This is a genomic window from Prochlorococcus sp. MIT 1011, from assembly GCF_047305235.1.
Classification (GTDB): Bacteria; Cyanobacteriota; Cyanobacteriia; order PCC-6307; family Cyanobiaceae; genus Prochlorococcus_B.
Genome location: NZ_CP138983.1, coordinates 286893 through 402235, shown reverse-complemented (window position 1 = coordinate 402235; position 115343 = coordinate 286893). Strand labels below are relative to the sequence as shown.

Below are 115343 nucleotides of genomic sequence, written 5' to 3'. Positions count from 1 at the left end.
TCTACTTACACAGTAACTTCAATACCTGTCAATTGCGTTTTGATCAAGATATAAAAAGTGATTTTTTCAATCCGTACTATCTACAATAGTCACAAGCTAAATTTTTTTACCAAAATCATTTTGGAATTTCAAAATGACAAATCATTGGTAGATTAAAAGCACAAGGCGGGCGTCGCCAAGTGGTTAAGGCAGCGGCTTGTGGCGCCGCTATTCGGGGGTTCGAATCCCCTCGCTCGCCCTTGAACATAATTTAGGACAATCTCAAAAATCTTTTCCCCCATGGAAAAATTAATCTGTGATGACAACAACCATAGCTCCTACTAAACAAAGCAAGTCTTTTAGAAGCCATAGAGGAAGCTACTGGATTACCACTTTCGGTTGTCAAATGAATAAAGCTGATTCAGAAAGAATGTCAGGCATTTTGCAAACGATGGGATATGAGCTTGCAGAAGAGGAACTTAAAGCGGATTTAATTCTCTACAACACTTGTACTATTCGTGACAATGCTGAGCAGAAAGTTTACAGCTATTTAGGAAGGCAAGCTAGAAGGAAAAAATCAGATCCTAATCTAAAAATTATCGTTGCAGGATGCTTAGCTCAGCAAGAAGGGGAAACGCTTTTAAGAAGAGTTCCTGAAGTAGATCTTGTTATGGGGCCTCAGCATGCAAATCGACTGGAGACTCTTCTTAATCAAGTTGATAACGGACACCAAGTATTAGCGACTGATGAACAGCACATTTACGAAGACATTGCTACAGCGAGAAGAGAGAGCACTATATGCGGTTGGGTTAACATTATTTATGGATGCAATGAGCGATGCACTTATTGCGTAGTCCCCTCCGTTAGAGGTAAAGAACAATCACGAACACCGCAAGCTATTAAACATGAAATAGAAGAATTAGCGAGAATTGGGTACAAAGAGATAACCCTTTTAGGGCAAAATATAGATGCTTATGGCAGAGACTTTAAAGCTTACGAATTCAATAAATCTGGGAAATTAACACTTTCATATTTATTAGAATATATTCATGGTATTGAAGGAATAGAGCGTATAAGGTTTGCCACAAGTCACCCTAGGTATTTCACGAAAGAATTAATAGATGTATGTGCAAAACTTCCTAAGGTTTGTGAACACTTTCATATCCCAGTCCAAAGTGGAAGTAATAAAATACTCAAAAATATGGGTCGAGGATATACTGTTCAAACCTATAAAGAAATTGTAAATTATATAAAACAAATAATGCCTGAGTCGTCAATTACTTCTGATGCAATTGTAGCTTTTCCTGGAGAGACGAGAGATGAATTCGAAGAGACGCTATCACTTATAGAGGATGTTCAATTTGACTTGGTCAATACGGCAGCCTATTCTCCTAGACCAAATACTCCTGCTGCCTTGTGGCCAAATCAATTACCTGAAACAATAAAAATCGATCGACTAAGAGAAATTAATAATTTAGTCGAAAATACTGCAAAGAAAAGAAACTTAAGGTACAAAGACTCTTTACAGGAAATACTCGTTGAGAGCATCAATTCTAAAGATAATTCCCAATTACTAGGAAGAACTAGAACAAATCGACTGACATTTTTTCCAAAGTCCTCAGTTGATAGCAAATCACCTCAACCTGGAGAAATAGTGAATATAAAAATCAATGAAATACGTCCATTCTCATTAACTGGAATCTTGTTATAAATGTTAATTAATTCAATAAACTACGTTTATAGAATATTGAGAACAAACTAGACATGACGAATAAAAAGCAAATTATAGGACTAGTTTTTGGTGGAGAATCAAGTGAACATGAAGTTTCTATTAAATCAGCTGAAACTATTTACGCAGCCTTATCTCATTCTTGCAATATTGAACGTTTTATTGTAAATCCAATTTATATAGACAAGAATGGTTTTTGGGAGGATTCAGAATACTCAAAGTCAATTTTATTAGGAGAAAAAAAATCAACTAAAACAATAAAAAGAGATAGAATTACTATCAATAATCTAACCAACTTCCCAAAAGAAAGTAACGAAGTTGATGTATGGTTCCCTGCATTGCATGGTCCAAATGGGGAAGATGGAGTTATTCAGGGATTATTTAAATTAACAGGAAAGCCTTTTGTTGGATCAGGAACTCTTGGATCATCATTAGGCATGGATAAAATAGCAATGAAATCAATTTTTAAATCATTCAATCTTCCTCAAGCTCCATATATTTATTTACATAAAGAGAATTTATTAAATACATTATTTATGAATTCTATTTTTGATGAAATAGAAAAAATAATAAATTATCCATGTTTTATTAAGCCCGCTAATTTAGGTTCTTCGATTGGCATAACCAAAGCCTACTCAAAGCAAGAACTAATTACTGGGATAGAAATTGCAGTAAAATATGATGAAAGAATTATAATAGAAAAAAATATTATAGGGAGAGAACTTGAATGCGGAGTATTAGGAAAGTCCATAATGAAATCATCAGTTGTTGGCGAAGTTAAATTTCAAACTGATTGGTATACATATGATTCAAAATATAATGAGCATTTAAGCACTACAATCATCCCAGCTGATTTGAAAATAAATATATCTAATAAGATACAAAAGCTTGCTATCGAGGCATGTAAAGCTATTAATGCTTATGGTTTAGCGAGAGTCGATTTCTTTTATCAAGAGAGTACAGAAAAGATTTACATAAATGAAGTAAATACCTTGCCAGGCTTCACCAACACAAGCATGTATCCAATGCTGTGGGAAGCTTCTGGATTAAAACCAGAAAAACTTGTTGCTAGTCTCATAGAAACAGCTAGAGAATGAATTAACCATGACATTTTTAGATCTCTTTTTCAAAAAATGATTCACGGTCTCCTTTGGTTGCCATTACTTATGGCTTTTATTCTCATAGCCTCCCTTGGATGGATAGAGAGAAGGCGACAGAATCTCTACTTAATTTGGGCTAAAGGTTCAGAGCTAGCCAAGCTTGATGGAACAGGAGCTGCGCGATTAAAAGCTGGTATTTTATGTTGGAGCAGCTTTGAGGCTGGTAGCTTCAAGGAAGAAGCAACTTTTGAAGTTAAGAAATTAGAAATGGTTGAGCTGATGGCTCTCAGCTCGGGAGAAGCTCCATTAACAAAAGAATCTGAAGGACGCTGCCGACTCAGACTTATTGGTTCAGGAAGAGAAATAGATGTACCATTTTCAGATGCTGAGCGTGCTCGTCAATGGATGGACAAACTTATGTCCAGAGCAAGATGCGACATTTGAAATCAAATAAAAGAAAAACCAGAAAATCAAATAAAAACAATCGAATATCAACTAAAAAAGTATCGAATATTTTTCACAATAAAAATTTTCTAATTGAACTTTGGCAATTAATTTTTTTCTCAAGCACATCAATTTTTCTGATTCTTACATTTTTAAACCAAGCATGGAAACCAATAAGTTTTGATCAAACTAAAATTACAGGTCTTTCTGGAATATCAAATAACGACATAAAAAAAACAACGAGTATTTTTTATCCAAGAAATTTGTTGGAATTAAATCCCAAAGAAATCGAATCCTATTTAATAAAAAAGCTTCCTATTAAAGGAGTTGCAGTCAATAGAAAGTTTTTCCCTCCCGAAATTCATCTAAATATTTTAGAAAGAGAGCCAATCGCTTTTGCGAGTCGAGTTCTCTCAAACAATATTGAAAAAGGGATGATTGATATGGAAGGATCGTGGATACCTCTTCAATACGTAAATAAATCAAAGCAAAATAAAATAAAATTATCTATAGAAAATTGGAATCCAAATAAAAAAAAAGAAATTATTTTAATAATAAAAAATAGATTTATTTTTCAAAGTCCTCTTCAAAAAATTAAAATAAATCCTCTTCAAGAAATAAGCCTAAAAACCGAGCACTTTGATTCAGTCCTTCTAGGAGCAGGAACTGATCGCTTGATCGAGCAAATTAATAAGCTCAACCAGCTACAAAAATCATTGCCAAATCTTTTAATCAACACAAAAGTAAAAATCGTGGATCTTAAAGATCCAAGCAAACCAGAATTAAAAATAGAAAAAATACCAGGCAATGAAAGTTAAAATCCTTGCTATGACTAACTTTTTTAGGAATGTTTAATATATCAAGATCAATTAAGGAGAAATCATGGAAATTAATTTGTTAATCAATTTAAACCTATAAGCCAACAGAATTCATGGATGATGTTCATAATGCCCAAAACGAGTTCTAATCCTGAATATGGTGATGGGAATGGGAAACAAATCTAGTTTCAACATGGATGAAGGAATCCTACCCAGTCAATCTGCACGTATTGAGGTTATTGGCGTTGGGGGTGGCGGAAGTAATGCCGTCAACCGAATGATTAACAGTGATCTTGATGGAGTAACATATCGAGTACTCAATACAGACGCTCAGGCTCTTATCCAATCATCAGCCACTCATAGGGTTCAGCTTGGTCAAAGCTTAACAAGAGGTCTTGGGGCAGGTGGAAATCCAAGCATTGGTCAAAAGGCAGCAGAAGAATCGAGAGCTGATCTACAACAAGCCCTAGAAGGCGTTGACCTAGTATTTATTGCCGCTGGTATGGGCGGAGGAACGGGAACGGGAGCAGCCCCTGTTGTTGCTCAAGTTGCCAAAGAAAGTGGTGCTTTGACAGTAGGGATAGTCACCAAACCATTCAGTTTTGAAGGCAAACGTCGCTTGAGGCAAGCTGATGAAGGTATCGCAAGGCTTGCTGAGAATGTTGATACTTTAATTGTCATCCCAAATGACAGACTAAAAGACGTAATCTCAGGTGCACCTTTGCAAGAAGCTTTTAGAAGTGCTGATGATGTTCTTATGAAAGGAGTTCAAGGAATAAGCGATATAATCACTTGTCCTGGATTGGTAAATGTAGATTTTGCTGATGTGCGTTCTGTGATGACAGAGGCTGGCACAGCGCTTTTAGGGATTGGTTTAGGCTCTGGGAGATCAAGAGCGCTAGAAGCAGCTCAAGCAGCCATCAATAGCCCTCTTCTAGAAGCAGCTCGAATAGATGGAGCCAAAGGATGTGTAATAAACATAACTGGAGGGAAAGATATGACGCTTGAAGACATGACATCTGCTTCTGAGGTTATATCTGACGTAGTAGATCCAGAAGCTAATATCATTGTTGGCACAGTCGTTGATGAAAAACTTGAGGGTGAAATCCAGGTCACCGTTATTGCTACTGGATTTGACAGTAATCAAATTTATTCAAATGAAAGAAATAGGGCACGACTTTCGCCTCAAACACTTTACGAACAATCAGAAGTAAGGGAATCTGGTGCTTCTATACCTGAGTTTTTACGTCTAAGGCAAAATCGTTGAGGATTATCAACTTCCTGTAATTGAAGGTGACCCGGAGTCCACGCCTGCTTTGAGCATCCCTTATGGCTGCTACCTTCCGGTCCTGACCAGGTATAGGTGTCACAGCCGCATGGGGCCGAGTCGATAATATTCTAGCAATAGCTAAACACGTTATTAAGAATTAAATGCAAACCACAGAATTGGTTCGTTTTAAAAAGTTAGGGAAACAGATAACTGTATTAACTGCTTGGGATGCCATCTCATCCTCAATAGTCGAAGAGGCAGGAGCTGATGTTGTATTAGTTGGAGATTCTCTTGGAATGGTTGTATTAGGACACGCAACGACACTTCCGGTAACACTTGACCAAATGCTTCACCATACACAAGCTGTTTTTAGAGGTTTTTCTAAACCTCGTTCAAAACAACCACTAGTAGTTTGTGATCTCCCTTTCTTAAGTTATCAATGTGGAGAAGACAAGGCTGTTGAAGCTGCTGGAACTCTCTTGAAAAACTCCTCTGCTTCAGCAGTGAAACTTGAGGGAGCAGAACCTGAGACTTTATTAGTAATTAAAAGACTTATTAGAATGGGAATACCAGTAATGGGTCATCTTGGCCTTACTCCGCAATCAGTGCATCAACTTGGATATAAATCACAAGCTAGGGATAAGGATAGTCAAGAAAAAATTTTCAAAGATTCAAAAATGCTTCAAGAATCTGGATGTTTTGCAATAGTTTTAGAACATATCCCAGGAGAAATTGCTAGCTCGTTAAAAAAACATTTAGATATTCCTGTAATTGGCATTGGAGCAGGAAGTGATTGCGATGGGCAAGTAAGAGTTACAGCTGATATTCTCGGCCTTTCAACTACACAACCTCCTTTTGCGAAACCTTTTCTTGCAGGCCGCGAACTTTGCATCGATGCCCTAAAAGAATGGATCAAATCTACTAATCTAGATCAAGAGAATCCCACCACAAAAACATCTGAATCAAAACCTGATTGCTAATCTGCATACCCTTGGGATTACTTAAAAAATACCTTCCATTGTTTCTTAATAGAGTTCCTTCGTTTAAAGAATTCAACCAAAATTTCTCTAGTAATTCTAAATTCTTATCACATTCTTTTTGCGTCCATCCAACATTTTTAGCAAGTTCCTCAAAATGGATACCCTCACGTCTTCTGAGACCAATCATCAGTAGTTCATCCAATGGCATTGGTTTTGACTTTTCATTAGACAAAGTTTTTTCTAATAGTTGACTCTTTTGCTCATCAATCCATTTTTTATAACCTGCAATTGTTCTAGGCCTAGAGAATCTCTCCCCCCAAGGAGCACTTGTTGCTCCCATACCAAAACCCCACCAACCAGAACCACTCCAATAAACACGATTATGTCTAGATGCATGGCCAGGCAATGAATAGCTTGAAATCTCATACCTAGAAAAGCCCTTACTTATGAGAAATCTATTTGTTTCCAAATCTATTTTTTGAGCTTCAGATTCAATTGGAATATTTAACTTACCTTTTTTATGTCTTCTTCCAAAAACAGTATCTGGTTCGATGGTTAAATCATAAATTGACAAGTGAGGGGCATCTGTTTGAACTGCTTGTTCTAATTCTTTCAGCCACTTAGATAAATTTAATCCTGGAAGATTTTGAATCAAATCAAGGCTCCAGCTTCTTAACATCCCTTTTTTAAATAAGTTATTTACCCAATTACAAGCCTCAATTAATTGTGAGCGATTATGTTTTCTACCAATTGAAGTCAATGTACTGTCATCAAATGACTGACCTCCCAAGCTGAATCTATTGATTCCAATTTCTATATATCCTTTCAGATCATTTTCAAAAAATGTTGCTGGATCAACTTCCATAGATATCTCCGCACCATCTTGAAATCCAAATTTTCTTTGAAGATTTTTCAACAAATCACCCACCTCATTTTTTTTCAATAAAGAAGGGGTTCCGCCGCCCAAATAGATTGTTGATAATGCAGGACCTTTTGGGGCAATTGAAATCTCTCTATGAAGTAAATCCAAATATGAGGCAATAGAAGTGATCCCTGGACTACCTGGAGCTTGAGCGCTATCACCTAAAGGGATAATGGAAAAATCACAGTAAAAACATCTTTTATGGCAAAAGGGAATATGCAAATATGCACTTCTTGGCGGGGCTATCATTTGAGCTCTAGATATACAAACCCAAATAAATGGTCACTTTTACAATACAAATCTTTGAAAATAAATAAAGCTTTAGTAAAAAACGAGAAGCAAGCATAACCTGAATATATGGCAGACATAGTTATTCTGGTTTTATTTCTTATATCAGGTGCAATCACCGGATGGATTGGGGTGAATTGGTTGCCGCAGGAGACTTTAGATAATATTACTAATCTAAGAAATTTAAAAATTGCTCTATCAGGATTAATTGCTCTAATAGGTCTTTTAACAGCCTTCCTTTTTCAGCAATTTAGAAATAAATTAACGAAAAGAATAAGAACTATGCCAACAGACCTACTAGTCAGTAGATCTGTTGGCATAGTTCTTGGACTTGTAATAGCAACCCTTTTATTAGTACCTGTATTACTTTTACCGTTACCTGCTGAATTATTTTTTGTAAAGCCTATTTTCGCTGTACTTAGCAACATCTTCTTTGGAGTACTTGGATATAACCTTGCTGATGTTCATGGACGAACAGTTTTACGTCTTTTCAATCCAAATAGCACGGAATCTTTGTTAATGGCAGATGGGATCCTAACTCCAGCAAGTGCAAAAGTTTTAGATACCAGCGTAATAATAGATGGCCGTATTCAGGCTCTCCTTAGATTTGGACTAATAGAAGGACAATTAATCGTAGCCCAAACAGTTATGGATGAGTTACAAAAACTAGCTGACTCAAGTAACAATGAAAAAAGAGGAAAAGGAAGGAGAGGTCTTAAGTTGCTGAACCAATTAAGAGAAAGTTATGGGAGAAGATTAGTTATAAACAGTACAAAATATGAAGGGGAAGGAACTGATGAAATTCTTTTAAAATTAACTTCAGACATCTCAGGAATATTAATAACTGTTGATTACAACTTATCTCAAGTGGCTCAAGTCCAAGAGATAAAAGTTCTAAATCTTAGTGATCTAGTGCTTGCAGTTAGACCTGAAGTTCAACCTGGTGAAAAATTAAATTTAAAAGTAGTCAGAGAAGGTAAGGAAAATTCACAAGGTATTGCCTATCTTGAAGATGGCACAATGGTAGTTATCGAAGAGGGCCTCCAATGGATCGGTAAAAGAATAGAAGTAGTTGTGACTGGAGCATTACAAACACCCACGGGCCGAATGGTTTTTAGTAAAGCTTCCAATGATCAGCCCCCGAACAAATTTGAAACAACAAAAGCATCTCAAGGCTAGATCTAGCTAGGCTCGAATCCAAGAAGACTTAACTTCATATGACTGCATCTTCACCGTATTATGGCGACTCTGCCGTAATGAGAACTCCACCCCCTGATTTACCATCCCTTCTGCTGAAAGAAAGGATCGTTTATTTAGGCTTACCCCTATTTTCCGATGATGACGCCAAAAGACAACTCGGAATGGATGTAACTGAGCTAATTATTGCTCAACTTCTTTTTCTAGAATTTGATAATTCAGAAAAACCTATTTATTTTTACATCAACTCAACTGGAACAAGTTGGTACACAGGAGATGCAATTGGATTTGAAACCGAAGCCTTTGCAATTTGCGACACGCTCAGATATGTGAAACCTCCCGTCCACACAATTTGCATAGGTCAAGCAATGGGAACCGCAGCAGTAATCCTCTCGGCCGGGACCAAAGGTCAACGAGCAGCCCTACCACATGCATCAATTGTTCTTCATCAGCCTAGAAGTGGTGCTCAAGGCCAAGCAACTGATATTCAAATCAGAGCGAAGGAAGTAATTCACAATAAGAAAGCCATGCTAGAAATCCTTAGTCATAACACTGGAAGATCAGTAGATCAACTATCCAAAGACTCAGATAGAATGAGTTATCTCAACCCTCATGAAGCTGTTGATTATGGGATTATAGATCGCGTTCTTACTAGTAGAAAAGATTTACCAGGAGAGAAAGTTTTGCCCACATAACCAAATAATTTTTCAAAAATATTTTTAACTTGTTAACCCCAACTACCAAACATTAATTAGCCATGCCAATAGGTACTCCAAGCGTTCCATACCGTCTTCCAGGAAGTCAATACGAAAGATGGGTTGATATATATACAAGACTTGGTGCCGAGAGAATTCTATTTCTTGGCCAAGAAGTTAATGACGGCATAGCAAATAGCCTCGTAGCACAAATGCTTTATCTTGATTCTGAAGACAGCAGTAAGCCAATCTATTTGTATATCAATAGTCCTGGGGGTTCAGTAACAGCGGGTTTAGCGATCTATGACACTATGAAATATGTAAAAAGTGACCTTGTAACCATTTGTGTTGGGTTAGCGGCCTCAATGGGTGCTTTTTTACTCTCTGCAGGCACAAAAGGGAAAAGACTCGCATTGCCCCACAGTAGAATCATGATTCACCAACCACTTGGAGGTACTGCTCAAAGACAAGCTAGTGATATAGAAATCGAAGCACGTGAGATTCTTAGAATAAAAGAAATGCTCAACAAATCGATGGCAGAAATGACGGGGCAAACATATGAAAAAATAGAAAAGGATACTGATAGGGATTACTTTTTGAGCGCAGAAGAAGCAAAAAATTATGGCCTAATTGATCGAGTGATAACCCATCCAAGTGAAAGTTAATTTGAAAATTTTATTTTTCTTATTAATTAAATTGTCTTTATAGTAAAAAAAAATATATCAACGAAAGTGGTCTTGATAGCACTCTATTACGTAAGCTCAGCCTTAATACAGTTCTGAAATACCAACTCACATGGCAAAACTTTTTTACGATTCTGATGCCGACCTAGGTCTTCTTCAAGATAAAACCGTTGCAATTATTGGCTATGGATCTCAAGGCCACGCGCATGCATTGAATTTAAAAGATAGTGGCATAAAAGTTGTCGTTGGGCTTTATGAAGGGAGTCGGTCAGCCAGTAAAGCAACTTCTGATGGATTAGAGGTCTTAAGCGTCTCAGAGGCCTCCGAGAGAGCCGATTGGATCATGATTCTTTTGCCTGATGAGTTTCAAAAAGATGTATATAGCAAAGAGATTGCGCCTCATTTGAAACCAGGAAAAATACTAAGTTTTGCTCATGGTTTCAATATTCGTTTTGAATTAATAAAGCCCCCTGAGTTTGTAGATGTTGTAATGATTGCCCCAAAAGGGCCAGGCCATACAGTCCGGTGGGAGTATCAAAATGGTCAAGGGGTTCCAGCTTTATTTGCCATTGAGCAAGATGCCTCCAGGAATGCAAGGTCACTTGCGATGGCATATGCAAAAGGTATTGGCGGAACTCGCGCTGGTATTTTAGAAACTAATTTCAAAGAAGAAACAGAAACTGATCTTTTTGGAGAGCAAGCAGTTTTATGTGGAGGCCTGTCCGAGCTAGTCAAAGCTGGTTTTGAAACTCTTGTAGAAGCAGGCTATCAACCTGAATTGGCCTACTTCGAATGTTTGCATGAAGTCAAATTAATTGTTGACCTCATGGTTAAAGGAGGTCTAACTGCAATGAGGGATTCGATCTCAAACACAGCTGAATATGGAGATTACGTAAGCGGTCCAAGATTAATAACTAAAGAGACAAAAGAAGAAATGAAAAATATTCTTGCCGATATTCAAGATGGTACTTTTGCTAAAAACTTTGTAAAAGAATGCGATGCAGGAAAACCTGAAATGAAGAGAATTCGACAAAAAGATTCAGAATTACCAATTGAGAAAGTTGGTAAGACACTTCGTTCTATGTTTAGTTGGCTTAAATCGGACTAAGTATCATTAACTTAATCTTAGTTGCTGTTTTTCTTGACCTTTTAATAGGAGATCCAAAAAGTTTGCCACACCCAGTCCAATTCATGGGTGTGGTTATTAGTTTTTTAAAAAGATTAGCTGAAAAAATTGCGAAAGGAAACAAATCTAAGTTATATATTGGAGGTGCAATAATTACATTTATAGTCTTATTATTAAGTGGGATATCTGGTTGGTTTATAGAAAGATTATTTTTATTTTTTGAAATAAAAAATCCTTTTCTTAGTACATTAATTTTTGCTTTAATTTTAAGTAGTTCCCTTGCTTCAAGAAGTCTAAATAAAAGTATTTTAGAAATTATTAATTTAATAAGCAAAGGAAATCATAGAGATAATCTTAGTAATTCAAGAAAAAAATTAAGTCTTATAGTTGGTAGAGATGTTGAAAGTTTAGATACTAATGAAATTCTTAGAGCTTCAGCTGAGACTGCAAGTGAAAATTCTGTGGATGGTATTTTTGCTCCATTATTTTGGATATTTTTAGGAACTATTTTCTGGGAATTCAATCAATCTATGCCAGGCCCATTGTCAATGGCATGGATCTTTAAAGCGTCTAGCACTATTGATTCAATGCTTGGATATAAAGAGGGAAACTTAAAGTGGCTTGGCTTTACTGGGGCCAAGACAGATGATCTAATGGTATGGATTCCTTCAAGAATTGTATTAATTACGCTTCCTTTTTGCTGCAAAACAAAGCAATCAATTTCCAAAACGATAAGGGATTCATGGAAGGATGGCATTGTAGATTCTTCCCCAAACTCAGGAATTTCCGAAGCAATATTTGCTTATTGTGCAGAAGTACGAATGGGGGGGGTAAACTATTACAAAGGGCAAAAAAAAATAAAGCCAATAATTGCAAAAACTTATCCTATGGCAAGTATAAATTCAGTAAAAAAGATACTTAGTCTTAGTCTTAGGCTTGAGCTTGCTTGGATTCTAGTTTTTTTCTTGATAATGAAACTTGTAAACTTATAATTTCAAAAAGCGCCTCTATCCATAGGAAAGAGTAAAACACCTAATGTAAGAATAATGATTTCTAAATCAAGTAGAAAATTTCTATTTCTTGCATAGATCAAATCTAATTCAACCCTTTTTTTATAACTAAGATTATTTCTACCACTAACCTGCCATAAGCCAGTTAGTCCTGGTCTAACAGATATAACTTCTTCCATAAAAAGACTGTATTTATTAATCTCATTACTAACTATTGGTCTTGGTCCAACAACACTCATTTCCCCTTTTAAAACATTAAAGAATTGGGGTAATTCATCTAAACTGGATCTTCGAAGAAACCTACCTAATTTTGTTATTCGAGGATCTTGTCGTAATTTAAAATCTTTTTCAAATTCCTTTCTCATAAGAGGATATTTCTCTAATAAATTTGGTAATAAGTTATCAGCATCTTTATGCATAGTGCGAAACTTTATACATCCAAATTCTCTATAGTTTCTTCCTACTCTTTTTTGAATGTAAAAAACAGCTCCTGGAGAACTTAACTTTACTAATATTCCAATTAAGATAAATATTGGTGAGCCAAGAGTTAAAACTAGCAAAGAAAATATAATATCTCCTATTCTTTTTAATGTTCGACCATATCTACTCTGATTTCTTATTATTTCTACAGCAGGCAAAGATGAAGGTTCTTGTGAGATAACTTCAAAAGGAATTTTTGGAGAACCTTTACGGAACTCAGACCATCGCAATAGAGATTTTCTAGGATTAGTTTGCACAAATTATTGAGTTAGAAAGCTCAAGACTCCGATAAATTCACACCATACTTAATTAGGATTTTCTTGATAAAGAACTAAGGTCACTAGTAGTAATGTCACAAGAATTTTTATGCTCTCTCCAAGCTCTATTTATGGTTTGCTCAAATCTTTTTTTAAATGAATCTTGAGAAAAAGAATTGCTCCAATTTCTAATTAACTCTGGGTTTAAATCTCTCCAAAGTTGTTTTTCCTTAAAAAATTCGATTGCTTCAACCAAAGACTTCACTGTCTGATCAGGGAACAAAAGTCCAGTTGCCATTTCACCTGAATTAGAATTAAAGCATTTAACTGTATCTAAAACCCCACCTTTAGCAAAAGCAATTACAGGAGCTCCAGAAGCCATTGCCTCCACAGGTGCGATTCCGAAATCCTCAATACCAGCATAAACAAAGGCTCTACATCTGCTCATAAGTTTTTCAATCTTCTCTTTACTCTGAAAACCAAGAATTTGAACCGTTGGACCTGCAAGATCTTTTAAATAAGCTTTTTCCACTCCATCGCCGACAACAACTAAAGGTAATTTGAGCTTATTAAAAGCCCTTACCACCAGATCGACCCTTTTATTAGGGACCAATCTACAAACACTTAAATAGAAATCTTCTCTGGGCTTTTCCCATTCAAAACGATTAATATTGACAGGCGGATAAAGAACCTCTGAATGCCTTCTCCAATACTTCCAAATTCTCCTTGCCGTAAAAGTAGAATTTGCTAGCAGATAATCTACTCTTGAGCTACTTAATTGATCCCATTGCCTCAAAGTATGCAATTGCCATCTAATCAATGGCCCTAAACCAATTCTTCTTAAAAAAGATCGTTTCAAATATATATTCATCTGATCCCAAGCGTATCTAACGGGTGTATGTACATAACTAATGTGAAGTTGATCAGGCGAAGTCAACACGCCCTTAGCCACAAGGTGACTACTACTTATGACTAATGGATATCCTTCTAAATCGATCTGCTCAACTGCAAAAGGTAAAAGAGGTAAATATTGTTGAACATGTGAGATTCCGAATGGTAATTTTTGAATAAAGCTAGTTTTTACTTTTCTTTTAAACAACCAACTATTTTCCTGTAAATTCTCCTCATTAACTAAAGAGAAAAGTTGTGGCCGTGATGAAACTTCAGTTAACAAATCATCAATTACCTCAACAACATTCTCAGCACCACCAGTTGACCTTGGAGTGAACCATTCATGTACTAATGCAATATTGCTTGGAAGATCTAAAGATGAATTTACACTCAAAGTAAAAATCTTAAATCCTAAAATTATTTTTAGTTTATTACAACTTAGATATTATGACAACAGAGAGTTAAATCATACAATATACAAACTTAAATTATTTTTGATCAAGCTCCTTAGCTTATTAAATAATCGAACTAAAAAGAAATACCTGTTTTGTCTAAGGATGATATTAATGGATCATAAAAGTTGTGAAATAAGCTACCACTAAAAGAGAATAAATAGACGAAACCACATAAAAATCCAAGAGAAATAAAATATCTAACATAGCCACTTCTTCTTTTTAATTTAGCAACTGAAAAAAGCATAATCAATAAGAAAACTAAACCTATTGATTGTGCAAATAGCAATGCTGGTCTATCAATAACTAACTCGAAGTTGCCTCCAAAAAGAGGATCATTGCCTGATATGTTTTTTCTAAATAAAATAAAGTTGGTTATTTCAGAAAAGATAAGACTGATAATAATAAAATATGATACTGGCTTTGTAAGCCTATTCATTGTTTTATTAAAACTAATCAAGAGCAAAGCTATAAAAATAGATGCAAGTATTGGTAGCCCAGGGATGAGCCAAGTAAAATTTAACAACATAGTTATCAAACAAGCTTAATTTCATACGCATGTATAAGTTCTATTATTTGTTCTCGAAGAGTCCAAATAAAAAAGCGAGATGAATTTAAAAAGCTACTAATCAGATTAGCACTATTCATTTCTTAAAAACATTTATTATTTTTTAGCAAGGAAATGAGCCGAAAACAAGCTATCAATTAATAGTCAAACAAAACTTAATAAGAAATAAAATCAAACCTTTCTAAATTTTAAGTAGATCTTTTCTTTTTTAATATATAAATCATATAGACTTCTAATACATATAGCTAATATATAATTTAAGTTTAATTTTTAGAATATTATTATTTTCACTGGTTCTTTTTTAATTAAGCTTTGTTCTAAATGATGCTAATAGTTAGTCACTTCAAATAGTATAAACGAAAGCTACATATCAAAAAAAACAAAACTTTATAAAAATGGATTATAATTTGTTATGTAAATTGGTATCAAATGCAAATGTCTGAGATTGATTCGGAAGTAAATAACCAAAGTGTCAATTCAGAGCAAGATGATACGAAAACAATTCAATCCCAAAATAGTCCAGAGCTAATTGATCAAAGCCAAAGTCTCAAATCATATCCAAAATGGATAAACAATAAAGGCGAAGAGGTAAAACAAGTTTTTGGATTCAATGAAAATGCTGAACTCGTTAATGCAAGAGTAGCCATGATAGGTTTTCTAATGCTCTTACTCACTGAATTAGCTTTTGGTGGAGAACCAGCAACACTAAAAATTTTTGGAATTAGCTAGTGATCAAAGATTTATATTATATTTATCCCATGAACTTGCTTGATTTTCTCAAAAGCCATGAATAAGAAAACATTAGTAGGTGTTTCATACGTATCTGCCTGGGTAATTATTTGGGGTACAGTTGGATCAATTATAGATTTTTATTTCCTTCAAAATACATATCTTCCAGGCTCATTAGGACAATTTCTAACATTTATAATTACAGCTGCCATTTCTTCAATTGCAGCTATATATATCTTTCCAACAATAAATAATAAATTTATAAGTTAATAACGATAACGTTCAATAACTTGAGAAGGTTTTTCATTAATTCCCTTTTGATAAAGAATCCATTGATTAGTTTCAAGATCGTGATCACAACCCAAGCCTTCTAGTTCAACAGATTTTAATCGCAATTCATAATGACATTGCTGATCAGCTTCAAAAGCGGATTTGTAGCCAGTAAAAAAATATAAATATCCGATAATTGTTGCTGTTAAGGTTATAAGCACAATACTTATTTTCATAATAACTAGAAAATTATTAATAATATATTAGCTATTATCGTAGATTAAAAATGTATTTATATCTTTTTTTCTCCTTCTGTATCTAAAGATATTTCACATTCAGTTAAATCTTGATTATTTAAACGATCTAATATACGAACCATATCTAGCTCCGAAAGCTCTCCATTTGCTCCCCATTTAAGAGTTGTCTTTCGCTGTTGAGGAACCTTTTTCGAAATGTTTACCTGACTTCTTTTTTTAACCATTACTACTAAACTGCCTTTTCAAAACATTAAAATATAAAGCTTCTATACAAGAACTCTAAAAAAGAATTCTTAGTCAAACTTTACCTTTATTTTTCCTTAGTAGTAATATTTTCCTATTTTTAGGAATCTAACTAAATGTTTCCTAATGATTAGGCTATTGAGTTATAAAGTCACTAGCCTCTTCCAAAATTATAAATAAACTCTTGAAATGAAGGACTATAAAAGTAAACAAGCACACTAATAACTAATAAGACGTTCAAACCAATTACAATTGAACCTATAATAACTCTCTGACGCTTACCTGGGACTTTATATTTCATGCCAGCTGGCAGGTTAACTAATACATCTGGATCATTAGTACTTAATTTCTTAAATTTATTGTCTTTGACCTTATTGGTCTGTGTTTCCTTATAGTTAGTTTTTTTGGAATTTGAAGCTTTGGAGCCCATTTTTTTAGTTAGAAGAATTTCTTTATCTTTATAGCTCTAAGCTTACTTAGGCAGATCAGATAAACACCTATTTTGTTCTAGTTTTTCACATTAGTTTGTTAACTAAGTCAAAAATCAAGAATCAAGTGATCAATTTATTGATTATATTTAGCAATATTTCTTGATAGCATCAAGAATATTTTTAACTTCCTTTCTTTTGAAATTAGAATTCGTAACCTTTATTAAATTTGCCTCTAAACCAAGTAATCTAGTTTGACAAGAAAACTTTTTATTTATTGCTGCATTTTTTTGATAATTATTTATTTTAAGTAATGCTTTATTGCAAGATTTTATATCTCTATAACAACTCTTTACTAGCCTATCAATAACCAAAAAATCTCTTGATTCATTTGCTGTCAAGGGAATTAAAGGAATAGACAAATATATAAAAAGAACAAATAGGAATTTATTTTTTTGAACTGGATAAATAATCAAAATACCATCTCAATTAAATTGATTTAAAAATTATTCTAATATAGTTAACAACTTTTAAGCGCCTAAAAAGAAAAATTATTTTCTTAATCATTCAAATTCTAGGTTTTTACAAAAAAAAAGGACTCTTTTTTAAAGAGTCCCTCAAAAATAAATAAAAAGGTAAGAAAGCAAAACAGCTTTTTAAAGACTCATCCCTGAACACGGTCCTTAAACAACTTCCCGGCGGTAAACGCAGGGACTCGCTTAGCAGGTATTGCTATCTTTTCCCCAGTCTTAGGGTTTAATCCCTGACGAGCAGAACGATCGCGGGGCTCAAAAGAGCCAAACCCCAGAATGGAGACTTTCTTACCCTCCACTACAGAATCAATAATTGTATCTATGGCGGCATCAACTACCAGAGAAACGTCTGTTTTAGTTAGCTCAGTACGAGCTGCAACCAGGTTGACTAAATCTGCTTTGTTCATTGGAAAGATTGTATGTAGCAGGGAGTAAGAGGAGGAAAACCAATAGATTATTAGTTTCCATAAAACTCAATCTTGCTAATCGTATGGACCAAATCACTTGCCTGCAACCCAAAGGGCTTGTGGCAGTATGGTTTCTAAAAAATATATGTGCTTTTTTTGTCGATTAAATAATCTCTCAAAGATTTGAACTAATTGGATTAAAAAAGATAAACGTTTGATGTTTTGGCCAAGAAGCGTGTCAGCGCAAGCGTTCTACAAAGATGAGTTTTCAAATTTATCATCAAGAATGGTTCTAATGTTTGAAATTAATTCTTTTTTCTAAAGAAAATCAGAAATTTAATTCAATTCTCATGAATTAACAAAGGTCTGCAGAACAGCACATTTATTGGTATTACAAAATAAAATCCACACTAAAAAAGAGTAAATAAATGCAAAATCTAGATTTTTTCTAGATCTTCGAAATACAATTTGAAGCCTTCATACAAAAAAAGCTATAAATTTTTTTCTTAACTGTTTTTTCAAACCTTCAAAAGATTTGCTTTTCAATTGGAATAGTATGCATTTCGACTTAACTCAAATCCCAAATCGCAAAAGATAACGATCTGCTCTCACAAAAGTGATTAGGAATTCATTAAAAAAGCAGCTCGAGCTTAATAATAGTTGCTTTTAAAATTGAATTTCGTTTTTTATAACTTGTTAAACCAAACCAAACACCTAACTTATAGAGAAAGTTACTTGATTACTTTTTTGAAGGAAAAACACAATTGAGCAAAATAAAAGTTGGTTCAGCATGGCCTTTGGGTAGCTCAGTCACTCCTAATGGGGTTAATTTCTCCATCGCAGCACCTCATGCAAAAAATGTAGAATTATTAATTTTCCAAAATAAAAATGACGACTATCCAATAGAAACAATACCACTAGATCATCAAAACAGGTCTGGAGATTATTGGCATGTTGAAGTAGAGGGACTAACAGAAGGCGCCTTATATGGATATAAAATTTCAATTAACGAGCACAAAGCCGCAGAAGAAAATCTTGTTTTAGATCCATGTGCCAGAGCTATTACGGGGTGGCAAAATTACATAAGAAATCCAGAAGAAAAAGAAAAGAAAAAATATAGTCATTGCCTAAAGGGAGTAGTAAGCGAAAGGGATCATTTTAATTTAAAATCTCATCCAAGACCTAAACATTCATGGAACAAAACAATTATTTATGAATTACATGTTGGAGGTTTCACTAAAAAAACAGACTCAAGTATTAGCGAAAATAAGAAAGGTACTTTTTTAGGATTAATAGAAAAGATACCTTATCTTAAAAGCATTGGTATTACATCTATTGAGCTCCTTCCAGTTTTCGCTTTTGACACTCGTGATGCCCCTGATGGACTAATTAACTATTGGGGTTATAGCCCTATCAGTTGGTTCACGCCGCATCAAGGTTTTGTAGATGGTTGTAATCCATTAGAAGCAAGGAAACAATTCAAGAAATTAGTAGAAGTTTGCCATGATCACAGGCTCGAAGTATTAATCGATGTTGTTTATAATCACACAACTGAAGGCAATCAAAATGGTCCAATAATAAGTTGGAAAAATTTTGGTCCTAAAACTTACTACCATCAAGATGCGAATGGGACCTATCAAGATGTGAGTGGATGCGGAAATAGTATTGCTGCCAATCGTCCATTAGTGAGAAAATTGATCTTAGAATCGTTACGTTGTTGGGCAATTGAATTAGGTGTTGACGGATTTCGATTTGACTTAGGTATTGCTTTAAGCAGAGGCGAAAATTTAATTCCTTTAGATAAACCTCCCCTATTTGAAGAAATCGAATCAGATCCTCAACTAAGTGATGTGAAATTAATCAGTGAGCCCTGGGATTGTGGAGGTCTTTATAAACTAGGAGATTTCCCAGCTAAAAGATTCAGAACATGGAATGGTCATTTTAGAGATGATGTTAGAAAATTCTGGAAGGGTGAAAAAAGCACAATATGGCCACTTAAAGATAGATTAATAGGTAGTAAATACCTATACAATGATAATAATTTAGCTAATATATTTAGTATTAATTTCATAACTTCTCATGATGGATTTACATTAAAAGACCTAGTAAGTTTTAACAAAAAGCATAATCTAGCCAATGGTGAAAATAACCGAGATGGAGAGAATAATAATAATAGTTATAATTATGGAGTTGAAGGACCAACTACTAATAAAATAATCAATAATTTAAGGCAAAAACAACAAAGAAATCTACTTTCAACACTCCTATTGACACCAGGGATACCTATGCTTTTAATGGGCGATGAAATAGGAAGAAGTCAAGGAGGAAATAACAACACTTGGTGTCAAGACAACACACTTGGTTGGATGGATTGGGAGCATGAGAATTGGGATCATGACTTAAAAGAATTTGTGATAAAACTCATATCTTTAAGGAAACAACTACCAGAATTTTTTAGTCCTGATAATATTTTTGATTGTGAGAGAGATAATACCAACGCAAAAAAGTCCGGTTTTTGGATTCAGTGGCATGGAATTAAAGTTAATAAACCTGACTGGAGTGACTGGTCACATACTCTTGGATTTAGCATTAACAAAAAAAATGAAGGATCAGCAATCTGGCTTGGCTTTAATGCTTACAAAGACTCAATGCTTTTTGACTTGCCAACCCCAATTTCTCCCTGGAAAAAATATATTGATACTTCAATTTTAAAAAATAAAAATGTCTCTAAAAAACCTTTAGCAAATCAATCAAACATACGTCTTGAAAGTAATAGCCTTGTTCTAATGGTTGCCAACGATTATTCAAAAAAAATCAAGCTATGAGAGCCATGATCAAGCGGGCGGCGGGAATCGAACCCGCATCATCAGCTTGGAAGGCTGAGGTTTTACCACTAAACTACGCCCGCGATAGAATTAAAGATCTACTTCCAATTGGAGCAAATATTAATTCCCCTTTCTCCATTATTACCTTGCGAGCCCCTTTATCCAAAAAAGATTGATGAAGTCCACATCGCTTTACAAAGGGAATAATCGCACAAGACTAATGTTCTCTTATGCAATGGGAGATGCTGGAACGGGATTAGCCGCAATACAGTTAGGTACTTATCTATTCCTATTTTTCACTTGTGCTGCAGGAATACCTGCATTTATTGCAGGCTCACTGCTCATGGTTTCAAAGCTTTGGGATGCAATAAATGATCCATTAATTGGTTGGATGAGTGATCACACCAGATCGAAATGGGGGCCAAGGCTTCCGTGGATGGTTGGAGGTGCCGTTCCCCTTGGTTTGTTTCTTGCAGCAATGTGGTGGGTCCCTCCTGGAGGGATAGAGACAAAAACTACTTATTACGTGTTCGCCGCAATTTTCTTGATGACAGCTTATACAGCAGTAAATCTCCCTTTTGCCGCATTATCTACAGAGCTAACTGAAAATATTGCCATTAGAACAAGACTAAATGCTGCAAGATTTACTGGGTCTATTTTGGCTGGGACCACTGGACTAATAGTAGCGGCAGGTTTCTTATCGCAAGGAGTAGAAGGATATACTTCAATGGGAAGAGTTACAGGAATAATTGCTACTTTTACAACTTTAATTGCTTGCTGGGGACTGGCCCCATTTGCTAAAAAAGCAAGAAAACCTGTTTCTCATACTGAACCTTTTAAGCAGCAACTTAAAAGAGTTTTAAATAATAAGCTTTTTACACGAATTATTGCTCTTTATTTGCTGCTATGGTGCGGACTACAATTAATGCAAACCGTTTCGTTAATCTATCTTGAACAAGTAATGCTTGTTCCAATAGAGATTTCAAAATGGATCCCAATTCCATTTCAAATTAGCACTCTATTAGGTCTACAATTTTGGAGCTTTTACTCCAACAAATACGGGAGAATATCAGCACTATTCAAAGGAGGAAAAATATGGATATTAGCTTGCCTTTTAGTTATGATTATGCCCCCTATAGCAAAGGGAGTAGGTATCAATACTTTATTGTTTTTTAATAATATTGAAGGGATAAAAATGTTAATCCTGTTACTAATAATTATTTTAGTAGGATTTGGAGCTTCAACAGCTTACCTTATTCCATGGTCTTTACTTCCTGATGCTATTGATCAAGACCCCGAAAAACCTTCTGGGATATACACAGCCTGGATGGTTTTTATTCAGAAAATTGGTATAGGTTTAAGCGTTCAATTTTTAGGAGTTCTTTTATCTTTATCAGGATACAAATCATCAACTAATTGCTTATCAAGTTTTCAAGATTTAGATCAACCTCTAACAGCAATTATTACCATTAGATTATGTATGGGATTAATACCTTCTTTCCTTGTATTAGCTGGATTAATCACTATGAAGCCCTGGAGAAGTTTAGATTTCAAATCTCAAAGAGTAGTAGGTCAATGAACTACGCACCTCGTTGGCTAAGAAGATTCTTCAGCAGCATATTAATTGGAGGACAAGCAATTGCATCAATAGCCAAAGGGAAGATCAATAAATCAGATTTAATAGATCAATTAATGGAAGCAGGGCCAGGAAGCTTCCTTATCGTTCTAATAACAGGTATTGCTGCTGGAACCGTTTTCAATATTCAGGTTGCCGCAGAATTAAGTAAACAAGGTTTAGGTTCTGCGGTTGGGGGGCTTTTAGCAATTGGCATGGCTAGAGAGATAGCGCCTTTACTTACAGCAACTCTTCTTACCGGGAAAGTTGCAACTGCTTATGCTGCTCAAATAGGGACAATGAAAGTTACTGAGCAAATTGACGCTATTACGATGTTACAAACAGATCCAGTTGAATATCTAGTTGTTCCTAGGCTTTGCGCAATGGTTGTAATGGCGCCTATTCAATGCTTACTGTTTTTTTCTATAGCTTTATTTAGCGGTCAATTTAGCAGTACAATTCTCTATCAAATTCCACCAAGCATTTTTTGGAATTCGGTAAGAGAATGGCTAATAACATCTGATCTTCCATTTATGCTTGTGAAATCAATTGTGTTTGGTCTCTTAATCGCAATCATTGCTTGCGGATGGGGATTAACAACTAGAGGCGGTCCCAAAGAAGTAGGTTCAAGCACTACTGGAGCAGTAGTACTGACTCTAATAACCGTTTCTTTAGTAGATGTTTTACTCACCCAAGTTCTTTTTGGCTAAAAACCATGACTTCTGAAAACCCTCTTGATAAAGATAGTGTAATTTTACCCGCTTCTTATCGTTTACCCATCTTCATAATCTTTGCGGGCTTATTATTCTTAATTACACCATTTCATCCTTGGCCAACAATTGTAATTAGCAGTTTTGGTTTTTTCCTATTACTGCAATCTTTTACCTTAAAACTGAAATTCACTAAAGACGATTTAGTTGTAATACAACTTGGAAATGAATTAAGAAGATTTCCCTTTAAAAATTGGATAGCATGGAGAATTATATTGCCAAAATTGCCAGGTTTTCTTTACTTTAGAGAAGAAGCAAGCCCTCATCTATTGCCAATACTTTTTGAGGTAAACTCATTAAAAGAGCAATTAAGCTTAAGAGTAAAGGATTTAGAAATAGAAAAAGAAGTAGACTCATCAAAATCTAAAACTTAATTAAAGTTTTTGAAATATGGAATCCGAAGAAAATCTAACTAGAGAAACACAAAATTTAGAACAGAATCTTTCTGTAGAAAATTCTTTACCATTGGCAAATACTTCCAAAAAGCCTATAGAGAAACAAAAGGAATCACCAAGTATCATTAATCCGAAAAACAATCAAAAAATCTCAACCGAACAGACACAGTCTCTTATCAATATTGCTCTTAAGGATCTTCAGCTTTCACGCGAGAAATTAGAAAACGAATTAGAAGAACTTTCAAAAAAGAAAGTCCAAATCGAGACTGAACTTAAAAGCTCATTTTCAGGTCAATCTGATGTAATTGCAAGAAAAGTTAAAGGTTTTCAGGAATATTTAACTGGCGCCTTACAAGACTTAGCTCAATCAGCCGAGCAATTAGAGCTTGTTGTACCACCAGTAATAGTTAAACCATCTCCACTCGATGAAAATAAAAAAATTGAACCTTCTAAAGAGCAAGAAGTTGTCCCTGCTGTTTCTGATACTTTCAAACCTGACGAGAGTTTAATCAGGAAATGTTTTGGTCAATTTGTAGAACAACCCGATTTCTATGCAGAGCCCTGGAAACTCAGAAGGAGTCTAGAAGATAATGATATTGAAATGCTGGAAGATTGGTTCTTCAGTATGGGTGGTAGAGGTGCTCAACCAAGTCGAGGGAGCAGATCAAAGAATGCTTTGGTTGCCGCAGGGATTATTGAAATTTTAGGCGAATTATACGGGGACCAATTCCAAACATTAGTTTTAGCGAGTCAACCAGAGCGACTTGGAGAATGGAGAAGATGTCTCCAAGATGCATTAGGACTGAACCGTGAGGATTTCGGGCCAAATAGCGGAATAGTACTTTTTGAGAGATCCGATGGATTAATTGAAAGAGCAGATCGACTTGAAGAAAGAGGTGAGTTACCTTTGATAATTATTGATGCCGCTGAGATAAATGTAGAAATTCCAATTCTTCAGTTTCCTATTTGGCTAGCTTTTGCAGGAAGTCCCAATGAAATTTATGAAGAGGATGAATTAATATAAAAGTTGTTATGGAAATCATTTTGAATCTACTAATTCTATTTTTAGGATATTTATTTGGTTCTTTTCCTAGTGGTTATTTAGCTGGAATAATTGCGAAAGGAATTGATATTCGTTCATTAGGTTCAGGTTCTACAGGAGCAACAAATGTATTAAGACATATTGGTAAACGTGCAGCAATTACAGTATTTCTACTAGATGTTTTCAAAGGAGTTATATCTATTTTATTAGCAAAGTATTTCTTTCTAAATGATTCATGGCAAGTAGCTATAGGTCTATCAACTTTAATTGGACACATTTGGCCTGTCTGGCTGAATTGGAAAGGTGGCAAAGCTGTAGCGACAGGTTTAGGAATATTTCTTGGCCTTTCATGGCAAGTTGGACTTGCTACCTTAGGGGTCTTTATAATAATGATTGCATTATTCAGGATAGTATCACTTGCAAGTGTCAGTGCAGCATTAGCGCTACCTTTTATAATGTTTATAAGCTTCAAAACTTCAAGTATTTCGCTACCATTTTTAGTTGTTTCACTATTAGCTATGACTCTAGTCATTTGGAGACATAGAGAGAACATCCTTAGGCTAATTAAAGGTAAAGAACCAAAAATTGGAAAGCCTTAGGAAATTAATTAATAATTTTATTGCAAAAACTTTTAAACATATAAGCAGGATCGTCTGATTGGGTAATTGCTCTTCCAATAACTAACTTTGATGCACCCATCTTAACAGCTTCGGATGCATCAGAGACCCTAGATTGATCATTAATATCTGAACCTATTGACCGTATTCCAGGCGTTATTAAATCGAAACTCTCAGGATAAATCTCTCTGAGAAATCGAACCTCCCTAGGGCTGCAGACACATCCTCCTAAACCAGCATTTAATGCAATCTCTGCTAGGTGCTTAACACGTTGATCTATTGATTGAACAATCAATAGATCGTTAGCAAAACTTTCTTCAGTCCAACTAGTCAAGATTGTTATTCCTAAAAGTTTTGGCGGATTTAAATTAACTTTAGAGGCTCCTTCCTGTGCAGCTTCATTGGCCATCTTTAGAGCTTTCATGCCTGCACAAGTATGCAAAGAAATAAATTCAGCGCCAGTTTGTGATGCTGCGAAACATGCTCTAGCAACTGTTGTAGGGATATCGTGAAATTTAAGATCTAAGAATATTTTCTTCCCCTTATCTCTCAAAATTGATAATACATCTGGTCCTTCACTAACAAATAACTCTAGTCCGACTTTAACCCAGATAATTTCAGGTATCTTTTCAAGTAAATTGAAAACATTATTCTTATCCATCCCATCTAAGGCAATAATTATTTTTTCGCTTGGATTATCTATATTTTTCATAAGAACCTATTAATTTGAAACACGAAGAAATTTTTTCTTTCCTACTTGCAATATTTTTCCTATGAGCTCATTAGGAGTATCAAACTCTAAATTAGGGTCTTCAATCTTTTCTCCATCAATCCTTACTCCACCTCCAAGAATTTGTCTTCTAGCTTCACTGCTACTTGAACACAATTTCATCTTGCTAAATAAATAAAATGCTTTAGCTGGAAAATTGACTTTAGAAATTGAAGATTCTGGAATTTCTTCAAGCGAATTTTGATTTCCTAAAATTAATTTTTCAGAGTTATATTGAGCTTTTTTTGCTGCTTCAAGTCCTTTAAAATTAGAAGTTATTTTTAAAGCCATAAATTTCTGAACCTCTCTTGGAATAGAACTCAACTCATTTAAATTCTCATCAGTTAGTAAATTCAAATAACTAAAAACTAGATCATCTGGAACTTTCTCTAATTTTGAATACATCGATAGTGAATCTTCATTTATACCTACAAAATTATTTAAACTTTTACTCATTTTTTGGGTCCCATCCAAGCCCACTAAAATAGGCAATAACATTCCAAATTGAGGCTTTTGACCAAAAGCTTTTTGTAAATCTCTTCCCATTGCAATATTAAATTTTTGATCTGTACCTCCAAGCTCTAAGTCAGCATTAATAGCAACCGAATCATATCCTTGCAGAAGGGGATAAAGAAATTCATGAAGAGATATGGGAGTGCCGGATTTATATCGATTATTAAAATCTTCCTTTGCCAGCATTTGGCCAACTGTTGAATTTGACAAAAGCTCTATAACATTAGACAAATTAAGATTCTCAAGCCACTCACTATTCCTTCTAATTTCTAAGCGACCAGGCGTTGAGAAATCAAGCAAAGAATTTTGGGGTTCTTTTCCTAGTCCTAATTGCTCCAGATAATTCAATGCGTTTGATTCAACCTCATCTTTTGTAAGCTGAATTCTTGTTTTACTCTTACCAGTTGGGTCTCCAATTCTTGCAGTAAAATCTCCGATTATAAGTATTGCCTTATGCCCAGCATCTTGAAAAGCTCTTAATTTTCGAAAAAGAATACTATGACCTATGTGAATTTCTGTTCCTGTTGGATCAATTCCAAGTTTTACACGCAAAGGTTTTTTTTCTATAGATGAAAGTTCTAATCTTTTTAGAAAACTTTGATCAGAATCTTCAGCTTTTTTATAAGGGAAAAGATCATCTAAGCCTCTAGATATCCAATCAGGGAATTCATTGAAATTTCCTAACATAATTCAAATGTAAAATCGATAGATGGTCATTTATCCAATTCTGATTTCATTCTCACTAGCGTTTTATTCATCTGATCAAACATTTGATCAGGAGTGATCCCAAATTGACCCAACTGAGTCTTTAACTGCTCTACTGTCATTTTTGCCTGAAAATCTTCTGAGAGCTCGAATCGTTTCATAAAAACTTTATACCTCTCCATTAAGTTTTCCATAGTATCAATAAACATTACTTTCCCTTCTCTATCAAATTTTCCATAATCAGAGCCTAATTCCATCAGATTCTGATAATCAGTGAAAAGTTTTTTTGCCTCTTCCTGAACAATTTCAGATTCAAAAAAACTCATATCATTAATCCCTGATGATAGATCAAATGCTTGACTTTGAGTTCAACGTTTGACATTGATTGTATCATTTATTTTTCAAGCTTAGTCTAGTGGATCTTTACTAAACAACATTTGCTTAGGGAGTGTAAATAGCCACACCCCCCCACAATATAATCCTTACTAAAATTATATAAAAACTTATGATTAGAAGAAAAACACTATTTATTTAATCCAGACAAGCTAAACTTAAGCTGTTATCAACAAAAAATATAAAGTTTTGTTCATATTATAATGAAATATTGATTAAAAAATATCTTTTGATTCTAATCTCTTAAAATGAAAAAATTGGAACGACAATATAATTTATTTAATAATAATGATTTAGACTTTTCAGAAAAAAATCTTCTTCAAGACGTATATATCCAAAAAGAGATTATTAAGGAATGGCAAGAAAAAGTCATTAATCATCAATCTCCTTTTTTTAAATCTAACTATAAAGATGTAACTCAACCTTCACTATTTGAATCTATTTCAGAGGAGTTAAACGTAACTTTCAACCCAATTCAACTTACTCCTCTACCTTTAAGTTTTTGGAGGTGGCCAAAAGCAATGCACCAAGGACCGGCAGTTTATTTTGTAATGGATAAAATTATTAATTCTGAAGAAAATATTATTTTATATATTGGAGAAACAATTTCTGCAGAAAAAAGGTGGAAAGGAGAGCATGACTGTAAAAATTACCTTTCAAGTTATTCCGATACTCTACAAAAAGCGAATATGACACCCAAATTAAACATTCGTTTCTGGCTTGATGTTCCAATTAAAACTAAGGAAAGAAGAAAATTAGAACAAAAGCTTATTCAAACTTGGCTTCCACCTTTCAATAAAGAGACAAGAGGAATATGGGCAACACCATTTACTTCTCAAATCAGTTAGAAAAAATTGTTATCATTAACGTAAGTAAAAAAATTAAATGCAAATTTCAGCAGTCGCCAAAGAAATTAACGAATGGTCAGGATCAGTACTTATTTGGGGAATTTTAGAAGGAAGAATCGAAAGTCAAATAAATTCATTTAAGACAATTATAAAAGACACTTATATAACCCAAAGGTTTAATGACGCAAAGTTTGAAGGCCAAAAAAGTCAAAAATTATCAATTGAACTTAATGAAGGCAAAATAAAAAAAATTATATTTGTAGGACTAGGTAAGGCTGAAAATCTTCGAGTTGAGGACTTGCGAAAAGCAGCTTCAATTGGAACACGTCAAGTTTTGGGTTATGAAAAAAAATTAGGAATATCTTTCCCTTGGGATGCTTTTGACCCATCATCAGCGGCCTCCGCAGTTGGGGAAGCTGTTCGATTGTCTTCTATCAAAGATATTAGATTTAAATCAGAACCAAAAGAATCAACTTCAATAGAGGAAGTTGAATTAATAGGATTAAATGTCAAAGCTACCGAATTAGCAATTGCTGAAATAAATCCTATATGCGAAGGAGTTAAATTTGCTAGAGAACTTGTTTCAGCTCCTCCGAATTTTCTTACTCCATATCAAATGGCTAAAGAAGCTGAGAAATTAGCATCTGAGTATGATCTAGATTTAAAAATTCTTAATAAACAAGAGTGCGAAGATCAAGGCATGGGAGCTTACTTAGCAGTTGCCAAGGGATCAGATCTAGATCCCAAATTTATACATTTAAAATATTCTTCAAAAACCGCTAAAAACAAAATCGTATTAATTGGTAAAGGCTTAACTTTTGACTCTGGTGGATACAACTTAAAAGTAGGAGCTTCTCAAATTGAAAAAATGAAATACGACATGGGAGGTAGTGCCTCTGTTCTTGGTGCAGCAAGAGCCATTGCAGAGCTAAAACCAAACAACATCGAAGTTCATTTCATTGTTGCTTCTTGCGAAAACATGATTAATGGTTCTGCATTGCATCCTGGAGATATTGTCAAAGCTTCCAATGGAAAGACTATTGAAGTGAACAATACTGATGCAGAGGGAAGATTAACTCTCGCTGATGCTTTGGTATACGCTTGTAAACTCGAACCTAACGCAATCGTAGATCTAGCGACTCTTACTGGCGCATGCGTCATTGCACTAGGCGATGAAATAGCCGGATTATGGACTGACGATGATAAGTTATCTAGCCAATTAACTAAAGCAGCAGCCAAAGCCGGAGAAGGCATTTGGAGGATGCCCATGCAAGATTCATACAAATCTGGAATCAAATCATCTATTGCTGATTTGCAAAACACAGGTCCTAGGCCAGGGGGTTCAATTACTGCTGCCTTATTCTTAAAAGAATTTGTGAACTCAAGTATCCCTTGGGCGCACATTGACATAGCAGGTACATGTTGGACTGAAAAAGATAGAGATATTAACCCAAAAGGTGCAACTGGTTATGGAGTTAGAACATTAGTTAATTGGATAAAAGACTTGAGTCAAAAGCCCAATTAATAAATTCAAAAGAATCAATATCTAAACATAAAAAGTAAATTTTTATAGATCTTTGAATAAAAGATTTTTATCTCCCCAGACTTTTTTTAATCTATTATCTCTTCCACAACTTTTTCTATAAAAATTATATTTAAGTGGATTTTTAACTGCAAAATCTTGATGATAATTCTCTGCTATCCAAAAGGTCTTTGAATCAATAATATCAACCTTTAATTGGTCCATAGGTATATTTAATGCAACAGATATAGTTTCTTGACTCTCTTTTGCATAACTCTCTTGTCCTTTATTAGATGTAAAAATAACAGGCTTATATGCATTACCTCTATCACAAAATTGTCCCTCATTATCAAAAGGATCTATATTAACCCAATACTGCTTGAGTAAATCTTTATAATCAATAATGTCGGGATCAAAAATAACTTTTACAACCTCTTGATGACCACTATGATTATCATATGTGGGATTAATCAGATCTCCTCCCGAGTATCCACTTTCAGCTATAACGACTCCATCAAGTTTCTCTAGATCATGCTCTAGGCACCAAAAACAACCTCCTGCAAAAATAGCTTCTTCTGATTCGGCAAATGCTTTCACCGGGAAAGTTATTAATAGTTGCATAAGCAGACACAATGCTATTATTCTTCTGAGGATTTTCTTCATAGGAATCATTGAAATAACATGTCCAGAATATACTTTGAAGCTCTATCTGTAACTCCAGGCTTCCCTAATTTATTTTTCAATCTTTTATAACCATGCATTATGTCTTCTTTTGACGAATTGTCTTCAAGGATTCTTAATGCTGCATTAAAAATTTTTTTTGATTTAAAATCTTCTTGTACAAACTCAGGTATTAACATTTTATTTAAAAGAAGATTAACTGGGGAAATATATTTAACATTAAATCGCAATAAATATCTTGCGAAAAAAGCAGTAACTCTACTTACTTTATATCCAACGATCTGTGGAACTGAGTTTAAAGCCAATTCCATATTTATCGTTCCAGACTTAGCTAAAGCAAGATGAGCAGCCGAAAATAAAAATGGCTTAATATTATCTACTTCATTCGACAAAATAATCCTTCCAGATACACCATATTCTTTTAATGAATTATTTAATAGTTTATCAAATTCTTTTAAACCAGATGGTATTAGAACAGTAATGGAAGGATCCTTTTCCTGAAGAAGCTTAGCGGCTATTAGCAATGTAGGTAAAATATATTTAAGTTCTTGTTTTCGAGAAGCTGGAATGATAAGAAGAAGTTTTTTATCAGGAGTTAATCCTAATTTCCTCATTGAATCTTCTCTAGTAGGAATATCTCTATAAAAATCCAACATTGGATGACCCACAAATTTTACATTCCCTCCCTTATTTGAATAGAATTTAGCTTCTTCTTCAAAGATAGCTAAGATTTTATCTGTAAAACTAATCAAATCAGTTGTACCCGAATCGCCTAATCTCCAGGCCCATTCCTGAGGCGCAATATAATAAATTATTGGAATATTAGGGAACTTTTTTTTTACTTTTAACCCTAGTCGAATATTTGGCCCCATATAATCAATTAAAATAATTGCATCAGGAGGGGAAGAACTTAAGTAATTGTCAATTTTTGATTGTGAATTTAAAGTTGGAAGAACGTAAGGAAGAGCTTCCAAAAAACCAATTGCACCTATTGAAGAGGTATTAGATATTAATTTAGCACCAGCCTCTCTCATCCTTTCACCACCTAAAGCAATTATCTCTAGTTCAATTTTTCTTTTTTCGGCATTAGTCTTTAAAGCTTTTATTAACAAACTTCCCTGCAAATCTCCAGAGACTTCACCAGTGCTGATTAATAGCTTCATTATTTATTTAGTTGGCATTAAAGAAGGCATTGGGCCTCTTCTACCTTTCCCAATTGAGAGTTCTATAAATCCACATAACCTTGCGGAAGATTGCAATAAATTCTCTTGTTTTGCAATTTTCAAACCATCAGAAATTACATATTCAGATTTAAATAATAAGTTCCAGATTCTTTTCAATTGTAGATATTCTTCTTTATTATATTTATCAATACTTTTCCTTTTAATTCCAACTTTATTTAGTCCCCTCATTCTTCCAGGATGACCTTCTGCCAAGCAATATGGAGGAACATCTCTATCAACTCGCGTCATGCCTCCAATCATCGCTAAATAACCAATATGAACAAATTGATGTATCCCCAAGCAACCTCCAATAACAGCTCTATCTTCTACAACAACATGACCTGCAATCTGTACGCTATTAGCAATTACTACATTATTTCCAATTTCACAATTATGTCCTAAATGTGAATAAGCCATTAATAAATTGTGATTCCCAACTATCGTTTTCTCTCCTTCAAAAGTCGCCCTATTAATAGTTACACATTCCCTAAAAGTATTATTATCTCCAATTAAAACATTTGTAGGATCTCCATTGTACTTCAAATCTTGGGGTTCTAATCCAATACATGCTCCTGGGAAAATCTTATTATTAGATCCTATTTTCACTTTTCCCTCGATGATTACATTTGGTCCTATCCAAGTATTGGGACCAACAATCACATCTGGACCAATTACAGCCCCTGGACCCACACATACACCTTTCCCAAGTTCAGCCTTAGGAGACACATCAGCAAAGCCATGAATATTAACTTTTTTATCTGCTATTAAGCTTTCAGAAGATTCCAGTTCACCCATCAGATCAATCCAAAAGAGAAAACATCAAATCTCCAGAACAAACCAATTGATCTTCAACTTTTACTTCGCCCCTAACTTTTCCAAATCTCTTCCTTTTGATACTTATCAACTCACAAGATATTAATAATTGATCTCCAGGAACCACTGGTCGCCTAAACCGAACTGAATCAATCCCAGCGAAAACAAACAGTCCTTTTGGAAGATCAGGCATTTGAGAAACAATCAAACCACCAACTTGAGCCATTGCTTCTACTATTAAGACTCCTGGCATCAATGGCCTGTCAGGGAAATGGCCTTGAAATTGAGGCTCATTAAGAGTGACATTCTTTATTGCCACCGCTTTCTTTCCTGGGTCATGATCAATCACTCTGTCAACAAGCGCAAAAGGATATCTATGAGGCAAAAGCCCCATTATTTGCTCGCTATTTAAAACAAGAGGTTGGGAAGAAGAGATGTCAGTCAAAATCAGATTTAATTAAGTTAATACCTTTTGAAGAGAAGCTGCAAATTGAGCATGAAGAGAGTGAGAACCCTTGTAGACAAAAATTTGAGCCCTCGGCAATCCAACAAGAGCTAGATCTCCAATCAAGTCAAGCAATTTATGACGCACTGGTTCATTTTCAAATCTCAGGGGTGGATTTACCCAAGAATCACCATTACAAACCAAGGCATTTTCAAGTGCTCCTCCTTTAATTAGTCCAGCATTCTTTAATTCTTCTAACTGATCAAGAAAGCCAAAAGTCCGAGCAGGTGCAATTTCTTTAACAAAATTATTTGGAGAAAGCTCAATAGAGAACATTTGCTGTCCAATTGCCTTATATGGGAAATCAATCAAACCTATTAATTTCAAATTTTTTGATGGTTTAGCAAAAATAACACTTTCTCCATGGCTTACAAAAATTGGAGATGTTATTTCTGGCCTTGGTCTAGGAGATGAAGTCGAACTAATTATTCCCACCTTCTCAATTTCCTCAATCCAACCAATCGCAGAACCATCAAGCAAAGGGATCTCACTTCCATCTATTTCTATATGTACATGAGTTAAACCTGCGCCAATTAATGAAGCGAGCAAGTGTTCAACCGTAGATACTTTTTTTCCATTCAGATCAAGTGTTGTGCACAAAGGAGTATTCCTTACATGGGAAATATCGATAGGAATAACTTTATTAGGTTCGTCAGCAAAAGAAATATAAAATCCAATTAAATCTGTTGGCTTAATAATGACCGTACATTTAAGACCTGTATGCAATCCAATACCATCTTTTTCAATCTCATTTTGAAGCGTCCAACCTTGTTCATAATCATCGGGAAATGAGAACACTAGAATTTCCAGCCTATTCCGATGTTATATCGCCAATTACCACTAAAATCTTGACTAGCTGCCTCTATCCGAATTGGGCCAACAGGTGTATTTATGACTGCTCCAGGACCCACTGAAAAACCAGATCCAGGTTTTTCAAGAATTTTCCCAGGCTTCCCTGGAACATTCGATTGGGAACCAAAATCAGATCCTGCATCAACAAATAGCACCCCAGAGACTAATCGCCAAATAGGAAATCTATATTCTGCTGTTGCCTCACCATAATTTCTTGCAACGCCTAGATCACAAGAATTCCAACCTCTAACAGAGCTGGTTCCTCCCAAGCAAAATGCTTCATAAGGAGGTAGATCTCCAATAATTGTTCCTATCTTTGCCTGAAAACCTAACGACTGGGAGCAATCTGCCTTTTCACCAGGCTTAGGACGACAACCCTTGTGGAACTTCAACCAATCAACAGGATAAAAACGTGAATAACTAACCCTAGATCTATTAAAAGTCGGTGAATTCTCGCCTAAACTAATAAATTGTTCTGAACCAATATTTAAATAATCTCCGGAGGTTGGATTTCTTGAATTATTTAAATTGTTGTAAGTAACGGCACTTTTAAAACTAATAAGTGTATTTTCTGAAGAGCAATTAAATGCAACACAAATAACTTCATTCTTAGGTGCTTTACCTTCTTTAAAATTTGTGGATGCAACACCATAAGGTCTTTTATCGCCTGCATAGTCTATTGGTTTAACTTTCTGGAGATTTGCACCAATAAGAACACTCCAAGGTACTTTTTTTAAAGGGTTACCACCATTTAAAGGTCTTGCGAAAGAGAAGCCTCCTCCTGTTCGCTCTAAGACAATAGAGTCACCTTCATAATCAAACCAACTAAACTGAGGGGCCGACAACTTAGCCGAAGAAAGATTAGCAAATGGTCCAGTTTCAATTAAAGTATTATTATCATTTAAATCTAACTTGTGAGATTGATTAGTGTCGTAACTTATCGATGAATTAGGTGCTTCATATCTATCTATAACTCCTCGAATACTTCCTCCATCTTGACTTCTTAGTTCTTGCGGAACTTCTCTGCTTAAATACAACGAAGTTCTAAAAGATGTTCTGTGTTTATCATTTTTAATCCATGGGTCATATAAGGAAATATTCAACAAGGCCCCATATTCACCATAAGTCAAATTCATATTTGATGACCATGATCTACCAATCAGATTGGACTCTTGTAATCCAATTTGTCCAAACACACCTTGAGCTCCGCTATAGCCAAGCCCACCTGTCAAAGAACCTGTTCTTTGCTCAGTTATACCTAATGAAATTATGATATTTCCTGGTTTAGATTTAACTGGCTTAAGCGTTACTTTTACATCATTAAAAAGTGATGTTGAATATAGTCTTTTTATATCTGATTCTAATTTATTTCTATTAAATATATCTCCAACTTTTGTGATTAATTCTCTTTCAATTACCCATTTTTTTGTTTTTCCTTTTATAATTCTTCCTTTTTCATCTTCTGTATTACCATCTTCATCAATAAAACTAATCTCTATACCACCTATATATCCTTCTTGAATATTAAGTTCTACAATTCCATCCTTAGTTAATCGACTTGGTCCAGATATTCTTGCTAATGAGTAGCCATTAGAATTATACCAGTCTTTAATTTCTTTAATTCTTATCTGAAGAGTATTGAGGTTTAAGGTTTTTCCATAATCATTATTAAAAATCTTATTCAATTTTGTATTAGATATTTTTCTTACAGGCGGTAAGATAGTAATTTTTTTTAATATAGGATTTGGATTAACTTTGATCAGAAGTTGGACTCCTAAAGCACTCTCTAAAGATTCAATTTTTGCTCCCGAGAACCAGCCAGTTGAATAAATCCGATCTAAATCCTTCTTAACTTCTTCACTTGTAACTTTACTACCCGGTCTAATTAAAATTGAATCATAAGCTAGAACCTCCAATCGCTCTTTGTCAGGATGATCTTCAAGTCCCTCAATAATTATCTCTGAAATTAATACTCTTTTTTCTTCAGTTACATTATTTTCTTCTTTTTTATTTATTTCATCAGCAACTAAAAAATCATCAAACTTTAAATTAAATTTATTATTCTTGACTTTATTCATAAATTCGAAACTTTGAATATATTCATTTTCAATAAGTAATTTATTTTCACCTGAAATTATTTTAGAAGCCTTAGTTTCTCCAAAAAGACTAACAAAAGGAAATGCCAAAGCAATTGCAAATGCACTATTACTTTTTAATTTCTTATTAGAGCTGGTGTGTCTTTTGAACATAGATTTCAAAACAATTCAGTTAAATTACGTAATTCTTAGCCCAGAATAATTGGCTTAAGTAGCATTAGAGGGTTCTTTTTCTATACGTTTCAAAATCTCCTCATAAGCATCAATAACACCTCCAAGATCTTGCCGAAAGCGGTCTTTGTCAAGGATACGATCTTTGGGATCAGAGTTTCTTTTATCCCAAAACCTACAATTATCTGGACTTATCTCATCGGCTACCACAAGTCTCCCTAACGAATTAAGACCAAACTCTAATTTAAAGTCGACTAATAGTAAATCAAGTGAATCAAAATATTCTTTTAAAATCTTATTTACACTTCTAGTAATTTTCTCTACCTCTTCCATCTGAGAAGTACTTATCAAATCAAGCAACTTTAATCTACTTTCTGTAAGTATCGGGTCTCCCAATTCATCATCTTTATAATATAAATCAAGGAGTGGAGGGTTTAATATTGTTCCTTGACTAATAGGTGTTTCTCTACACAATGAACCTGTAGCAATATTGCGAATAACAATTTCCAAAGGAATTACACTAATTTTATCTGCAATCATGAATGTTTCTGAATGAAGTTCTAAAAAGTGCGTAGGAATTCCATTCAATTCAAGTAATTTAAAAAGAGCCGCAGAAATTTTGCAATTCAAGCGGCCTTTGCCCTCAATATTTGATCGTTTTTTTGCGTTAAAAGCAGTAGCATCATTTTTGAACTCTATTAAAACCCTATCTGGATTTTCACATGCAAAAACTCGTTTCGCCTTCCCTTCATATATGAGTGGTCCTTGGATATGATTCATTAATACCTCTGATATCTAATTAGTATAAATAGCCAATGCTAAAAAAATCACCCCAATCAAAACAAAGTAATTTAAAGAAAAAGCTCCAAACTACTAAACAAGTTTTCTTCAAAGAATATATTAAATAATAATCAAAAGCTAATTAAAGATCTACTAAAACTATTTTTTCATCCAAGCAAGAGAAAAATTATGTTAAAAATTCAAAAAACTAATGGCTTAAGCCAACTAAAAAAAATATTAATAATTGGAAGCGGAGGTAGAGAAAATTCTATTGCCTGGGCTTTATCAAGAAATGAATCTATTCAACAAATATATGTTTGTCCTGGGAATGGTGGCACATCAAACTTTGAGAAATGTATTTGCCTAAAAACCAAATCTGAAGATGAAAAAACTATTATTAGTGAATGTAAACGACTTCAAATTAATTTAGTAATTATTGGTCCTGAAGTCCCTCTAGCAAAGGGATTAGCAGATAAAATGCGTGACGCAGGATTGACAGTATTTGGTCCCGGCAAAGAAGGTGCTCAATTAGAAGCAAGTAAAGGCTGGGCTAAAGATCTGATGATAGAAAACAATATCCCTACAGCCAAGTATTGGTCGGCAGGATCTAAAGAGGAAGCACTAAAAATTCTTCAAAAATTCAATCAACCTCTTGTTATAAAAGCAGATGGTCTTGCTGCAGGTAAAGGAGTAACTGTATGTGAAACCATTGAACAATCGAGGGATGCGATTGTAGAAGTATTTTCTGGAAAGTTTGGCTCTGCAGGAAATAAAATTATTCTCGAAGAAAAAATTGAAGGGCCAGAAGTTTCTATTTTTGCTCTTTGTGATGGAGAAAAATTAATTATTCTTCCTCCAGCCCAGGATCACAAAAGATTACTTGACGGAGATAACGGTCCAAATACTGGAGGGATGGGAGCTTATGCACCTGCACTTCTAATCAATCAAAAAGATCTTAATGACTTAAAAGAGCTTGTTCTTATACCTACTTTAAAAGGTCTGAAAAAAAAGAACATCAAATATATTGGAGTCATTTATGCAGGATTAATGCTCACGTCCTCTGGACCAAAAGTTATTGAATTCAATTGCCGCTTTGGCGACCCAGAATGTCAGGCCTTAATGCCTTTAATGGGAAAAGAATTTGCATCTGTACTTTTTGCCTGCGCCAAAGGAGCGTTAGAGAATGCTCCAAAACTTACATTCAAAACCAAGCGAAGTGCCTGCATTGTTGCCGCATCTAAGGGGTATCCTGAAAGCCCTCAAAAAGGTGACAAAATAGATATTAATATTGAATCAAATTCTGCTCTCCAAGTTTTTCACGCAGGAACCACGGTGGATAAATCTAACAATATAATTACTTCAGGTGGAAGAGTTCTCTCAATAGTTGCACAGGGAGAAAGCTTTAATGAGGCTTTTGAATTAGCATACTCTAACCTAAAGAAAATTAAATTTGATGGTATGCATTTTCGCGAAGATATTGGTTACCAAGTTAGAAATATTTAATCCAATTAAATTCAAATGAATAATTCAGATTTTAGACAAAATAATTCTTTTTCATCGTCAAACGAAGATGGCTTAATGGATGATTTAAGTATCATAGAAAAAATAAATTTATGGTGGTCAAGATTTAATTTGAGATCAAAATTACTAGCTTTTGGGACCCTAGTAGTGAGTTTTATAATGACACTTATTACGTTCTTTTCTCTGAGTAGTATTCAAAAAGATGCAGGTATGAATGATACAAGATATGCAAGAGATCTAGGATTATTATTATCTGGGAACGTTACGGAATTAGTCGCAAAGAATCAAACAAGAGAGCTTTTCAATGTAGCAGAGAAGTTTTGGCGTTCAAGCAGAAATTTAAGATATATTTTCTTTACTGATCCTGATGGCTTAGTGAAACTGGGTATTCCTGTAAGCGCAACAGCTACAGAATCTGAAGTAGAAGGCGCCTTGCAACTAACTAGGAAACTTAAACTACCAAGCGAATTAAAAAAACAACCTCAATTTCCATTAGTTAGACAACATTCAACACCACAAGGTCAAGTAACAGATGTTTTTGTTCCTATGCTTTGGAAGGGTGAATATCTTGGCGCCTTAGCTCTTGGTGTAACACCCAATAAAAAAGCTCTTGCCACAGCTGCATTAACTAGAGAGATCACAGTAGCAGTATTTATTTCTATTTGGGTTTTAGTAATAATTGGCGCAGTATTTAATGCTCTAACAATCACTCGTCCCATTAAAGAATTAGTTATTGGAGTCAGAGAGATTGCTAAAGGTAATTTCAAATCAAGAGTAGATCTCCCTATGAATGGTGAACTGGGCGAACTCTTAACTGGGTTTAATGCAATGGCATCACGATTAGAAGACTATGATGCAGCGAATATTGAAGAATTAAAAGCTGCGCAAGTCAAACAGCAATCTTTAATAGCCACAATGGCTGATGGAGCGCTTCTCATTGACGAACAAGGAAATATTGTTTTAGTCAATCCAACTGCTAGAAGACTTTTTCGCTGGGAGGGTAGAAATATTGAAGGTCAAAAATTATTAAATCAACTTCCTGATTCTCTAGTAAAAGAGCTCGAAACACCAATAACCTCCCTCTTGAACAACTTTGGAGACAGTGATGATTTGCGTTGCAATCTTGATGAACCACCAAGAACACTTCGTATAGTTTTAAAGTCTGTTAGAGACACAACAGGAGAGAATATAAAGGGTATTGCTGTTACGGTTCAAGATCTCACTAGGGAAGTCCAATTAAATGCAGCACAAAAAAGATTTATAAGCAATGTTTCGCACGAATTAAGAACTCCATTATTTAACATAAAAAGTTATGTTGAGACACTATATGACTTAGGAGAACAACTTACAAAAGAGGAGCAAAAAGAATTTCTGGGTGTTGCAAATTCAGAGACAGATAGACTTACTCGCTTAGTAAATGATGTTCTTGATTTATCCAAGTTGGAGTCTGGGAGAACAATTCAATTAGAATCACTAAATATAAAAGAAGCAATGGAACAAACCCTCAGAAACTACAAACTTAATGCTGAAGATAAAAATGTTAAATTAATACTTAATGTTGAAAGTAATTTAGCATTTGTTTTAGGAAATTGGGATATGATTCTCCAAGTTTTAGACAACCTTGTTGGTAACGCACTTAAATTTAGTAAAGAAGGAGGAATAATAAATTTAAAGGCATATACATGGCCAGACATTTGCGTTGCTTCGCCAGTTGATCAAGACAATAAAGCTCCACATTGTGAGATTTTGTCTCCCATGCCAAAAATCAGAGTTGAGGTATCTGATACGGGCTGTGGTATTTCTGAACTAGATCAACAAAGAATTTTTGAACGTTTTTATAGAGTTGAGGATTCAGTTCACACTGAAGTAGGAACTGGATTAGGGCTTTCAATTGTCAAGGGTATCGTTGATAAACACGGAAGTGAAATAAGAATGGCTAGTGAACCTAATACAGGAACGACTTTTTGGTTTGAACTTCCTTTAGAAGGTTCTGATTCTGATCAGTTATTACTAAAATCTGCGAGAAAAAATTGGGAACTTGAAAATGATAAGTCTTTAATAAAATAGAAATTACTCTTCGCTTTTTTCAATACTTTTAAAAACCCCAGGCAGCTGCTCTTCAGGGTTAACACGATGAGGAGCTCCACTAAATATTTGTTCAAAATTAGAGAATGAATCCTTAATCTCAGGGCCTTTATTTGTAATAATGTATTCACGTATCCTTTTGTCATGCCAAGATCCTCTCATCTTGAAAACATTTATTGCTCTTGCCATTTCACCTCTTATTTCTACGTACTGTAAAAGCAAAATAGTATCAGTTATTGTTGAAATATGAGAATCAGTAATTGAGTGGCTTCCCATGAATTCTTCCGCAGTATTAGTAAAGAATCCTGCTATTTCTTCTTGTTTTGCATAACCAGTTACTCCAATAACAAACTGTCTAAATGCATTTAAACTTACACCTCTAGCCAATGCAGACAAAGAGTCAATTGCCATTCTGGAAGGTTTATATTCGGAAATCTCGGATTTAATAATTTGCAAATGGTCTTCCAAACCAGTTGATTCTGGATAAGCACAAATAATCTTCAATAGTCCATCAGCTTCCATCTTTTCAAAATCAATCCCCCAGCTAGTGGCATTACGAAGAAGTTGCGCTCTTGATTCCTCATATGCAAAAAGTATTGTTCTTTCCTTATTTATGTAAGCATCTTCAACAAATTTAGAAACTAACATTGTTTTCCCAGTACCAGTTGCACCAGTCGCAAGAATAATTGAATCTTGAAAATATCCTCCACCACACATTTCATCCAAATCCGGGACACCAGAACTTATACGAATATTTGATGACCTTTGAGTCAATCTCATTGCACCTAAAGGAAATGCAACTATTCCTTGAGAACCCATTGTAAAAGGGAATTCACCTTTCATATGTGTAGTGCCTCTTAATTTCAAAATTTCTACAGTTCTTCTCCTTTTTTCTCCTTCTAAAACATTCCTCAAAATAACAACATTATCAGAAACGAATTCTTCAACTCCATATCTAGCAATTGGACCATATTCATCTATTCTTTCAGTGGTCATAACAGTAGTCACACCTATTTCTTTAAGTCTTGCTATTAGTCGAAAAATCTCTCTTCTAACAACATAAATAGCATCATATTGTTGAAAAACTGCCGTCATTGAGTCTATAGCTACTCTTTTCGCTTTGAACTTTCTAATGGCATAACTGATCCTTTCAATTAATCCTGACAAGTCAAAACTTCCAGCAACATCTTGTCCATCTGGGTCTGGAGATGCATCTAAAATAAAAAGTTTATTTTGATCAATTAACCCTTGCAAATCCCATCCAAAACTTGCAGCATTTCGAATAATGTCTAAAGGTGATTCCTCAAAAGTAACAAAAATCCCGGGTTCATCATAATTACATATTCCATGATGAAGGAATTGCAGTGAAAAAACTGTTTTACCAGTACCAGATGTTCCGCTGACAAGTGTACTGCGCGCATTTGGTAAACCACCATGACAAATATCATCAAAGCCCTCAATTCCAGAGGGAAGTTTTTGAACCTGCATTTTTGATCTATTTTTTTTTTTTAAGAACACTAAAAGCTCTTATGTACAAAACATAATAAACAAACACTAAAAATTGCTTAGTTATCGGTTGGGCTTAAGAATTCATTTACTTCTTGTTTATATAGCTCCATTATTTATCTGAAGAGTAAAACATTTCTTGATCCGTTAATTCATCATATAAAAGATCCAATCCAATGAGCACCTTTTCTCTATCTGATAAGTCACCAATTATTCTTCTCACAGGTGGGGGTAGAATCTTAGCTAAAGTTGGAGTTGCAAGTATTTTATCTTCTTCAGCTAATTGAGGGCTTTTTAAAACATCAATAACTTTAAGAGCATAGACGCCTTTAAATTCACTTTCTAAGATTTGTCTCAAAGTGTTCAAAGCTCTCATCGAATTTGGTGTATTCCCAGCAACATAAAGCTTGAGAATATATGTCTTTCTTGCATTCATTTAAAACCTCCGAAAAATCCACAGGACATTTATCCTTCTTAGATCTTGACTAAATAACCAACAAAAAGCGAAAATGTTAGTTTGTTTTTCGATTACGATTAAGGCTTAATCGATTAAAGAAAGGAAATCCCTTTTTATTTTTATCGAGCCTTAACGTGTCACCAATAATCATGGCTGATAAAAAATCATCTCCCAAGAATGAAACACCACAAGAAAAAACTTATGCGATAGTCGAGGCATCAGGAAAACAATTTTGGCTTCAGCCAAATCGTTATTATGATTTAGACAGATGTCCTGCAGAAGTTAATGATGTTCTAACTATTGAAAAGGTTCTTCTTCTGAACGATGGTAAAGATTTAAAGCTTGGAAAACCATATGTAAAAGATGCAAAAGTAGAGATTAAAGTCTTAGAGCATAGAAGAGGTCCAAAAATAATTGTCTATAAAATGAGACCAAAGAAAAAGACAAGGAGAAAGAATGGACATCGTCAAGAACTTACAAGAGTACTAGTTCAATCCATATCAATAGGATCAAAAACCAAAAAACCAAAAGAAACAAAAGATGCCAAAACCACTGCTAGTAAAGTAGAATCTTGATTAATTCAAAAAAATTAAAAGATTAAATAAATTATGGCTCATAAGAAAGGTACCGGATCAACTAGAAATGGAAGAGATTCAAACTCAAAAAGACTTGGTGTAAAAGCTTATGGTGGTGAGAAAGTAACGGCTGGGTCTATTCTCATTCGTCAAAGAGGTACCTCTATCCTTCCAGGAATCAATGTAGGTAGAGGAAAAGATGATACTCTTTTCGCCTTAACCGATGGTTCTGTTCATTTTGAAAGTGTTCGTAGAGGCTTGAGAAATAGAAAAAGAATTAACATTTCCACTGCGAAAGCTATATAGTTTATTTTTTTAATGGTTTGTAAGCTCTAGTAGTAATTAAAAAAGGATGGAAAATTTCTAAGTAATTTAATTGTAAGGTAGAAAAGAAATTCTCAATTAGAACAGGATCATCAAAGTGAAAAGGATATTCTCCATTCTTCCCTTTATAAAAATACCAATTCATTAGAGCTATTCCTTTAGGCGAAAGTTTTTCCAAAAATATTTTTAATTGTTTTGCTGGATCGGGAAGATGTTCAAGCACATCTAAGCAAACAATAGAATCAAAAATCACTTCAGATGTATTTTCTAAGTCTCTCAAAACTGAAATCTTATTTTCTATACCCAATTCCTTAGATCTATATTCTACAAAACTTCGGTTTTGAGGGTTAAGATCTACAAACCAAACATGTTCAACATCTGGCAAAAACGAGGCAGCCAGAGCATGTGTACCAATGCCACCCCCAAAATCTAATACTTTCCCAGAAGCAAATTTATGTTGTAGACGAAGAGTATCAGCTATGTAATTAGAACTATTTAAATGCCAAGATGCTAGATCTATTAAATGGGCATCTCCAACTTTTTCTTCATAAAAATCGCCCGCATTGTTCTCAGAGAATGCACCTGGATGCAGAGCCGCCAAATCATCAACGCCATTAATTAATCTTTGATTTAATTGATCATTATTTATATGAAGGAAATCAATAAGGTGTTTTTTCAACTGAAATCCATCTTTAATGAAGTTAGAAATACTTAGATCTAAATTAGTCATATTATTTGGCTCACTGAACACACTGAGTTATAACTTTAAATGTTAAGGGTTAATTGAACAATCTTTTAATGTGAACCTCAATCTACAATATTAATTTTGGAAAAACCTTTTGGATTTGTTGTCATTGATAAGCCTGCTGGGCTGACTTCTCATGATTGCGTAAATAGACTACGTAAAGTATTTGATATCAGAAAAATTGGACATAGTGGAACTCTAGACCCCTCAGTTACTGGAGTACTTCCAATAGCAATAGGTAATGCAACAAGATTAATATCTTATTTACAAGGCTCTAAAGCTTATAAAGGAATCATTCAGTTAGGTACCACAACAAATACTGATGATTTGCAAGGAGAAATAATAAAATCAAGAGTTTGGCCATTAATTAGCGAAAATGATATAAATACTCTTCTAGAAAGTTTTAGAGGTGAGATATTACAAACACCGCCCATTTTTTCTAGTGTTCACATCAAAGGAGAGAGAGCTTATAAGAAAGCAAGAAAAGGAGAAAAATTTGATTTGGTTCCTAAAAAAGTTAGTATTAACAAATTAAATTTAATAAGCTGGTCTCAAAGCAAAGGTGAGTTATTAATTGAGGTCGACTGTTCTACAGGAACATACATTAGATCTTTAGCTAGAGACATTGGAAAAAAAATTGGATGCGGTGGTTGTTTGAGAAAGTTACGCCGTACAAAAGCTTATAATTTCACCGAAAAACATGCCATATTGCTTCCTAAGAAATCAGAATTTTACCAGGAAGCAAATAAACCTGAAGTTCTTAACCCTAATATTTTTTTTAAACACCTCTCTTCTATTGAACTAATTTCTGAAGAAGAAATAACTAGTTGGCGCTCAGGAAGGAAGATAAGTTTTCAAGATAATATTAAAGGTTTAAAGATAGGAAAAAATAATAAGAATGAAGATAGTATTGCTAATAATAAAAATATATTAGTAATCGATAAAAAGAAAAATATCCTAGGCATAGCAGATTTAGATGAAAGTTTTGAAATCCAACCTAAGGTTGTTTTTAATGCAATTGGCTAAAAGAATAAATCTAAATCTTATTATAATAGTTTATATCTATTAAATAATTGTTAATAGGATTTTATTTGTACTCCTGTATAAAAATGTCTTAGGATTTTACGGAAATTTGCTCCTCTTTCAGCCATAGCTTTAGCACCCCATTGACTCATTCCTACCCCATGCCCAGCTCCGTAACCGTTCACTAATAGAAAATAATCTGTTGGAATTGGAGGGAGAGGTTTAAGTGCGGAATTTTCAACTAATTTATTATCTAGGTTAATATGATTAAATTTCAAACTAACATCAAATTTATTACTTAGTAATTTCAAGTTTTTCCTTAAATTTTTACCAGAAATATTTCTAGTTCCTCTGGGCCCATAAAGTTTAATCACTAAGACTCTATCACTATTACTTTTTCTTTTAATTTGAATACTATTTAGTCCACCTATATCGGAAAATATTTTATCTAATTCTGAGGAACTAATTTTTTTCGACCATCTATATTTTGTACTATTTTGATCATAATCAATAACACTCCTTAAGTAAGGCAATTGATACTTCCAAACTTGACCACTATTTTCAGTTCTACCTCCTGAACTACTATGAAAAACTGCCTCTATAAGTTTATTTTCATAAAACAAAGCAAGTGAACTTGTACTTCTAACTGCCCTATTTATTTTTGCCGTTTCAGCTTCAAGTCCTAAATAAACTTGACTAGCTTGAGTTGAATGAATATCAAAAACTTCATTCTTCCCTAAAAGTTTTAAAGCATAAGTCCTAGCCGCTATTGCTTGAGCTTGAAGTGCTGCAAGTGGAAATTCTTTAGGCATTTCGCTACCTACAACACTTTTTAAATACTTTTCTAATTTTAAATAATTTATTATTTGCAACTTCTGATCATTTAAAAAAACTCTTAATTCTCCTGCATATCTTCTATTTTTATACCAAATGCCACGATCATCATTATTTTTAATTATCAAATTAAAATTCTCAGGTAATTCAAACCATGAATTTAGGTTGTTATTTATAGAATAAGTAGCCGTACCATCAGCATAAATTATATTTATGGATTTAATAGGTCTTTGTTTAGAAGAAATCCCTTGAACAAAAATAGATTTGGAGGCATCTGCTCTAAATCTTGCCTTATTTTCTTCACCAATTAAGACACGTATTACTGGCTCTTTGGCAGCAATTACCTTTAATGGAGAGATGAAAAATATAGCTATAAAGATTATTGCCCATCCAGATTTTCTTGTAGGTGATGCGCTCACAATAAAATTGGATTTAGGTACTAATTTTGCCTATAAGAAAGAAGATCCACCAGTGGTCAAAGCTATGAATGTCACCATGTCTTAAAAGGGGAAAACTTGCAAGTCACTTTTCTAGGAACAAGCTCAGGAGTCCCAACTCTTAATAGGAACGTATCAGCGATGGTACTAAAGCCTCCACAAAGGTCAGAATTGTGGTTGTTTGATTGTGGCGAGGGTACCCAGCATCAGTTCATCAGAAGCAATCTTAAATTATCTCAAATAAAAAAAATATTTATTACTCATATGCATGGGGATCATATTTATGGTTTGCCTGGGCTTCTAGCAAGTATTGGATTAGCAGGGAGCAGTTCTGGAATTGAGTTGTTCGGGCCAGCTCCTCTTAAAAACTTTATTGATTCTTGTTTATATAACAGTTCTAGCAGATTGGCTTACTCTCTAAAATTCCATAAGGTCGAAAATGCTGCTATTAATAAAGAAATTTTATTTGAAGATTCTGATTTAGAAGTCAAAACTGCTCCACTAAAGCATCGAATCCCATCTTTTGCATACAGAGTGAATCAGAAATCCAGACCTGGCAGATTCGACATAGACAAAGCAAAATCACAAAAAATACCTCCTGGCCCTGTATATGCTTCACTCCAAAGAGGAGAGGAAGTGCGTTTAGATGATGGACGAACTTTTTCTGGGAAAGAATTCTGCGGACCTCCTAGGCCTGGGGTAAGCATGGTTTACTGCACAGATACTGTTTATACAGAATCCGCAATTGAAATTTCAAGAGAAGCTGATCTATTAATTCATGAAGCTACATATGCATTTAAAGAAACCGAGATGGCTTATCAACGTGGGCATTCAACCGCCACAATGGCGGCTGAAATTGCTGCAAAAGCAAATGTCAATCAACTAATTCTGACTCACTTGAGCCCGAGATATAGCCCTGGAAATCAAACATGTCCTAATGATTTGCTTAATGAAGCAAAAGCAATTTTTCCAAATACCCAGTTAGCAAAAGACTTTCTTCAGATTGATGTAAATAAGAGCCGCAACTGCAACAGTTCGTGATCCCTTTGCCTATGAAATGCCTCTACATGAAACAATAGTCGAGTTTGGTGCTTCTTTAATTGCTGGCGTTATTAATGGATTCTCTTATTTCTTCCCTTAAACGGTCTCTTACAAGACTATTTGTCTTGATACCTGTGCTTGTAAGTCTCATTATTAGTCCTCTTTCTGTAAGTGCCCTGTATCCCAGCGATCCTTCTTCAGTGGAGAGCTTAGATACAAGCTTGGCTGGTAAGGACTTACAAAATACAGAGTATGTGAAATACGACTTATCAGGAAAAGATCTTGGTGGGGCGAATTTCACTGGGGCTTATTTCAGTGTCTCAACTTTGAAGGACTCTGATCTAACGGGCGCAAACATGACCAATGTCATTGCCTATGCGACAAGGTTTGATAATGCGAACCTCACAAATGTAAAGCTAACTGGTGCAGAATTACTTAAGAGTGTTTTTGATGGTGTAACCATTGATGGCGCTGACTTTACTGATGCTGTATTAGATAGAAGTCAACAAAAGAATCTATGTAAAGTAGCTACTGGAAGCACAGCCGAAAGTCTTGGTTGTAGCACAACAGCTGCTGGATATGTACCTGCGACCAAAGGTCAAGGTTTCAACCCAGGTACTTAAATTAAACAAAAGATTTAATTAACCAATAAGAAAGGGGGGCATTGGCCCCCCTTTCTTATTGGTTAATTTCTGACCTGTATCACTTTGTGATAAGAAAGAAAGCCGCTGCAGCCCCACCAACCGCAAACATAGGCAACCCAACTAACAAATGTGAGGTACCAAAGCCAAAGCCTTTTTGGCGCAATATAAAATAGCCAACTCCCGCAGCTCCAGCAGCCAAAGGAATTGCAGCAGTAGCAGCAGAAGCAACAGCGTGATAGTCGAAGTTCATCCCTGTGTTGAAATTTAATTACTTACAATTATCCTTCAAATTTGAAAAATGGTATGAACTTATGACTGAAATGCTTCATATCTTCATCACTTTAAATCCAAAAAGAATTTCCAAGTTTGTCTAACTCATGCTGCTTGAGGCGCAATATTTGAGCTATCTCTAGAACGTGGATGTTTGCTATACCACCATTCCTGAATGTTCGTATCTAAACGACGGGAAAACAAGGTCAAAATTGTTTTTGTAGGTTTGACGCCTGGTTGAATAATCTCAACAGAATATGATGGGCATTTTTGTGCAGCAATATCAGCAACCAATCTTTTCCCAATTCTTCTCCAACTAGGTTCCTTACTTCGCCATGAGAGTCTGCAACAAGGCCAAGGTAATTCCTCACGGTCATAAAGACGACAACATGGGCCTAAAACCCTAAAACTAAATTGACCACCAATACTTGAGTGAATAGAACCATGATCTAAAAGATCTTGAACTTTGTCGGTTGGCAAAACTTCTGAGATCAATTAATCACTAAATAATTTTATTTGCGCCCATGAGCACATAAATAAGAGGTTGGCGAGGAAATAGATACTTGGCAAGCAAAACGATGAAAATCTGGCAAAAAAATTAATATCAATACATTTCGTCCTCAGCATTGGTTCTAATTGTGCAATCTGAAGTCGGATAAGCAACGCAAATTAAAACATAACCTTTTTTTATTTGATCATCGTCCAAAAAACTTTGATCCTGTTGGTCAACTTCTCCTTTTTCTAATTTAGCTACGCAACTTGAACATGCTCCCGATCGACAAGAGTATGGAAGCTCAATATTTTGTTCACAGGCAGCATCAAGAATATATTTATCATCAGGTATATCTATAATTTCTTTAAGACCACTTAATTCATTAATAAAAGTGATCTTAAAAGATTTCATGAAGATTATTAATCTGAAAAATTTGAATTTATTTAATTCAAGGTAAATCTAGAGTCAATACCATTAAGGCCCATTGATCCTTTGTCTTAATGTCAAGAGCTTTCCACCCAAGTGAAGAAAAGAGCTCTTGAAGTTCTTTTATTTGCTCAACTAATAAACCAGACAAAATAAGCTTACCCTTGTAACCAATAATTTTTTCAAAACTTGAACCTAATGATTTTATGACAGGTGCAAGAATATTGCAGAGAATTAAATCAAATTTTTTTTTAGGCATATTCATCTCAAGTTCCTCAATAGAACCAAGAGACACATTTAAGAGGTTTTGAGAGAAATTATTTAAATCAGAATTAATTTTAGTAGCTGATATTGCCAGAGAATCCGTATCAACAGAGAAGGTACTCTGCGCTCCTAATTTCAATGAAACCAGAGATAGTATTCCGCTACCACACCCCAAGTCAGCGATTGTTTGACCTACGGGAGGTTTTTTATCCAAGGCTTCAATGCATAATCGCGTGGAGGGGTGGCTACCAGTGCCAAAAGCACTTCCTGGGTCTAAATGAATAATTTTTCGTTCTAAAAACTCCTCAGGGACGTCTAACCATGCCGGTAAAATCAAGATTGATTTTCCTACGGGATCAGGTTTCCAGTTTTTTTTCCAACTTAAACTCCAATCTTCATCTTTTATTTCTATCCATTTGCATGCAGGCAAAGTCAAGTCAAATGGTTCTGCTAACGAGATTAATGATTTGACCAAGATCTCCTGATCTCTAACTAACCACTCATTCAAAGGAAGCCATACAAATAGGGTTTTGGTGGAGTTATTATCTGGATCATGCTCAAATGAGAATCTATGAATATCTAATTTTTTCAACAGCCAATAAAAAGAATCTTCTAGCTCAACTGCAATTTCTTGCTCCAATCTCAACCAAGATACCTGAGAATTATGCAAATCTATATTTTTCTCAACTAACAATTTATAAAGTTACAGAATGAGCTTCGTTAATTCCTTGCATTGAAAGAATTAAGCCCAACAACTCAGAGGGGATAGGATCATCGATACTTAAGACCATAACTGCCTCACCTCTAACAATCCTTCTTCCAACTTGCATTGATGCAATATTTACATTGTGCTTACCTAGAAGTGAACCTATCTGACCAATAATTCCAGGCATATCTCTATGCCTGGTAAAAAGCATGTGTCTACTTGGCACAAAATTTATCGGATATTCATCAATACTTGTAATACCAAGATCACCATCACCAAAAACAGTCCCAGAGACACTATGTCCACCTTTGTCGCTAAAACTATCCAACTGCAAGGATCCTCGTGCAAACTCTGGGCTCAACTCATCCTTAATTTCAACAACATCAATACCACGTCCTTTCGCTTCCAATGAAGCGTTTACATAATTAATTTTGTCTCCCAATGCACTACTGAGTAATCCCTTCAAAGTTGCAATAACTAGAGGTTGAGATGGATGTTGAGCGAATTCTCCTTGCAAACGTACTTCTAATTTTTGAATCTGTCCCCCCGAAATTTGACTAACTAATAATCCTAATGTCTCCGCAAGTTTTAAATGTGGTTTAAGACTATCCATTATCTCTGCGCTAAGACCTGGAATATTTACGGCACTGCGTGCAGGTAAACCTAAAAGAACATCTCTAATTTGTTCTGCAACATCTATAGCTACATTTTGTTGTGCCTCAACAGTTGAAGCCCCTAGATGTGGAGTAAGTACCAAACCTTTTTTTACAGCTCGTAAAGGGGACTCCTCAGCCAAAGGTTCTTTTGCGTATACATCTATAGCAGCACCTTGAATAACATTTTCTTCTAATGCATTAGCTAAATCATTTTCATTTATAATTCCACCTCGTGCACAATTGACCAATCTTGCAGTTGGTTTCATTTTTCTTAGAAGATCCATATCAACTAAATTCTCTGTCTCAGTTGTCCTTGGAAGATGAAGGGTTACATAATCGGATTTTTTGAACAACTCTTCAATATCACTTAATACAACCTGCATTTGCTGCGCTCTTTCAGTAGAAACGAAAGGATCAAATCCAATAACTTCCATACCCATTGCATTTGCAACTTTTGCCACATGAGATCCAATCTTGCCAAGTCCAACGACTCCTAAAGTTTTCTTATAAAGCTCATTTCCTACATATTTCTTGCGATCCCAGCCTCCAGAAAACATACTTGCATGTGCTTGAGGAATATTTCTAGATAATGCAAGAATCATTGCTAATGCATGCTCTGCTGCTGCAATCGTGTTTCCGCCTGGCGAATTAACAACTAATACACCCTTTCTTGTCGCAGTTGATACATCAACATTATCAACGCCAACTCCAGCTCTACCAATGATTCTTAATTTCTTAGCCTCAGCGATCACATCTGAAGTGACTTGAGTTCCTGAACGAATCATTAATCCGTCATAATCGCAAATAATATTCTTTAACTGATCTATCGAAAGACCTACTTTTTGGTCAACCTGAGCAACCTGAGTAAGAATATCTATACCTGCTTGATCAATGGGATCAGAAACAAGAACTTTCGTCATTAAAGGCGATAAACGTGCCTATCTGAACTTTAGTGATCTATTTGCCGCTGACCAGAATTATGTTGAGCAGGATTGAATATCCAAACATTTCAAGGAGCTAATTAGTGTCCACATACGTCTTCATCCTAAAAGGAAAAAACCCAGCGAAAGAGTTGCTACTCAAGTTGAGAGAGTCTCAAACACCAATTCTTAATTGCGATCTTGTAGAACCATTAAAGAAGAAATCGGAGCATGAGAATTCAAATTTAGATACATCTGAAGAAGTATTTGCCAATCAATCAAGTTTTAATAATATAAAGCTTTTGAATCCAGCTCTTGCTAAAAAAGATCGCCAAAAAACTTTAGCGACTTGGTTAATACCCTTTGGTTTTATTGCAGGCCTAAGCTTTTCTCAAATGACCGGTCTGAAGACATTTGCAGATATGGGATTCCCAAATCAATTAGAGAAGCTTTTAGGTGGCCTAGTTGGAATGATTTCAGGAGCGCTGGGAAGTTTTTTTTCAGCTGGAGGGATTAGCCAAGAAACAGCCGATGATTTGAGAGCTCTTCAAAAAAAAAGTGAAGAAGGTTTTTGGCTGTTAATTCTTGAATTACCAATAGAAATAGAACCACCTTGGGCAATCCTAAAAGAAGCAGAGAGCCTAGAGGTAATAACCATAGGAAAAGGATAGAACTAAGTTAAATAATATTTTAGAAAGTGAAAATAAATATTAATAATTTTGATCCAAGAATGTATATTATATTTCTCTAAATACAAAAGAAAAGAGAAGAAATGGTTTAGACTATTTAGCAATAAAATAAGAAAATTCCATCTCTTTTCATGCATCTTCCAAAAGAAAAGATTCTATTTAAAAGTCCTTTTCGTAATGAGTTAGAGACTTTACTTCACTTCGCGGAAAAGGCTCTAAATGAGAGAGTAGCGGTATGGTCTCCTTTTGTATCAGCACAATTAGTAGAGGAAGTAAAAAATAAATTTAACAATTTAAATGATATAAATCTTCTTTTCGAGGGAGGATTCCCGCGTGCAGAGCGTAAAAGGATATGTTTCCTAAGATCAGAAGAAGAGATTAACTTTCCCTCTATCAATATTCCTTTAAAGGGTGTTTATATTAAAGGTAATTTCCTTTTTGACAGAGCCAACCAAAATGATTTTAGAGATATCTTATATGAACTTCATGCGCAAGCAGGTGAAATTGGAGACATTTGGCTAATAAGAGATAGAGGAGCTCAAGCTATATGCTCGGGGAAATGTGCTGATTCATTAGATCAAAGTAATGGAAAGCTAAGAGAAGTTGAAATATCAATCCAGGCATTAGATATAAGCGAGATGGAGATCCCTTTTAATAGGCCAGAGAAAGTAATCAATACGGTTGAGGCATCTACAAGGATTGATGCAATAGCTTCTGCAGGTTTTGGGTTGTCAAGGTCAAAAATAACCACACAAATCAAGAAAGGATTTTTGCGACTTAACTGGGCTTTACAAAATCAGCCCAGCAAATCTGTAAATATTGGAGACCTTATTCATTTAGAAAAAAAAGGTTCACTTAAAATTTTAAATATCGACAAAACGAAAAAAGAGCGTTGGAGAATCAAATTACTAAGGCAATGATTATTAGGTCCTATTGCCTGCTAACTTCATTGAGGAACTTAGTATTTTAGTTCTAAATTAACTTATAAGGGCGATTAGCTCAGAGGTAGAGCACTACCTTGACACGGTAGGAGTCACTGGTTCGATTCCAGTATCGCCCATTTGCTAACATTCGATGGCGTAGAAATTTTCACCATCAAAAGTAATAGAGAAAGTTTTTAAACTCTTTACTTATCAAACATTTGATGAAGTTTAATCCATGTAATTTCACTCTCGCTCTGATCTACCAAAACATTTAGAGAATAATCAACATTCGTTGGCTCTTGAATTTTTTTTTGTTTGAAAATTTCAATACCCTCAATTTTTGCAGCCATTAAAAAGAAGAAAATGCATTTGCATCAAAACAACTTTTAAAGAATAAAGCCAGAGGTATTAAGAATTTTTTAATCTTATTAAAATCAATTTAAAAAAATCGAAGTTCTTATCTTATTAAAGGAAGGTATTCAAGCAATAATGAGTCATATATCTTTATTTTAAAATCAAAACAAATTAATATAGAAAATATTTATATTAGAGAGTAGTAAGAATTGCACACAATCAAATTTATCCTAAGGTGACAGATAGCTAACAACGAGAAAAGCTACTTACATTAAAATCTAAATTCAATTGTCAAAACAAAAACAATCAAATCAAATACATATTGTACTTGGACTAGGTAGCTCAGGGATAAGTGCAGCGAAACTACTTAAATCTGAGGGGAAAAACGTTTTAGTATTAGAGAATAATTCAAATGAAAAACTAATAAATATATCTAAAAAATTAAAATCAGAAGGAATCAACGTTATTTTACTTGGCGAACCCCTTCATATTAATAATTTCACTCCATGGATAGAAAGTATTTGTTCTATTACTGTAAGTCCAGGAATAGATTGGGAGCATAAAGCTCTAAAAGAATTAAGATGTAAAAATATCAGTACCCAAGGAGAAGTTGAATTAGCTTGGGAAAGATTAAATCATATAAAATCTATTGGTATAACTGGAACTAATGGTAAAACTACCGTAACCAACATGCTTAATCATGTTCTTAAATTAAATAATTTAATTACTGATATGGGAGGAAACATTGGGAAACCATTATCCAAGATCGCTTTAGAAATCATGAAAGATAATTATCAAGAATTAAACTGGCTAGTCCTAGAGTTAAGTAGCTATCAAATTGAAAGTTCACCAAAAGTAACTCCTACCATAGGCATATGGACAACCTTTACACCTGATCATTTAGAAAGACATAATGATATAGAAACTTATTTCAAAATAAAGCGTAGTTTACTAGAAAAATCATCTATTCGAATTTATAATTCTGATGATCAATATTTATCCAGTAAAAGAAAAGAATTGCCTGAAGGTATATGGATTGGGACAAATCAAAATTCCTTCTACTCTCAATATACAAAATTTTGGATCAATGAAAAAGGTTATATATTTGAAGACCAAAAGCAACTATTTCACAGTTCTATACTTAAGATACCGGGTAAACATAATTTGCAAAACCTTTTGCTCGTAACAGCAGCAGCAAGAGAAATAGGTCTTGATCATTCATCAATAGCTAAATCTATAAATTCATTTAAATCAATTCCTCATAGGTTGGAGTATTTAGGAAAGGGAAAAAATTTAAGTTTTTATAATGACAGCAAAGCTACTAATTTTGACTCTTCACTAACTGGTCTAAAATCTATTCCTAATCCAATAGTTTTACTAGCTGGTGGTATTCAAAAGAAAGGAGATTATTTGTCGTGGATCAGACAGATGCAGCAATCTACTAATGGGATAGTTTTATTTGGACTTAGTGCAAATAACTTAAAGGAAGCATTATTAATGTCATCTTATACAGGAGAAATAATTGTCAAACAAAATCTAGAAGAAGCGACAATAGCATCTATTGATATAGCAAGAAAAACAAACTCAAAAAGTATACTTTTATCTCCAGCATGCGCAAGCTTTGATCAATACCAAAACTACGAAGAAAGAGGAGAGCATTTCAAAAAACTAGTTAAAAAGTATGGCGATATCAAATGATCTACGTTTAATAAACGTATTAGAATTGGTCGGGGATCCACCCTTGGATGAATTTTGACCGGTGATAGTCTGTAAATAGTTATTGTAAATATAAGTTGAACAACAATCAATTTTCAAAAAATGCTATTAGTCACAGGGAATTAAATGACTTTTTGATCAAGGCCAAAAAAGATATATCTTCAATTAATACCTCTGAAAATAATCAAATCAAGGGAAATCAAGAATTCAATATTTTAATTAAAGCCTGGTCAGAGACAAGTCAAAAAATATTACTAATGATGAATAGGGATCAGAAAATTTTATCTGAGAATAGAAATCCTAGATCTCTTATGGCCTATGGAGCTATGGGAGCACATATAAATATGGCTTTACAAGCACTCAAAGCAACAGAATCTGATCAATGAAAGTTAAATATTAGGAAGTTTATTACATAAGAAATTAAAAGAACTAAATCTACTTTTTAAAAAATATAATTAGGTATTAAATCCTTTATAAAAAAGGGTTATACAACTGCCTTATTTTGTCCGAACAAAACCAAAATCCACTTGTTCTCATTCCAGAGTCAACAGCTAAATTGATGAAGTCAATATCAGGTAAAAGCAAAGGATCGTTTGATGATTTAATTTATTGTCACCTTTATGGAGTTGTAGGTGATTGGTACCTTTCGGAGATATCAGAAGACAGGGAAAAAGCTTTTGGATTTCAAATAATAAATTCTGAACCTGTTTGGGAAATGGATAATTGGTTAACCAATTCCAGCGAATGGGGAGAAGTTCCGATTAAAGTACTTCAAGAGCTTGTTAATGAAAAATTTTTAAAAGAGAAAGATATTCGTTTTTTGATTACAAGAGATTTATTTTGGAAACCTATCAAGTTTTCAGAAATTAATATTGATCAAAATACTCTTTTCTATCCTGGAACAACTGATAGAAGTTTATCTTGAATATATGAAAAACTGAACCTCATCTACCTAAATAAATTCTAATTAAAATGAAAGAAATAGACCACGAAAGCGATCCTCTATATTTACTAACAAAAGCTGTTGAGGAAGGCGAACCTAAAGTTGCCAAAAAAGTCAAAGAACTCCTTGATAAGTCAGATAACCCATCAGAAATGAGATACTTGGAAGGATTGCTTATATTATTAGGTGAAAAGCCAGGAGAACTAGAGGATCCACCCGACGTCGAAGATGATCCAGATGAATATTGGCAAGAAAATGATTACTTTGAGGTCTAAAGCAAAGTAATAGCAACTCCAAAAAAAGATAAAAAAGAATAAAATATTGTTAATTTATTTATTTCATCTCCCTCTCTCTTTGCAATAAAAAGTGCAAAAACAGGAGAAAGGCTTAACAAAGTCCAACCAATACCAATAGGTAAAAATTTAAAAACTATCTGTTGAAATAATATTCCACAATTAGTACCAAGTAAGGTTGATAAAACCAAACTTAAATGATTTTGTTTAGTTATTGATCTATTTTTAAGAAGATCCAAAAAATCTTTTTTAAAGATTAAAAATAAAAATATCGATGCAGATAGAAGTCTAATTTCAGTAGTTTGTAAGGGGGTTAATGTAGAGCTGATTAAAATCACTCTTGACATTAATGCTGCAAAAACAGCACAAAAGACTGACCCCAATGCGCAGAAAATGCCAAGAATATTTGTTTCTCTAGGGTCCTCTTTTTTAAATGTATTTTGACGAACAATCATTAAAACAGAAAAAGAGACAATCAAAGATCCTATCCATACTTTTTGTGTATATGTTTCATTGATACTCAATGTTCCTAAAGTAGTTGCAATTATTGGAGTTAATGCTTCAAATGAAAGAGTTTTTCTAGTCCCTATAATTTTTAATGAATTTATATATAAAGTATCCCCTATAGAAATACCGACTATTCCACTTACCATCAAAACAAATATAGAAAATACATCAGAGAACCAATTTATTGTTAAAACAACTGGCAAAAAGAAAATTGAAGCAAGAAGATTTTTATAAATATTGATTTGCCTAGGTAGCAATTTTTCAGATGCTTTACGCCAAATAGAACAAGCAAAAGTCCAAGATAATACTGCAGATATTGCCGCAAAAAAACCAATCATTTTTTAGAATATTAAATAATAAGTTTTAAAATGATTAAATATTAATCAAAAGTTTAAGAAACAACTAACTCACATAATTTTTTGTCTGAGAATTAACTACTTTTTTTACATTCTGGCTTGTTTTCTTTACTGTTTAAATTGAATTTGTCATCACTCCAAACTTCTAATACATCAGGGAAGTGCTTCTCCATACATAAATCACAAATCCCATGACTAAAACGAATATCTGCAATTTTAGATAGGTATTTTTCTAGATGCTGCCACTCACCGTCCGAATCTCTTACCTCTTTGCAATATGAACATGTCGTTAAAATACCCTCCGTGTTATGCATATGGGTGAGAGCATCAAGAAGACGAATAGATCTTTTACGAAGTTCCAATAAAGTAACAACCTGTCTAGATAATGCCTCCATAATTTGATGCTGTTGGTCAGATAAATGTCCTGGTTTTCTATCAATCACACAGAGAGTACCTATTCTCTGATCATTTGGAGTTTGCAATGGAAATCCTGCATACAATCGTATTTTTGGTTCCTCTACCACCAATGGATTTGATTTAAATCTCTCATCCAACAAAGCATCCTCAATAATCAACGGTTCTGTACTAGCAATTGCATGAGCACAAAAAGAAACATCCCTTGATGTTTCTTTGGTCTCAAATCCACACATTGACTTAAACCATTGCTTATCTGTATCAACCAAACTCATTAAAGAGATAGGAGTTCCACAAGTTAAAGAAGCAATTTTAGTTATGTCGTCATAGCATTGCTCAGGCTGAGTACCTAAAATCCTGTACTCAGCAAGAGCTCTTAAGCGCTCTTCTTCATTGCTTATTTTTGGGGCACCAAAACCCAAAATAATTCCTTATTTATATGCTTTAAGGATAAATAATACTGAGCGATAAAAATGAATCTCTTCTCAATAATAAATAATTAAGTTTTTATAAAAAAAGCTTCAACAATTTCAACTTAAATCCATTTACAAAAGATTATTTTCAAAATGCATAAAATACTAGATAATCTATTGAAACTAGCTTCTTGTCTGTTGCTTTCTTCTCTTTTTAAACAAATTAAATAATTGCTCTTAGATATGTTTCGATCAAAAGGTCTTAGTGGCTCTAATTTTAAAACTACTTTTAGTTATCAAAGTATCATTACTAATATCTAGTCCTTTCACACTAGAGATCTGCCCTTCGAGGCCCTCTAATTGAAGTTGATCTATCATCTGCTGAATAACCTGACTTTCTACTAATTTCTGATCAATCATTTCTGGAGTCATTTTCTCAAATAATTTACCTGCTTTAGAGGCAACCACATCTGATGCATTAGTAATTTTGAGAAGAATCATAATTAAATCAAAACTTAGGCAAATTGAAATCAAATTCAATCTATTTATAACTTAATATTATATTAATCAATTAACAGTCTAATATTAAAGAATTATGGAAATACAATTCAACTCAGAATCAATATAAAAATTTGAATTAAAGCAAAGCATATAAAGGTCCAAAGCAATATCATCCCTATTTTATTATGGAAAGAACCCTTCTTGTAAAATGATGGGCCCGAGTTCCGATCCCTATTCATTAGGAAAAATTAAATAATCTACAAATCAAGATAGCAATAGATTTGTTTTTTTTTTAATCCTTCAAAAAAAAACATACAATTTAAAATCATATTTCTCAAAAAGCCAAAAGATTTCCACAAAAACAACATATATATTCCATAATGATAAAGAACAAACTAATTTACACTTTACAAATTTCCAAGAGAAATTAATGTTTTAAACTAGTATTTTTAAATGAACTTTGAACAAACAAAAAATTTAATAGGAAGAATCCTAATTTCAGCAATATTTATTTATGCTGTTCCAGGTAAAATAATAAATTTCAAACGAACTGTTGAAGTTATATCAAATCAAAATATATCTCCTGCATTAGCTCCTTTTCTATTATTTTCAGCTATCATTTGTCTGATTTTTGGTTCAATACTTTTCATCTCAGGATTCAAGCAAAGATTCGGTGCATATCTTCTGCTTTTATTCATAGTTCCAACAACTTTTATTTTTCATTTCTCTCCTTTTCAAATAAAAGCTGTATTAATGAATGCTGGGCTAATTGGAGGATTAATGCTTGGGCTAAACAATGTAAAAGGTAATTCACTCAAAGAACTTTTTAATAACCAGACAACTAAAAACAATTAAAATGTTAATTCAGTTTTAAAATGTTTGTTTAGTGCCACTTCAACTTAATGTCAATTGAGCATTCAAGATTAAGCTTAACAGGACAATCCTCAGCTGTATTTCGAAGTATTTTATATTTTTTAGAATCCAAATCAGATGGCATGAAAATTTCTAATACTAGAGTCTTTATTTTCCGAGGCCCCTCTGATGTCATTGTCTTATAAACATCAATTTTAATATTACCAAGTTTCCACCCTCTACGTTTTGCCTCTATAGCCATAATTGTTATTACGCAACTCCCCAAAGAAGAGGCTAATAAATCAGTTGGAGCAAAATCTTTTCCTTCCCCGTCATGGTCTTTAGGTGCATCAGTATGAATTACACTCCCTGAAAGAGAATGTTTTGCCTCAGTATGCAAATCTCCAAGATAGTTGCAACTAATCTTGGTAGAATTTAAATGAGTATTTTTCGAGTTTTTGATTTGAAGGCCCTTGTCTATGATTTTATTTTAACGAATCTATACTCTTATCTAGTATTAAATAAGTTCCTTTAGCAGAGATAACCAATAATGATAAATATCATTTTTAAAATATAAAATTTTCTTATACTCAATTAAATGACTTTTATTTCGTTTTTTCTAAGTTTACTTATTACTCTTAATCCTTCTTCAGATTTCAATTGCGATGGAGATAGATTAACTGCAATCATCAGAAATAACTTAAATGGAGATTTTGCGATAACCGATAATCTTGAAAATATTGATAAAGGAGCTTTTATCGTTCTTCATTGGCGAGATATAAACCTCATGCTTCCAGTGTCTTTTAAAGTCGGTGATATATCTTTCACGGACAAGAAATGGTTATGGAGTTATCAAGATGAGAAAAATGGATTAAGAATGGATGAACCTAGATTCGCTAAACTTTTACCTAATGGAGAAATTCAAGAATTTTCTTGTCAAGCTATTTACAAGGAAGACATGATTTCATAAAGAAACCCTTAAGCAGGAAATAATCAAGACATGCTATGGCTAGGTATTAAGTAGTTAAAAAAACTTAAATGACTATCTCAAGATCAAGGAGATTTGTATTTGTAGATACGAAACCAAATTTAAGCAAAAAACAAGTTTTTATTTTTGGATCAATAATTGCAAGTGGTTGCTTAAGTGGGGCATTTTTAATCGCACTTTATATTGAATATCTTCATAATCCAGCTTTTCACAGCTTTGTTCAATCGAGAGGAATATTCCTATGATTTTTGAGTTCATTGATATTAGATATTTCTTGTAAAACTAAAAAAGCTCCCAATACGAGAGCTTCTATATTGATTTTAAAAACTTCAAACGTCATGATAGAGGGTATAAAATCAAGGAATCCTCAATCAAATTGAAACTAGTAAACCAAACAATTGCCGAACTTAGAATAAAAAGTTCAGTAATTATTAGTAGTTTTATATTGGTTACACAAAACCAGGTATGATTTGACCTGTTGTTGCATATGCTCCAACTAGAGCAATACAACCAAATAATGCTGCATAGCCATTAAGCCTTTCTGCAGTTACCTTTTCAGGATCAATGTTACTTGTATTTTTCTTTTGAGTAGACATTACACAACACCGGGAATTAGTTGGCCAGTTGTTAGGTAGATACCTGTTAGAAGTACGAAAGCCATCATTGCTGGCCTTCCGATACTTCTTTCAAGAATTGTTTTGTTAGAAGGTTGCATAATTAAAAAATTTAGAAGATACCAGGGATTATTTGTCCGGTTGTTGCATATGCGCCAAAGGCTGCAACGAAACCAAGCATTGCTGCCCAACCGTTAAACTTTTCTGCTTCAGGTGTCATTTGAAAGTGGATGCATTTATGTAAAGGAATGTAACGGAGTCATGCATGCAGTTGATGGTGGGCAACCGAACATACTAGTAAAAATGATCAAACACATTAGAAAAATCTATATAAAAAACGAAACTTAAATAAATACCTTTTCTTTGAAACACTTGTTAAATTCTTATAATTAGAAAAATAAATGAGAAAAGAATTTGTACGATCCCTCGATTGGACAAGAATCACTCACTATAGTTGATGTTGTAGGCGTTCTTGTTGGACATGTCCTTTTTGGCGTTGCCGCCACACTTTTAATTGATTGGAGTTGGATTCCCTTAAGTCCTCAACAAAGAGAGAGTGGCAGATCACTTAAAGAAATCAAAAGAAGCTGGGGCTGGGATGAAGAAACTGATATAAAGGATGAGTCTCTAAGCTCAGAAAATAGAACATCCTCAGCTGAAGAAAATAACTAGTCATCATTTAATTGCTAATAAAGTCAAATAATTTGCTGTGATACGTATCATATAATCCGACAATTTTCGAAAAATATATTAAAAAATATCTAACAAGAGTTTTTCAACTTAGGTGAAAACTTTTGCGTGATAGCCATTTCTTGCATGGTCTTGGCTATCAAAACTAACACCCTTAAATAAAATGCAATTAAATATTATTTCTTGGAAAGTAATTTATCTGTGTTTATTGCTCATAACGATCGCTATAGATAACTATAAATAATTGTGTTTCGTAAATATATTTTTAATAAGTTTATTAAAATCTTTAATTGACTAAAATAAGTCATAAACTGAGTTTTATGCTAACCAAGGAAATGAAAGGAACAGATTGTACGCATTTATTTAAGTCAGCCTATGAAAATCGCTACACGTGGGAATCAGATTTTTCAGGTTACGAAGGTAGATGTTCTTGGACAGATGGCGAAAGAAAAGTAGAAGGAAACTTTTGCTTAGGACAAGATTTAAAAGCCACTGTTAAAGGAATAGATGACGAAAAAATACACAAAGCCATTTCTTCACAACTTTGGGAAGTTGCTATTCATAGAGTCAGAAGATCATTTGAACAAACTCATGGTAAAAATACCTTTACTTTTGGAGATACAAATGAAATTGGCTCAGAAGTTATAGTTGGAGGAAAAAACGAAGGTGACAAATATAGGGTCAAGAACGATGTTGTTACGATGGTTTATAGGCATATTCATGGAAATCTAATAATCATCCTGACTAAGGATGTGACTCATACTGGTAATGGCTACTTAAGCAAGAGTTATTCCAGTCAATATCTTGATCCAATTTCAAAAAAAGATTTAAAGGAAAAAAGCTTTTACGAAGATGCTTTTATACCTTTATTTAAAGGTGGTCCTTGGGTTTTATCCTCTAGATCCATAAATCAAGAAGCCTCAGAAGGTTCAATAATAAATAAACAACTATTTTCTTTTTCGGAGTTAAAAAGTATTGGTTCTAATCAAGATTAGTCTTCAAAACATTAACTAGGCTAATGTTTTATGTAAGGATATCTGCTTAGGTGAAAACTGGGATTTATAAATTAACTATTTTCGATTATGAATGATTTGTAGGAAAGGGGGGGTACAAATGCTTCTCAAGCTCAACAAGGATTTATTGTTTAGCTGCTTTTTTGAGTGTTTTTGAAGTCCTATGATTCTGTTTAGCCAGATCAGCCTTGCTTGGATTAGGGATACTGAACTGAGTAAGTAATTTCATGAAAATTATGAGAAATTAAAGAATATTCAAAACTTATAAATAACTAATCATTATCAACTTGAAACTCTTTCAATGAGTCTCCGTAATAACTCATGGCAAGCTGAAGCAAAACCCAGTTCACGGCTCTAGACATTGTGACCTCGAAAAGAATCCAACTTAAATATGGCTTATGTTTAAAAACCTTGCCATGAGTAATTATTATTTTTAAAGGATTAAAAAAAATCCTTTGCTATTGAAAAATCAAATTAGTCATCAATCTTAGTTTTAAGGAGAAGTAACGATAAGTAATTATTCATAGCATTTGTGTATTTTAAATATAAACTTTGCTCATAAAGCAACTGTAAGGTATTGCATGGTTTTTCTATCGAATCCTCAGGTATGGCACTTGCCTGGAACTTGGTCTGATCAACCTATTGATGGTCCTTACTTAGGAATGACATCAAGTCAATTAAGTTGGGTGGCTGCATCAATTTTGGTAACTCTATTAATAGCTTTTAGTGTTTATATTCTTGAGACGAACCACTCAAAGAGTAAAAAAAGTTCTTAGAATAGCTGGAATAATAATAATTGACTTACTCGATAAGTAATATTTTATGACATATTTTATTCTATATTTTTTTGGAATAGCCTCAATTTGGTGGGTTTATCGCGTTGGTTGGAGTGAAGCAATAAAGACCATTATTAGTGTCTTAATTCCTTCTCTTTTAATTATTCTTTTTAATGTCAAAGCAGGACGACTGATTTTCAAAAATCCTACAGTTGGAATAATAAGTGTTCTTCCCACAGCCATTTTTATTTATCGAGGATCAAAGCCTCTCGTATTTGGTATTAATAATTGGATAGATAAGAAAAGAAACGAGTTTGTTGATTCAAAAGAAGTTGTTGATGCCGAAGTGGTTTCTAAAGAGGAAGCATAGATTTTCATTTCAAGAAAATAGTCATAGAGAGAGATTCGAAGGTCCTCAAAATCTCAAACCTTTAATATGGATCTCTTTCACCTTTAAGGAAAGCAAATTAGATTTTGAATTTCGAAAAAAATTAGGAGTTTCTTTATTCTTTTATTAGTTATATTTGTTGATAGCGTTGGATAATTGGCAATAATAAAGTGATTAATAATTCAACCATGACAGATAACGAGCCAAAGTGGGATTACACCACTAAAGAAGGAAATTTTGCTGCAGGAGCTGCGGTTGTTGGAGGAAATTTATTAGTTCTTATAATTTACATTCTCTACAGAACGGTTCCCTCAGTTCACCATTTCATTATTGGGAGATAACTCAAAAGTCACCTAAAGAAAGACTTTAATTATTGGCGAACAGACTTCTTAGTATCTTCGGTTAGTTGTTGATTGCGACCAAATGAAAGCCAATAAAAAAGCCATTCCTATCAATGGAAGAAGAGTTTTAATTAAACCAATCAAAAGCAAAACTCCAACCCCGGTAGAGCTATAAATTGCCCATTTAGGGAAATATCGACCTGCTCTACTCCCTTTTTTACTTGAAGGAGAAATCACTTCTGGATCAATAGCCATTATTAAATTAAAAATAATCTATCTCCATACACAATAAATTCATTCAAAAGGAAAACAAGCACTTTGTGGATACTGAAATTATGAGAATTTGGTACTAGCTATCTAGCTATATCCTCACATCAAAGGTTCCTTTAGCATCTATGTATTTTTAGTTTCTTCAAATAATCCAAAAAAAGTCCAAGCTATTAATGAAAAAAGTCCTATTATCAAAGTTATTATGGCAAAAATAAATTTCCCTAAAAAAAGAACTGCAATAGCTGTTGTTATGAAAATTAAAGAAGAGATCAAATAAATATTTGGGGGTATTTTTTTTAGAAACTCCATAATTCACATATAAAGAAATTTTTATTAAAAGGGAAACTCAGATTTGATCCATAAAGCAGAAATAACTTTCATAAGTAACCACATAACTAAAGCACCCTCAAGGAAGCCAAACCAATAAAGGGCATAGCTTGATATACCCATTTCTTTTTGAGCACGTTCAACAAATGATTTATGCCATTTAATCAACTTCACAATTCATCTGCCTACATAAACTTATTATAGTTAAAAGTTGCACATAACAAGTTTTTTATAATATTAGAATTCTTATAAGAAATTTGCTATGCCGCAGAACAAAAGCTAATGACCTAAAGAAGACCGTAATCTTTTACAGATTGTATTAATAACTACGAAAACAAGCCATTTATAATTTTATAAAAATATCACTAGGCAACTCAACTAATTCAGCAATATTTAATAGGCATAAAAATAATATAACGTTATTCTTAAAATATGACTTGATTGAGATGCATTAAATTATTAGAAGCAAGAAATTATCTTGAATAATTGAATCTCCTATGAGTGAGCTTTATTTGAGACTTTGAAAAAGAATTACAACACACAAAATATCTTCCATTGAAATAAATTTTGACAATGGTCCAATCTCCTTGAAAGCTCTCAAGCCCATCTCCTTGGCTTGAATCGAACAGCGGTCTTCGTAGGCAGTTAGGATAATTGAGTAAGTGATCACTACTTTCGAGAATATTTACACTCAAAAATGTCAATGTTGATGATTTGATATCTAGCTGTTTTTCTACGTCACAAGAAAAATTACGTTGTCATTTGGCTGACTCAGACCACTCACTTAGCTCAATCCATCTATCCTCATATTCTTGAATAGATTCAATAAGCTCTGCTAATTGACGACTAATTTCACTAATGTCTACATCGCTATCAGTTATTTTTTTTTCTAAATATATTTTCTGTTTTTCTAACATAGGTAGTTTCAGATCAAGTTCTTTTAATTCTTTAGCTTCTTTAAAACTTAATTTTCTCATATTATTTTGAGGACTTGGTTTTATTTCTGATCCACGCTTGTTTCGTGATTTATTAACTATCTGATCCCGTCCTTTGGTTTCATTATTTCGCTCCTCTAATATTTTTTGTTCCAGAAATCGAGAGTAATTACCTTCATATCTTCGTAAGTGACCATTTTCAAAATTAAAAATTCGATCAATAGTTCGATCAAGAAAATATCTATCATGCGATACCACTACAACACAACCTTTGAAGTCCTCAAGAAAATCCTCTAGCACGCTTAGTGTTTGAATATCTAAATCATTTGTAGGCTCATCAAGCAACAATACGTTGGGAGCTTGTATGAGCATTTTACAGAGAGCAAGTCTTCTTTTTTCTCCTCCTGAAAGTTTAAGTAGAGGACTATGTTGCTGACTGGGTGGAAATAGGAATTTTTCTAAGAGTTGTGATGCGGTAATTTGTTTTCCTCCATGATCAATTCGTAATGCAGCTTCTTCCACGAATTCGATAACTTTACGCTTTAGGCCACTCCCTTGATTTAAATCATTTGTATGTTGATCGAGATAGCCAATATAAACAGTTTCTCCAAGTTTTATTTTCCCACTAGTAGGCAATCTTTTACCTGCAATTAGATCTAAAAGAGTCGATTTACCACTTCCATTTGGGCCAATAATACCTACTCGATCCTCCGGACTAAAGCTATAAGTGAACTCATGTAAAAGATCCAAATTATTCTCTTTATTATTTAAAGAAAGTCCTACACCTTCAGCTTCAATTGCGATTTTTCCAATTCTTCTACTCAATGAATTCATTTCTAATTTAGCTTTGACATGATTTTTAGGTTTCGCTTGCATTTCAGCAATCCTTTGAATACGTGCTTTTTGTTTTGTACTTCTTGCTTTGGGACCTTGTCTTAACCAAGCTAATTCCTTTCTTAAAACACCCTGAAATTTTTTCTTTGTAGATGTCTCTGATTGTTCTTGTTCAACTTTTTGTTGAAGAAATTGGCGATAATTTCCGGAATACTTGCGAGCTTCTCCATTATTTATTTCGACCATCCGAGTAGTAATGCGATCAAGAACATATCTATCGTGAGTTATCAAGACAAGAGCTCCCTCATAATGGTCTAACCAATTTTGAAGCCATTCCACTGCAGATGCATCGAGGTGATTGGTAGGTTCATCAAGAAGTAAGACATCTGGTTTAGAAACAAGTGCAGCCGCAAGTCCCACTCGTTTGCGGTAACCACCAGAAAGATCTTTTACTGGCTTATCTAAATCTCTTATACCTAGTCTTCTTAGAACATCTTGGCATTGTTGTTCTAAATTCCATGCCCCAGCTGCATCCATACGTTCACTAGCTTGACCAAGTTTTTTCAAAAGACTTTCATCTTCTGGACTTTGAGCAATTTTTCTACTTAGCTGACTGAAATTAAGTAATAATTTTCTTTTTTCTCCACACCCTTCAAGAACTTCTTCCAAAATACTTTTTTCACTGTCGTAACTTGTTTCTTGCCCAACTAAAGATATCCGCAAAGATGATAAACATCTCCTTTCTCCTTCCATCAAAGGTTCTATTCCTGCAATGACTCTCAAAAGTGTTGATTTACCAGATCCATTTGGACCAATTAAACCAAGTCTCTCTTTTTTATTTATATGAAGGTCTAAATTTTTAAAAAGGTTTTTTATTCCAAAGTCTGTTGAAGCATTAACAAGACTAATCAACACAGCTTACGTCCTCACATCCAAAAATAAAGCTAACTCATAAATATTAACCCTCTTAGTCCTCATGATCTTTTTCAACGCTTGAAGATGAAATTTATAATTAACTTCTGTCATTGCTAAATACCCAATAGATTCTATTTCAACAGTTACATCAATTACGAAGAAAGTAATAGGGCTGCAAGAGCTGAAAGCATACTAAAGAAACTTAGCGAAAGAAATTGCAGTACTGCTCTACTCTTGAGTTGACCCTACCAGAATCTTTCAATCCTAATAACCTTGCGGCATCACCACCGTTAATTTCGACTGCATAGTATCGCCCACAAATATTCTTGGTTTCATAAATTCGATCATCAGAATAAACTGCCATCGGAGACATAAGAGAAAAAGATAGAGCCATAAGAAAGATACGGTTCATTATTTTATTTATGAGATAAAAACTTTAGGGCCTTTTGAGAGTAAGATCTTACATAATTATTTATACATATCAGAATAAGGATGAATTTTTTAGAGAGAGTTCTTTCAAATTACTTTCTGGCTTGGAGTCAGATTTTTAATTACAAAGATAAAACAAGTAGAATACCTTTTTGGCATTTTTTTATCCTGGATGGATTCATAGGAGCTGTAGTTTCAATACTATCTAATAACAACTTTGCTAATGATCCAAATGATTTTTATACAATCGCTGAACAATATGATTGGAGTTATTTGTATAGCATTCCATCTTTTTTAGTTTTTATAGCTTTATTAATCAGAAGACTGAGAGATATAGGTAAGGAAAACTTGGTTTTATGGGCATTTTGTTCATTTATTCCTTTCTACAATCTTTATATATTTGCTCAGCCTTCCTCAGAAAAATAAATGAAGTATTTTAAAGCTATGCGCATTATTTAGTTTTTTTCAATACTCATTTCCTACCCTTAAAAGTTCGAGGATAAGGGATATTAAGAGCATTAAACCTTTTCAATCTTTTACTACGCCAATAACGCTTATAAAACAAGTCGAAAAATGTCGACACCCCAAACCAAGATAGAATACAGCTTATAAATATCCTAGCGCCTTCAGTTGAAGCAAGCCAATAGATAATAGGATCGACTATAAGATTAATACTAATTATAAAACCAATAAACAAAGAGAAAGCGAGACAAGCTATTACTAATAAAGCTCTGGTTATTTTTTTTGTATTGAAATTTTTCATACCCAAATGTTTGAAATCGTATTAGGAATCCATATTTTCCATTCTCAAGCAAGATAGATAGTAAAGGAATTTTAATGTAATAAAAGTTGATTCACTCTTAATAATGAATATATACAATTCACAGATCAAATAATAAAAAAGTCAAAGGCAGATATTAAGATTTGGTTTTAATTAAGGCTGAATTGAATTCAACTACTTTCAATAGATATATCTATTAAGCAGCGGTTAGATGCTTTCATAGCAGTCAGGCAAGGAGCTTACGTTCATTCATCTAAATATTAAAATTACTTATAGCCAAATTCTTGGAAGTTTACAAACTGATCTCAGAAGGTAATTTAGATTAGCTACTTTTAGCCAATGGCATTTCATCAATCTGTCGAGGAAACGATGTCAGATCTCATATGTCATATGCTTAAAAGAACCGACCATCTCAATACTGGTGATCAATTAGCTATTGGTCAAGAATACAGAGAATGGATTAAATGTATAAAGAATAAGGACCTTGTTCCACAAAACATACTTTTTATAAATACATCTACTTTCGGAAAAAATATTCAATAAGAAGAATCTCATTCTTTATATTTAGGAAAGTTGCTAAACTTTTTAATACACCATATTTAAACTCAAATCATTTGATAGGGATGAAATCAACTATTAATGAAGAGGAGTGAAGCTGATGCAGATTCGTCATAGCAATTAATCTCGTTGATTTCAGCTTATTCATTTAGATATAAAGACAAATAGTCTATCTATAGTAATAGATTTAAACTTATTAAATACGCTTAAAAGTTTTAGCGGGCTTTATTTTTAAGATCACAACTTTCAATGAAGATAAAGCAAAAGATTTTCTTTAATTGCATAGGAAATAGAAAAATCTGGCGAAAATCTAATTTAATGATCACAAAAATTATGCGCCGATTAGTATCAGGAATAGTTGGTCTAGCAGCTCTATTAGCTGGCTGTGCGACAACAACTCAAGACAATAGTTCCAGACTTAATCTAATAAAAAATCGCAATGAGTTAATTTGTGGAGTAAGTGGAAAGATTCCTGGATTTAGTTTTCTGAAAAGTGATGGAAGTTATCAAGGACTAGATGTCGATATATGTAAAGCATTTGCTGCTGCAATTATAGGAGATTCAGAAAAGATCCAATATAGGCCTCTAACTGCAGCAGAGAGATTCACAGCTATTAAGACTGGGGAAATCGACCTGTTATCAAGAAATACCACTTTCACTCTCAGTAGAGATTCCTCAGGAGGAAATGGATTAACTTTTGCACCAGTTGTTTTCCATGATGGGCAGGGATTGATGGTAAAGAAGGAAAGTAAAATTAGCAGTCTTAAAGATCTTTCAAATAAATCTATATGTGTAGGTTCTGGTACAACTACTGAGCAAAATATAAATGATGCGTTTGAGAGTGCCTCACTACCTTATACACCAATCAAATATCAGGATCTTAATCAAGTAGTTGCTGGTTATTTACAGGGTCGTTGTTCAGCAATGACTTCTGATCGTTCACAATTAGCAGCAGCCAGATCTGGTTTTAAAAATCCAAAAGGACACATTATTCTCAAGGATGTATTAAGCAAGGAGCCACTTGCTCCAGCCTCAGATGGCCAAGATCAGAAACTAGCTGATGCCATGAGATGGGTTGTCTTTTCGCTTATATCGGCAGAAGAACAAGGGATAACAAAGTCAAATATTGATGAGAAAGTAAGAATTGCAAAGAATAATCCTCAGTTAAAACCTTTAAGAAGATTTCTAGGTATTGATGGAGGACTAGGAGAAAAAATTGGCCTTAGCAATGACTTCGTAGTTAAAGTAATTAGCTCAACTGGTAATTATGGAGAGATCTACGAAAGACATTTAGGACAAAATAGCGAAGTCCCTATTCCAAGAGGACAAAATGAGTTGTATAACAATGGAGGTGTACATATTTCACCACCATTTAACTAAAAATAATTTATTGCGGGAATGAAAATAAATCAAAAAATATTTTTGCAATTTGGAATATGTGTTATCTTTTTAGGTTTGATTGGGATACTAATTAATAATTTAACAATAAATTTAACAAGAACAGGTCTTGGTTTTAATTTTAGCTGGCTTTTCAAACCTGCAAGTTTTGCTTTAGCAGAACACCCTTTACCTTACACCTCATCAGATAGCTATGCTTGGGCATTATTTATAGGTTGGCTCAACAGTCTTAAAGTTATTGCCTCATCATTAATATTAGCTACTTTCTTGGGAACACTAATAGGCTTCACGAGAGCAGGCAGGAACTCATTACTAGGTCTCATTTCGGCGGGTTACATAACAATAATCAGACAAACTCCTCTTTTACTTCAACTTATGTTTTGGTATTTTGTTGGATTCTTGGGTTTAAAGGACAATATATTTATCCAAACAAAAAATATATTTAACATTTCAAATCAAGGAATAGAGTTTTCAGGATTAATTTTCTCCTCGGAGTTTCTAGCATTATTACTTGGCCTAAGTATATTCACGAGTGCTTACATAGCAGAGGTAATCCGCGGAGGTATTCTTTCTGTTCCCCGAGGGCAATGGGAAGCATTTAGGAGCTTAGGACTGTCAGAAAGAAAAGGACTTATCCGTATAATAATTCCACAGGCATTACCAGCAATCATTCCGGGATTAACAAGTCAATACCTTAACCTTGCTAAAAACAGTACATTAGCAATCGCAGTTGGATATTCAGATATTTACGCGATTAATGATACTATTATTAATCAAACAGGAAGAGCTATCGAATGTTTTATTATATTACTTGTTAGTTTCTTACTATTAAATCTATTGATAACTAATACCATGGAATTTATAAATAAATTGATTTTAAAATCACGTAAATATAGTTAACCTATGTTCAAACTAAATATAAATTCAATAATATTTATCTTTAAGAACCTAAAGAAAACTTTTTTTTCAAATTTATTCAATACTATTATTACTTTGCTCATTATATTATTTATTAGTGCAGCTTGTTTTAATACTTTTACATGGCTCATATTTAAGGCTAATTGGGAAGTTGTACTATCAAATCTTCCTTTATACGCATTTGGCAGTTTCCCGTCTAATGAACAATGGAGACCTGCTACTTGGATTATCAGCCTTCTCATACTCAGTATCTTTACTCTTTGCGGTCCTGAGTGGAAATGGCTACGTAAAAACCTACTAAAAGCATGGATAGGAACAATACCGTTGGGTATATATTTACTTTATGGTGGGTTGGGCCTATCGCCTATAATGAGTAGACATTGGGGTGGATTAACTCTAACTATACTGTTAACTGTTTGTAGCTCATTATTATCATTACCTTTTGGAATACTTTTGGCACTATGTCGACAGAGTTCATTACCATTAATTCAGAAGCTAAGTTCAATCTATATAGATGTTATGAGAGCGATTCCTCTTATTGCAGTACTATTCTTTGGGCAACTACTAATACCTTTATTTCTTCCACTTGGAATAGAAATTGATCGTGTTTGGAGAGCGGTCTTTGCGTTTACTCTATTTGTCTCTGCCTACATAGCAGAAGATATTCGTGGCGGACTACAGTCAATACCCAACACTCAAATAGAAGCAGCAAATAGTCTTGGTCTAAATCAATACCAAATCATTCAATTCATATTAATTCCTCAAGCTTTGCGTATTGCTTTACCCGCTCTCACTAATCAATCTATTGGGCTTTTTCAAAATACATCTTTAATGGCTATTTTAGGACTAGTGGAGTTACTAGGAGTAGGCAGAAGTATCCTTGCTAATCCAGAATTTATTGGTCAATATATTGAAGTTTATGTTTGGCTGGCTTGTGTCTATTGGATTGTTTGTACAATCATGGCTGTTCTGGCAAGACATCTTGAACAAAGAATGACCATTAATAAAGCCAATTTCTGATAATTCATGGAACCTATTGTTATTGCGAAGAATCTCACTAAATCGTTTACCAAAGGATTACGAGCTCTTGATAATGTTTCTCTTACAGTTAATCAAGGGAAAGTTCTGGTAGTAATGGGTCCCTCAGGCTCAGGGAAAAGCACTCTAATTCGAACTTTTAATGGTCTTGAGACTTTTGATAAGGGAGAACTAAATATTTTAGGAATAAAAGTTGATTCCACTCACGATGAAAGAAAAATACAAAAAATCAGAAGAAGAGTAGGCATGGTATTTCAACAATTCAATTTATTCCCTCATCTATCAATTCTTGAAAATATCACTCTCGCGCCCGTACAAGTGCAAAAACGTCGTCAAATCGAGGCGGAAGAGTATGGTATGTATCTCTTGAGTCAAATGGGAGTAGATTCTCATGCCCAAAAATATCCAAGTCAACTTAGCGGAGGAGAACAGCAACGAGTAGCCATAGCTAGAGCTTTAGCATTAAAGCCTGAATTACTTTTATTCGATGAACCCACTAGTGCTTTAGATCCAGAGAGAATTAAAGAAGTACTAGATGCAATGAGAAGACTTGCTGAGCAAGGAATGACAATGATTGTAGTAACACATGAAATTGGCTTTGCTAAAGATGTAAGTGATCAAGTTTTATTTATGGATTCAGGTAAAGTCATAGAAACATCTCCTCCAAATATTTTCTTTTCTAATGCTAGGCATGAGAGAAGTAGAAAATTTCTAAATCAGCTTGATAAACATTATTCAGAATCATGAATTAATCCATCGAAATAAAGCTTTATTAGGGTCGCTAATTTCCTCTATAGAGGTATAAAAATAATTTTGCCAATCAGAGGAAGGTAATCCTGAAAAAAGCATCAAGTTTAGTGGATAATCTTCTGAATCTGTACAGCGACGAAAATCATCACGAAACAAAAAAGTTGGTTTACGCAATGCTATCGCGGCTCCAAGTTCAATCATGACTCCTTCATCTGGTGGTGTTCCATTCACTATTGCAAAAATACAATCAGATTTTTTCACATCTTCAAGATCAGCGACAGCAACCTTATGAGCCCAACCTCTCTGAGCTAAGTTGATTTGACTATTCCTTTGGAAGGGTTCCCAAACCTCACAACCTAATCCTTCAAGAACAGAAATGAACTCAGGAAGAAGCTTCTGACGCCATTGAATAGAAAATCCATATGGTGAAGCTAAGTAAATAATTTTTCTAGTCATTAAAGTTTCTAGATAAATTCAAAGATAACTCATAAACCAAAAGGAACTACTGATCAATTGAAGATTGGATCTGATCATGCATATCAAAAAATGATTAGTAGAATTTTAGATGAAGTACTCCCAGAGCATTAATACAACAATTTTCAACCAATAGAAACTACCAAATCTATATAATATAGTAAAAAGACAGCGAGTAGTGCTGCAAAGAAAGGCGCTGTAAGCATCAATTCATGACTTCCCTTACTACTAGAGATATCTTATCCCCCAGTTGGTTTGATAGTAACAAGGAAGTTTCTTATGAAAATTTACATTATCAATTTCAATATGAAAATAATACATTTAATAAAGAGCTCACCTACTACATCAATGACAGCTATCAAAATATAGAAATTAAAAACCTAGATGGAAGTATTAGTGACGTATCAGTCAATACAAGACAGATATCTAACGATGAAGAGCGTTATATCAATAATATCTTCAGCGATTTAGATCCCAAGTTAGACATTGATTTTAAACGTGTCTATTCCAGTAATGATGCATATGTCTCTATTTATAAAGGATTACCAAGCGATGCTGATGCTGAAACATTCCGCGGAGTTGCCTATTTTCATATAGATGAGGAAGTTAGCGAAACTATTAAGACAACTAAGTACCAAATCTTCTGGGAAGAAGCACCCGGAACGACACAATTTCTAGATGGTTATGGATATCTTGGGAATGATGCTGCTCATACTCTTAAACATGAAATAGGGCATTCATTGGAGTTATGGCATCAAGAAGATGAAATCCCATATTTCAATAGTCTTCTAGATCCTTTGGACGACAGATATGATTGGCAAGACACAATCATGTCTTATGATACAGACAGTTTAGTTGCGAATGATCTAGCACCTCTTTATACAGATTTAGATATTGAAGCTCTTAAATTTGTATGGGGAACCGAAAAGACAACTACATCTAGCTCTACATCTACATCTACATCTACATCTACTTCTACATCTACATCTACATCTACTTCTCCTGCTGCAACTTCCACTGAATTACAACAACTTTATATTGCTTACTTTAGTCGTCCATGCGATCCAGCTGGATTAGATTATTGGACTGCTCAAGGGATCAGCAGAAGTGCTTTCGCGGCCAATATGTACTTGCAGCCTGAATTCAACAACGTGAATGGTGCACTCACTACAGAAGCACAGGTCAATCAAATCTACTTAAATCTATTCAATAGAGAAGCAGATATAACTGGTCTAACCTATTGGGCCAAGCAAATTCAAAATGGTGTTTTACAACTTGCTTCTATTGCCAATGACCTTATCTGGGCTGCTGAAAACAACCCTGGAGGCTCAAGTGATGCATCAACACTTGCAAAAAAAACTAATGCTGCTGTTGCATATACAGCAACGGTAAGAGCAAGTGTATCCTCAATTCTTGCTTATCAACCTCAATCATATAGTCCGTGGATCACAGGAAATAATCTGACAGAAGCTAAAAACTATATCTCAGAAATTGGACAATACAATTCTCATACCTCATGGAGTATTCAAAATAGTATTGCGCAATTCAGCAAATCATCATCAAGAAGCTACAAACTTTCAAGTGATACAAAAACATCAAATATAGATGCTATCACTGGTTTAGAAATTCATCCTGCTGAAAAAAATACTTTTGAAGATACTTTTAGTCAACTTAATACAACCGCATCAAATATCTTTAATGAGCACCTATTGGAAGATAGAAATAACCAAGAATTCGTATCTCATTTATACGAAGAAGTTCTGCAGAGAGAACCTGACTCTATTGGCATGAACTATTGGCTAGGGCAACTCAATAGTGGAGCAGAAACGCGGTATGAAGTTCTTCTTGGTTTCTCTCAATCAGCTGAGAGTACGACACTCTTTACTGATATGACTGGATTAGGATAAGGAGCAAACATCTCCATCATCTAAAAAGACAGCTGATGTCTTTGAAGCAAAGAGAAAAGTTAAACCTTTAAAAAACCACAAAAATATCTGAGCTGATATAACGACATATACGGGACATAGATAACCCCATACTCCTCTCTAGAAAGTAGACATAGAGAAAGATTGAATACTCTATACAGAAACACGCACCACCCTGAAGTCACTTCATTAATGGGGAATGTGTGGATAGGCTTTGAATATTGTGTGGATAGAAAAAATACTAAAAACTCAAATCTGTTTGCTTAACTAGTTTTCTCAACAATATTCTCTTGATATCAGAAAAAACATTCAAGCTTAGTCTTATTAATAAAAAAGGGAGCTATTGAAGCCCCCTTAAATCATCTAAGGAATCGATTGTTTCTTTGTTGCAAATCAAAAGCTATCAATCTTCCTACTTTTATCATTAATTGTGATTCTTTTTTTAAAAGACATTGCAATTCCTGATAAGTAGAAAATTTTAAATTTTTGATTGCTTTAGAAGTTTTTAAAAGCTCGTTTAAAACTTCTCGACAAGCATCTGTCACTAATCCGTTGGGATAGCGTGTTCGATGTTTTCATCTTCTCGATTCCAGAGATAAAAGATTTGTCTCAACTTATTTATGTCTACATTAGTCAAGATTTGCTCTTTCATCATTTCATCAAACTTAGTCTGAAGAAATTGCATTAAGCGCGTTTCAAGGTTTTGAATTGCTACTGCAATTAGTTCATCATTCTCTTCAAGACTCTCTAGCTTTTGCATGACTAAAGAGGTTCGAAGTTGACCTTTTTCGTTTGATTTAACTCTTATTTCTTTGCCGATGTATTTGTTTACTTCGGACAAAGGAAACGATTCATTTGGGAAAAGACAAATTCCTCCCCAGTTGTCTCGTTTGACTTTACCTACCGTCCATCCATGCTTGGCGCCATCAGGACGATGGTATTGAATACCAGTGAGAATTACCGTCTCAAAAACTGGCATGACTTCAGTTTCAGTCATCATCTTTGAGCATTAGCGAGTCCAGAGCATGAAGGCATTTGACCGCCGTACTCACTTTTAATGAGTGCTTCTTGCCAAAGCCTCGAGAACTTCCCAAGATCTTTAGAGACTAAAGTTTCATAAGCTCGTTGGTTCTGAAAAATACGATCAAAGCCTGCTGCTTTTGCGTTCTTTCTCGCCATCCAAATTTCAAGACAGACCGCATCATCAAGCCAAATGCCCTTGCGGGTTGCCTTCCTGATATAAGCAGTAAAATATTTCCGATCACCAAAATGTTTTGGCAATAGATACTTTTTACATGCTTCGATCGTCTTGAAATCTTCCTCTAAATATTTAGAGTGAAGTGTCATGGTTAATTAACCTCCTTTTTTTTTTACAGATATGTAGTTGAGATATAGATGGTCTCTTGGAAATACTGACGCTCCATCAGAGCAGAGGTTGAGTCAACAACTTGATAATGGGTCTAGTCTTTCTTTGAATTGAAAAAATACTAGCATTAACAAATAATTACGACAATAAATTTATAGGTATATTGAAAATCTTTGACACATCGAAAAGACGAAAACAATAAATACTGAGAAATTTCTAGGTGTATTGATAAAAAATTGTAAATCCTTTATTTGAAACGTAATTTATGCTGTCTACAAAACAATATCGAAAGTATTCAGCCTACTCCTAGCAGAAATTACTATTAAATTGAAACTTGTGCTGAAATAGAATAAAGAAATAGGTGTGAGAATGTTAAGCCATCCACACACCATCCACACATTGCAATATCGCTAAGATCCCATGGCATCAAAGGAAATTAACTATTGGCTAATGAAGAGTGAGCCCGATGCTTACAGCATTAAAGATTTACAAGACGAAGAAGAAACCCTCTGGGATGGAATTCGAAATTATCAGGCTAGAAACTTTATGAGGTCAATGCAAATTGGTGATCAAGCTTTTTTTTATCATTCAAATACTAAGCCCCCTGGAATAGTTGGTCTGATGGAGATTATTGAGACAAACTTAATAGACCCATTTCAATTTGATGAAAATTCAAAGTACTTTGACAAAAAATCAAAGAGAAACAACCCTCGTTGGGATTGTGTAAAGACTAAATATATTTGTGAATTTAAAAATATGATTACCTTAAAGGAGCTATCTGAAACTTATACGTCTGAAGAACTAACTCTAGTTCGAAAAGGAAACAGACTATCAATTATGCCAATTAATAAAAGTATCGCTTTAGAGCTCCTCAAAAAGCTCAAGAAAAAATAATTTAAAAAGAATGAGATCCAAACATATTTCCAATATAAAGACGTGTTATCAATCTGGAACTGATACCATTTTGAATCAAAAAACCTGCAAGGGCAGCTTGTAAAAGCCTGTATTGATCCCAATTGGGATGTTTCTCAATATAAGCCTTCATAGCTTGTTGAATATGCTTGGGTATTTCTGTTTGGAAACTAATTGTATCCTCAGACTCCATAACTTCCGAACTTTGACTCGAGCTTTTTTCTTCCATAAAATCAATATTTTTCATTTAACAAGCTTGTAGAAGATTTAATTCACCCGCAAACTACTCTCAAAATCAAATCTATAAAAAACGCTTTCTCGGGCCGTCTCATTCTCAGATCAAGTACTCAGCTGCCTTCCTCACAAATATATAAGAATTACTTATCATTAGTATTAGAGTTGTTTAATAGCCAAGTTCAAATTATCACAACCAGCTTTTTTTCCACAGGAAACAGTGGGGAGCTTATTGCTCGGATTAATGCTGTGGAAAAGATGTGAGTTAAATCCAGATGGATTTGGGGAAAAAATCGAATAACTTTTAGTTAAGTTCTCTCACAAATAGTCTGAATCCCACATTGTTCTCATTGCATTAGCAACATGATTAGTCACATTTCTAGGCCAATAGACCTCTGCTCCTCGATTTAATAGCCCACTAGCACTCAAGATCAATCTAAGGTTCCACCCATATTGATCACCTTTTAAAATTGCCAACCAAGGGCTACGTTCTAATTCCAAAGTTATATCTTCATCTCCCATTAGTTGTTCTTTAACTGATTTGTATTGATCAGACAAATCTATTACCACCTTCACTAGATTTTCCCACTCAGATTTGTTCAACTCTATTGCCCAAGTATCTCCACCTATAAGTGTTGAAAAGTTATCTCTAGATGAATCCCTAATTATTCTCCAACCAGGACCTTCTTTTTTGAGCACCTAACCAGGTAATAGATCAGGCTGATCTTGTTCATCACTTAGTTCAATTATTGCTCTTTGTACTGGCTTCACTGTTGATTCTTCTAGAAGGCCATCAAAATCATCAAATCTTCTTTGCTTTGCTCTAAAAGCAATCCGAACAGTAGTGAGGTAGCGGTTAGTGGAATGTCTAATGAGACTCTCGCCTCTTTTTGCTAAATCCTTGGAATTAACTCCTGAACCTGACTTAATCACACTTAAAACATTTATCTTGCTTTATTCTAGGAGAGAATCGTTCATTTCTATATTTTTTCCAAAATAATAACAGTGGTGTTAGGTTTTCTAAACTCACTAGATCTCGTTTAATTCTTGCTTATAAAGCTAAACAATTCCTAAGAAATATGGAGAATAATAAAATAGATCAATTAGAAAACATCCAACAAGATGAAATCAATAACAATGATTTTGGAACATTAGCAATTGATTTAGGTAGTTCAACAACAGTTGTTGTGTTTCAAAAAGAGAACGGAGAATCGCCCGAACTTCTAGATTTGCCTCCCATTAGTCGATCTCCTGGGGAAATTCCAAGCTTAATTTGGGAATCATCAGAAGAAGAGGAAAAATATTTAATAGGACAGCAAATTATTGATTTAAACCTCATTAGTGAAGAAAAAGAAAAAAACTTAAGTCAAGATTTCAAAAGATGGATAGGATCTCCTGAAATTGATCCTATCTATGATTCAAAAATCTCCCCAGAGAAAGCTGGGGAGATTTTAATTCATAAGATTTGGGGGAAAGTCTCGGAGAAATTTAATATCAAAAGGCTTGTATTAACTGCTCCTGTAGATACATATCGAGAATATAGAACTTGGATAGTCAACGTATGTAATTCATTCAAAGTAAAAGAGATTGCATTAGTTGATGAACCGACAGCTGCTGCGATGGGTGCTGGACTAGCTCCAGGTTCAACATTGCTTGTTTTAGATTTTGGAGGAAGCACAATTGACATGTCAATTGTTGCTTTAGAGGGAGGAGAAGGACAAGCTTCACCAATTGCCCAACTTGTCAGATTTGATGGCAATAATCTCGAAGGGAAAAGTACCCAGGTTCTTCGCACCGCAAAAGTCCTAGGCAAAGCAGGAATTCGCATAGGTGGCAAAGATATAGATAGATGGATATCTCATCATTTATTACCAGAAGAAAAACCAACCAATTCAATTTTGAGAAAGGCCGAGGAGCTCAAATGTGAATTAAGCAATATCAATATAAAAGAAACGTTAGTTATTTCTAAACAAATAAAAAACAATCAGAATGAAGAAAAGTTTTTAAAACTATCTAAAAAAGGACTTGAAGAATTACTTATAGAAAAAGGCCTACTAAAAAGTATTAAAAAGCTTTTCAACCAAACAATTAATAGCGCAAAAAGAAATTCATTTGAATTAAAAGATCTCGATAGTGTTGTCTTGGTCGGAGGAGGATCTCGAATACCTTTAATTAAAAATTTTTTAAGTAATATTTGTAATTCTATCCCTTTTCTAACGCCTCCCCCTATTGAAGCAATTGCATTGGGAGCCTTAAATCTAACGCCAGGTGTTCAAGTCAAAGATGTACTTAACAAAGGGGTAAGTTTAAGATGCTGGAATAAAAAAAATGAAAAGCACATCTGGCATCCTCTTTTTCTGGCAGGCCAAACATGGCCAACAAATAAACCTTTAGAAATAATTTTATCAGCAAGTATAAATGATCAATTAAGCATAGATTTAATAATTGGCGAACCTCAGGAAGAAGGGTCAAATGAGATTATTTATATTGATGGGTTACCCACTTTGACAACAATAGAATCCAAGGATCAAATCAAGAAGATAAATAGTACTATTATTTCAATACCTCTAGATCCTCCTGGTAGAATTGATCAAGATTGTATTAAATTAATTTTTAATATTAATGACAATTGTCAACTTGAGGTTGAGGGCCTTGATTTACGAAATAATAATTCAATAAAAAATTATAATCTTGGGGGCATTAGATAACTTTTTTATATTATTTAAAATTACTATATTATATTTTTTTACATAAAAATATACCTTCTTCTCCATCAACTTCACTTAATCGAAGGTCAATCGACTCATCTTTACTAGTTGGTACGACACGTCCACAGAAATCAGGCTGAATTGGGACTTCTCTGTGACCTCTATCTACCATCGCAACAAGCAAGACTCTTTTTGCCCTTCCCCAGGAATGTAAAGCTTCTAGAGCTGCTTTTACAGTCCTACCTGTATAAATAACATCATCAACTAAAACTACCTCTCTATCGTCGACAGTCGATGGCAAATCAGACACTTGAGCTATTCGAGTACCAATCCTTGCAAGATCATCTCTATGAAAGGTTGGATCTAAACAACCATTCTCGATTGGATGGCCAGATAATTCCTCTAAATATTTAGCTAAAATTTTAGATAAATAAACCCCCCTAGTAGGAATTCCAATAAGCAATAGTGAAGTAATATTTGGAATCTTTTCCAAAATTTGAGAAGCCAATCTTTTTATGGTTCTATCAAGTTCTTTTTTTGAGAGGATTTCTATCTCTTTTTTTACAGTTTCTTCGGGCATATTTGAAAATCCTAAAATTTTATTTTTTCTTAGGAATAGCTGCAATACTTTTTTAATCTAATAGGGAAAAGCTAACCAAACGTCAAAGTATTAGCCTGTTTACCTATTAGGAAGTAATTTAATACAAAAGCAAAACATTATTAGGACCCAGTTTATTTGAATGTCAAGCAGTAACGCCGCTGTTTCAAAAAGCAAAGGGAAAGTAGCCCCAGTGGTATTGGCGATACTTGATGGTTGGGGGCATTCTGAAGAAATCAATCATAATTCTATTAAACAAGCATCTACCCCAGTAATGGATGCTTTATGGCATGCATATCCCCACACTCTGATTGAAGCGAGTGGAGCAGATGTTGGGCTACCAGATAATCAAATGGGCAACTCTGAAGTTGGACATCTAACTATTGGAGCAGGGAGGATAATTCAGCAAGAATTAGTCCGAATATCTAATACAGTTAAAGAAAATAAATTAATTGAAAATACTGCTCTTAATGAATTTGCTAAAACTTTAAAAAAGACAGGAGGAACTCTTCATATCATGGGACTTTGCTCTGATGGAGGTGTTCACAGCCACATCAATCATTTATGTGGATTAGTTGAATGGGCTTCCAAAAAGGGGCTAAAACGTCTTTCATTGCATTTATTTACTGATGGGAGAGATACTTCAGCAAAGAGTGCGTCGAAATACATAAAAACTGTAGAAACCAAAATCAAATCAGCAGGAGTAGGAGAAATTGCATCAATTTGCGGTAGATATTGGGCTATGGATAGAGATAATCGATGGGAAAGAACTTCAAAAGCCTACGAATTACTTACCAACCCTGACTTTGCAATAAGCAAGCTAACAGCAGAAGAAAGCATAAATAAAAGCTATCAAGATGGAATTACAGATGAATTTATTGAACCAGTTAGACTTTCCTCCTCATCATTACAAGATGGAGATGGAGTAGTTTTTTTCAATTTCCGCCCTGATAGAGCTAGGCAATTAGTAAAGGCACTTAAATTAAAAGATTTTGATGGCTTTGAGAGAAAAAACAAACTAGATATTGACCTACTTACCTTCACACAATACGAATCAGGTCTTCCTGTATCAGTTGCATTTCCACCTGAACCTTTAAATGATTTGTTAGGTCAAGTAGTTTCTGCTCATGGTTTAAATCAATATCGGACAGCTGAAACTGAAAAGTATCCACACGTAACTTATTTTTTAAATGGAGGTATTGAAAAACCATTAAAAGGAGAAGTAAGACATCTTGTGCCTTCACCAAGAGTGGCAACATATGATCTACAGCCTGAGATGTCAGCAGACGAACTAACTGAAAGCTGTATCAAAGCAATTGATACTGGGATTTACTCATTAGTGGTAATCAATTTTGCTAATCCAGATATGGTTGGACATTCGGGAATAATGTCAGCGGCAATAAAAGCTAATGAAAAAGTTGATTATTGTGTTGGGAAATTATTAAACTCGATTGGAAAACTAGGAGGATCTCTTCTCATAACAGCTGATCATGGTAATTCTGAAATGATGATTGGTCCCGATGGGCAACCATGGACCGCGCATACAACAAATCCTGTCCCAGTGATACTGATCGAAGGCGAAAAGCGTAAATTGAGTGGATATGGTAATGATATAAAACTAAGAGAGTGCGGAGGTGGATTATCTGATCTGGCTCCTACTCTTTTGCACCTATTGAATCTGCCAAAGCCAAAAGCAATGACTGGATCAACTCTTATTGAACCGATTAACTTACCTAAGAAACCAAATCTTATCCCTCAACCCGCATATTAAAGAAAAACAATGATCATTCCTCTCTTGTCTTGGGTATGGGTAATTTCAGGAGTTTTTCTAATACTATTAGTTCTTCTTCATAGTCCTAAAGGTGATGGAATGGGTGGCCTAGCATCAAGCGGAAGCTCAATGTTCAGTAGTGCAAGCAGTGCCGAATCGACCTTAAATAGAGCAACTTGGGCATGTCTTATCCTATTTTTATCCCTTGCTGTTATTCTTAGCGCAGGTTGGTTGAAATAAATTTTCAGGCTTAATCTTTCAGTCTTTTGAAATCTTCATCAATATTATTCTTAAGCTAGCTTGATAAGTATTAGATATTAGATTGTTTTTTTAAACCAGACTAAATATATTTGTTAATCAAACCAAAAAAAGAGACTGCTAAAACAATCTCTCTTTTTTATTTAATTAAGTGAAAATGATTAATCAGCAATCAAAGTCTCTATGAATAAGCAAAAAGGGACAAGATATAAATCCTGTCCCAAATTGAAATTAAAGTTTCTTTTGATTTAGAAGTTAATCAATAATCAAAATCACCACCCATTCCACCGCCAGTTGGGGAAGCATCCTTCTTCTCAGGCAAATCAGCAACTATGCATTCAGTAGTTAAAACCATTCCAGCTATTGAAGCAGCATTTTGCAAACCTGAGCGAGTTACCTTGGCTGGATCAACAATTCCAGCAGAAAGCATATCTACATATTCACCAGTTGCAGCGTTGTAGCCATCATTGACTGGTTTAGATTTAACGTTCTCGGCCACAACTGCTCCATTAGCACCAGCATTTTCAGCTATGCGCATTAGTGGAGAAGTAAGAGCAGCTTCAACAATATTTGCTCCGATCAATTCCTCACCGGAAAGATTGGATGAAGACCAATCACCCAATGAAGGAGCTAAATGAGCGAGTGTAGTTCCACCACCAGGAACAATTCCTTCTTCAACCGCAGCTTTAGTTGCATTAATTGCATCCTCTAGACGAAGTTTTTTGTCTTTCATCTCAGTCTCAGTTGCTGCTCCAACCTTCACTACCGCCACGCCGCCAGATAGCTTGGCTAATCTTTCTTGAAGCTTTTCTTTGTCATACGTTGAGTCAGTCTCATCCATCTGCTTCTTGATTTGTTCACATCTTGCTTTTACAGCTACTTCATTACCTTCAGCAACAATTGTTGATGTGTCCTTATTAATAGTAACTCTCCTTGAAGTTCCAAGCATGTCAAGAGTTGCATTCTCAAGTTTTAAGCCTGCATCCTCAGTAATGAGTTGTCCATTAGTTAAAACAGCCATATCTTCAAGCATCGCCTTTCTTCGATCACCAAAACCAGGTGCCTTAACGGCTGCAACGTTTAAAACACCTCTAAGCCTATTGACTACCAATGTAGCCAAAGCTTCTTTTTCTATATCTTCAGCAATGATTAGAAGAGGTTTACCGGTTTTAGCTACTTGCTCTAAAACAGGAACAAGATCTTGGACTAGACCAATTTTTTTATCCGTAAGCAATATGTAGGGCTCATCTAATACCGCTTCCATTCTCTCGGTATCAGTTGCAAAGTAAGGAGAAATGTATCCTTTATCAAAGCGCATTCCTTCAGTGACCTCTAATTCTGTGGTCATTGACTTGCCTTCTTCTAAAGAAATTACGCCTTCTTTGCCAACTTTATCCATTGCATCAGCAATCATCTTGCCGACTTCATCATCATTACCAGCAGCTATTGTTCCACACTGAGCAATTGCGTTACTGTCACTGATTGGTTTTGAATGATCTTTTATTTTTTCAACCAAAAATTCAGTTGCTTTATCTATTCCTTTTTTCAAAGTGATGGCATTGGCACCGGCGGCAACGTTTTTCAAACCAGCTTTAACCATCGCATGAGCAAGAACAGTCGCGGTGGTTGTTCCATCACCTGCAGCGTCATTGGTTTTTGAAGCAGCTTGACGGATTAGAGCAACTCCAGTGTTTTCAATGTGATCTTCGAGTTCGATCTCCTTAGCAATGGTTACACCATCATTGATTATTTGAGGTGCACCAAACTTTTTCTCTAGAACAACATTACGACCTTTGGGGCCTAAAGTTACTGCGACTGATTCAGCCAAAATGTCAATACCTCGCTCGAGTGCTCGGCGGGCTTGCTCGTTGTAAATAATGCGCTTAGCCATAAGAGGCGATTTCCTTTAATTTCGAAAGTTTTTTTGGGTTTGGACTGCAGCTAAAAAGCTGAGTGTTAATTGACGACAGCCAGAATGTCTTTCTCAGATAAAAGAACATATTCATCACTGCCAAGTTTGATATCAGTACCTGCATACTTACTGTAGAGAACTTTGTCTCCGACACTAATTTCAGGAGATTGACGAGAACCATCTTCGTTACGTTTGCCAGGCCCAACCTGAGCAACTTCGCCAACTTGAGGTTTCTCTTTAGCAGTGTCGGGAAGCAATATGCCCCCCGCTGTCTTCTCTTCTGATTCAGAAACTTTTACAAATACACGATCTCCAAGTGGCTTTACAGTGGAGACGCTGAGGGATACAGCTGCCATAAATTAATGCAGGAGCAAAAAAAACAAAAAAGCGCTTAGCGCAACTCGATAAAGAGTATTACTCATTACCAACCGTATCAATTTATGCCTCATAGCACGCTCTAGACCACATTTATTCTGTGCGGTTGACCGAACACTTAAAAAAAATGCCTGTGAAGTGGTAGTCTTAGCCGCTGATAGAGAGTATGCACATCAGAGCATGCTCACAAAGTTACTAGTTATCTTATGGCCGCTTCTGCTACTTCTACAGTTGGAACAAAGGGAATTGTTCGTCAAGTAATTGGACCTGTTTTAGATGTCGAATTTCCTGCTGGTAAGCTCCCAAAAATCCTCAATGCGTTAAGAATCGAAGGTAAGAACCCAGGCGGGCAAGAGATTGCACTGACAGCTGAAGTTCAACAATTATTGGGTGACCATCGAGTTAGAGCCGTTGCAATGAGCGGAACTGATGGATTAGTCAGAGGAATGGAAGCTGCAGACACAGGCGCTCCAATTTCCGTACCTGTTGGTGAAGCAACGCTTGGAAGAATTTTCAACGTCCTTGGAGAACCAGTGGATGAGCAGGGTGATCTTAAAGATGTAACTACCTCTCCAATACACCGGTCAGCCCCAAGCCTTACAGATTTAGAAACAAAACCAAAAGTATTTGAGACTGGTATAAAAGTTATCGATTTGCTTGCTCCATATCGTCAGGGTGGAAAAGTTGGATTATTTGGTGGGGCTGGAGTAGGGAAAACAGTTCTAATTCAAGAGCTAATAAATAATATTGCAAAAGAGCATGGTGGAGTATCCGTTTTTGGTGGAGTCGGAGAAAGGACAAGAGAAGGTAACGATTTATATGAAGAATTTAAAGAATCTGGTGTGATTAATTCAGAAGATTTAACCAAGTCAAAAGTAGCTTTGTGCTTTGGTCAAATGAATGAGCCCCCAGGCGCAAGGATGAGAGTGGGACTATCAGCATTGACTATGGCTGAGCATTTCCGTGATGTAAATAAGCAAGATGTTCTCTTGTTCATCGATAATATTTTCAGATTTGTTCAGGCTGGATCAGAGGTATCTGCTTTGCTGGGTCGTATGCCATCTGCAGTTGGATATCAGCCAACCTTGGGAACTGATGTGGGAGAGCTTCAAGAAAGGATCACATCAACCCTTGAAGGATCTATCACCTCAATTCAGGCTGTTTATGTACCAGCTGACGACTTAACAGACCCTGCACCTGCTACTACTTTCGCTCACTTGGACGCAACTACAGTTTTAGCAAGAGCTCTTGCGGCAAAGGGAATTTATCCTGCTGTTGATCCACTTGACTCAACCAGCACAATGCTACAGCCATCGGTGGTAGGCGATGAGCATTACCGCACTGCGAGAGCAGTTCAATCAACACTTCAAAGATACAAGGAATTGCAAGATATCATTGCGATTTTGGGATTGGATGAATTGTCAGAAGAAGATAGAAAGACAGTTGATCGTGCCCGGAAAATTGAGAAATTCTTATCTCAGCCATTCTTTGTAGCTGAAATCTTTACTGGTATGTCCGGTAAATACGTCAAATTAGAAGAAACAATTAAAGGCTTTAACATGATTCTCTCAGGTGAACTTGACCAGCTTCCTGAGCAAGCTTTCTATCTTGTTGGAAGCATTGATGAAGTGAAAGCTAAAGCAGAAAAAATAGCATCAGAATCAAAAGCTTAAATTAATTTCCTTTGTTCAATTACCTTAACTCAACTTTTTTAAAAATCCTCAAGAAATGACTCTAACTCTACGAGTTCTTGCTCCTGATCAGAGCGTATTTGACGATACTGCTGATGAAATAATCCTTCCAAGCACCACAGGGCTTTTGGGCGTATTGCCAGGTCACATTTCAATGGTTACTGCTATTGATTTTGGTGTATTGAGGATTTTAAAAAATGGCAATTGGGACTCAATTGCTCTCACTGGAGGTTTCGCAGAAGTTGAATCTAATGAAGTTACAGTTTTAGTTAACAAAGCTGAAATGGGGAAAAATATTGATTCAGCTAAAGCTGAGGCTGAATTAGAACAGGCTAAGAATCAACTAAATCAAACAAAGGATCAGAAAACTTCCCCTGAGAAAATTAAAGCTCAAGAAACATTTAACAAAGCAAAAGCTTGGTTTCAAGCATCAAAATCAGACTAAGATTTTTAAATAATATCCTTTTCCTTGAACAAAAATTTTGTTCAAGGATTTTTTATGCAGTACCGCAGAAAGTTACATCAGGGAATTTAACTTTTGCTTGTTCTAAGGTCTTTCCTTTGCCCTCCTCTTGCCAATAATTAATAACCTCTGTCGCTTTGTTTAATACTTCCACTCTTTCATTATCAGTAATCCAACTTTTTTCTTCTAATTGAGATTTTAATGTTTCCCATGCGTCTTCCCTTGGCCAAAAGAAATAAGCCGTGAGTGGACTAGGACCCCCTCCAACAATTTGGTCAACGGCCAAAGCCACATTATCTGGCAACCAAAGAATTTTTAGTAAAAACCTTCCCTCATCTGCTTTTGGTGTATGCCCTGAAGGTACACCATCTGCATCTATTGTTGCAGTTGCTAATGCTGCGGCACCACCAAGTGCACTTGGCCGACCTGATTTAGTCTCACCAGAATTTACTTTCTCTTGATTTTCAGATTGTGTGCTTGCCTCAGTACTTGTTACATCTTCTTGAACAGTACTAGCCTCTTCAGAAACCATCATCTCTAAGTTTTCTAATAGCTAACAAAGTACTAACTTAACAGGAATCAGGTCCTATTTGAATTAGTAGAGTAGGAATTCAAAAGGTTTTCTATTATTCGATAATGATGAATTATTGAAGGAGAAAAATATTTGGATAGATCTATTTGATAAGAGAAGCTTGAAATGATCAGATTTCTTAGTAAATAACTAAGAGAACTTCAATTAATATTCCAAATCACTCAAATTCTTAGCTGCTTTACGACTCAATACTTCTACAGAATCTTGTGTAACTAAAACATCATCCTCGATACGAATTCCTATACCTTTCCATCTTTTATCTATCTCAGGCTGTCCCTTTGGGACTGCCAACCGATCACTGATGTAAATACCAGGTTCAACCGTTAAAACCATGCCGGGTTGAAGATTTAAATGATAGTCACCAAGCCTATATGCTCCTACATCATGGACATCAAGACCTAGCCAATGCCCTGTTCTATGCATATACAAATGCGAGTAAGCTTGTTGTTCAATAATCGAATCCACATCGCCGACGAGTAAGCCAATATCAACTAAACCCTCAACAAGATGTTTTAATGCAGTCATATGTACATTCTCAGCGTTATCAGAGGGTCGAACACACTCAATTGCAGCTTTTTGAGCAAAGAGAACAATTTCATATAAAGCTTTTTGTTCTGCAGAAAACCTTCCATTTACTGGAAAGGTTCTTGTTATGTCGCCATTGTAATAATCATTTAAAGAGCAACCTGCATCTATCAAAACAAGATCTCCATTCTTTATGAGTGAATTGTTTTCGGTGTAATGGAGGACGCATGCATTATCACCTGATGCAACTATTGAGCCATAAGCAGGTCCTCGAGCCCCCTTTTCAAGAAAGTATTTTTCCATCTGAGCTTGTAAATCTCTCTCATTCATACCTGGACGAGCAAATTCTCTAACTAATTCATGAGCCTCTGCAGAAATTTGTGAGGCAATACGCATCCTCTCTATTTCAAAATCGTCCTTACAAAGTCTCATATTGTGAAGTATTGGACAAGGAGCAATCATGGATAATGGGGGCAATCCACTTCTTGGAAGTTTTTGTAAATGCTCCGACCAGGCTTTTAGAACCAAGGCCTCAATGTGAGAATGTTTTCCAACTCGAAAAGCAATTCCCTCTGCTCCCTCTAAATAATGAGATAAAAGGCTGGGCAATTCATTCAGAGAGTGAGCTATATCAACGTCAAAATTGTCTAAAACTCCTTTTGTTCCCCATCTAAAACCTGTCCAAACTTCAGCTGCAGACTCTTTAGGTAAGACGAATAGTACATATTGTTCTCCCTTAGGTTTATGAGGCAAAAACAAAGCGACTGCATTTGGCTCATCAAAACCAGTTAAGTACCAAAAGTCGCTATTTTGCCTAAATGGATACTCGCAATCTGCATGATGAGTAACTAATTCTGCAGCGGGAATAATAGCCGCATAAGAATCTAAATGTGACAAAAACAAGTCCCTACGGCGTTGAAAAACACTTGAATCAGCCACAAAAAATACTCCTATTTACACTTAAGGATGGCAAGAGATCTAACTTAGTGGAAAAATAAAAGCAAAAGATCCTTACTCTTTAAAAAATCTTTAGAGAATGAGCCAAGACATTATGCTTTTAACTGCTCTTATTGCGGTTATTCTAATGGGTTCTGCAATGTGCTCAGGGATAGAAGCAGCCTTGTTAGCCGTCAACCCATTACGCGTACATGAGCTCGCAAGAAGAGAACCCAAAGTATTAGGAGCTAGAAGATTAGAAAAATTACGCCACAGGATTGGAAGGACTTTAACTGTAGTAACAATTGCAAATAACAGTTTCAATATTTTTGGAAGTTTGATGGTAGGTAGCTACGCAACTTACATATTTCAAGATCGAATCGGAAATGTAAAGCCAATATTTTTTATTGGCCTTACCATTCTTGTTTTACTTCTTGGAGAAATTGTTCCCAAAGCGCTCGGAACAAGGCTTGCATTACAAATAAGTCTAACTAGTGCTCCTGTTCTTGATTTCTTGAGTATCGTCATGAGGCCGTTGCTTATAGTTCTAGAACGTCTACTACCAATTATCACTGCGAAGAGCGAGCTAACAACAGATGAAGAGGAGATAAGACAGATGGCTAGGCTTGGATCTCAAATTGGTCAAATAGAAGACGACGAAGCTGCAATGATATCCAAAGTTTTCCAATTAAATGATCTTACTGCTAAAGATCTAATGACTCCGCGTGTTGCAGCTCCAACACTTCCAGGAAGAGTTTCTTTGCAATCTGTTAAGTCAAACTTGTTAGAAAACAATTCAACATGGTGGGTAGTATTAGGTGAAGAAGTGGACAAGGTTGTCGGAGTTGCCAATCGTGAAAAGCTATTAGCCTCTTTACTTGAAGGAGACTCACATTTAACTCCTTACGACCTAAGCGAGAATGTAGAGTTTGTACCCGAAATGATTCGAGTAGATAGATTACTTCTTGGTTTTAATCAAGACGAAAATGGAGTCAGAGTTGTGGTAGATGAGTTTGGTGGATTTGTTGGTTTAATAGGAGCAGAAGCCGTTTTAGCAGTTTTAGCTGGTTGGTGGAGGAAATCAAATAAATGACTAACAAAAGAGAAATACCTACAAAATGCAAGTTATTACTTGATCAATGGAAAGAAAACTTAAATCTTACTAATTACGAAAAAACAAAATTTAAAGACACGTTAAATCAACTTGATTTTCAAATAAATAAATTAGAAAAAAAAGAACTACAGATCTCAGTACATGGCCGAGTAGGAGTTGGCAAATCAAGCTTATTAAATGCATTAATTGAAAAGCAAATTTTTCCAACGGACATAATTAACGGCAATACAAAAACTAGTAAATCTTATAAATGGTGCAAAAGTTTTAAAAACTTAAACAAAGTTGAGCTAAGAGACTCTCCTGGTATAGATGAAATAAATAATTCTAATAATGAAGAAATAAATTTCAATTATGTATTAAATACAGATTTAATTATTTTTGTAATTGATAGTGACATAACACGAGTTGAATTGGATTCGATTCAAGAGCTATTAAGCAATAACAAACCAATATTAATAGTTTTAAATCGTTGTGACCAATGGAATACAATAGAGACAAAACAAATACTTTCAAGTATTCATAGAAAATTATCATTTTGCAAACAAAAAATTAAAATTGCTTTAGCATCTTCATCTCCAAGGCAAGCGAAAATAAAGCCTGATGGAACTGTTAGAAGTGAACATAAAACTCCTAAAGTTGATATTCTTAAGAACGAACTTAAAGATATTATCGATCAAAGTGGTGAAGTACTTCTCTGTATAAATAGTCTAAGAATTGCCGACAAATTCTATAAATTACTTAAGGAGAATCGACTACTGAAAAAGAGAGAAGAAGCTCAAAGCTTAATAGGCAAATATGCAACTTTAAAAGCCTCAGGAGTAGCAATAAATCCCTTTTTAATGATTGATCTTATTACCGGTTTGGCTTTTGATAGTGCTCTTATTATCCAACTAAGTAAATTATATGGTTTAGAAGTTGGTGGTCCTTCCGCCAGAGAATTAGTGAAAAAGCTTAGTTTTCAAAATTCATTACTAGGGGGTGCACAAATAGGAATACAAATTACTTTAAATATTTTCAAGCAAGTACTGATCCTTTTTGCACCTCTAACTGGCGGATTAAGCCTTGCGCCTACTGCTCCCATAGCCATTATTCAAGCAGCTCTTGCTATTTATACGACAAAGCTTATAGGTCGTCTCGCAGCTTATAAATTTCTAATGGGAACAAATAAGAATGATGGCAGGCCTCAATTAATGTTGAACTATCTTCTCAAAAAAAATTTAGACTTCAGAATAATGCTTGGTGACTTTAAATTTCTTACATCAAGTACGGAAAAAAATAAAAGTTATTTATTGCCATGAAAGCCAAAATCAATTCAATAGCCTTATTTGGGACAAGCGCTGATCCACCCACTCTTGGTCACGAGGCCTTATTGAGTGAATTAACAAAGATCTTCCCAAAAGTTATAACGTGGGCAAGTGATAACCCTGATAAAAAGCATCAAATTCCACTTCTAAAAAGAACTCAACTTTTAAGAATTCTGGTAAAAAAAATTTCACATCCTAAATTAGAGCTAGTTCAAGAATTGAGTAGCCCTAGAACAATTCATACTCTAAAAAAAGCTTTTCAAATATGGCCTGAAGCAAGTTTTAGTTTTGTAATTGGCAGTGATTTAGCTATTCAAGTTCCAAAGTGGCTTAATGCCAAGTCTATTCTCAAGAAAACAACAATAGCTATCGCGATGAGAGATGGATGGCCAATTAGCGATAATCAATTAGAAGAGATTAAAAACCTTGGTGGTGAAATTGAACTATTGCCCTTTAATATACCTGAATCATCAAGTTCAAAATTCAGAGAGAGACCTCAAGAAGTTCTTGTTCCTCAAGAGCTTCTTCCCTTACTACTTGAAGAGAATCTATACGGACTGGCCGATAATACATAATGAAATTAGCATTGGTCCAACTCAATCCAATCATTGGAGATCTCGATGGTAATGCCGAGAAAATATTTGAAGTGTGCAAAGAGATCAAAAACAAAGAGGTGGCTCTAGTAATAACACCAGAGCTTTCTTTGATCGGCTACCCTCCAAAAGACTTATTATTCAATCCACGACTTTATGATGAGGAAAAAGATGTCCTAAACATATTAAGTGAAAGATTAAATAATCAATGTCAAAACTTATCTGTATTAATTGGTATTGCAGAGCCAACTCCTGATTTAGAAGTTCCTAAACTCTATAATTCAGTTGTTATTTTAGAACAAGGTACTTGGAGAATCATAGCGAGGAAGCAACTCCTTCCCACGTACGATGTGTTTGATGAAAAACGTTATTTTCGTTCTGCAGAGAATAGTAGTATTTTAAATTTTAATTATCAAGAAAAACTTTGGAAGATAGGAATAACTATTTGTGAAGATATATGGGTTGAGCAAAACCTACAAAATAAAAAAATCCTAGGGAAAGACCCCATAAGATCCCTAGAAAAAGAAAAGTTAGACTTGCTTATCAATCTTTCAGCTTCGCCATTTATTGAATCGAAAAGTTTATTACGCCAACGAATAGCAGCTAAAGCAGCTATTCGTCTTTCATGCCCGGTGATCTATGTCAATCAAGTAGGAGGGAATGATGAATTAATTTTTGATGGTTCTAGTTTTGCTCTTAATAAAAAAGGCAAGTTGCAACAAGAGCTTCCTGCCTTTAAAGAGTCAGTTGGTCTTTATGATATATCTTCCATCAAACAACAAAATTCGATATCAAGTGAATATCCAGCATCACAAGAAGTCCTTTTCAGGGCTTTAGTTCTTGGAGTTAAAGATTATGCAAGAAAATGTAATTTCAACAGTGCTGTTGTTGGATTAAGTGGGGGAATCGACTCAGCTTTAGTAGCAACTATTGCAGTTGCCGCTTTAGGCATCTCTAAAGTTCATGCGATTTTAATGCCATCTCCATGGAGTTCAGCAGGATCTGTAAAAGATGCAATGACATTAGCTAATCGACTCAGAATACATAATCAAACGATCCCGATCTCAGATGTAATGAATAGTTTTAACGATGCTTTATCCAATTCAATATGGGGCATGCCAACCGGTATAACAGCTGAAAATCTACAATCTCGCATTAGAGGAACAATATTGATGGCTCTAGCAAATCAAGAAAAACATTTGCTACTGTCTACAGGAAACAAGTCAGAACTGGCCGTAGGATATTGCACCCTTTACGGAGACATGAACGGAGGCTTATCTGTAATTGGAGATCTTTATAAGACAAGTGTATTTGATCTATGTAATTGGATAGATAGTGAGTCTTCATCCAGTTGCAGAAATGATTTCTTTCTCCCTGAAAAAGGAGAAATTATAGGCTCTGAAATAAGAAACAAACCACCCAGTGCTGAATTAAGACCGGAACAATTAGATAGCGATTCTTTGCCAGATTATTTCATTCTTGATCCAATCCTAAAAGGATTGATTGAGCAGCATCTGCCAACTGAAGTCTTAATAGAACAAGGATTTGATAAAAAAATTGTTCATAAAGTAGCCAATTTATTAAAGAACGCCGAATTCAAACGTTATCAAGCACCTCCTCTATTAAAAATTAGTAATCAAGCTTTTGGGAGTGGATGGAAAAAGCCAATAGCCTCAAGATAAATCCTAAAATTTACTTTTATTCGTCATTCAATTCCTTTAAGCAATCAATCGGTCTTCGCAGAGACTTAATATTAATCCCGTGACGTAAAGCGGTTATTAGTCCTGCAGCCTCTACATAATTTTCAGCGTACAAAATATTATTATTAATTTCACCACTTAAACAATCTAGCCTCATCTTTGTAGAGCTAACATTTAATACTCCTTGATTAGAAACTACTATCAAAGGAATATATCTTTCGATACAAGATAAAACTGCTTCACCACCTAATGCACCCTGTGGAACAACAACGGCTCCTAAATCCGTATTACTTAATAAAGCATGTTCTTTGGTTTGCATAGCTGACTTACAGATCAGATCAGGTGCACGACTAAGACCAACTAAAACACTTTGCAAAAATGTATATCCTATCTCCTCTCCCGAAGTTCGAGGATCTAAATCATAATCAATTGGTAAGGGGGCTAATCCAGGTGCATGTGCACAAGGAATTAATAAATGTTTTACAAGGAAATGACTTATTACTGCTTCGACCCCCGCGATAGCATCTACACCATTACCTTGTCGATAAAGTTTAGTCTCTAATCCATCACTATCATCAGGGAAGCGAGTTACTACAGCAATAGCGGTTGCACCAGCTTTCTTAAGTTTTTCAGCCGTTCTTAAAAGAATATCTGGTTCTTCAATATTCCCCCAACTCGATCCACTTAAACCTTTTTTTAGATTAATTTGTATGGCTCTTTCAGTGGTAATTACAGGGCCAATATTTAACCCCAAACTTGCGACACAGCCATCAGCAACTTGTAAATGTCTTTTCTTTAAATCAGACTCTAAGCCAGCATCTAATAACAAACCTACTTTTTGCTGTCTTACTGGTTTAAGAAACACTTCTCCAGCGGCGAAAAGATTTAAACTATAACCTTCTACATATTGGATACAAGTCTCTGGCCAATATAAAGATCCACCATTCATAACATTGGGATGAGTTATTAAACATTTACTAGCAGAAGCCAGTAATCTTGCAGCAGGGATTGCATCCCCTGCATATCCACCTACACTGCACCCTATGCCAGTAGGAATAATCAATAATGTTGGTAAAGGATCAGTAATTGACATAAAGAAATCAACTCAATTCAGAATTGATACCTTTCCTCTTATCTTGATTAATAATCAAAACAACTTCAAGAGATATTAATTGAATTTTTTTTTCAGAATGTGTAGTCACTGAAGTAATGGCCCACCTAAGTGGTTCACCATATTTCTTCAACTCAGACAAAATATAGTCTTTCAGATCAAATATGCCTAATTCAGAAGGCCAGACAAGGTCTAATTCTATAAATTCAAGATTCACTTTATTAATTACTTATACTTTGATAATTCGCAAGATTAAATCCAGATGAGAATCTAGGCAGCAGCGCCACCCACAACTTCTAAAATTTCTTGCGTAATTGCTGCTTGTCTTGCTTTGTTATAATCAATAGTAAGATTTTTAGCCAATTCCTTCGCATTATCACTAGCGTTATTCATAGCAGTCATTCTACTCGCCAACTCTGATGCAGCAGATTCCTGTAATGCACGAAGTAATTGATTCTGTAAATAAAGAGGTAAAAGAGAATTCAAAAGTTGATCAGGGCTTTGTTCAAAAACAATATCCGATGGTAATTTCGGCTCTTCATTAGAAGGAGCAGAATCTTTCTCAATAATTAATTGGCTATCTTTTGTAGTTAATCTAAAAATTTCATCCTCTGAATCTGCAATTCCTTGAGGGTCTAAAGGTAAAAGAGTTTGTATTGTTGGATTACAACTAACCAAACTTACAAACTTAGTAAAGATAACCTCTACTCGGTCAGTACTTTCAGAGAGGAATTCTGCTAATACTTCACTAGTTATAGAGGCAGCGTCCTCAGAAGTCGGAACTTGCTCTAATTCTTTGAAAGTTGCTCTTATCTTGTATATACTAGATCTATTTTCAAAATAACCTATTGATTTCTTACCAATCAAGACCAGATCAGGGCTATATCCTTGACCCTTTAATTCTGCATAGCGTTTTTCGGTTCGTTTGATAATATTTGCATTGTATCCCCCACATAACCCTCTATCTCCAGTTACGGCTACGAGGGTAATTGTCTTAACCTCACGCCTATTGAGTAATGGAGAGTCAGCCGCTTCAAATTGCATTCGTGATTGTATATTTTCTAAAACCCTTGCCAATCGATCAGCAAAAGGTCTACTCCGCAGAACTTGATCCTGTGCTCTCCGAACCTTCGCAGCAGCAACGAGTCTCATTGCTTCTGTGATCTTCCTGGTGTTTTTGACAGATACAATTCTGTCTCTTATGTCCTTAAGATTAGCCATAGGTAATTGTCTCTATTAGATAGCCTTAGTATTCAAGCCGCAAGCATGGAGGATTTAACCTCGCTAATAGCATCTTTAAGCATTGATTCAGATGATTCACTTAAGACTTTTTCGGAGAGAACACTTTTAATGAAGTCAGCCTTATTAGTTTTTAAATAATCACGCAATTCACGAGCAAACTTAGTCACATCCTCCTCAGGCACCTCGTCAATCAACCCTTTGACGCCTGCATAAACAATAGCTACTTGTTCAGCTAAATTCAGAGGATCAAATTGAGGTTGCTTAAGAAGTTCTCTTAGCCTTTTTCCTCTACCTAATTGCTTTTGCGTAGCCTCATCAAGATCTGATGCAAATTGAGAGAATGCCGCGAGTTCATCAAACTGAGCTAGTTCAAGTTTTAACGTACCTGCAATTTTCTTAATGGCTTTAGTTTGTGCAGCTCCTCCTACTCGACTAACTGATATACCAACATTAATTGCAGGTCTTAATCCAGAGTTGAATAAATCTGAGCTCAAGAAAATCTGACCATCAGTAATTGAAATAACATTGGTTGGAATATACGCAGAAACGTCACCAGCCTGCGTTTCAATAATAGGCAAGGAGGTCATTGATCCTGCACCCATAGCATCAGAAAGTTTTGCAGCTCTCTCAAGTAAGCGACTGTGGCAATAAAAAACATCTCCTGGATATGCTTCACGACCTGGTGGACGACGTAAAAGTAATGACATTTGTCTGTAAGCCTGAGCTTGCTTGGTTAAGTCGTCATAAATAACTAGTGTTGCCTTACCTTGATACATAAAATGCTCAGCAATCGCTGCGCCTGTGTATGGAGCTAAATATTGCAAAGCTGCAGCTTCAGATGCTCCTGCATTAACAATAATCGTATAATCCAAAGCTCCTTTTTCTTTAAGAACTTCAACTACATTTGCCACCGATGCTTGCTTTTGACCAACCGCTACATAAACACAAACAACATCTTGACCTTTTTGGTTGATAATTGTATCAATTGCTATTGCAGTTTTACCTGTTTGACGATCTCCAATGATCAACTCCCTTTGACCTCTCCCAATAGGGATCATCGCATCAATAGATGTGATGCCAGTTTGCATAGGCTCATGTACTGACTTTCTTTTGATAATTCCAGGAGCTATTGACTCAATTAATCGTGAATCAGTTGTAGCCATCTCTCCTTTCCCATCAATTTGCTGCCCAAGAGGATTAACAACCCTTCCAAGCATTGCCTCACCAACTGGGACTGAAGCAATCTTTCCAGTTGCTTTAACGGTGCTCCCCTCTTGTACACCTAAAGCTTCACCCATCAAGACGACACCAACATTGTCATCCTCAAGGTTTAAGGCAATCCCTTCAGTTCCATCTTCAAATTCAACTAGTTCGCCTGCCATAACCTGCTCAAGGCCATAAACTCTTGCGATACCATCACCAATTTGTAAAACAGTACCTACATTGCTTACTGATACTGACTTATCGTAATCAGCAATCTGCTGTTTAAGGATTGAACTGATCTCGTCGGGACGTATAGAAACCATGGGATTAACTTAAGTTGGGGAAGATGAAAGGGAGAGAGAAGAATAGAAAGTCAGTAGAGAATCAGCTGACCTTGGCCAAAGCAAGACCAAGTCGCCTGACTTGCCCTGCAATGCTGGCATCAATGACCTTTGATCCAACATTGACCACAAAGCCACCAAGCAATTCGGAATCGACTTTGAGATCGATTTCCAAATTATCTGTACCAGCTATAGATTGTACTTTCTTAAGTAGCTCAGATTGTTGATCTTCATCTAGAGCTGAGGCTGAAGTAATTGTTGCTAGAGCAATATTTCTTTGTTCTCGATAAATTTCCAATAATCTTTCAAGAACGGAATTCAACAATCCAATTCTCTGCCTATCTGCCAAAAGCTTTAGCAAGTTCAAGAAAGAGGGAGTGACCTGACTAGAGAAAAGCTTCTCTAAAGCTGCTTTCTTTTGATTAACCTCTAATACTGGCGATGACATCGCATCACTAAATTCTGGACAAGTATTCCAAATTTCTAAAATAGATTTAGCTTGAGTAACCACTTCATCGACTTCGTTTCGGCTTTCAGCGACTTGAAGGAACGCTTCGGCATATGGAGTAGTAATAGTATTAAGTAGTGGCATCAGTTGTCTCCAATATTTTTAATTGATTGTTTGAGAAAATTATCTTGAGTATTGGAATCTAACTTTTCAGGAAGAATTGCTAATGCTTTTTCAATAGCAAGTTCTGCAGCCTCTTTTCTTAATTGAGAAGTCACTCTTGCAGCTTCAGCATTTAAGTCGGATGCAGCACCCTGCTTTATTCTTGCCATTTCCTCAACAGTCCTTTTTTCGCTATCTAGACGAATTGCTTCTGCTCTCGCTTTACAATCATTTCTGATTTTGTCTGCTTTTTCCTTCGCAGAGGCAAGTTCATCTTTTGCTTTTGAAAAAGAATCTTTTGCTTGGGCTAAACGCTCTTCTGCTTCTTTCAAGTCTGAAAGGATTGAGGTTCTTCGCCTTTCAAGAATTTTTCCTAAAAAACCAGGCAAGAACTTATAGAGACCAAAAACAACAACAGCTAAGTTGATAATGTTGGTCTCAAAAATATTTAAATTAAGGCCAAAGCCTTCGGAAGCGAAAATTAAAAAAGTCATTTTTTTGCCAAGAGTCTTTCAACAATCAAATCACCAAGATTATCAGCTTCGCTTTTGAGTTGATTAAGAGCGTCATCTCTTTGTGAATCAATCTCTCGCCTAGCTTTCTCTCTCGACGCATTTGCATCTGAAGTGGCAAGAGCAAGAGCTTCTTTATAAAGATTCTCAGAATCTTGCTCTGCCTCAAGTATTACCTTTTGAGCTTCAAGACGAGCTTCTTTGAGCTGATCTTTAAGTTCAATCTCTAAGCGTTCAACCTCAGCGATTTTTTTCTTTGCTTCTGCCCGACTTGTATTTACATAATCCTCTCTTTCTTCAACTACCCGTCCGACAGGTTTGAAGAAAAGAGCATTAAGAATGAAAGTAAGTAATACAACCTGAACCGCCATTAGCGGAAGAGTTGCATCGAAATCAAACAGACCTCCCTCAGAGGCACCAAACAAAAACAAAGTTGGCATTAGCTAGGGTTGCAAGAATTTAAGCGAGCCGCAAAACGGCAATTGAAATTTGCTAAAGAATTTCAAATATTGGGCTGAAAGTTAATCAAATTGATTGATTTACAAAAATCAGCCCTGTTTGAAATATTCAACCAGCAAAAGGGTTGGCGAAGAGAAGCACCAATGCAACCACAAGGCCATAAATGGTAAGTGATTCCATGAAAGCGAAAGAAAGAAGCAAAGTACCTCTAATTTTTCCCTCAGCTTCAGGTTGACGGGCTATGCCCTCTACTGCGCCTTGTGCAGCACTACCCTGACCGATACCAGGGCCTATTGCGCCAAGGCCTACAGCTAAACCAGCTGCAACAACTGATGCGGCGGTGGTAATGGAATCCATAATTCTGCTAAAGATGTGTAGCGCTTTAAACGCTTATAGAGTTGTGAACGGGAGTTTATACCTGCGAGGGGTGCATCTCATAATTCTTGAGATGATACTGAAAGAATTTCAGGCCTCAAAGCAAGTAATTTGCCATTGAAAAGTTAATTCAGTAGCAAAAAATTATGATTAATGATGCTCTTCAACTGCTTCCCCGATGTAATAAGCAGCAAGAGTTGCAAAAATCAGAGCCTGAATAGCACTAGTAAACAAGCCTAGAAACATAACTGGAACTGGAAGAACGAGAGGTACAAGAAAAACAAGTACAGCTACAACAAGTTCATCAGCCAGGATATTTCCAAATAAACGGAATGAAAGTGAGAGAGGCTTTGTAAAGTCTTCAACAATTTTGAATGGGAGCATTATTGGCGTTGGGTGAACGTAATACTCGAAGTAACGCAAACCTTTATTGCTCAACCCCGCATAGAAATATGAGAGAGACACCAGTAGTGCTAAAGCAACAGTCGTGTTTATGTCAGCTGTAGGAGCCCCAAGTTCACCACTTGGTAGTTCAATCAGCTTCCATGGAACTAATGCTCCGCCCCAGTTGCTCACAAATATGAACAGAAAGAGGGTTCCGATGAAAGGCATCCAATCTCTATAAACCTTTTCACCAATTTGTGTTCTAGCGAGATCACGTATGTAATCCCATAGAAATTCCAAAAGGTTTTGCACCCCTTTTGGATCACGTTCCATTTTTTTTGTTCCAATGACTACTAAGGCAAGCAAAGCGCCTATAAGGAGCCATGAAGTCATAAAAACCTGGCCGTGAATTCTAAAATTTCCAATTTGCCAATAGAGGTGTTGACCCACCTCTAATTCAGCTAAAGGAAAAACAAATGGTAAAAAACCCATTTATCTGGAAGTTAGGTTGCGTAGAAAATAAAGGCCAAACAAACAAAACTTAAAAATTTGATTTCTAAAAAGCACTTACGGCATTGATAGAAACTGAATAATTAACGCTGGTTTATAAAGCAAAAATCCTAATAAAGCCGGAATCAAATCGAGTTGAGGAAATCTAGAAGATACCAAAACCAAAAGAACCGGAACTAACAACTGGACTTTACCGACGATTTTTGATGAAGTACCTAATCTTCCAACTCCGCGAGCAAGCAAGCGAAAATAAAAAATTCCTGATAAAGCACCAATAAATAGGCTTGCACTAACCTGGATTCCCCAAAAGAAACCAGCTATGCCAACAGAAAAAATAGTCAATAAGAAGGCAAGACGGAATACTCGAAATTGAAGTTCAAGATATTCGTCTAATTTGACTCCGGAGGATGAGTCCGATGAATCAATATCCAGAATAGGATCCTGACTTGAGCAACTATCAACGGTCTCAGATGCCACAAAAATTCCTCCTTTGGGAGTTACTTAGTGATATTGAGAAGTTGTTTTGCAAACAAGACACCTAAGCTCTCTGCAAAGGCCCGGGGAATCTATCACGAGACTTGCATCAAAACAAAAAAAATTTCACGAATAAATTGAAAAGTTTGTTAATTTAACAAATAGTGAAAAAAAATTAAGAAGAGTTTTAGTTATCCAATCTAAATCAATCTATAATTTCTTTAAAGATTTAATACTGATGATATAAAATTAAATAATTAGTTATTGATCTATTTTTTTTGATCTTAACAATAAAATAAACAATCAAATTCAACACATGAAAACTTCTTAAATTTTGTGGGATTCCATAAAAAAGTAAATCAATTCAAGTTTAAAGACTTGGCAAAATAGGATTTTGACGGCTCAATGGTATATAAGCAAAAGATCCTTTGAGTAATATTTCTAATAAAAAAATTCTATTTGAATCCAAAAAGGGAAATGCTCGCGAATCAAAAGATTATCTGAGTAATTTAATAAACAAAAAGATTCTTCCATTGCCTTGGCCTTTTTGGCCAAAGGAGGGACGATTAATAATGGGATTAATCGCCTTTTGGAGCATTTCAGGAATTTTCATACTTGGATCCGCTAGTTGGTGGGTAGCCACTAGAGAGATGGGTGAAGGTTCTTATTACATAAAAAGACAAATAATCTGGCTGTTAGCTAGTTGGAGCATTTTTTATCTGGCAATCAATATCCAACTAAAAAACTGGCTTAGGCTCTCAGGTCCTTTCCTTTTGATAGGCATGCTGCTGATTGCCTCAACAAGTTTTTTCGGTAGTACTGTTAATGGATCTACTCGATGGTTGATTATCGGCCCAATCCAAGTTCAACCATCGGAATTAATTAAACCTTTTATTATTCTTCAAAGCGCAAAACTTTTTGGTCAATGGGAAAGAATAAATTCAGAAAAAAAACTTTTTTGGTTAACTATTTTTGCTTCCATTATTTTATTAATTATAAAACAGCCCAATTTAAGCACCGCTGCATTAACAGGCATATTACTTTGGATGATTGCCTTAGCAGCTGGTATTAATTTCCGACATCTTTTAAAAACTGCTTTATCTGGTTTGACTGTTGGTTCAATAAGTATTTTTTTTAATACTTATCAACAAAGTCGAATATTATCATTTATTAACCCTTGGAAAGACCCTCAAGAAAGTGGCTATCAATTAATTCAGAGTCTTTATGCTATTGGTTCGGGTGGGTTGTTTGGAGAAGGATATGGTCTATCAATGCAAAAATTACAATATCTACCATACAGAAGTACTGATTTTATATTTGCTGTTTTTGCTGAGGAATTTGGGTTTTTTGGATCTATTTTACTTTTATCATTTCTACTGGTAGTTGCATATTTAACTCTTAAAATATCACTAAATTGCAGGAATAATTATTCTAAACTAATCTCTATTGGATCAGGAACTATTCTTGTAGGCCAATCAATTATGCACATTGCGGTCTCTTCAGGCGCAATGCCTACGACTGGTCTACCGTTCCCTTTGATCAGTTATGGTGGAAACTCGTTAATTTCAAGCTTACTAATAGCTGCCTTATTGGTCAGATGCTCTATTGAATCTTCAGATTTATTAGTTAAAAATTCCTCTAATTGACTTTTAAATAGATAATCTGGAGGAGGAACTTGTTGTGGTAAATCTTTTTTTGAGCATTTCTTCTATAAGTTTAATTTTCTCTGATTTGACTCGTCATGGCGAGCAGATAATTAATAATGGTTTAAACGATCCAACCCCTTTAGCAATATTGATAGTCTTCGCTGGAGGACTTTTGACTAGTTTAGGACCCTGCTCATTATCACTTTTACCAATAACAGTTGCATATTTAGCTGGATTTAAAAACAAGCAAAAACCTTTACAAAAAACTATTAGTTTCTGCGGAGGAATAGTTATATCACTTGTGATATTAGGAAGTCTAAGCGGTTTTTTAGGAAAAATTTATGGCCAATTACCTGGTTTCTTTTCATTATTTATTAGTCTTTTAGCAATAGTTATGGGTCTTAATCTTCTTGGGCTTTTAAAATTCTCACTTCCATCTGGTCCTGACCCTGAGATTTGGACAAGCAAAGTCCCGCCTTCTTTCGCATCAGTTTCAGCAGGTTTAGCTTTTGGATTAGCCTCCTCGCCCTGTACTACTCCGGTCCTAGCTGTTCTTCTCGCCTGGGTTGCGAAACAAGGCAATCCACTTAGTGGCACAATTTTTCTTGCTAGCTTTGCAATTGGGCAAATTGTTCCTTTATTTATTGCAGGTACTTTTGCAGCGAGCATTCCAAAATTATTATCATTAAGACCTATTGGGAAATGGGTTCCACCAATTAGTGGGGTGATTTTATTAAGCGTAGGTCTTATAAGCCTTCTTTCTATTTGGATATAAACTAGATGAAGAAAATTAGCCAAGTTTTAAACTGGCTTTCTAGCTTAAAGATTGCGATATTACTATTATTATTAATAGCAATTTCTTGTGCGGCGGGAACTTTGATCCCTCAACAAGAATCAAATCAATTCTATTATGATAGTTTCAATAATAATCCTCTTTTTGGTCTGATCAACGGAAATATATTAATACTTTTTGAATTGAATCATATTTATACAAGTTTTTGGTTTTTGTTGCTACTTACCTGGCTTGGTTTGGCTCTTGCCGTTTGTAGTTTTAGACGACAATTACCTATACTTAAATCAGCATTAAGCTGGATCGATTATAAATCACCTCGTCAAATAGCAAAGCTTTCCATAGCTCAAACAATTCAATCTAATAATCCTTCTAAAAGCTTAGAAAATTTTTCAATTAATTTAAAGAAGCAAGGTTGGGATGTCAAAGAGAGGGAAGGTAGAATAGCTGCTCGAAAAGGTGTAATTGGTAGGTTAGGACCTATATTAATTCATCTAGGTATGATCCTATTAATGATAGGGGCAACTTACGGATCATTAAATGGGAAAACCATAGAAAGGTTCCTAGCCCCTGGAAGATCAATAGATTTATTAAACAATAATGAAGAGAAAGAATTAACTATTAAATTACAAAAGTTTCAGATTGAAAGAGACCCTCAAGGAAGGGCTGAGCAGTATAGATCGATAGTAAAAGTTATTGAACCTAATGGCAATGATGAAGAGAAAGAGATTAGTGTTAATTATCCATTAAGGTACAAAGGATTAACATTATATCAAGCCGAATGGTCTTTATCAGCAATAACTATTCAAATTGATAGTAGTCCCAAATTACAAATTCCAATAAAACCTATTCCTGAGTTAGGGGAACAAGTTTGGGGAACTATTATACCTACAAAGATTGGAGGAGAAAACCAAATTCTATTAACAGTGACGAGTGAATTAGGACCAGTAACGATTTTTGATAATGATGGTAGAAGTCTTACAAGCCTGAGCATAAATAAGGAAGCAAAAGTAAAAAATACTTCTATTAAATTAATCAATATAATTCCAAGCAGTGGATTACTTTTAAAACGTGACCCAGGAGTACCTATGGTATATAGCAGTTTCGCTATAATATTAATTGGTGGTTCACTAAGTATAATTTCTACTAAGAAGATTTGGGTATTACATGAAAAGGAAAAATCTCTTATTTATATAGGTTGCTTAAGTAATAGAAATCTTTCTGGTCTCTCGAAAGAATTGCCTAAATTTATTACTTTACTAAATAATTAGCTCTAAACTATTTCTTTTCCCATGACATACTCTAATAATAGTGTGAACATTTCCTCTAGGATTAAAATCAGCTTCTAATTGCATCCACTTAGGCTCAGAAACTTCAACGAAATCATCTATTATTTTATTTGTAACTTCTTCATGGGATATCCTCTTTTCACGAAAACTATTTAAATAAAGTTTAATAGCTTTTAATTCAATAACCTTTTTATTTGGTTGATAAACAATTCTCAAAGTTGCGAAATCAGGATAACCAGAGAAAGGACACTTACATGTAAATTCAGGGAAATCTATTGAGATTTCATAGTCTCTTTCCCTATTTGGATTAGGGAAACAAATCAAGCCCCCAGAGGCTATTTCTCTTTCCCCATACAAAATCTCCTCTTTGGTGTCTTCTTCGCTCATAGAAACATATTGATGGTAATTAGAATCACACACTACTTAAAAACTTGTTTAAAAGTTCAACCCTCAAATAAATTCTTTTAATCAAAAAGTATCAAAATGATGGGGAAAAGCTGATTTGTATCAACGCGTACAAAACCAATCCACGCTATCCCCCTTAATAGATCTAACAACAAAGTTTTGTATGGACATCAGTCTTTCAGATAAGAGAAATGGAACTCAATTAGAACCGAAAACTGTTCATGGAATCCTTTGGCTACAAACTCATTTTGAATCACAACATTGGGAATTAATCAGTAATGGGCTCGTAATAATTCCTACCAAAGATGCTCAAATGCTCTGTAAAGATGCAACAAATGCTGGACTAAATGTAAATTTCATAAATTCTCTAAGTCAAATAGACAAAATTTGATCAAATATTATCTAAAATTACATTAGTTCTCTCTGAAGCCATATGAAAAAGATAGAAGCAATAATACGCCCGTTTAAACTTGAAGATGTAAAGATTGCCTTAGTGAATGCAGGTATAGTTGGTATGACAGTAAGCGAAGTCAGAGGATTTGGTCGACAAAAAGGACAGGTTGAGAGATATAGAGGCTCCGAGTTTACCGTTGAGTTTCTTCAAAAACTAAAAATTGAAGTTGTTGTTCCAGAAGAAAAAGTTGATGTTGTTTTAAAAGCTATTGCTGATGCAGCAAAGACTGGAGAGATTGGAGATGGAAAGATTTTCTTAACTCCTATTGATTCTGTGGTTCGAATCAGAACAGGTGATCAAAATGAAACCGCTCTGTAAACTCACAAAAAATTTATCAAATTTTTGATATCTTCATTTCCTTTAGATTTATCGTCCATCCACAGCAAATATTCTTGATTACCAGCAGGTCCCTTTAAAGGTGATGCAATTAATCCTTTTGGATACCAACCATATTTTTCAGATTCGTTAACTACTCCTTCTATTGCCTCAAGATGCAAAGAATGATCACGAACGACTCCACCCTTACCAACTTTGTCTTTACCAACCTCAAATTGAGGTTTCACTAATACAAGTAATTCAGACCTGACATTGCAAAGAAGAGATTTAAAACTTGGCAAAACAATTTTCAGAGAGATAAAAGACAAGTCAGCCACTGCAAAGTCTGGTATTGGGTCTCCATCATTAAATAATTTTTCAGGAGTTAAATGTCTAATATTAGTGCGTTCTAAAAGAACAACTCTTGGATCATTTCTAATAGTCCATGCAGTTTGGCCATAACCAACATCAATTCCATAAACCTTTGCTGCACCTAATTGCAAAAGACAATCTGTAAAACCACCAGTTGAAATCCCAGCATCTAAACATACTCGATTTTTAATAACAAGAGGAAATTGATTAAACGCTGCAGCCAACTTTTCACCTCCACGTGATACATACTTCAAAGGCTGCGTAACTTCTATCTCAAGATCTTTTAAAACTTCTTGCCCTGGCTTATCAAGGATTTGTCCATTGATCGTTTTAACCTTGCCAGCCCTAATGAGCTTCTGTGCTTCTTGACGAGATTTAACTAATCCTTTGGTCAGCAAGTGAAGATCTAATCGCGATTTTTTAGTCATTTGTTTACAAAAACAAACAGGAAACGGAACAAAAACCGCAGAAGTCGAAATAATTCTCATTTTCAATAGAGAATCTAATCAATTGACCAAAGGTTTTGTCTAAAAAGCTCAGGCATCCCACAAATGAAAATGAGCTATCTAGCCATGGTCATTTTCATCTAACACCAAAACAGCAAAATGGAGAAGTGCTTGAACTTTTGCCTCCAGGAAGTTTTGCAAAATTTGCGAATCAACCTAACGATTTGCCGCCCTTCCAAGTAATTGATTGCAAAGGAGGGAGGTGCAGGGTAAGACAGCAGGCTTGGGGAAGATATGTGCATTGGGAAGTTGAACACAATAGACTCAAGTCAGCTTGACCTTGACGACCTAAATTAAAGTAACCTTTAACTTTGTAGCACTTTGATTGAGCGTTACACAAACCCAGAGATGGGAAATATTTGGTCTGAACAAGCCAAATACCAAACTTGGCTTGATGTTGAAATAGCCGCATGTGAGGCCAATTGCAAATTAGGGAAAATCCCTCTTAATGCAATGGAAACTATTCGATCACAGGCGAATTTCACACCCGAACGCATACTCGAAATAGAAGCCGAAGTTCGACATGACGTAATTGCTTTTCTAACAAATGTGAATGAATATGTTGGAGATGCAGGTCGATACATACATGTTGGTATGACAAGTAGCGATGTCCTCGATACAGGGCTAGCACTTCAATTAAAGTCATCAGTAAAACTTTTAAAAAAAGAGCTTTTATTACTTGAAGAAGCTATTAGAGATCTAGCAAGACAGCATAAGAGCACCGTAATGATTGGTCGTTCTCATGCGATTCATGGAGAACCAATTACTTTTGGGTTCAAGCTTGCAGGATGGCTAGCCGAAACTCTGAGGAACAAAGACAGGCTAAACAGTCTCGAAAAAGATATAGCCGTTGGGCAAATTAGCGGTGCCATGGGAACATATGCAAACACCAATCCAGAAATAGAAAGAATAACTTGCGAACTTCTGGAGCTTGAGGTTGATACAGCTAGTACTCAAGTTATCTCAAGAGATAGGCATGCTAATTATGTTCAGATTCTTGCTTTAATTGGATCTTCATTGGATCGTTTTTCTACAGAAATTAGAAACCTTCAAAGAACAGATGTCCTTGAGGTAGAGGAAAACTTTGCCAAAGGTCAAAAAGGTAGCTCTGCCATGCCTCATAAAAGAAATCCTATACGCAGTGAAAGAGTAAGCGGTCTATCAAGAGTTTTAAGAAGTTATGTGATTGCAGCCCTCGAAAATGTAGCTCTATGGCATGAAAGAGATATTAGCCACAGTTCCAATGAAAGATTAATGCTCCCAGACACGTCTATTACTCTTCATTTTATGATCACTGAAATGACGGCGATAATTAAAGGGCTTGGCGTTTATCCGAATAATATGCTGAATAATTTAAATATTTATGGTGGAGTAGTCTTTAGTCAAAGAGTTCTTTTGGCTTTAGTTGAGAATGGGATGAGTCGCGAAGATTCTTATCGATTAGTACAAAAACATGCTCATGCAGCATGGAATCAACCTGAAGGCAATTTCCAAAAAAACCTTGAGAATGATCCAGAGGTAATGAAAAGTCTCTCACTAGATCAACTTTCTGAATGCTTTTCAACTGAATTACATCAATCAAATTTGAAGGTTATTTGGGATAGACTTTGTATATAACTACAGAAGCTGAATCAATTAATATTAGTCAGTAGAATATCAAAAGGGTATAGCAATAGATTTAACTAAAATCCATAGCTATAATCATTATTCCCTAGGTAACTTTAAATTTTGATACTAAGATCAATGTCTAATATGAAAAGGCTTGAGAAAGATAGTCTAGGTTCAATTTCTGTTCCAGAAGATGCTCTATGGGGAGCTCAAACCCAAAGATCAATATTAAATTTTGATATTGGTGATGAGGTTGTACCTCTTGAGATTATTCATGCAATTGCCCAAATAAAAGCCTCTGCAGCCCGAGTAAACAATCATTTAGGTCTAATAGATAAAGAAATCGCACAATTTATCATTGAAGCAAGTTCAGAAATTATTAAAGGTAAATATGATGATCAATTTCCTTTGAAAGTCTGGCAAACAGGCAGTGGAACCCAAACAAATATGAACGTAAATGAGGTAATAAGCAATATAGCTTCAAAGCGTTTAAATAATCCTTTAGGTAGTCATAACCCACTACATCCCAATGATCATGTCAATCGCTCTCAATCTACTAATGACGTTTTCCCAGCAGCTATACAGATAGCCACAATAATTAATTTGAAAAAGACCTTAATACCCGAATTAAAAAAGCTCATTGATTTATTTCATCAAAAAAGTCATGAATGGAAGGATCTTATAAAAATAGGACGAACACATCTTCAAGATGCAGTACCCCTTACTCTTGGGCAAGAAGTCTCTGCTTGGTCAAGTCAGTTAGAAACTGCATTAGGACGCATTGAAATCAACCTCGAAGAACTTTATTCACTTCCACTGGGAGGAACCGCTATTGGAACAGGAATAAATGCTCCGAAAAATTTCGACAACCTCATTGCTCTTGATATCTCTAGAGAAACAAATTTACCCTTTCAAACAGCAGCTAATAAGTTTGCCATCATGGCTAGTCATGATGGTCTTGTAAATATAATGTCCCAACTAAAATTATTAGCCGTAACTTTTCTCAAAATTGTTAATGATCTTCGACTTTTATCTTGTGGGCCAAGAGCTGGATTATCAGAGCTACAGCTACCCGCCAATGAACCTGGCAGCTCAATAATGCCTGGGAAAATCAATCCTACTCAATGCGAAGCCATGGCAATGGTATGTACACAAATAATTGGTATGGATGCCTCTGTATCCATAGCAGGAAGTGGTGGACATCTACAAATGAACGTTTATAAGCCACTAATTGGATACAACATTTTAAAAAGTATTAATCTTATTCAAACCGCATGTAAAAGTTGCAGAGAAAATATGATTGAGGGTATTCAACCCAATAAAACAAAAATCAAACAATCCCTAGATAATTCTTTGATGTTGGTCACTGCATTAGCTCCATCGATCGGATACGAAAAAGCAAGTCAAATTGCTCAATTAGCACATGACAAGAATCTCAGTCTAAGAGAAGCTTCAAGTCAACTAAACTATATCGATCAAGAAGAATTTGATAATCTCATTAATCCAAAATTTATGATTGGGACTGATTGAAAAAATAAATCTTTAATCTCAATGATTTCTTTCAGTTGCGGGATTAATAACCTCATGATTTTTTTCTTTTGTTTGATTAATATCTTCTGCCTCGCAAACTGGAAATCTGTCCATTAGTTTTATCGCTGCTTTTGCATTATTCCTAAGTTGTCTACTCACAGCCTCACAATAGGGAATCTGCGAAAGCAAATCATTTGTTCTTCTAAGAATTCTTACAACATCTCCCTCATCTAAAGAAGTATTTAAAATTAAATCCGTCCAAGTACTTCCTCTTGCCCAGGCTTCTACTAAACCCATTAATTCTGAACTCCATAAGATTGGGACTTCTACACCTAATCGTTCTTGAACTCTAAATAATTCTCGTCGTATATTTGTTAAATCATTAAAGGCTTCGTCTGCAACTGCACTTGGAATAAATCCAGTCCATAAATCAGGACGATTAACTTCCGTCACAATTGACTGAATTACTCCAGCCAATTCTATCGGAGTCAATTCATCAAGATGTCCACTCATTAAAACCAAACCCAACCACAATTCATTTTCACCTCTTAACGATCCAATACCTCTGCCAATCTGAGTGGGCTTTAAATCATCCAAGCATCCGAAGTGGTTTAGTACTTTAATCAGTGATAAAAAAGTTTCCCAGTGACGATTAGACCTGTCATAAAGGATCTCCTCACGTTCATGGATTTCAATATCTAGTTCATTCATTTTACGTCTATACTTCTTTAATTTTTTCTTATCTCCCCATCGATGAGCTGGATGAAGCAACAATTCATCATCTAGAGATTTAACTAATTGAGCTTGAGACAGAACCTCACTAGCAAGATCATATTGAGCAGTTCTCATATTATTTTTCTTAGCAAAATTTGAAATTTTCAAAGCTATTTCATTACTTATCAAATCTCCATAATGTATTTCACCCAGTCTACTAATTTTAGGAGGTATAATATTTACTACGTCTATACAGGGGAGATCAGCATAAAAACTAACTACCTCCTTACAAGAAATAAGTATCCAAATATTTTCATCTGTTAAGCATAATAATTGAGATGGTCTATCCTCTCTCTGTATCTTATTAACAATGACACCAGGTATAACTTTCCCTTTTAGCTGTGAAGTTTTAAGACTTATGAGGGTTCCATTATTTGCAAATTCTAAGGCTAAGATCAATTCATTAGATAAAGTTTCAGCAGATTGTTTTTGAAGAATTTTCAATAGTCGTCTTTCTTCCTTCAAATGATTTTTTATTTTTTCATATCTTTCAAAATCTGACCATGGTATATCCTTTGAAAAGGTTTTATATTTTTCAAACTCCTCTTTTAATCTAGATAGTTCTTCTTCCTCTTCAACTAAATCTAAGCTGGCTAAGTATCTACTAAAGCTTCTTTCTATCAATTCTTTTGATTTATCTAAGTCATAACGCTGTAATAAATTCAGGACCATGCCATAGCTTGGCGTGAATTGACTAGTCAGTGGGTCCGCTGGGCTGGTTGCCAATTGGCCAGCTTCTCGAACTCCTTCAAATCGAGTTTGTACAGTCACTACATAGCCTCTAGAATCAAGACCTCTTCTTCCTGCTCTGCCAGCCATTTGTAAAAACTCACTTCCCATTAATTGACGATGTCCATTATCTGATCTCTTCGACAAAGTAGATATAATTGTACTTCTTGCAGGCATATTGATTCCTGCAGCTAATGTTTCAGTTGCAAAAACAACCTTTATCAATCCTTCTTGAAATAATTCCTCAATCAATTCCTTCCATGCAGGAAGAACTCCTGCATGATGAGAGGCGATCCCATTAAATAAAGCTCTGATATGTAGATCATCTCTAAGTCCTTCTGAATTTAAACTCGAATATTTTTCAAATCGATCTTGAATTAGGTTTCTCTCTTCTTGATTAACTAAACAAGTACTAGCAATTGTTTTCACAGCCTTGTCACAACCGCGACGACTAAAAATAAAATAAATAGCGGGCAACATATTTCTTTCAGCCAACTGAGATATCACAAAGCCCAAAGAAGGAGATTCAGGTTGAGTAGGCTTGGACAAGCGTCCTCTCTTCTTATGTGATTTTGATGGACGCCAAATCTTACAATTTGGATGCAATCCAGTTCCCTTATCATTGAGTAATGGATGAAGTCCCTTAGCACTACAAAAATTGAATTCAAGGGGAACTGGCCTTAAATCACTAGAAATGAGATCTGTGGGTCCATGAACTTTCTCAATCCAATCAGTTAATTGGCCAGCATTTGCAACTGTTGCCGATAGACCAACGAACTGAACGGATTTAGGACAATGAATAATTGATTCCTCCCACACTGTTCCTCTATGAGCATCATTCATGTAGTGACATTCATCAAGAACAACCGTTTCTATATCAAGTAAAGGATCATCATTTCTATCAGCTGCTGCATAAAGCATATTTCTAAAAATTTCAGTAGTCATCACAAGAATCGAAGCCTCTCTATTCAGGCTTAAATCACCTGTTAAAAGGCCCACATTGCTTGAACCAAACTGATTCCTAAAGTCTCTTAGCTTTTGGTTAGATAAAGCTTTTAAGGGAGTTGTGTAAAACACCTTGTTCCCATGAGAAATCGCTCTATAAATTGCATACTCTCCTATTAATGTTTTTCCTGATCCTGTAGGAGCACTGACAACTACTGAATGCCCTTGATTGAGTGAATCAATTGCTTTAAGTTGAAACTCATCCAATGCAAAAGGAAAGATTTCCTTTGGATTTAAATTGTTTTGGAGGATTTCGTTTTCAGATGTATCTCTTCCTGATGAAGTCATTATTAAATCCTAGAGGAATATTCTATGACCACATGATTTTTGACGTGGATACATAATAAAATCAAGAAACTAAAAAAAAATGTTAAGCCAGCACCCAAGTCTTTAACCACAGAAAACAAAAAAATATGCCTGAAATCCCTAACTCTAGAATTCGTAAACTCAGGACTTGGGTCCCAGGGGGAAGATCATCAGAATTGATTGGTGTAGATGAAAATAAAAATCAAATTACGTTAATTGACCTAGCAAGTAATGACTATCTAAATCTAGCAAGACACCCATTCTTAATTGAGGCAGCTAAACAAACCTTAGAAACTGATGGAGTTGGTTCAGGAGGATCCAGATTTATTACTGGCAGTAGAAATATTCATCAAAAACTTGAAATGAAGCTTGCTGAATGGCTTGATCGTGAGATTGTCCTGCTTTACCCGAGTGGTTTCCAGGCAAATCTAGCTGCGGTATTAGCACTTTCTGATCGTCACACTCCTGTTATTTGTGATCGTCTGATACATCATTCCCTGCTTGTTGGCGTCAAAGCAAGTGGAGCAAAGCTCATTAGATTCAAACACAACAATTTATCTGAACTAGAAAGACTTTTAAAAAAATCTAGCCAAAGCAATCCACAAAAAAAACCTTTAGTCATTACTGAAAGCCTATTTAGTATGGAAGGTACAACAGCCCCCATAAAAGAAATTTCAAAGCTATGCATTAAGTATGATTCAAAGTTATTGATAGACGAAGCCCATGCTCTTGGCGTTATGGGTCCAGAAGGAAGAGGAGAATCTTTTGGACTCAAAGAACCAATATCAATTATCAGTGGGACCTTTGGTAAAGCATTTGGAAGTGGCGGAGCATTTCTAGCAACGGACAAGATAACAGGAGAAAATTTAATCCAAAACTGTGGGGCATTTCGCTATACAACTGCTTTGGCTCCTCCACTTTGTGCAGGTGCGTTAGCCGCGTTAAATCTAATTAAAAGCAACCCTAACTGGCCTAGCGCACTGAAAGATAACTCAATAGCTTTAAGAGACAGATTGGCTCAAATTGGGTGGCGAAGGCCTGCTGGGGAAGGTCCAATAATCTCCATAGTTCTAGGTTCAGACGAATTAGCCATGGATTACCAGAAGAGACTTGAGACACAAGGCCTTCTAACTGTTGCGATCCGTCCACCAACTGTCCCTGAGGGTAAATCGAGACTCAGATTAGTAATCAGGCGAAACA

Annotated in this window: 132 protein-coding genes, 3 tRNA genes, 1 other RNA gene and 1 pseudogene (1 of these 137 only partly in view); 70 read left to right on the top strand and 67 right to left on the bottom strand. The window is 35.0% G+C overall.

What is annotated here, in order from left to right; genetic code table 11:
- Positions 1–165: 165 nt before the first annotated feature.
- The 6 genes from SIB75_RS02190 to ftsZ all read left to right on the top strand — a co-directional run bounded on the left by SIB75_RS02190 (position 166) and on the right by ftsZ (position 5337).
- Positions 166–238: transfer RNA gene (locus SIB75_RS02190), tRNA-His, on the top strand.
- 60 nt (positions 239–298) lie between these two features.
- Entirely contained in the window at positions 299–1690 is a 1392-nt protein-coding gene (miaB, locus tag SIB75_RS02185) for a tRNA (N6-isopentenyl adenosine(37)-C2)-methylthiotransferase MiaB (RefSeq protein WP_413683789.1), read from the top strand.
- A gap of 53 nt (positions 1691–1743) precedes the next feature.
- Positions 1744–2805 carry a D-alanine--D-alanine ligase family protein gene (locus tag SIB75_RS02180; RefSeq protein ID WP_413683788.1) on the top strand — a complete coding sequence of 354 codons (1062 nt, stop codon included), beginning with the start codon at positions 1744–1746 and terminating at the stop codon, positions 2803–2805.
- A 36-nt stretch (positions 2806–2841) separates the two neighbouring features.
- Positions 2842–3252, top strand: a complete 411-nt coding sequence (locus SIB75_RS02175; protein ID WP_413683787.1) for a hypothetical protein — start codon at positions 2842–2844, stop codon at positions 3250–3252.
- Entirely contained in the window at positions 3210–4070 is an 861-nt protein-coding gene (locus SIB75_RS02170) for a cell division protein FtsQ/DivIB (RefSeq protein WP_413683786.1), read from the top strand. Before SIB75_RS02175 ends, SIB75_RS02170 begins: the two co-directional genes overlap by 43 nt.
- Positions 4071–4239: 169 nt before the next feature.
- Positions 4240–5337, top strand: a complete 1098-nt coding sequence (gene ftsZ, locus SIB75_RS02165; protein WP_413391514.1) for a cell division protein FtsZ — start codon at positions 4240–4242, stop codon at positions 5335–5337.
- Between the two features lie 25 nt (positions 5338–5362).
- Here the strand turns inward: ftsZ and ffs are convergent.
- Positions 5363–5459, bottom strand: an RNA gene (gene ffs, locus SIB75_RS02160) — signal recognition particle sRNA small type.
- 42 nt (positions 5460–5501) lie between these two features.
- Here ffs and panB point away from each other — a divergent pair.
- The gene (panB, locus tag SIB75_RS02155; protein WP_413683785.1) at positions 5502–6320 is read left to right on the top strand and encodes a 3-methyl-2-oxobutanoate hydroxymethyltransferase; all 819 of its coding nucleotides are present in this window, start codon (positions 5502–5504) and stop codon (positions 6318–6320) included.
- Here panB and hemW read toward each other — a convergent pair.
- A complete protein-coding gene (gene hemW, locus SIB75_RS02150; RefSeq protein WP_413683784.1) occupies positions 6262–7491 on the bottom strand; it encodes a radical SAM family heme chaperone HemW in 1230 nt (409 codons plus the stop codon). The genes panB and hemW overlap by 59 nt on opposite strands.
- A 108-nt stretch (positions 7492–7599) precedes the next feature.
- On the opposite strand from hemW, the gene SIB75_RS02145 reads away from it, so the two are divergent.
- The 5 genes from SIB75_RS02145 to cbiB all read left to right on the top strand — a co-directional run bounded on the left by SIB75_RS02145 (position 7600) and on the right by cbiB (position 12223).
- Positions 7600–8709 carry a PIN/TRAM domain-containing protein gene (locus SIB75_RS02145; protein ID WP_413683783.1) on the top strand — a complete coding sequence of 370 codons (1110 nt, stop codon included), beginning with the start codon at positions 7600–7602 and terminating at the stop codon, positions 8707–8709.
- Between the two features lie 38 nt (positions 8710–8747).
- A complete protein-coding gene (locus SIB75_RS02140; RefSeq protein WP_269625398.1) occupies positions 8748–9422 on the top strand; it encodes an ATP-dependent Clp protease proteolytic subunit in 675 nt (224 codons plus the stop codon).
- A gap of 62 nt (positions 9423–9484) precedes the next feature.
- Positions 9485–10087, top strand: coding sequence for an ATP-dependent Clp protease proteolytic subunit (locus tag SIB75_RS02135; RefSeq protein ID WP_413683782.1), 603 nt, complete (start codon positions 9485–9487; stop codon positions 10085–10087).
- Between the two features lie 130 nt (positions 10088–10217).
- Entirely contained in the window at positions 10218–11213 is a 996-nt protein-coding gene (gene ilvC / locus SIB75_RS02130) for a ketol-acid reductoisomerase (protein WP_413683781.1), read from the top strand.
- Between the two features lie 62 nt (positions 11214–11275).
- Entirely contained in the window at positions 11276–12223 is a 948-nt protein-coding gene (cbiB, locus tag SIB75_RS02125; protein ID WP_413683780.1) for an adenosylcobinamide-phosphate synthase CbiB, read from the top strand.
- 2 nt (positions 12224–12225) lie between these two features.
- Here the strand turns inward: cbiB and SIB75_RS02120 are convergent, their stop codons facing one another.
- The 3 genes from SIB75_RS02120 to SIB75_RS02110 form a co-directional block, all read right to left on the bottom strand.
- Positions 12226–12978, bottom strand: a complete 753-nt coding sequence (locus SIB75_RS02120) for a sugar transferase (RefSeq protein ID WP_413683779.1) — start codon at positions 12976–12978, stop codon at positions 12226–12228.
- A 52-nt stretch (positions 12979–13030) separates the two neighbouring features.
- On the bottom strand, positions 13031–14263 hold the full coding sequence (locus tag SIB75_RS02115; RefSeq protein ID WP_413683778.1) for a glycosyltransferase: 1233 nt from the start codon (positions 14261–14263) through the stop codon (positions 13031–13033).
- Between the two features lie 134 nt (positions 14264–14397).
- On the bottom strand, positions 14398–14850 hold the full coding sequence (locus tag SIB75_RS02110; RefSeq protein WP_413683777.1) for an NAD(P)H-quinone oxidoreductase NdhF: 453 nt from the start codon (positions 14848–14850) through the stop codon (positions 14398–14400).
- A 474-nt stretch (positions 14851–15324) separates the two neighbouring features.
- Between SIB75_RS02110 and SIB75_RS02105 the strand changes: the two genes are divergently transcribed.
- Positions 15325–15618 carry a high light inducible protein gene (locus tag SIB75_RS02105; RefSeq protein ID WP_413683776.1) on the top strand — a complete coding sequence of 98 codons (294 nt, stop codon included), beginning with the start codon at positions 15325–15327 and terminating at the stop codon, positions 15616–15618.
- Between the two features lie 57 nt (positions 15619–15675).
- Complete coding sequence (locus SIB75_RS02100; protein WP_413683775.1) at positions 15676–15888, top strand: hypothetical protein; 213 nt, start codon at positions 15676–15678, stop codon at positions 15886–15888.
- Here SIB75_RS02100 and SIB75_RS02095 read toward each other — a convergent pair.
- The 5 genes from SIB75_RS02095 to SIB75_RS02075 form a co-directional block, all read right to left on the bottom strand.
- Positions 15885–16124 (bottom strand): hypothetical protein, encoded by a 240-nt coding sequence (locus tag SIB75_RS02095; protein ID WP_413683774.1) that lies wholly within the window; start codon positions 16122–16124, stop codon positions 15885–15887. The two genes, SIB75_RS02100 and SIB75_RS02095, sit on opposite strands and share 4 nt — an antisense overlap.
- A gap of 56 nt (positions 16125–16180) precedes the next feature.
- Positions 16181–16369: a hypothetical protein gene (locus tag SIB75_RS02090; RefSeq protein ID WP_413683773.1), complete on the bottom strand. Its 189-nt coding sequence runs from the start codon at positions 16367–16369 to the stop codon at positions 16181–16183.
- Positions 16370–16542: 173 nt separating this feature from the next.
- Positions 16543–16818, bottom strand: coding sequence for a hypothetical protein (locus SIB75_RS02085; protein ID WP_413683772.1), 276 nt, complete (start codon positions 16816–16818; stop codon positions 16543–16545).
- A 147-nt stretch (positions 16819–16965) separates the two neighbouring features.
- Entirely contained in the window at positions 16966–17292 is a 327-nt protein-coding gene (locus SIB75_RS02080; RefSeq protein ID WP_413683771.1) for a hypothetical protein, read from the bottom strand.
- Positions 17293–17480: 188 nt separating this feature from the next.
- Positions 17481–17756, bottom strand: coding sequence for an HU family DNA-binding protein (locus SIB75_RS02075; protein ID WP_011295240.1), 276 nt, complete (start codon positions 17754–17756; stop codon positions 17481–17483).
- 764 nt (positions 17757–18520) lie between these two features.
- On the opposite strand from SIB75_RS02075, the gene SIB75_RS02070 reads away from it, so the two are divergent.
- Positions 18521–20581 (top strand): glycogen debranching protein, encoded by a 2061-nt coding sequence (locus SIB75_RS02070; RefSeq protein WP_413683770.1) that lies wholly within the window; start codon positions 18521–18523, stop codon positions 20579–20581.
- Between the two features lie 12 nt (positions 20582–20593).
- On the opposite strand, the gene SIB75_RS02065 is transcribed toward SIB75_RS02070, so the two are convergent.
- Positions 20594–20664, bottom strand: a tRNA-Gly gene (locus SIB75_RS02065).
- 92 nt (positions 20665–20756) lie between these two features.
- Here SIB75_RS02065 and SIB75_RS02060 point away from each other — a divergent pair.
- From SIB75_RS02060 to plsY, 5 genes are read left to right on the top strand one after another with little or no spacing between them, the layout of a single operon-like run.
- Entirely contained in the window at positions 20757–22160 is a 1404-nt protein-coding gene (locus SIB75_RS02060; RefSeq protein WP_413683769.1) for an MFS transporter, read from the top strand.
- Positions 22157–22906, top strand: a complete 750-nt coding sequence (locus SIB75_RS02055; RefSeq protein WP_413683768.1) for an MlaE family ABC transporter permease — start codon at positions 22157–22159, stop codon at positions 22904–22906. Before SIB75_RS02060 ends, SIB75_RS02055 begins: the two co-directional genes overlap by 4 nt.
- 5 nt (positions 22907–22911) lie before the next feature.
- Entirely contained in the window at positions 22912–23340 is a 429-nt protein-coding gene (locus SIB75_RS02050) for a DUF3119 family protein (RefSeq protein WP_413683767.1), read from the top strand.
- A 16-nt stretch (positions 23341–23356) separates the two neighbouring features.
- Positions 23357–24385: a DUF3086 domain-containing protein gene (locus tag SIB75_RS02045; RefSeq protein WP_413683766.1), complete on the top strand. Its 1029-nt coding sequence runs from the start codon at positions 23357–23359 to the stop codon at positions 24383–24385.
- Between the two features lie 20 nt (positions 24386–24405).
- Positions 24406–25002, top strand: a complete 597-nt coding sequence (plsY, locus tag SIB75_RS02040; protein ID WP_413684764.1) for a glycerol-3-phosphate 1-O-acyltransferase PlsY — start codon at positions 24406–24408, stop codon at positions 25000–25002.
- 4 nt (positions 25003–25006) lie between these two features.
- Here plsY and pyrF read toward each other — a convergent pair whose 3' ends face one another.
- Genes pyrF through SIB75_RS02025 form a run of 3 tightly spaced genes read right to left on the bottom strand, consistent with a single transcriptional unit; the run spans position 25007 to position 27333 of the window.
- A complete protein-coding gene (gene pyrF / locus SIB75_RS02035) occupies positions 25007–25732 on the bottom strand; it encodes an orotidine-5'-phosphate decarboxylase (RefSeq protein ID WP_413683765.1) in 726 nt (241 codons plus the stop codon).
- 9 nt (positions 25733–25741) lie between these two features.
- Positions 25742–26989 (bottom strand): tyrosine--tRNA ligase, encoded by a 1248-nt coding sequence (tyrS, locus tag SIB75_RS02030; RefSeq protein WP_413683764.1) that lies wholly within the window; start codon positions 26987–26989, stop codon positions 25742–25744.
- Positions 26990–27015: 26 nt separating this feature from the next.
- A complete protein-coding gene (locus SIB75_RS02025) occupies positions 27016–27333 on the bottom strand; it encodes a DUF1825 family protein (RefSeq protein WP_413683763.1) in 318 nt (105 codons plus the stop codon).
- Between the two features lie 315 nt (positions 27334–27648).
- Here SIB75_RS02025 and SIB75_RS02020 point away from each other — a divergent pair, with 315 nt between their 5' ends.
- Together SIB75_RS02020 and SIB75_RS02015 are read left to right on the top strand one after the other, a co-directional pair.
- The gene (locus SIB75_RS02020) at positions 27649–28248 is read left to right on the top strand and encodes a GIY-YIG nuclease family protein (protein ID WP_413683762.1); all 600 of its coding nucleotides are present in this window, start codon (positions 27649–27651) and stop codon (positions 28246–28248) included.
- Between the two features lie 37 nt (positions 28249–28285).
- Positions 28286–29773 (top strand): leucyl aminopeptidase, encoded by a 1488-nt coding sequence (locus SIB75_RS02015; RefSeq protein WP_413683761.1) that lies wholly within the window; start codon positions 28286–28288, stop codon positions 29771–29773.
- A 42-nt stretch (positions 29774–29815) separates the two neighbouring features.
- On the opposite strand, the gene msrA is transcribed toward SIB75_RS02015, so the two are convergent.
- The 7 genes from msrA to purC all read right to left on the bottom strand — a co-directional run bounded on the left by msrA (position 29816) and on the right by purC (position 36891).
- Positions 29816–30442, bottom strand: coding sequence for a peptide-methionine (S)-S-oxide reductase MsrA (gene msrA / locus SIB75_RS02010; protein ID WP_413683760.1), 627 nt, complete (start codon positions 30440–30442; stop codon positions 29816–29818).
- Entirely contained in the window at positions 30439–31614 is a 1176-nt protein-coding gene (lpxB, locus tag SIB75_RS02005; RefSeq protein ID WP_413683759.1) for a lipid-A-disaccharide synthase, read from the bottom strand. Before lpxB ends, msrA begins: the two co-directional genes overlap by 4 nt.
- A 3-nt stretch (positions 31615–31617) precedes the next feature.
- A complete protein-coding gene (gene lpxA, locus SIB75_RS02000; protein ID WP_413683758.1) occupies positions 31618–32469 on the bottom strand; it encodes an acyl-ACP--UDP-N-acetylglucosamine O-acyltransferase in 852 nt (283 codons plus the stop codon).
- A 4-nt stretch (positions 32470–32473) separates the two neighbouring features.
- Positions 32474–32881 (bottom strand): 3-hydroxyacyl-ACP dehydratase FabZ, encoded by a 408-nt coding sequence (gene fabZ, locus SIB75_RS01995; RefSeq protein WP_413684762.1) that lies wholly within the window; start codon positions 32879–32881, stop codon positions 32474–32476.
- Between the two features lie 63 nt (positions 32882–32944).
- Positions 32945–33790, bottom strand: coding sequence for a UDP-3-O-acyl-N-acetylglucosamine deacetylase (lpxC, locus tag SIB75_RS01990; RefSeq protein WP_413683757.1), 846 nt, complete (start codon positions 33788–33790; stop codon positions 32945–32947).
- Positions 33790–36093 (bottom strand): BamA/TamA family outer membrane protein, encoded by a 2304-nt coding sequence (locus SIB75_RS01985; protein WP_413683756.1) that lies wholly within the window; start codon positions 36091–36093, stop codon positions 33790–33792. Before SIB75_RS01985 ends, lpxC begins: the two co-directional genes overlap by 1 nt.
- 54 nt (positions 36094–36147) lie before the next feature.
- On the bottom strand, positions 36148–36891 hold the full coding sequence (gene purC / locus SIB75_RS01980; protein WP_413683755.1) for a phosphoribosylaminoimidazolesuccinocarboxamide synthase: 744 nt from the start codon (positions 36889–36891) through the stop codon (positions 36148–36150).
- A gap of 189 nt (positions 36892–37080) precedes the next feature.
- On the opposite strand from purC, the gene purD reads away from it, so the two are divergent.
- Together purD and SIB75_RS01970 are read left to right on the top strand one after the other, a co-directional pair.
- The gene (gene purD, locus SIB75_RS01975; protein ID WP_413683754.1) at positions 37081–38394 is read left to right on the top strand and encodes a phosphoribosylamine--glycine ligase; all 1314 of its coding nucleotides are present in this window, start codon (positions 37081–37083) and stop codon (positions 38392–38394) included.
- Positions 38395–38409: 15 nt separating this feature from the next.
- Positions 38410–40479 carry an ATP-binding protein gene (locus tag SIB75_RS01970; protein WP_413683753.1) on the top strand — a complete coding sequence of 690 codons (2070 nt, stop codon included), beginning with the start codon at positions 38410–38412 and terminating at the stop codon, positions 40477–40479.
- 3 nt (positions 40480–40482) lie between these two features.
- On the opposite strand, the gene kaiC is transcribed toward SIB75_RS01970, so the two are convergent.
- On the bottom strand, positions 40483–41985 hold the full coding sequence (gene kaiC, locus SIB75_RS01965; RefSeq protein ID WP_413683752.1) for a circadian clock protein KaiC: 1503 nt from the start codon (positions 41983–41985) through the stop codon (positions 40483–40485).
- Positions 41986–42115: 130 nt separating this feature from the next.
- The gene (gene kaiB, locus SIB75_RS01960; RefSeq protein ID WP_413683751.1) at positions 42116–42439 is read right to left on the bottom strand and encodes a circadian clock protein KaiB; all 324 of its coding nucleotides are present in this window, start codon (positions 42437–42439) and stop codon (positions 42116–42118) included.
- A gap of 170 nt (positions 42440–42609) precedes the next feature.
- Between kaiB and rplU the strand changes: the two genes are divergently transcribed.
- Together rplU and rpmA are read left to right on the top strand one after the other, a co-directional pair.
- Entirely contained in the window at positions 42610–43035 is a 426-nt protein-coding gene (gene rplU / locus SIB75_RS01955) for a 50S ribosomal protein L21 (RefSeq protein WP_413683750.1), read from the top strand.
- Between the two features lie 33 nt (positions 43036–43068).
- Entirely contained in the window at positions 43069–43341 is a 273-nt protein-coding gene (gene rpmA / locus SIB75_RS01950; protein ID WP_413683749.1) for a 50S ribosomal protein L27, read from the top strand.
- Between the two features lies 1 nt (position 43342).
- On the opposite strand, the gene SIB75_RS01945 is transcribed toward rpmA, so the two are convergent.
- Positions 43343–44089 (bottom strand): class I SAM-dependent methyltransferase, encoded by a 747-nt coding sequence (locus SIB75_RS01945; protein WP_413683748.1) that lies wholly within the window; start codon positions 44087–44089, stop codon positions 43343–43345.
- 96 nt (positions 44090–44185) lie between these two features.
- On the opposite strand from SIB75_RS01945, the gene truB reads away from it, so the two are divergent.
- Positions 44186–45130 (top strand): tRNA pseudouridine(55) synthase TruB, encoded by a 945-nt coding sequence (truB, locus tag SIB75_RS01940; protein ID WP_413683747.1) that lies wholly within the window; start codon positions 44186–44188, stop codon positions 45128–45130.
- 50 nt (positions 45131–45180) lie between these two features.
- On the opposite strand, the gene SIB75_RS01935 is transcribed toward truB, so the two are convergent.
- Positions 45181–46380 carry a SpoIID/LytB domain-containing protein gene (locus SIB75_RS01935; RefSeq protein WP_413683746.1) on the bottom strand — a complete coding sequence of 400 codons (1200 nt, stop codon included), beginning with the start codon at positions 46378–46380 and terminating at the stop codon, positions 45181–45183.
- 96 nt (positions 46381–46476) lie between these two features.
- Here SIB75_RS01935 and rnz point away from each other — a divergent pair, with 96 nt between their 5' ends.
- Together rnz and SIB75_RS01925 are read left to right on the top strand one after the other, a co-directional pair.
- Positions 46477–47439: a ribonuclease Z gene (rnz, locus tag SIB75_RS01930; protein ID WP_413683745.1), complete on the top strand. Its 963-nt coding sequence runs from the start codon at positions 46477–46479 to the stop codon at positions 47437–47439.
- A 74-nt stretch (positions 47440–47513) separates the two neighbouring features.
- Positions 47514–48062: a pentapeptide repeat-containing protein gene (locus tag SIB75_RS01925; protein ID WP_413391588.1), complete on the top strand. Its 549-nt coding sequence runs from the start codon at positions 47514–47516 to the stop codon at positions 48060–48062.
- A gap of 79 nt (positions 48063–48141) precedes the next feature.
- Here SIB75_RS01925 and SIB75_RS01920 read toward each other — a convergent pair whose 3' ends face one another.
- The 5 genes from SIB75_RS01920 to serA form a co-directional block, all read right to left on the bottom strand.
- Entirely contained in the window at positions 48142–48333 is a 192-nt protein-coding gene (locus tag SIB75_RS01920) for a hypothetical protein (RefSeq protein ID WP_158467090.1), read from the bottom strand.
- 125 nt (positions 48334–48458) lie between these two features.
- Positions 48459–48848, bottom strand: a complete 390-nt coding sequence (locus SIB75_RS01915) for a hypothetical protein (RefSeq protein ID WP_413391590.1) — start codon at positions 48846–48848, stop codon at positions 48459–48461.
- Positions 48849–48957: 109 nt separating this feature from the next.
- The gene (locus SIB75_RS01910; RefSeq protein ID WP_413391592.1) at positions 48958–49257 is read right to left on the bottom strand and encodes a 2Fe-2S iron-sulfur cluster-binding protein; all 300 of its coding nucleotides are present in this window, start codon (positions 49255–49257) and stop codon (positions 48958–48960) included.
- A gap of 37 nt (positions 49258–49294) precedes the next feature.
- Positions 49295–50230: a 50S ribosomal protein L11 methyltransferase gene (gene prmA, locus SIB75_RS01905; RefSeq protein WP_413683744.1), complete on the bottom strand. Its 936-nt coding sequence runs from the start codon at positions 50228–50230 to the stop codon at positions 49295–49297.
- A 1-nt stretch (position 50231) separates the two neighbouring features.
- Positions 50232–51818, bottom strand: coding sequence for a phosphoglycerate dehydrogenase (gene serA, locus SIB75_RS01900; protein ID WP_413683743.1), 1587 nt, complete (start codon positions 51816–51818; stop codon positions 50232–50234).
- 104 nt (positions 51819–51922) lie between these two features.
- On the opposite strand from serA, the gene SIB75_RS01895 reads away from it, so the two are divergent.
- From SIB75_RS01895 to SIB75_RS01885, 3 genes are all read left to right on the top strand, one after another.
- Entirely contained in the window at positions 51923–52489 is a 567-nt protein-coding gene (locus SIB75_RS01895; protein ID WP_413683742.1) for a hypothetical protein, read from the top strand.
- A 149-nt stretch (positions 52490–52638) separates the two neighbouring features.
- Complete coding sequence (locus tag SIB75_RS01890) at positions 52639–53427, top strand: photosystem II S4 domain protein (protein WP_413683741.1); 789 nt, start codon at positions 52639–52641, stop codon at positions 53425–53427.
- 68 nt (positions 53428–53495) lie between these two features.
- Positions 53496–53567: transfer RNA gene (locus tag SIB75_RS01885), tRNA-Val, on the top strand.
- A 66-nt stretch (positions 53568–53633) separates the two neighbouring features.
- Here SIB75_RS01885 and SIB75_RS01880 read toward each other — a convergent pair.
- Positions 53634–53780 (bottom strand): hypothetical protein, encoded by a 147-nt coding sequence (locus tag SIB75_RS01880; RefSeq protein ID WP_413683740.1) that lies wholly within the window; start codon positions 53778–53780, stop codon positions 53634–53636.
- Positions 53781–54072: 292 nt separating this feature from the next.
- Here SIB75_RS01880 and murD point away from each other — a divergent pair, with 292 nt between their 5' ends.
- The 4 genes from murD (at position 54073) to SIB75_RS01860 (ending at position 56718) form a co-directional block, all read left to right on the top strand.
- Positions 54073–55482, top strand: a complete 1410-nt coding sequence (gene murD, locus SIB75_RS01875; protein ID WP_413683739.1) for a UDP-N-acetylmuramoyl-L-alanine--D-glutamate ligase — start codon at positions 54073–54075, stop codon at positions 55480–55482.
- A 95-nt stretch (positions 55483–55577) separates the two neighbouring features.
- Positions 55578–55886, top strand: coding sequence for an MATH domain-containing protein (locus tag SIB75_RS01870; RefSeq protein WP_413683738.1), 309 nt, complete (start codon positions 55578–55580; stop codon positions 55884–55886).
- Positions 55887–56002: 116 nt separating this feature from the next.
- A complete protein-coding gene (locus tag SIB75_RS01865; protein WP_413683737.1) occupies positions 56003–56425 on the top strand; it encodes a hypothetical protein in 423 nt (140 codons plus the stop codon).
- A 47-nt stretch (positions 56426–56472) separates the two neighbouring features.
- Positions 56473–56718 (top strand): hypothetical protein, encoded by a 246-nt coding sequence (locus SIB75_RS01860; protein WP_413683736.1) that lies wholly within the window; start codon positions 56473–56475, stop codon positions 56716–56718.
- Here SIB75_RS01860 and SIB75_RS01855 read toward each other — a convergent pair.
- The 3 genes from SIB75_RS01855 to SIB75_RS01845 form a co-directional block, all read right to left on the bottom strand.
- Positions 56715–57581 carry an EamA family transporter gene (locus tag SIB75_RS01855; RefSeq protein WP_413683735.1) on the bottom strand — a complete coding sequence of 289 codons (867 nt, stop codon included), beginning with the start codon at positions 57579–57581 and terminating at the stop codon, positions 56715–56717. The two genes, SIB75_RS01860 and SIB75_RS01855, sit on opposite strands and share 4 nt — an antisense overlap.
- 92 nt (positions 57582–57673) lie before the next feature.
- Positions 57674–58435, bottom strand: a complete 762-nt coding sequence (locus tag SIB75_RS01850) for a GAF domain-containing protein (protein WP_413683734.1) — start codon at positions 58433–58435, stop codon at positions 57674–57676.
- Between the two features lie 243 nt (positions 58436–58678).
- Positions 58679–58927, bottom strand: coding sequence for a hypothetical protein (locus SIB75_RS01845; protein ID WP_413683733.1), 249 nt, complete (start codon positions 58925–58927; stop codon positions 58679–58681).
- Between the two features lie 453 nt (positions 58928–59380).
- Here SIB75_RS01845 and SIB75_RS01840 point away from each other — a divergent pair, with 453 nt between their 5' ends.
- Positions 59381–59782: a DoxX family protein gene (locus SIB75_RS01840; RefSeq protein ID WP_413683732.1), complete on the top strand. Its 402-nt coding sequence runs from the start codon at positions 59381–59383 to the stop codon at positions 59780–59782.
- A gap of 28 nt (positions 59783–59810) precedes the next feature.
- Here SIB75_RS01840 and SIB75_RS01835 read toward each other — a convergent pair whose 3' ends face one another.
- Positions 59811–60179 carry an OsmC family protein gene (locus tag SIB75_RS01835; RefSeq protein ID WP_413683731.1) on the bottom strand — a complete coding sequence of 123 codons (369 nt, stop codon included), beginning with the start codon at positions 60177–60179 and terminating at the stop codon, positions 59811–59813.
- Positions 60180–60377: 198 nt separating this feature from the next.
- On the opposite strand from SIB75_RS01835, the gene SIB75_RS01830 reads away from it, so the two are divergent.
- A complete protein-coding gene (locus SIB75_RS01830) occupies positions 60378–60749 on the top strand; it encodes a hypothetical protein (protein ID WP_413683730.1) in 372 nt (123 codons plus the stop codon).
- A gap of 68 nt (positions 60750–60817) precedes the next feature.
- Positions 60818–61012, top strand: a complete 195-nt coding sequence (locus tag SIB75_RS01825) for a hypothetical protein (RefSeq protein WP_413683729.1) — start codon at positions 60818–60820, stop codon at positions 61010–61012.
- Between the two features lie 204 nt (positions 61013–61216).
- Here SIB75_RS01825 and SIB75_RS01820 read toward each other — a convergent pair whose 3' ends face one another.
- Genes SIB75_RS01820 through SIB75_RS01810 form a run of 3 tightly spaced genes read right to left on the bottom strand, consistent with a single transcriptional unit; the run spans position 61217 to position 61601 of the window.
- A complete protein-coding gene (locus SIB75_RS01820; RefSeq protein WP_413683728.1) occupies positions 61217–61363 on the bottom strand; it encodes a high light inducible protein in 147 nt (48 codons plus the stop codon).
- Positions 61363–61482: a high light inducible protein gene (locus tag SIB75_RS01815; RefSeq protein WP_011294968.1), complete on the bottom strand. Its 120-nt coding sequence runs from the start codon at positions 61480–61482 to the stop codon at positions 61363–61365. Before SIB75_RS01815 ends, SIB75_RS01820 begins: the two co-directional genes overlap by 1 nt.
- Before the next feature lie 11 nt (positions 61483–61493).
- A complete protein-coding gene (locus SIB75_RS01810) occupies positions 61494–61601 on the bottom strand; it encodes a high light inducible protein (protein WP_011125327.1) in 108 nt (35 codons plus the stop codon).
- Between the two features lie 194 nt (positions 61602–61795).
- Here SIB75_RS01810 and SIB75_RS01805 point away from each other — a divergent pair, with 194 nt between their 5' ends.
- The 5 genes from SIB75_RS01805 to SIB75_RS01785 all read left to right on the top strand — a co-directional run bounded on the left by SIB75_RS01805 (position 61796) and on the right by SIB75_RS01785 (position 64589).
- A complete protein-coding gene (locus tag SIB75_RS01805; RefSeq protein ID WP_413683727.1) occupies positions 61796–62053 on the top strand; it encodes a hypothetical protein in 258 nt (85 codons plus the stop codon).
- A 353-nt stretch (positions 62054–62406) separates the two neighbouring features.
- Positions 62407–63066 (top strand): DUF3386 domain-containing protein, encoded by a 660-nt coding sequence (locus SIB75_RS01800; protein WP_413683726.1) that lies wholly within the window; start codon positions 62407–62409, stop codon positions 63064–63066.
- Between the two features lie 599 nt (positions 63067–63665).
- Positions 63666–63860, top strand: a complete 195-nt coding sequence (locus SIB75_RS01795; RefSeq protein ID WP_413683725.1) for a hypothetical protein — start codon at positions 63666–63668, stop codon at positions 63858–63860.
- Positions 63861–63906: 46 nt separating this feature from the next.
- The gene (locus tag SIB75_RS01790; RefSeq protein ID WP_413683724.1) at positions 63907–64230 is read left to right on the top strand and encodes a hypothetical protein; all 324 of its coding nucleotides are present in this window, start codon (positions 63907–63909) and stop codon (positions 64228–64230) included.
- Positions 64231–64418: 188 nt separating this feature from the next.
- The gene (locus tag SIB75_RS01785) at positions 64419–64589 is read left to right on the top strand and encodes a hypothetical protein (RefSeq protein ID WP_269606777.1); all 171 of its coding nucleotides are present in this window, start codon (positions 64419–64421) and stop codon (positions 64587–64589) included.
- Positions 64590–64637: 48 nt separating this feature from the next.
- Here the strand turns inward: SIB75_RS01785 and SIB75_RS01780 are convergent, their stop codons facing one another.
- From SIB75_RS01780 to SIB75_RS01760, 5 genes and pseudogenes are all read right to left on the bottom strand, one after another.
- On the bottom strand, positions 64638–64844 hold the full coding sequence (locus SIB75_RS01780; RefSeq protein WP_413683723.1) for a hypothetical protein: 207 nt from the start codon (positions 64842–64844) through the stop codon (positions 64638–64640).
- Between the two features lie 348 nt (positions 64845–65192).
- The gene (locus SIB75_RS01775) at positions 65193–65360 is read right to left on the bottom strand and encodes a hypothetical protein (RefSeq protein ID WP_413683722.1); all 168 of its coding nucleotides are present in this window, start codon (positions 65358–65360) and stop codon (positions 65193–65195) included.
- A 584-nt stretch (positions 65361–65944) separates the two neighbouring features.
- Positions 65945–67201 (bottom strand): ABC-F family ATP-binding cassette domain-containing protein, encoded by a 1257-nt coding sequence (locus tag SIB75_RS01770; RefSeq protein ID WP_413684761.1) that lies wholly within the window; start codon positions 67199–67201, stop codon positions 65945–65947.
- 171 nt (positions 67202–67372) lie between these two features.
- Positions 67373–67804 (bottom strand): annotated as a pseudogene (locus SIB75_RS01765) (ATP-binding cassette domain-containing protein); the annotation flags it as partial.
- 268 nt (positions 67805–68072) lie between these two features.
- Positions 68073–68282: a hypothetical protein gene (locus SIB75_RS01760; RefSeq protein WP_413683721.1), complete on the bottom strand. Its 210-nt coding sequence runs from the start codon at positions 68280–68282 to the stop codon at positions 68073–68075.
- An 80-nt stretch (positions 68283–68362) separates the two neighbouring features.
- On the opposite strand from SIB75_RS01760, the gene SIB75_RS01755 reads away from it, so the two are divergent.
- The 6 genes from SIB75_RS01755 to SIB75_RS01730 all read left to right on the top strand — a co-directional run bounded on the left by SIB75_RS01755 (position 68363) and on the right by SIB75_RS01730 (position 73739).
- Complete coding sequence (locus SIB75_RS01755) at positions 68363–68725, top strand: DUF805 domain-containing protein (protein WP_413683720.1); 363 nt, start codon at positions 68363–68365, stop codon at positions 68723–68725.
- Between the two features lie 694 nt (positions 68726–69419).
- Positions 69420–69623, top strand: coding sequence for a hypothetical protein (locus SIB75_RS01750; RefSeq protein ID WP_413683719.1), 204 nt, complete (start codon positions 69420–69422; stop codon positions 69621–69623).
- 333 nt (positions 69624–69956) lie between these two features.
- A complete protein-coding gene (locus SIB75_RS01745) occupies positions 69957–71018 on the top strand; it encodes an amino acid ABC transporter substrate-binding protein (RefSeq protein ID WP_413684759.1) in 1062 nt (353 codons plus the stop codon).
- 18 nt (positions 71019–71036) lie between these two features.
- The gene (locus tag SIB75_RS01740; protein ID WP_413683718.1) at positions 71037–71936 is read left to right on the top strand and encodes an ABC transporter permease subunit; all 900 of its coding nucleotides are present in this window, start codon (positions 71037–71039) and stop codon (positions 71934–71936) included.
- Positions 71937–71939: 3 nt separating this feature from the next.
- Positions 71940–72974, top strand: coding sequence for an amino acid ABC transporter permease (locus tag SIB75_RS01735; RefSeq protein WP_413683717.1), 1035 nt, complete (start codon positions 71940–71942; stop codon positions 72972–72974).
- A 6-nt stretch (positions 72975–72980) separates the two neighbouring features.
- Entirely contained in the window at positions 72981–73739 is a 759-nt protein-coding gene (locus SIB75_RS01730) for an amino acid ABC transporter ATP-binding protein (RefSeq protein ID WP_413683716.1), read from the top strand.
- Here the strand turns inward: SIB75_RS01730 and SIB75_RS01725 are convergent.
- Positions 73734–74198, bottom strand: a complete 465-nt coding sequence (locus SIB75_RS01725; protein ID WP_413391650.1) for a nucleoside 2-deoxyribosyltransferase — start codon at positions 74196–74198, stop codon at positions 73734–73736. The two genes, SIB75_RS01730 and SIB75_RS01725, sit on opposite strands and share 6 nt — an antisense overlap.
- A gap of 230 nt (positions 74199–74428) precedes the next feature.
- Here SIB75_RS01725 and SIB75_RS01720 point away from each other — a divergent pair, with 230 nt between their 5' ends.
- Positions 74429–76123, top strand: coding sequence for a DUF4214 domain-containing protein (locus tag SIB75_RS01720; protein ID WP_413683715.1), 1695 nt, complete (start codon positions 74429–74431; stop codon positions 76121–76123).
- 562 nt (positions 76124–76685) lie between these two features.
- Here SIB75_RS01720 and SIB75_RS01715 read toward each other — a convergent pair.
- Positions 76686–77141 carry a hypothetical protein gene (locus SIB75_RS01715; RefSeq protein ID WP_413683714.1) on the bottom strand — a complete coding sequence of 152 codons (456 nt, stop codon included), beginning with the start codon at positions 77139–77141 and terminating at the stop codon, positions 76686–76688.
- The gene (locus SIB75_RS01710; protein ID WP_413683713.1) at positions 77138–77488 is read right to left on the bottom strand and encodes a hypothetical protein; all 351 of its coding nucleotides are present in this window, start codon (positions 77486–77488) and stop codon (positions 77138–77140) included. Before SIB75_RS01710 ends, SIB75_RS01715 begins: the two co-directional genes overlap by 4 nt.
- 439 nt (positions 77489–77927) lie before the next feature.
- Between SIB75_RS01710 and SIB75_RS01705 the strand changes: the two genes are divergently transcribed.
- Positions 77928–78401, top strand: coding sequence for an EVE domain-containing protein (locus tag SIB75_RS01705; protein WP_413683712.1), 474 nt, complete (start codon positions 77928–77930; stop codon positions 78399–78401).
- Position 78402: 1 nt separating this feature from the next.
- Here the strand turns inward: SIB75_RS01705 and SIB75_RS01700 are convergent, their stop codons facing one another.
- The 3 genes from SIB75_RS01700 to SIB75_RS01690 form a co-directional block, all read right to left on the bottom strand.
- On the bottom strand, positions 78403–78666 hold the full coding sequence (locus SIB75_RS01700) for a DUF2811 domain-containing protein (RefSeq protein WP_413391654.1): 264 nt from the start codon (positions 78664–78666) through the stop codon (positions 78403–78405).
- A gap of 305 nt (positions 78667–78971) precedes the next feature.
- Positions 78972–79352, bottom strand: coding sequence for a DUF1818 family protein (locus SIB75_RS01695; protein WP_413391656.1), 381 nt, complete (start codon positions 79350–79352; stop codon positions 78972–78974).
- Positions 79353–79586 carry a DNA-directed RNA polymerase subunit omega gene (locus SIB75_RS01690; RefSeq protein ID WP_158467134.1) on the bottom strand — a complete coding sequence of 78 codons (234 nt, stop codon included), beginning with the start codon at positions 79584–79586 and terminating at the stop codon, positions 79353–79355.
- A 146-nt stretch (positions 79587–79732) separates the two neighbouring features.
- Between SIB75_RS01690 and SIB75_RS01685 the strand changes: the two genes are divergently transcribed.
- Complete coding sequence (locus SIB75_RS01685; protein ID WP_413683711.1) at positions 79733–81361, top strand: Hsp70 family protein; 1629 nt, start codon at positions 79733–79735, stop codon at positions 81359–81361.
- A gap of 28 nt (positions 81362–81389) precedes the next feature.
- Here SIB75_RS01685 and pyrR read toward each other — a convergent pair whose 3' ends face one another.
- Positions 81390–81941 carry a bifunctional pyr operon transcriptional regulator/uracil phosphoribosyltransferase PyrR gene (pyrR, locus tag SIB75_RS01680; RefSeq protein ID WP_413683710.1) on the bottom strand — a complete coding sequence of 184 codons (552 nt, stop codon included), beginning with the start codon at positions 81939–81941 and terminating at the stop codon, positions 81390–81392.
- Between the two features lie 160 nt (positions 81942–82101).
- Between pyrR and gpmI the strand changes: the two genes are divergently transcribed.
- Both gpmI and secG read left to right on the top strand, forming a co-directional pair.
- On the top strand, positions 82102–83730 hold the full coding sequence (gene gpmI, locus SIB75_RS01675; RefSeq protein WP_413683709.1) for a 2,3-bisphosphoglycerate-independent phosphoglycerate mutase: 1629 nt from the start codon (positions 82102–82104) through the stop codon (positions 83728–83730).
- 9 nt (positions 83731–83739) lie between these two features.
- A complete protein-coding gene (secG, locus tag SIB75_RS01670) occupies positions 83740–83970 on the top strand; it encodes a preprotein translocase subunit SecG (protein WP_413683708.1) in 231 nt (76 codons plus the stop codon).
- 277 nt (positions 83971–84247) lie between these two features.
- Here secG and groL read toward each other — a convergent pair whose 3' ends face one another.
- Together groL and groES are read right to left on the bottom strand one after the other, a co-directional pair.
- Positions 84248–85879: a chaperonin GroEL gene (gene groL, locus SIB75_RS01665; protein WP_413683707.1), complete on the bottom strand. Its 1632-nt coding sequence runs from the start codon at positions 85877–85879 to the stop codon at positions 84248–84250.
- Positions 85880–85944: 65 nt separating this feature from the next.
- The gene (groES, locus tag SIB75_RS01660) at positions 85945–86256 is read right to left on the bottom strand and encodes a co-chaperone GroES (RefSeq protein ID WP_036905521.1); all 312 of its coding nucleotides are present in this window, start codon (positions 86254–86256) and stop codon (positions 85945–85947) included.
- A gap of 225 nt (positions 86257–86481) precedes the next feature.
- Between groES and atpD the strand changes: the two genes are divergently transcribed.
- Both atpD and atpC read left to right on the top strand, forming a co-directional pair.
- Positions 86482–87948, top strand: a complete 1467-nt coding sequence (gene atpD, locus SIB75_RS01655) for a F0F1 ATP synthase subunit beta (protein ID WP_413683706.1) — start codon at positions 86482–86484, stop codon at positions 87946–87948.
- A 55-nt stretch (positions 87949–88003) separates the two neighbouring features.
- The gene (gene atpC, locus SIB75_RS01650) at positions 88004–88411 is read left to right on the top strand and encodes an ATP synthase F1 subunit epsilon (RefSeq protein WP_413683705.1); all 408 of its coding nucleotides are present in this window, start codon (positions 88004–88006) and stop codon (positions 88409–88411) included.
- Positions 88412–88463: 52 nt separating this feature from the next.
- Here atpC and SIB75_RS01645 read toward each other — a convergent pair whose 3' ends face one another.
- Together SIB75_RS01645 and SIB75_RS01640 are read right to left on the bottom strand one after the other, a co-directional pair.
- A complete protein-coding gene (locus SIB75_RS01645; protein WP_413391672.1) occupies positions 88464–88964 on the bottom strand; it encodes a 30S ribosomal protein PSRP-3 in 501 nt (166 codons plus the stop codon).
- Positions 88965–89165: 201 nt separating this feature from the next.
- Positions 89166–90485, bottom strand: coding sequence for an aminopeptidase P N-terminal domain-containing protein (locus tag SIB75_RS01640; protein WP_413683704.1), 1320 nt, complete (start codon positions 90483–90485; stop codon positions 89166–89168).
- 97 nt (positions 90486–90582) lie between these two features.
- On the opposite strand from SIB75_RS01640, the gene SIB75_RS01635 reads away from it, so the two are divergent.
- The 4 genes from SIB75_RS01635 to SIB75_RS01620 are packed head-to-tail and all read left to right on the top strand — an operon-like array spanning position 90583 to position 95175.
- The gene (locus SIB75_RS01635) at positions 90583–91575 is read left to right on the top strand and encodes a CNNM domain-containing protein (protein ID WP_413683703.1); all 993 of its coding nucleotides are present in this window, start codon (positions 90583–90585) and stop codon (positions 91573–91575) included.
- Positions 91572–92894, top strand: coding sequence for a GTP-binding protein (locus SIB75_RS01630; protein ID WP_413683702.1), 1323 nt, complete (start codon positions 91572–91574; stop codon positions 92892–92894). Before SIB75_RS01635 ends, SIB75_RS01630 begins: the two co-directional genes overlap by 4 nt.
- Complete coding sequence (locus tag SIB75_RS01625) at positions 92891–93475, top strand: nicotinate-nucleotide adenylyltransferase (protein ID WP_413683701.1); 585 nt, start codon at positions 92891–92893, stop codon at positions 93473–93475. Before SIB75_RS01630 ends, SIB75_RS01625 begins: the two co-directional genes overlap by 4 nt.
- Complete coding sequence (locus SIB75_RS01620) at positions 93475–95175, top strand: NAD+ synthase (protein ID WP_413683700.1); 1701 nt, start codon at positions 93475–93477, stop codon at positions 95173–95175. Before SIB75_RS01625 ends, SIB75_RS01620 begins: the two co-directional genes overlap by 1 nt.
- Before the next feature lie 16 nt (positions 95176–95191).
- Here the strand turns inward: SIB75_RS01620 and SIB75_RS01615 are convergent, their stop codons facing one another.
- The 10 genes from SIB75_RS01615 to SIB75_RS01570 form a co-directional block, all read right to left on the bottom strand.
- A complete protein-coding gene (locus SIB75_RS01615) occupies positions 95192–96286 on the bottom strand; it encodes a DUF3326 domain-containing protein (RefSeq protein WP_413683699.1) in 1095 nt (364 codons plus the stop codon).
- Between the two features lie 7 nt (positions 96287–96293).
- Positions 96294–96521, bottom strand: coding sequence for a hypothetical protein (locus tag SIB75_RS01610; RefSeq protein ID WP_413683698.1), 228 nt, complete (start codon positions 96519–96521; stop codon positions 96294–96296).
- Positions 96522–96574: 53 nt separating this feature from the next.
- Positions 96575–97525 (bottom strand): F0F1 ATP synthase subunit gamma, encoded by a 951-nt coding sequence (locus SIB75_RS01605; RefSeq protein WP_413683697.1) that lies wholly within the window; start codon positions 97523–97525, stop codon positions 96575–96577.
- A 32-nt stretch (positions 97526–97557) separates the two neighbouring features.
- Positions 97558–99072, bottom strand: coding sequence for a F0F1 ATP synthase subunit alpha (gene atpA, locus SIB75_RS01600; RefSeq protein WP_413389140.1), 1515 nt, complete (start codon positions 99070–99072; stop codon positions 97558–97560).
- Between the two features lie 61 nt (positions 99073–99133).
- Positions 99134–99682, bottom strand: coding sequence for an ATP synthase F1 subunit delta (gene atpH / locus SIB75_RS01595; RefSeq protein ID WP_413683696.1), 549 nt, complete (start codon positions 99680–99682; stop codon positions 99134–99136).
- Entirely contained in the window at positions 99682–100194 is a 513-nt protein-coding gene (locus SIB75_RS01590; RefSeq protein WP_413683695.1) for a F0F1 ATP synthase subunit B, read from the bottom strand. Before SIB75_RS01590 ends, atpH begins: the two co-directional genes overlap by 1 nt.
- Positions 100191–100652, bottom strand: coding sequence for a F0F1 ATP synthase subunit B' (locus SIB75_RS01585; RefSeq protein WP_413683694.1), 462 nt, complete (start codon positions 100650–100652; stop codon positions 100191–100193). The genes SIB75_RS01590 and SIB75_RS01585 overlap by 4 nt, the downstream gene beginning before the upstream one ends.
- Before the next feature lie 127 nt (positions 100653–100779).
- Complete coding sequence (gene atpE, locus SIB75_RS01580; protein ID WP_011125758.1) at positions 100780–101028, bottom strand: ATP synthase F0 subunit C; 249 nt, start codon at positions 101026–101028, stop codon at positions 100780–100782.
- A 168-nt stretch (positions 101029–101196) separates the two neighbouring features.
- Positions 101197–101922: a F0F1 ATP synthase subunit A gene (gene atpB, locus SIB75_RS01575; protein ID WP_269606848.1), complete on the bottom strand. Its 726-nt coding sequence runs from the start codon at positions 101920–101922 to the stop codon at positions 101197–101199.
- Positions 101923–101997: 75 nt separating this feature from the next.
- Complete coding sequence (locus SIB75_RS01570) at positions 101998–102417, bottom strand: ATP synthase subunit I (RefSeq protein WP_413683693.1); 420 nt, start codon at positions 102415–102417, stop codon at positions 101998–102000.
- 425 nt (positions 102418–102842) lie between these two features.
- Here SIB75_RS01570 and SIB75_RS01565 point away from each other — a divergent pair, with 425 nt between their 5' ends.
- The 3 genes from SIB75_RS01565 to SIB75_RS01555 are packed head-to-tail and all read left to right on the top strand — an operon-like array spanning position 102843 to position 106121.
- The gene (locus SIB75_RS01565) at positions 102843–104060 is read left to right on the top strand and encodes an FtsW/RodA/SpoVE family cell cycle protein (RefSeq protein ID WP_413683692.1); all 1218 of its coding nucleotides are present in this window, start codon (positions 102843–102845) and stop codon (positions 104058–104060) included.
- Positions 104061–104094: 34 nt separating this feature from the next.
- On the top strand, positions 104095–104835 hold the full coding sequence (locus SIB75_RS01560; protein WP_413683691.1) for a cytochrome c biogenesis CcdA family protein: 741 nt from the start codon (positions 104095–104097) through the stop codon (positions 104833–104835).
- 5 nt (positions 104836–104840) lie between these two features.
- Positions 104841–106121 carry a cytochrome c biogenesis protein ResB gene (locus SIB75_RS01555; RefSeq protein WP_413683690.1) on the top strand — a complete coding sequence of 427 codons (1281 nt, stop codon included), beginning with the start codon at positions 104841–104843 and terminating at the stop codon, positions 106119–106121.
- On the opposite strand, the gene queF is transcribed toward SIB75_RS01555, so the two are convergent.
- Positions 106110–106526, bottom strand: coding sequence for a preQ(1) synthase (gene queF / locus SIB75_RS01550; RefSeq protein ID WP_413683689.1), 417 nt, complete (start codon positions 106524–106526; stop codon positions 106110–106112). The two genes, SIB75_RS01555 and queF, sit on opposite strands and share 12 nt — an antisense overlap.
- Positions 106527–106707: 181 nt before the next feature.
- On the opposite strand from queF, the gene SIB75_RS01545 reads away from it, so the two are divergent.
- Together SIB75_RS01545 and SIB75_RS01540 are read left to right on the top strand one after the other, a co-directional pair.
- Positions 106708–106935, top strand: a complete 228-nt coding sequence (locus SIB75_RS01545; RefSeq protein WP_413683688.1) for a hypothetical protein — start codon at positions 106708–106710, stop codon at positions 106933–106935.
- 42 nt (positions 106936–106977) lie between these two features.
- Positions 106978–107316: a P-II family nitrogen regulator gene (locus SIB75_RS01540; RefSeq protein ID WP_413683687.1), complete on the top strand. Its 339-nt coding sequence runs from the start codon at positions 106978–106980 to the stop codon at positions 107314–107316.
- 2 nt (positions 107317–107318) lie between these two features.
- On the opposite strand, the gene SIB75_RS01535 is transcribed toward SIB75_RS01540, so the two are convergent.
- Positions 107319–108113 (bottom strand): TlyA family RNA methyltransferase, encoded by a 795-nt coding sequence (locus tag SIB75_RS01535; protein WP_413683686.1) that lies wholly within the window; start codon positions 108111–108113, stop codon positions 107319–107321.
- Between the two features lie 95 nt (positions 108114–108208).
- Here SIB75_RS01535 and SIB75_RS01530 point away from each other — a divergent pair, with 95 nt between their 5' ends.
- From SIB75_RS01530 to SIB75_RS01520, 3 genes are all read left to right on the top strand, one after another.
- Entirely contained in the window at positions 108209–108469 is a 261-nt protein-coding gene (locus SIB75_RS01530; protein ID WP_413683685.1) for a hypothetical protein, read from the top strand.
- Between the two features lie 43 nt (positions 108470–108512).
- A complete protein-coding gene (gene purB / locus SIB75_RS01525) occupies positions 108513–109808 on the top strand; it encodes an adenylosuccinate lyase (protein WP_413683684.1) in 1296 nt (431 codons plus the stop codon).
- A 126-nt stretch (positions 109809–109934) separates the two neighbouring features.
- Positions 109935–111329, top strand: coding sequence for a class II fumarate hydratase (locus SIB75_RS01520; RefSeq protein ID WP_413683683.1), 1395 nt, complete (start codon positions 109935–109937; stop codon positions 111327–111329).
- Positions 111330–111347: 18 nt separating this feature from the next.
- On the opposite strand, the gene SIB75_RS01515 is transcribed toward SIB75_RS01520, so the two are convergent.
- Positions 111348–114125 carry a DEAD/DEAH box helicase gene (locus SIB75_RS01515; RefSeq protein ID WP_413683682.1) on the bottom strand — a complete coding sequence of 926 codons (2778 nt, stop codon included), beginning with the start codon at positions 114123–114125 and terminating at the stop codon, positions 111348–111350.
- A 125-nt stretch (positions 114126–114250) separates the two neighbouring features.
- Between SIB75_RS01515 and SIB75_RS01510 the strand changes: the two genes are divergently transcribed.
- Positions 114251–115343, top strand: partial view of an aminotransferase class I/II-fold pyridoxal phosphate-dependent enzyme gene (locus tag SIB75_RS01510; protein ID WP_413683681.1) — the 5' portion only. Its footprint extends 50 nt past the window's final position; only the first 1093 of its 1143 coding nucleotides appear in the window; its start codon is at positions 114251–114253; the stop codon falls past the right edge of the window.

Coding starts and splice junctions, on each gene's coding strand:
- miaB (WP_413683789.1), top strand. CDS start 299: ATGACAACAACCATAGCTCCTACTAAACAAAGCAAGTCTTTTAGAAGC.
- SIB75_RS02180 (WP_413683788.1), top strand. CDS start 1,744: ATGACGAATAAAAAGCAAATTATAGGACTAGTTTTTGGTGGAGAATCA.
- SIB75_RS02175 (WP_413683787.1), top strand. CDS start 2,842: ATGATTCACGGTCTCCTTTGGTTGCCATTACTTATGGCTTTTATTCTC.
- SIB75_RS02170 (WP_413683786.1), top strand. CDS start 3,210: ATGGATGGACAAACTTATGTCCAGAGCAAGATGCGACATTTGAAATCA.
- ftsZ (WP_413391514.1), top strand. CDS start 4,240: ATGGGAAACAAATCTAGTTTCAACATGGATGAAGGAATCCTACCCAGT.
- panB (WP_413683785.1), top strand. CDS start 5,502: ATGCAAACCACAGAATTGGTTCGTTTTAAAAAGTTAGGGAAACAGATA.
- hemW (WP_413683784.1), bottom strand. CDS start 7,491: ATGATAGCCCCGCCAAGAAGTGCATATTTGCATATTCCCTTTTGCCAT.
- SIB75_RS02145 (WP_413683783.1), top strand. CDS start 7,600: ATGGCAGACATAGTTATTCTGGTTTTATTTCTTATATCAGGTGCAATC.
- SIB75_RS02140 (WP_269625398.1), top strand. CDS start 8,748: ATGACTGCATCTTCACCGTATTATGGCGACTCTGCCGTAATGAGAACT.
- SIB75_RS02135 (WP_413683782.1), top strand. CDS start 9,485: ATGCCAATAGGTACTCCAAGCGTTCCATACCGTCTTCCAGGAAGTCAA.
- ilvC (WP_413683781.1), top strand. CDS start 10,218: ATGGCAAAACTTTTTTACGATTCTGATGCCGACCTAGGTCTTCTTCAA.
- SIB75_RS02110 (WP_413683777.1), bottom strand. CDS start 14,850: ATGTTGTTAAATTTTACTTGGCTCATCCCTGGGCTACCAATACTTGCA.
- SIB75_RS02105 (WP_413683776.1), top strand. CDS start 15,325: ATGTCTGAGATTGATTCGGAAGTAAATAACCAAAGTGTCAATTCAGAG.
- SIB75_RS02100 (WP_413683775.1), top strand. CDS start 15,676: ATGAATAAGAAAACATTAGTAGGTGTTTCATACGTATCTGCCTGGGTA.
- SIB75_RS02095 (WP_413683774.1), bottom strand. CDS start 16,124: ATGAAAATAAGTATTGTGCTTATAACCTTAACAGCAACAATTATCGGA.
- SIB75_RS02090 (WP_413683773.1), bottom strand. CDS start 16,369: ATGGTTAAAAAAAGAAGTCAGGTAAACATTTCGAAAAAGGTTCCTCAA.
- SIB75_RS02085 (WP_413683772.1), bottom strand. CDS start 16,818: ATGGGCTCCAAAGCTTCAAATTCCAAAAAAACTAACTATAAGGAAACA.
- SIB75_RS02075 (WP_011295240.1), bottom strand. CDS start 17,756: ATGAACAAAGCAGATTTAGTCAACCTGGTTGCAGCTCGTACTGAGCTA.
- SIB75_RS02060 (WP_413683769.1), top strand. CDS start 20,757: ATGAAGTCCACATCGCTTTACAAAGGGAATAATCGCACAAGACTAATG.
- SIB75_RS02055 (WP_413683768.1), top strand. CDS start 22,157: ATGAACTACGCACCTCGTTGGCTAAGAAGATTCTTCAGCAGCATATTA.
- SIB75_RS02050 (WP_413683767.1), top strand. CDS start 22,912: ATGACTTCTGAAAACCCTCTTGATAAAGATAGTGTAATTTTACCCGCT.
- SIB75_RS02045 (WP_413683766.1), top strand. CDS start 23,357: ATGGAATCCGAAGAAAATCTAACTAGAGAAACACAAAATTTAGAACAG.
- pyrF (WP_413683765.1), bottom strand. CDS start 25,732: ATGAAAAATATAGATAATCCAAGCGAAAAAATAATTATTGCCTTAGAT.
- tyrS (WP_413683764.1), bottom strand. CDS start 26,989: ATGTTAGGAAATTTCAATGAATTCCCTGATTGGATATCTAGAGGCTTA.
- SIB75_RS02025 (WP_413683763.1), bottom strand. CDS start 27,333: ATGAGTTTTTTTGAATCTGAAATTGTTCAGGAAGAGGCAAAAAAACTT.
- SIB75_RS02020 (WP_413683762.1), top strand. CDS start 27,649: ATGAAAAAATTGGAACGACAATATAATTTATTTAATAATAATGATTTA.
- SIB75_RS02015 (WP_413683761.1), top strand. CDS start 28,286: ATGCAAATTTCAGCAGTCGCCAAAGAAATTAACGAATGGTCAGGATCA.
- msrA (WP_413683760.1), bottom strand. CDS start 30,442: ATGATTCCTATGAAGAAAATCCTCAGAAGAATAATAGCATTGTGTCTG.
- lpxB (WP_413683759.1), bottom strand. CDS start 31,614: ATGAAGCTATTAATCAGCACTGGTGAAGTCTCTGGAGATTTGCAGGGA.
- lpxA (WP_413683758.1), bottom strand. CDS start 32,469: ATGGGTGAACTGGAATCTTCTGAAAGCTTAATAGCAGATAAAAAAGTT.
- fabZ (WP_413684762.1), bottom strand. CDS start 32,881: ATGGGGCTTTTGCCTCATAGATATCCTTTTGCGCTTGTTGACAGAGTG.
- SIB75_RS01985 (WP_413683756.1), bottom strand. CDS start 36,093: ATGTTCAAAAGACACACCAGCTCTAATAAGAAATTAAAAAGTAATAGT.
- purC (WP_413683755.1), bottom strand. CDS start 36,891: ATGAATCATATCCAAGGACCACTCATATATGAAGGGAAGGCGAAACGA.
- purD (WP_413683754.1), top strand. CDS start 37,081: ATGTTAAAAATTCAAAAAACTAATGGCTTAAGCCAACTAAAAAAAATA.
- SIB75_RS01970 (WP_413683753.1), top strand. CDS start 38,410: ATGAATAATTCAGATTTTAGACAAAATAATTCTTTTTCATCGTCAAAC.
- kaiC (WP_413683752.1), bottom strand. CDS start 41,985: ATGCAGGTTCAAAAACTTCCCTCTGGAATTGAGGGCTTTGATGATATT.
- kaiB (WP_413683751.1), bottom strand. CDS start 42,439: ATGAATGCAAGAAAGACATATATTCTCAAGCTTTATGTTGCTGGGAAT.
- rplU (WP_413683750.1), top strand. CDS start 42,610: ATGGCTGATAAAAAATCATCTCCCAAGAATGAAACACCACAAGAAAAA.
- rpmA (WP_413683749.1), top strand. CDS start 43,069: ATGGCTCATAAGAAAGGTACCGGATCAACTAGAAATGGAAGAGATTCA.
- SIB75_RS01945 (WP_413683748.1), bottom strand. CDS start 44,089: ATGACTAATTTAGATCTAAGTATTTCTAACTTCATTAAAGATGGATTT.
- SIB75_RS01925 (WP_413391588.1), top strand. CDS start 47,514: ATGGATTCTCTTATTTCTTCCCTTAAACGGTCTCTTACAAGACTATTT.
- SIB75_RS01920 (WP_158467090.1), bottom strand. CDS start 48,333: ATGAACTTCGACTATCACGCTGTTGCTTCTGCTGCTACTGCTGCAATT.
- SIB75_RS01910 (WP_413391592.1), bottom strand. CDS start 49,257: ATGAAATCTTTTAAGATCACTTTTATTAATGAATTAAGTGGTCTTAAA.
- serA (WP_413683743.1), bottom strand. CDS start 51,818: ATGACGAAAGTTCTTGTTTCTGATCCCATTGATCAAGCAGGTATAGAT.
- SIB75_RS01890 (WP_413683741.1), top strand. CDS start 52,639: ATGCATCTTCCAAAAGAAAAGATTCTATTTAAAAGTCCTTTTCGTAAT.
- SIB75_RS01880 (WP_413683740.1), bottom strand. CDS start 53,780: ATGGCTGCAAAAATTGAGGGTATTGAAATTTTCAAACAAAAAAAAATT.
- SIB75_RS01860 (WP_413683736.1), top strand. CDS start 56,473: ATGAAAGAAATAGACCACGAAAGCGATCCTCTATATTTACTAACAAAA.
- SIB75_RS01855 (WP_413683735.1), bottom strand. CDS start 57,581: ATGATTGGTTTTTTTGCGGCAATATCTGCAGTATTATCTTGGACTTTT.
- SIB75_RS01845 (WP_413683733.1), bottom strand. CDS start 58,927: ATGATTCTTCTCAAAATTACTAATGCATCAGATGTGGTTGCCTCTAAA.
- SIB75_RS01840 (WP_413683732.1), top strand. CDS start 59,381: ATGAACTTTGAACAAACAAAAAATTTAATAGGAAGAATCCTAATTTCA.
- SIB75_RS01830 (WP_413683730.1), top strand. CDS start 60,378: ATGACTTTTATTTCGTTTTTTCTAAGTTTACTTATTACTCTTAATCCT.
- SIB75_RS01825 (WP_413683729.1), top strand. CDS start 60,818: ATGACTATCTCAAGATCAAGGAGATTTGTATTTGTAGATACGAAACCA.
- SIB75_RS01820 (WP_413683728.1), bottom strand. CDS start 61,363: ATGTCTACTCAAAAGAAAAATACAAGTAACATTGATCCTGAAAAGGTA.
- SIB75_RS01815 (WP_011294968.1), bottom strand. CDS start 61,482: ATGCAACCTTCTAACAAAACAATTCTTGAAAGAAGTATCGGAAGGCCA.
- SIB75_RS01810 (WP_011125327.1), bottom strand. CDS start 61,601: ATGACACCTGAAGCAGAAAAGTTTAACGGTTGGGCAGCAATGCTTGGT.
- SIB75_RS01800 (WP_413683726.1), top strand. CDS start 62,407: ATGAAAGGAACAGATTGTACGCATTTATTTAAGTCAGCCTATGAAAAT.
- SIB75_RS01795 (WP_413683725.1), top strand. CDS start 63,666: ATGGTTTTTCTATCGAATCCTCAGGTATGGCACTTGCCTGGAACTTGG.
- SIB75_RS01790 (WP_413683724.1), top strand. CDS start 63,907: ATGACATATTTTATTCTATATTTTTTTGGAATAGCCTCAATTTGGTGG.
- SIB75_RS01780 (WP_413683723.1), bottom strand. CDS start 64,844: ATGGCTATTGATCCAGAAGTGATTTCTCCTTCAAGTAAAAAAGGGAGT.
- SIB75_RS01770 (WP_413684761.1), bottom strand. CDS start 67,201: ATGGTCGAAATAAATAATGGAGAAGCTCGCAAGTATTCCGGAAATTAT.
- SIB75_RS01760 (WP_413683721.1), bottom strand. CDS start 68,282: ATGAACCGTATCTTTCTTATGGCTCTATCTTTTTCTCTTATGTCTCCG.
- SIB75_RS01755 (WP_413683720.1), top strand. CDS start 68,363: ATGAATTTTTTAGAGAGAGTTCTTTCAAATTACTTTCTGGCTTGGAGT.
- SIB75_RS01750 (WP_413683719.1), top strand. CDS start 69,420: ATGGCATTTCATCAATCTGTCGAGGAAACGATGTCAGATCTCATATGT.
- SIB75_RS01745 (WP_413684759.1), top strand. CDS start 69,957: ATGATCACAAAAATTATGCGCCGATTAGTATCAGGAATAGTTGGTCTA.
- SIB75_RS01740 (WP_413683718.1), top strand. CDS start 71,037: ATGAAAATAAATCAAAAAATATTTTTGCAATTTGGAATATGTGTTATC.
- SIB75_RS01735 (WP_413683717.1), top strand. CDS start 71,940: ATGTTCAAACTAAATATAAATTCAATAATATTTATCTTTAAGAACCTA.
- SIB75_RS01730 (WP_413683716.1), top strand. CDS start 72,981: ATGGAACCTATTGTTATTGCGAAGAATCTCACTAAATCGTTTACCAAA.
- SIB75_RS01725 (WP_413391650.1), bottom strand. CDS start 74,198: ATGACTAGAAAAATTATTTACTTAGCTTCACCATATGGATTTTCTATT.
- SIB75_RS01720 (WP_413683715.1), top strand. CDS start 74,429: ATGACTTCCCTTACTACTAGAGATATCTTATCCCCCAGTTGGTTTGAT.
- SIB75_RS01715 (WP_413683714.1), bottom strand. CDS start 77,141: ATGATGACTGAAACTGAAGTCATGCCAGTTTTTGAGACGGTAATTCTC.
- SIB75_RS01710 (WP_413683713.1), bottom strand. CDS start 77,488: ATGACACTTCACTCTAAATATTTAGAGGAAGATTTCAAGACGATCGAA.
- SIB75_RS01705 (WP_413683712.1), top strand. CDS start 77,928: ATGGCATCAAAGGAAATTAACTATTGGCTAATGAAGAGTGAGCCCGAT.
- SIB75_RS01700 (WP_413391654.1), bottom strand. CDS start 78,666: ATGAAAAATATTGATTTTATGGAAGAAAAAAGCTCGAGTCAAAGTTCG.
- SIB75_RS01685 (WP_413683711.1), top strand. CDS start 79,733: ATGGAGAATAATAAAATAGATCAATTAGAAAACATCCAACAAGATGAA.
- pyrR (WP_413683710.1), bottom strand. CDS start 81,941: ATGCCCGAAGAAACTGTAAAAAAAGAGATAGAAATCCTCTCAAAAAAA.
- gpmI (WP_413683709.1), top strand. CDS start 82,102: ATGTCAAGCAGTAACGCCGCTGTTTCAAAAAGCAAAGGGAAAGTAGCC.
- secG (WP_413683708.1), top strand. CDS start 83,740: ATGATCATTCCTCTCTTGTCTTGGGTATGGGTAATTTCAGGAGTTTTT.
- groL (WP_413683707.1), bottom strand. CDS start 85,879: ATGGCTAAGCGCATTATTTACAACGAGCAAGCCCGCCGAGCACTCGAG.
- groES (WP_036905521.1), bottom strand. CDS start 86,256: ATGGCAGCTGTATCCCTCAGCGTCTCCACTGTAAAGCCACTTGGAGAT.
- atpD (WP_413683706.1), top strand. CDS start 86,482: ATGGCCGCTTCTGCTACTTCTACAGTTGGAACAAAGGGAATTGTTCGT.
- atpC (WP_413683705.1), top strand. CDS start 88,004: ATGACTCTAACTCTACGAGTTCTTGCTCCTGATCAGAGCGTATTTGAC.
- SIB75_RS01645 (WP_413391672.1), bottom strand. CDS start 88,964: ATGATGGTTTCTGAAGAGGCTAGTACTGTTCAAGAAGATGTAACAAGT.
- SIB75_RS01635 (WP_413683703.1), top strand. CDS start 90,583: ATGAGCCAAGACATTATGCTTTTAACTGCTCTTATTGCGGTTATTCTA.
- SIB75_RS01630 (WP_413683702.1), top strand. CDS start 91,572: ATGACTAACAAAAGAGAAATACCTACAAAATGCAAGTTATTACTTGAT.
- SIB75_RS01625 (WP_413683701.1), top strand. CDS start 92,891: ATGAAAGCCAAAATCAATTCAATAGCCTTATTTGGGACAAGCGCTGAT.
- SIB75_RS01620 (WP_413683700.1), top strand. CDS start 93,475: ATGAAATTAGCATTGGTCCAACTCAATCCAATCATTGGAGATCTCGAT.
- SIB75_RS01615 (WP_413683699.1), bottom strand. CDS start 96,286: ATGTCAATTACTGATCCTTTACCAACATTATTGATTATTCCTACTGGC.
- SIB75_RS01605 (WP_413683697.1), bottom strand. CDS start 97,525: ATGGCTAATCTTAAGGACATAAGAGACAGAATTGTATCTGTCAAAAAC.
- atpA (WP_413389140.1), bottom strand. CDS start 99,072: ATGGTTTCTATACGTCCCGACGAGATCAGTTCAATCCTTAAACAGCAG.
- atpH (WP_413683696.1), bottom strand. CDS start 99,682: ATGCCACTACTTAATACTATTACTACTCCATATGCCGAAGCGTTCCTT.
- SIB75_RS01590 (WP_413683695.1), bottom strand. CDS start 100,194: ATGACTTTTTTAATTTTCGCTTCCGAAGGCTTTGGCCTTAATTTAAAT.
- SIB75_RS01585 (WP_413683694.1), bottom strand. CDS start 100,652: ATGCCAACTTTGTTTTTGTTTGGTGCCTCTGAGGGAGGTCTGTTTGAT.
- atpE (WP_011125758.1), bottom strand. CDS start 101,028: ATGGATTCCATTACCACCGCCGCATCAGTTGTTGCAGCTGGTTTAGCT.
- atpB (WP_269606848.1), bottom strand. CDS start 101,922: ATGGGTTTTTTACCATTTGTTTTTCCTTTAGCTGAATTAGAGGTGGGT.
- SIB75_RS01555 (WP_413683690.1), top strand. CDS start 104,841: ATGAAGAAAATTAGCCAAGTTTTAAACTGGCTTTCTAGCTTAAAGATT.
- queF (WP_413683689.1), bottom strand. CDS start 106,526: ATGAGCGAAGAAGACACCAAAGAGGAGATTTTGTATGGGGAAAGAGAA.
- SIB75_RS01545 (WP_413683688.1), top strand. CDS start 106,708: ATGGACATCAGTCTTTCAGATAAGAGAAATGGAACTCAATTAGAACCG.
- SIB75_RS01540 (WP_413683687.1), top strand. CDS start 106,978: ATGAAAAAGATAGAAGCAATAATACGCCCGTTTAAACTTGAAGATGTA.
- SIB75_RS01535 (WP_413683686.1), bottom strand. CDS start 108,113: ATGACTAAAAAATCGCGATTAGATCTTCACTTGCTGACCAAAGGATTA.
- SIB75_RS01520 (WP_413683683.1), top strand. CDS start 109,935: ATGTCTAATATGAAAAGGCTTGAGAAAGATAGTCTAGGTTCAATTTCT.
- SIB75_RS01515 (WP_413683682.1), bottom strand. CDS start 114,125: ATGACTTCATCAGGAAGAGATACATCTGAAAACGAAATCCTCCAAAAC.